Source organism: Facivitalis istanbulensis, from assembly GCF_040560405.1.
Taxonomy (GTDB): Bacteria; Pseudomonadota; Alphaproteobacteria; order Sphingomonadales; family Sphingomonadaceae; genus Sphingomonas; species Sphingomonas istanbulensis.
The window spans coordinates 56,464-171,806 of the sequence record NZ_JAVSCQ010000002.1 but is presented as its reverse complement, the minus strand read 5'-3'; the positions used below and the strand labels follow the sequence as shown (position 1 = coordinate 171,806).

Here is a 115,343-nt window from a genome sequence, read left to right as displayed (position 1 = left end):
GTTCCGCGCTATATCGCCTCGGGGAAATCCTATATCACCATCGCGATCGGCTGTACCGGCGGGCGGCATCGGTCGGTTCACGTCGCCGAACGGATCGCGGGACGGTTGCGCCAGAACGGTTTTTCGCCCACGGTGATGCATCGTGATTTGGGTGCCGTGCCAAAAGACTCCCTCGAAGCCGGGCCGGCCAAGCAATGATGGATATGCGTGTCTGACATGATCGGTCTGGTTCTGGTGACCCACGGGCGGCTCGCCGATGAGTTCGTCACCGCGATGGTCCATGTCGTCGGCCCCCAGGAGCGGATTGCGACCATCGCGATCGGCCCGGATGACGATATGGAGGAACGCCGCGCCGATATCGCGGCGGCGATCGGCGCGGTCGATGCCGGTCGCGGCGTCATCGTGCTGACCGATCTGTTCGGCGGCACGCCGTCCAATCTCGCCATCTCGCTGATGGACCGCGGTCGGGTGGAAGTAATCGCGGGCATGAACCTGCCGATGCTGATCCGCCTGGGCTCCGCACGCAAGTCGATGCAGGTGGTCGATGCCGTCGCTGCCGCGCGTGAGGCGGGGCGCAAATATATTTCCGTCGCGTCCGAAGTGCTGGGCGAGGCCGCTGCATGAGCGCGCGGACGCGGACGGTCCTCATCACCAATCGGCGCGGCCTTCACGCCCGGGCCAGTGCCAAGTTCGTAACCCTGGCCTCCAGCCAGCCCTGTGAAGTCCGCGTGGCCAAGGACGGCAGCACGGTGACGGGCACCTCGATCATGGGATTGATGATGCTGGGTGCCGCGATGGGCGACAGCATCACGATCAGTGCGGATGGCAATGGTGCCGACGCCACGGTCGAGGCACTGGTCGCGCTGGTGGAAGCGAAATTCGGCGAAGACTGACATGCCCCGTGAAATTACTGCCTATTCCAACCCGCTCATCAAATGGGCTCGGGACCTGCGCGACAAGCGCCACCGCCGCGAAGCCCGCCAGTTTCTGGCCGAAGGGTTGCGCATCCTGACCGAGGCGCGCGAGACGGGGCGGCTGCCCAGCCTGTTGTTCTTCGCCAAGCCCTCGGCACATCATCCGCTTGTCCAGGAACTGGTGCGCGCCGTGGAAGCCGCGGGCGGCGAAGCCATCGAGACGACGCCGGACATCCTGTCCAAATTGTCGGGCAAGGACAATCCGCAGGCGGTGGTCGGGGTCTTCGACGAATTCACGTCGACCCTGGCGGGGCTGGACCGGTCCTCATCGGGGATCTGGCTGGTCGCCGAGCGATTGCGCGATCCCGGCAACCTGGGCACGATCCTGCGTACCGGCGATGCGGTCGGTGCCGGCGGGTTGATCCTGGTCGGCGAGTGCGTCGATCCCTTCTCGGTCGAGGCGGTGCGCGCCAGCATGGGCGCGCTGTTCACGATACCGATCGTGCGGACCGAATGGCAGCCCTTTCTTAACTGGTTGCGCGAGGGCCCCGGCCAGTTGGTCGGCCTGAGCCTCGACACCGATTTCGACTATCGCGGCGCGCGCTATGCCGCGCCGACCTTCCTGCTGACCGGCAACGAGGCGCAGGGCATGCCAAGCGACTATGCCGCCGCGTGCGATCTGCTGGTCAAGATACCGATGCTGGGCAAGGCCGACAGCCTGAATGCCGCAGTAGCGACCGCGGTGATGGCCTATGAGGTATTGGCCCAGCAAGGCGGCACGACGCGCAAGGCCTGACGCGGAAAGCGCGATGAGATCCGACAGCATGTCGGCTTACCGTCACCCATCGCGCTGAAGGGCCGCCCCTGTTCGGACCGGGGCAGCGATCAATCCTCAGGCTTCGCTCGCCTCCGGGCGTTCGATCGCCGGCATCAACTTGGTCAACGGCCGTGCGGCCTGCTCGACCATCGGGGGCGAATCGATGCTCTTGCCCGCCGTATCGATGTTGAGTGCCTCGAACCGCTTGGCGCTGGTCAGCACCTGGCTTTCCAGACTCCCGACAAAGGCATTGTAGGCGGTCATCGCCGTGTCGAGATTTTTGCCCAGCCGGGACACATGGCCGCCCATCACCGCGAGCCGTGCGTAGAGCTCCTTGCCGAGCGTCCCGATCTGCCGCGCTTCCTGCGCCAGCTTTTCCTGTCGCCATACGGCCGCCACGGTGCGTGCGATCGCGATCAGATTGGTCGGAGTTGCCAGCAACACTTTCTTGTCGAAGGCGAAATCCCACAGAGTCGGATCATGCTCCAGTGCGGCGGACAGGAAATGCTCGCCCGGCACGAACATGATGACATAATCGGGGGCGTCCTCGAACTGGTTCCAATAGCTCTTATTGCCCAGCCCATTCACATGCGCGCGCATCGCGGCGGCATGGCGCGACAGGCCCAGCTGCCGCTCGGCCTCGTCGACCGCGCCGAACGCATCCTGATAGTCGTTGAGCGAGACCTTGGCGTCGATCACCAACGCCTTGCCGCCGGGTACGCGCACGATCACATCGGGGCGCAGACGACCGCCCTCCCCGTCCGCGACGCTGACCTCGGTCTGGAAATCGGCCTGTTCGGAGAGGCCACAGCTTTCCAGCACATTGCGCAACTGCTGCTCGCCCCAGCGCCCGCGCGCCTTGGGCGCATTGCGCAATGCGTTGACCAACTTGGCCGCTTCGCCAGAGACCCGTTCCTGGCCGATCCGCATCGCTTCGATCTGGCCCTTCAATTCGCCAAAAGCGTCACGGCGTTCATCCTCGACCTTGCGCACGCCTTCCTCATAGCGCTGGAGGCGTTGATGGACGGGATCGAGCAACGCCTTGAGGGTCTGGCCCGACGCTTCCTCGGATTGGCGGAAGCGGGCCTCGGCACGTTCCAGAAACTGGCGCTGCGCCACTTCCAGCGCGCGGGCCGCCGCCTCGCCAAATTGCGCATTGATCTGCTCGCGCGCCTGGCCGAGCGCTTCCAGCGCCTGCACATGGGCAGCCTCGCGCTCCTGCGCGCGCGCTCGCAACTCGGCCAATTCGCGCAGCGCCGCGTTCCGCTCGGCCTCGACCGCGTCGCGCGCCGTGCGGATCACGTCCAGATCGGCGGCACGTCCCCGCAACTCGGCCAGCGCTTGCAAGGCGTCACCACGCTCACGCTGGGCGACGTCGCACGCCGCGCGAAGCGGCTCGATCTCCGCCACGCGGGCCTGTGCCGCCGCCAACTCGGCGGTCAGCCCCTCGGCCTTGCGCCGCGCGGCCAACCATCCGGCCAGCCCCCCGACGAGCAGAGCCAGCAGCGCAACAACGATCAACTCGGGCATCATGAAAACCTGTCAGTACGAAAGACAGGCAGGAACATAGATCGAACGGAGCCGATCGAACAGCCCCATTCAAGTGCGGTGAGGCGGTTCAGCCGCCCTTGCGGATCTTGGTCAGCTTACGCATCAGCATATCGCGCTTCAGGCGGCTGACATGATCGATGAAGAGCACGCCGTTCAGATGGTCGATCTCATGCTGCATGCAGGTGGCAAGCAGGCCGTCCAGTTCCGCCTCATGTGCCTCGCCCTTTTCGTCGAGCCACTTGACCTGGCACCTCGCGGGACGCTTGACCTCCGCATATTGCTCGGGGATCGACAGACAGCCTTCGTTATAGGTCGACACTTCGTCGCTGACCGACAGGATTTCCGGATTGATATAGGCATGCGGGTTCTTGACCGGCTTGCCGTCCTCATCCTCTCCTTCCTGAAGGTCGATGACCAGCACGCGCTGGTCCACGCCCACCTGGATAGCGGCCAGGCCGATGCCATGGGCATCATACATGGTGTCGATCATGTCGGTGACGAGTTGACGAATGCCATCGTCGACCACCTCGACCGGCTTGGAGACGAGACGCAGACGGGGGTCGGGAACTTCGACAATAGGAAGAATGGCCATGGTCGTTCGCTACGGCGGGCGTCGCAGAGCGTCAAGATCGCGCTCAGGCCACGGGGCGACGCGCGCGCAGCGCCTGCGCCAGCGTTCCTTCGTCCAGATAGTCGAGTTCACCCCCCACGGGAAGGCCGTGCGCCAATTGCGTGACGCGAATGGGAAACCGCTCGATCCGTTCGGCGATGTAGTGTGCCGTTGTCTGCCCCTCGAGCGTCGCGTTCATCGCCAGCACAACCTCATCGATCCCCCCGGCCTCGATCCGGCGTACCAGCGCGTCGATCGCCAGATCCTCCGGTCGCACCCCCTCCAGCGCGGACAGTCGGCCACCCAGCACATGGAAACGCCCCGGAAACAGGCGCGAGCGCTCCAATGCCCAAAGGTCCGCCACTTCCTCGACGACGCATAGGGCCGCGGTGTCCCGGCGCGGGTCGACACAGATGGCGCAAGGGTTGGCGGTATCGATATTGCCGCAGACCGAACAGGTCTCCAGCCGCGCCTCGACGGCCGACAGCGCGGACAGGAGCGGCGACAATGCCGCCTCGCGTTTCTTGAGCAGGTGCAGGACCGCGCGCCGCGCCGAACGCGGGCCAAGGCCGGGAAGCCGTGCCAGCGCCTGGGTCAGCGCCTCGATCTCGGGGGATGCCATGACCGACCAGATAGGGGCTTGCGCGTCATCCCGCCAGCGCAGAGAGGCATCGGCATTATGCGGATCATCTTCATGGGCACGCCGGGCTTTGCCGTTCCGGTTCTGGATGCGCTGGCCGAAGCCGGGCATGATGTCGTCGCCAGCTACAGCCAACCCCCACGCCCCGGCGGGCGGCGGGGACGACAACTGGTAGCCTCGCCGGTACAGGCCCGCGCGGAAGCGCTGGGCATCCCCATACGCACCCCGGTGTCGCTTCGCGTGGCGCACGAGCAGAACGCCTTTGCCGAGCTTGATGCAGACGTCGCCGTCGTCGCCGCCTACGGCCTGATCCTGCCACAGCCGGTGCTGGACGCGCCGCGGCTGGGATGCCTGAACGTCCATGGTTCGCTCCTGCCGAGATGGCGCGGCGCGGCCCCGATCCAGCGCGCGATCCTGGCCGGCGACGTGGTGACCGGGGTCGGCATCATGCAGATGGAAGCGGGACTGGACACCGGGCCGGTCCGGCTGGAGGATTCGACGCCGATTGGCCGCAAGACGACGGGGGAGTTGACCGACGAATTGTCGGCGATCGGCGCGCGGTTGATGGTCCGCGTGTTGGAAGATCCGGAACGCTATCCCCCGCGCCCGCAGCCCGACAGCGGCGTCACCTATGCCGCGAAGATCGACAAGGCCGAAACCCGGCTGGACTTCACCAGCCCCGCGATCGAACTGGAACGCAAGGTCCGTGCCTTCGTACCGGCCCCGGGTGCCTGGTTCGAGGTGCAGGGCGAACGGGTCAAGCTGCTCGCAGCCCAATGCGTCGACGGTCGCGGCGCACCGGGCGAAGTGCTGGATGACCAATTGACGATCGCGTGCGGCGAAGGAGCCCTCCGCGCCGTCTCGGTCCAACGCGCCGGACGCGGCGTGTCGAGCGCGGAGGAATTGCTGCGCGGCTTTCCCATTCCGGCGGGGACCCGGCTTTGACGCGGTTCGCGCTGACGGTGGAATATGACGGCCGCCCCTTCATGGGCTGGCAACGCCAGTCGCACGGGCCGAGTGTGCAGCAGACGATCGAGGATGCGATCCACGCCGTGACCGGCGAACGCACCGCCGTCCACGCGGCGGGCCGTACCGACGCGGGCGTCCATGGCCTGGCGATGCGGGCGCATGTCGATATCGAAAAGGCCATCGCCCCGTTCCGCCTGATGGAGGCGATCAACGCTCGCGCACGCCCGGCCCCCGTCGCGATCCTCGACTGCATCGAAGTCGCCGGCGACTGGCATGCGCGCTTCTCCTGTATCCGCCGCTCCTACGAATACCGGATCGTCAACCGCCGCGCGCCCTTGACCCATGAGGCGGGTTTGGCGTGGCAGGTGCCCCAGCCGCTCGATGCCACCACGATGGCGGAGGCCGCTGAGCGGCTTGTCGGACGTCACGATTTCACGACCTTCCGCTCCGCCCATTGTCAGGCGGACAGCCCGGTGCGCACGCTCGACCTGCTCAGCGTCGAACGCGACGGCGACCGCGTGATCGTCCGCGCCGCCGCCCGTTCCTTCCTGCACCATCAGGTCAGGTCGATGGTCGGTTGCCTTGCCTATGTCGGCATGGGACGCTGGACCCCCGATGACGTCGGACAGGCATTGGCGGCGTGCGACCGGGCCCGGCTGGCGCTCAACGCCCCATCCGATGGCCTGTTCTTCGTCCGCGCCGATTACCCGGCCGGGTCCTGACGCACGAAACGCGCCGCCAGTTCGACATGCGTTGACCAGCGGAATTGGCCCACCGGCTGCACCCAATCGAGCCGCCAGCCGCGATCGACCATCGCCCGGGCGTCGCGCGCGAAGCTTGATGGATTGCACGAGACATAGGCGACCGCCGGGACATTGGCCTCGGCCAGCGCATCCGCCTGGTCCCGCGCCCCGGCGCGCGGCGGATCGAGGACGATCGCGTCGAACCGATCCAGTTCGGCCTTGGTCAGCGGACGGCGATAGAGGTCACGATGCTCGGCAAAGACCGCGCGCCCCTGCGCGTTGGCGGCTCCCTTGAGCGACAGGATCGCATCGCGCGCGCCCTCGGCCGCATAGACTTTGCCGGGCAGCGCCAGCGCGAAGGTGCCCAGCCCGGCGAACAGATCGGCGGTGGTGCGAGGATTGCCGACGGCCTCGCGAACCGCCGCGACCAGCGCCGCTTCGCCATCGGTGGTCGCCTGAAGAAACGCGCCGGGCGGCAAAGGCACGGCAACGCCGCCCAGCGTGATCGTCACAGGCTCGGGCTCCCAGCGCGTCTCCGCGCCCAGCCCGTCATCGACCGAAAAGCGCGCGACATCGTGGCGCTGACAAAAACCGATGATCGCTTCCGCCGCTTCCAGTCCGTCGGGGGAAAAGCCGGTCAGCAATATGTCGGCCCCCTGATCGGCAAGCGTCAGATGGACATCGCCCCGCCGCTTGAAACCCAGCCGTTGCAGGAGTGCCCGCAAGGGAGCGATCAGCGCGAACAACTGCGGATCCAGGATATGGCATTCGGCGATGTCGACGATCGCGTGGCTCTTCTCTTCCGAAAAGCCGATCAGGACGCGCCCGCCCTTCGCCTCGGCATGCAGCGTCGCCCGGCGGCGGCTTCGCGGCGGCGAGAGATGCGCAGGGCGCAGCGGCGCGCTCAACCCCTGCGCGTCGAGGGCCGAGGCGATCCGGTCCGTCACGAATCCGGCATAGCTTTCATCGTCCAGATGCTGGAGCTGGCATCCCCCACAGCGGGGAAAATGGTCGCATGGCGGGGTCTGGTGATGCGGGCCGGGGACGATGGTGCCATCGACAGCGAGCGTGTCGCCGGGGGCGGCGAAGGACGCATGGCGGCCATTGTCGGTCACGCCGTCGCCACGCGCGGCGACGCGGATAATGATATCGGTCATATGGTCAGCCTCTGACGGCCGAAAGCGCATCTGCCAAGTCGTCCGCGATGAAAGCCGCCCCGCAACGTCGTGCCGCTTCGCCATGCAACCACACGCCCGCCTCCGCAGCCTCCAGCGGATCGAGCCCGGCGGCCAGCATCGCGCCGATCGTACCCGCCAGCACATCGCCTGTTCCGGCGGTCGAAAGCCAGGGGCTGGCCGGCGGGAAGAAGATCGTCCGCCCATCGGGGGCCGCGATCACTGTATCGGCGCCCTTGAAGACCACGACCGATCGCGTCGCCGCTGCGGCTTTCCGAGCGCGCTCCGGTTTGGATGCGTCCGAATCGCCGAACATATGCGCGAACTCGCCACCATGCGGCGTCAGGATCTTCACGCCGATATGGTCCGCCAGCGCCATGGCCTCGATCAGCCGGAGCGCGTCGCCATCGATCACCAGCGGCCGTCCACTGCCCAACGCCGCCCCGAGACGCGCCCGTGCCGTGTCGTCGCGGCCCAGGCCTGGACCGATGACGATGGCACCGATCCGGTTGTCGGTCAGGGATTCCGGCGTGTAGCTTCGCCGGACGATCGCATTCGGGCCTAGCGCCACCCCCGTGCGATCATCGAGATGAAGGACATAGCCCGCCCCCGCCCGCAGGGCGGCAGTCGCGGCAAGTTCCGCCGCGCCGCCCATCGCACCCGCGACGATCGCCACCATGCCCCGGCTATATTTGTGCGACGACGCATCGGGATGGGGCAACCGCGGCAAGCTGGCGACGCGCGCGCCGCCGCCGATTGGAATGCCGATATCGATCAGCCGTACCTGCCCCACGCACCGCGCCGCCGGTTGTACCAAATGGGAGGGCTTTATCGCGCCGGTCGCGAGCGTGACGTCGAAAGCAGGCACATCGGCGAGCAACCGACCGGCATCGCTCTCGATCCCGCTGGGCAGGTCGACCGCGATGCGCAGGATGGCCGCGTCCGCGCATCGGCGAAGAACCGTCATGATCCGTTCGTCGGGGGCTCTGGACAGGCCGGTGCCAAAGATCGCATCGACCAGCACGGGTGCCGGCGCAACGTCATCCCAAGACACTACGGGACCGTCCCACAGGGAGCGTGCCCAACGCGCGGTCTCGCTGCGTGGCTCGCCGAACGCCGCGACGCGAACCGGCTGGCGCTGTCGTCGAAGCGCCGCCGCCGCGACGAAACCATCGCCGCCATTATGACCCGGACCACAAAGAACAAGGACCGGGCGCCCCGCCGCCAGCCGGAGTATGGCCTGGGCGATGCCTTCGCCCGCCCGGCGCATCAACGCGATCTCCGTGGTGCCGGCCGCCATGGCCGCCGCCTCGGCTGCGCGCATCGCCTGCGCGGTCAGCACCGGGCGACCCGCGCTCGGGATCATCGCGCGCTGACGGTCGCGGGAAGTTTGTACCGGTCGCTCCCGATCGTCACGGCAATCTGGCGATCGCCATCGACCGCGACCTGCGCGGATTGGGCGCCATCGGCGGCCACCACGCCGCGGCCGTCCCGTGTCACTCGAAGCCGACGAAAGCCGCCATCCGGATGGCGCAGCGTCAGGACGACCGCCTCGGCATCGGCGGACTGCTCCACCGTGCAGCCATCCGAAAATTGACCCGCGCCACCCAAGGCACAGGGTATGGCAAGCCCCGGATTCTGGCGCGGCCCCGCCGAGGCCGAGCCACCCTCCTCCGAGGCGCTCGTGCCCCAACAACCGGCCAGGGCGATTGCCCCGGCCAGCCAGACGGACTCAGATATCCGCATAGACATGGCGCTCCGACCGGGCGCCTGGATGAGTGACTGCGCCCTGATGCGCAGGACCGACATTCTGGGCATAGCGCCACAACACACCGGATTGATAATCGTTCATGCGCGGGCTCCAGCGGGCACGTCGCTCGGCCAGAATATCCTCCGCCACGTCGAGATCGATCGTCCCGGCCTCGGCATCGATGCGAATGACGTCGCCATCCTCGACCAGCGCGATCGGGCCGCCCTCGGCGGCCTCCGGGCCGACATGGCCGATGCAGAAGCCGCGCGTGCCGCCCGAGAAACGGCCATCGGTGATGAGCGCCACCTTCTCCCCCAGCCCCTGCCCATACAGAGCGGCCGTGGTCGACAGCATCTCACGCATGCCTGGGCCGCCCTTGGGCCCTTCATAACGGATGATGATGACCGATCCCTCCATAATGGCGCGTGCCTCGACAGCCGCAAAGGCCTCCTCCTCGCAATCGAAGACACGCGCCACGCCCTCGAACTGAAGCCGCTTCATACCAGCGACCTTCACGATCGCACCTTCGGGCGCGAGCGTCCCGCGCAGGCCGACCACGCCGCCGGTCGGGGTGATCGGCGTCTTGACGTCATAGATGACCTTCTGGTCCGGGTTCCACGTCACCTCGTCGATATTCTCGGCCAGCGTCTTGCCGGTGACCGTAAGGCAATCGCCATGCAGATAGCCGCCCTCCAGCAGCGTCTTCATCAGCATATAGGCGCCGCCCGCCTCATACATATCCTTGGCGACATAACGGCCGCCGGGCTTGAGGTCGGCGATGTAGGGCGTGGTCTTAAAGATTTCGGCGACGTCGAACAGGTCGAAGTCTATTCCAACCTCGTTGGCCATCGCGGGCAGGTGGAGCCCGGCGTTGGTCGAACCACCGGTCGCCGCCACGACGCGCGCCGCATTCTCGAACGCTTCGCGCGTGCAGATGTCGCGCGGGCGGATATTGCGCGCGATCAGTTCCATCACCTGCTCGCCCGCCGCCTCGGCGATGCCCTGCCGATCGAGAAAAGGCGCCGGCATCATGTTGCTGTTGGGCAGCGACAGACCGATCGCCTCCGCCACGCACGCCATGGTGTTCGCGGTGAACTGACCACCGCAGGCTCCATGTCCCGGACAGGCGACCTTTTCGAGCGCGATCAGGTCATGGAGCGGACAATTGCCCGCCGCATGCTGGCCCACCGCCTCGAACACGTCGACCACGGTCACGTCGCGATCCTGGTACCGTCCCGGCATGATCGATCCGCCATAGACGAAGATCGACGGCACGTTCAGGCGCAGCATCGCCATCATCATGCCGGGCAACGACTTGTCGCACCCCGCGAATCCGACCAGCGCGTCATAGCAATGCCCACGCACCGAGAGCTCGACCGAGTCGGCAATCACTTCACGGCTGACCAGCGAGGCCTTCATGCCCTGATGACCCATCGCAATGCCGTCGGTCACGGTGATGGTGTTGAACCGGCGCGGCAAGCCGCCGCCGCGGATCACGCCGCCCTGCGCGGCATCGGCCTGCGCATCCAGCGTCGTGTTGCACGGCGCGGAATTGTTTCCGGCACTGGCCAGCGCGACGAACGGCTTGGCGATATCCTCTTCCTGGATACCCATTGCGTAATAATAGCTGCGATGCGGCGCGCGTTCTGGACCGACGGACACATGGCGCGACGGCAGGCGGGATTTGTCGAATTGGCGTGTCATGGCGCAGCCCTATGTCGCCAGACAGGGGGTTTGCGCAAGCAAATTTCGCGGTGATGGCACGTTCTCCATCGCGCGAACCCGCTTCACGCCCCGATCAGAGCGACCCGAGCGCCTGCGCCACGCCGTCCATCGTGAAGGGTTTTTGCAACCGGGGACGATCGCGAAAGCGCTCATCGACCGACTCATCCGACCCGCCGGTGGCGAAGACGAAGGGGACGCCTCGCTCGGCCAGCGCTTCGGCGATCGGGGCGCTCGTCTCGCCACCGCGCAGATTGACGTCGAGAATCGCTGCGTCGATGCCGCCTTCGGCCACACGGGCCAAAGCATCGTCTACGTTATCCACCGTTCCCGCGACCTTTTTGTCGAGGACGTCGAGGAAATCCTCGAGCATCATGGCGATCAGGGGTTCATCCTCCACGATGAGGATCTGCACGGGGTCTGTCATCGACATCGCCATATCATGGTTTACGCTAACCGCCAGCGGGTTGTTGCCTAAGCGCCAACTGGGTGGCTTCGGCCAGTTGCTGGACCGAAAAGGGTTTGGGCAGGAAACCGACATTGGGCAGCGTGATCGACTTGCGCAGTTGTTCCTCGGCATATCCCGACATGAACAGGACGGCGAGGTCCGGATAACGCTGTCGCACGCGCGCGACCATCGTGGGGCCGTCCATCGTTGGCATGACCACATCGGAAATCAGCAGGTCGGGCTTGCCGTGGCGGTCGAGCAGTTCCAGCGCCGCCTCGCCGTTTTCGGCCGACAGCACGGTATAGCCCTGGCGCGACAGCGCCCGTTCGGCCACCGCGCGCACCATGTCCTCGTCCTCCACCAGCAGGATGGTGCCCGATCCCCAGGGCGTCGTGGTGCGCACCGGCGGCGCGCCAGACGGCGCCGTGCTGGTCGTGACCGCAGGCGTGGCATGTACGGGCAGATAGATGCTGAAGGTCGCGCCCTTGCCCGGAGGAGAATCCGCGAAGATATAGCCACCCGACTGTTTGATGATGCCATAGACGGTCGACAGGCCCAGCCCCGTGCCCTTGCCCAGTTCCTTGGTAGTGAAGAAGGGCTCGAAGATCTTGGGCAGGGTTTCGGGCGGGATGCCCGTGCCATTGTCGCTGATGATCAGCGCCGTGTAATCGGCGACCGGCAGGATGTCGTGCTTCATCGCGCGGACATCGGCCATCGAAACGGCGCGGGTCTGGATCGTCAGGGTGCCGCCCCCCGCCGGCCTGCTGTCCAGGATCGCGTCGCGCGCATTGACCGCCAGATTGACGACCACCTGCTCCAACTGCCCGGGATCGGCGCGGACCGGGCCCAGATTGCGCCCATGGCTGACGTCGAGCCGCACCCTTTCCCCCAACAGGCGCTTGAGCAGGTTCGACACCTCGGACACGACATCGGGCAGTTGCAGGATCTGCGGGCGTAGCGTCTGCTGGCGCGAGAAGGCCAGCAATTGTCGGGTCAGGCTGGCGGCACGGTTGGAGTTGGTCCGAATCTGCTGGATATCGTCATAATCGCTGTCGCCCGGCGAATGGCGCATCAGCATCAGATCGCAATGCCCGATGATCGCGGTCAGGATATTGTTGAAGTCATGCGCGACGCCCCCGGCGAGCTGGCCCACCGCCTGCATCTTGGTCGCCTGCGCCACTTCGCGCTTGAGGCGGCTTTCCTCCGAATTGTCCTTGAGGCTGAGCAGGACCGCCGCCTCGCCCATGCCGCGCGCGCCCGCGATCGTCAGCGCCACGGGTTCTTCGGGGTGGTCCTTCAACCGGACCGCCATGTCGGCCGAATGGGTCGCGCCGCCCGCGAAGCGGCGAATGGCGTCCGCCACCGCCGCCTTGTCCTCGCGCACCACCAGATCACCGGGGTAAAGTGGTGGGTTGGCGACGTTCACCCCCGCCGCGCGCATGAAGGCCGAGTTCATCTGGATGAATCGTCCGTCGCGATCCACCAGCGCGATGCCGAAGGGCATGAGCGACACCAGACCCCGCACATGGCTGGCCGCGCCCGTACCCGCGCCGGCGAGGATCTGCTCTTCCTCGTCGAGCAGGACCACCAGCATTGGGGCGCCATCGCCTTCGACAAAGGGCAGTTGCAGGATGCGCAGGCATTGCGGCTTGTCGGCTTCGGCCGCGAAACGGACCTGACCGCGCGCGTCATTTGCCAGGAAGGCGGCGAAGTCACGACCGATGATCGACTGGCTGGCGCTTCCCGTCGCGCGCGCGGACAAGACACGATTGGCCGCACGCACGCGACCATCGGGCGTCACCAGCGCCGTCATCACGCCCGCCGCGCCCAATCGATCGCCATGGACCCCGCCGATCAGCCCCTCGACCGTTTCCGCCAGATCCTGTTCTTCGGCGATGACGAAGCGCCAGACCAGCAGATCCGCCTCGTCCCCGGCCCGCGTCACCAGCGCCGACAACTCGGTCCCCATCACCGCGATCCGGTCCGCCCGGCCCAGCCCGTCGCGCCAGGCGGCGCGTCCGGCCTGCGCCAGCGCCTCGACGCACGGCGGGTCGAGCGGCACGCCGGGCGGCGTCGGGATGCTGGGGAACAGCGCGACATAGGCGTCATTCGCGCAGACCAGCCGCCCCGCGCGGTCGGTTACCGCGATCGCGTCGCTGCTAGCATCGGCCACGACGCGCGCGAAATCCCAATCGATCGCCCGCCGCGTCGACGCATTGCGCGGATTGAGCAGTCGCGAACCCAGCACCGCGCCGAAGACGAGAATCGCGGCACCCAGAAACCCCGCCGCCACGATCCAGTCATGGACCACCAGGAACAGCAGGGCCGCCGCCACCACGCCACTCGACACCGAAACGAGCGCGGCGGTTCGCAGCGGGGTAAGAGCTTTGGAAGACGCGATCGCCATATCGATTCTCATCATCCGGCGACCGGTCACGGGTCAAGCGCGATCACCATGGATCGCGCCCGACCCGGATCATCACCAGATGCGAACGCGCTGCGCAGGCGGCAACGCCATCTTGTCGGTCGGCTGTACCTTGAACGCCGCATACCAAGGATCGAGGTTGCGCACGGTCAAGACCCGCTGATGCCCCGGTGAGTGCGGGTCGGACAGCAAGGCCTGTTGAAGCGCCGCGTCACGCCACTTGATGCGCCACACCTGCGCCCAGCCATAATAAAAGCGCTGGTCCCCGGTCGTCCCGTCGATAATCGGCGCGGGCTTGCCGCCCAGCGACTTGTGATAGGCGTCGAGCGCCACGGTCAGGCCGGCCAGATCGGCGATATTCTCACCCAGCGTCAAACCGCCCTGCACATGCTGGCCCGGCAACGGTTCATAGCTGTCATACTGCTTCACCAGCGCATCGGTGAAGGTCTTGAACCGCGCCACGTCCTGCGGCGTCCACCAGTCGGTCAACTTGCCGGTCGCATCATATTTGCGACCCTGATCGTCGAAATGGTGACTGATCTCATGCCCGATCACCGCGCCGATGCCGCCATAGTTCACCGCCGGATCGGCCTTGGGATCGAAGAAAGGCGGCTGCAAGATAGCCGCCGGGAAGACGATCTCGTTCATCGGCGGGTTGGCATAGGCGTTGATCGTCATCGGCGTCATGAACCATTCGCCGCGATCGATCGGCTGGCCCAGCTTGTTCAGGTCCCGCTGGAACTCGAAGGCATTGGCGCGCGCGACATTGCCGACCAGGTCACCCCGCTGGATCCGCAGCGCGGAGTAATCGCGCCACTTGTCCGGGTAGCCGATTTTCGGGGTGAAGGCGGCCAGCTTGGCCAACGCCTTCGCCTTGGTCTCGGGCGCCATCCATTCGAGGTTGCGCAGCCGGTCGCCCATCGCCGAGATCAGGTTCCTGACCAGCGCGTCGGCGGCCGCCTTGGATTCAGGCGGGAAATATTTTGCGACATATTGCTTGCCGACCTCTTCGCCCAGACCGTTGGAGACGAGGGTGACGCCGCGCTTCCACCGCGCCTGCTGCTCCGGCGTTCCCGACAGGGTGGTGCCGTAAAAGGCGAAGTTGGTCTTGTCGAAATCACGCGACAGATAGCCGGCATAGCTGCGCAGCACCTTGAGCATCGCATAGTCCTGCAGGACGTTCAGCGGCGTTTCGGCATAGATCTTTGCCTCGCCCGTTACGGCGCTCGGCTGCGCGACCAGATAGGCGGGACGGCCGGCGACGCCGAGCGTCTGCATATATTGCGCCCAGGGGAAGCCCGGTGCCTTGGCGGCGAAGTCCCCCGCCAACCATTTATTGTAGGTCTTGTCCGCGTCGCGGCTCTCGATCCGCGTCCAGTGAATATTCGCCAGCGCCTTTTCGAACTGGAACACCGCCGCCGCGCGCGCTTCGGCATTGGATTCGCCCGCGAGCGTCAGCATCTTCGCAAGATAGGCCTGATAGGCGGTGCGGATCGTCGCCAGCTTGGCGTCGTCCTTCAAATAATAATCGCGATCGGGCAGGCCGAGGCCGCTCTGGCTGAAGCTCGGGATATAGGTGTCGGGTGCCTTGTCGTCCTGCCCGATATAGACGCCGAAGGGGGCACCGACGCCCTGCCGCTGAAGCTTGGCCATTTCGACCGCCAGCGCGGTGCGATCCCTGGTCGCGCGCAGCTGGACGAGCCAGGGCTTGACCGGCGCGACCCCCTTGGCGTTGACCGCCGCTTCATCCATGAAGCTGGCGTAAAAATCGCCGACCTTGTCGCCGGGGCGTTTGGCGGCTTCGTCCAGAATGGTCCGCGTCTGTTCGAGCGAGCGATCCTGCAGGACATGGAACATGCCATAGGACGACCGATCGGCGGGGATCGTCGTCGCCTTGTACCAGTTGCCATTCGCGTAATCGAAGAAGTCATCGCCGGGCTTCACCGCCATATCGCGGCCCGCCATGTCAAAGCCGAAATCCCCGATTTCGGGACCGTTCTTGGCATTGGCGTTGGCGGGACCGATGGCGGCCTTGTCGAGCGGGGCCTGGCCCGTCTGCGCGATGGCGGGGGAGATAGCGGTCGAGAGAAGGGCGGCGATCAGGACAGAGCGCATCTGATTTCCCAAATAGGACAGTAATGCGACTGTTGTAGCGGACTGATACGCCCAGTCAAATCGATATACCGGGCTAGATTCCCGCCGATCTGCTGCGGTTACGCCATTTTCGTGCGATCCATATCCGCCAGCCCAGTGCCGCTGCGGCATAGCCGACGACCGCGCATCCGGCCGTCAGCGCACACAGGCCCAACCCAAAAGCCGGTCCCTGTTCCCACAGCCAGTTGAACGTGCCGGTCGCCCATTGCAGCCATCCGGTCGCGGCCTCCGCCACCGGCTGCGCGCCGATCGGCGTCTGGCTCCGCAGGAACCATGCCCCGATGCGATAGGCGATCAACCAGAGGATCGGCGTGGTCAGCGGATTGGTGATGAAGGTCGTCAGCGCGGCGACCGGCACATTGGCACGGAAGGGCAAGGCAAAGACGGCCGCGATCGCGATCTGCGCCACGGGAAACAGGAACCCCGCCACCACGCCCAGCGCAACGCCGCGCGGCACCGATCGGCGGGTGAAGCGCCATAGCTCGGGTGCCAGCACACGGTGCGCCACGGGCCGCAGCAGGCGGCTGCTCTCCATCGAATCGCGGGTCGGCATGTTGCGCCGGATCCAGGCCAGGATTCGGTTCCAGATGGTCGGCGCGGCCCGGTCCATCAGCCGCGGTCGCGCAGGATTCGACCCTGCTCGCGCTTCCAGTCGCGCTCCTTGATCGCGTCGCGCTTGTCGTGCGCCTTCTTGCCTTTCGCCAACGCCAGCTCCACCTTCGCGCGACCGCGCGAGTTGAAATAGATCATGAGCGGCACCAGGGTCATGCCCTCGCGCGCGACCGCCCCATGGAGCTTGTTTATTTCGCGCTCATGAAGGAGCAATTTACGCGGTCGCTTGGCTTCGTGGTTGAACCGGTTGCCATGGCTGAATTCAGGCACGTTGGAATTGACCAGCCATACCTCCTCACCGCGAACCTCGGCATAGGATTCGGCGATCGATCCCTCGCCGAACCGAAGCGATTTCACCTCGGTCCCGGTCAGGGCGATCCCGGCCTCATAGGTCGTCTCGATGGCATAATCGAAGCGGGCGCGCCGGTTCTCGGCGACGATCTTCTTCTTGTCGAATGTCTGGGGTTTCGGGCGCATGGACGGGCCGATGTAGGCGTTCGAGCGGCTGATGAAAAGCCGGTGTCGTGCGCGCGTCCCGTTTCCGCATGGCACCGGCGGTTTTCGTCGTTCGGGGGCTGGTTCGATGCCCATCAATCTGGGATGACGGCATCATGATCCGCTCGTCCCGCCTTGGCCTTGCCTGCGCCGCCTGCCTGTTGCCGGCGATCAGCGGCTGTGGTGGCGGGAGCGACGACAGCGGCCCGTCGGCGATCGTTGCCGCCCCTACCCCGACACCGTCCGCCAGTTCCACCGCAACGCCCGCCGCCATGACCTGGTGGCGACCCGACCGTACGACAAGCTGGCAGTGGCAGCTCAGCGGCACCCTCAATACGACATATGCCGTGACCGCCTATGACGTCGACCTGTTCGACACCTCCCAGGCTGCCATCACTGCCTTGCATGGTCAGGGCCGCCGCGTGATATGCTATTTCTCGGCGGGGAGCGTGGAGAATTGGCGACCCGACGCCGCGCAATTCGCCAGCCAGGACATCGGCAAACCGCTTGACGGCTGGGCCGGGGAACGCTGGCTGCGCGTCGATTCGGCAGGCGTGCGACAGGTCATGACCGCCCGGCTCGACCTGGCGCGAAGCAAGGGCTGCGACGGGGTCGAACCGGACAATGTCGATGGCTATGGCAATGACAACGGCCTGGGCCTGACTGCCGCGATGCAGCTCGACTATAGCCGCTTTCTGGCGGACGAGGCCCATCGACGCGGACTGGCGATCGGGTTGAAGAACGATATCCCGCAGCTCGCCTCGCTTCAGCCCGACTTCGATTTCGCGGTCAACGAACAATGCCATGAATATGACGAATGCGGCGGCTATTCGGTCTTTCTCGACGCGGGCAAGCCGGTGTTCGTCGCGGAATATGCCGAACGCTATCGCAACAACGTCAATGGTGCACGCGACTCCATGTGCGTCGCATCACGCGCACAAGGGGTCCGCACGCTGATCCTCGCGACCGCGCTCGACGACAGCGTGCGCGTCAGTTGCGACGAGACCCGCCCAACGGGATCTTGAGGCGAATCATGGCGCGGTTGCTTGGGAAGCCGCCCACGCCACCCTGCTCCACCTCCCCGGCCAGTGCGCCGACACCGGGAATCGTCATTTCGGCCTTGGGCAAGCTCCGCCCCGCGCCATAATCGGGAATGGGGCGGAGACGATCCGCCTCGGCCGACCGCGCACACACGACCACATCTTCACCGGATTCGCTGGGCGGGCATCGCCGCGCGGTCGCGGGAGGTTTGGGCTGTGGAAGAAACGGACCAGCAACGGCACCGGCCTGTAACAGGACCGCGAACAGCAAATGCATTGGCCGACCACTCCCTGCACCACCCAACCCAGCCGACGCGAGGGTCGGTCAGGATTGCGGCCGCAGCAGGGCAAGGGTCAGATCAGACCCGCATGCGACAGCGCGGCGTCGACCTGTGCCCGGGCCGCGTCGGACGGCCAGGTCATCGGCAGGCGGATGCCGGTCGAAAAGCCCGGCACGACTCGGCTGACCGCATATTTGACGGGCCCCGGCGAGGCGTCGGCGAACATCGCCTCATGCAGCGGGAAAAGCCGGTCGTGCAGTTCCAGCGCCAGAGCCATGTCCTTCGCGGCACAGGCCGCCTGGAAATCGGCGTTCAGGCGCGGGGCGACATTAGCGGTCACCGAGATGCACCCCATCCCGCCCATCGCGTTGAACGCGAGCGCAAGGTCGTCATTGCCCGACAATTGACAGAAATCGGGGCCCAGCGCGCCACGATGCTGCGACACGCGGGCCAGCGCGCCGCTGGCATCCTTGACGCCGACAAAGACATCCGGCGCGGCCTGGACGATGCGGATCAGGGTCGCGGCCTGGATATCGGTCACGGTCCGCCCTGGCACGTTATAGAGAATGATCGGCAGCGGCGCGTCCTTTGCCAGTTCGGCGAAGTGACGGACGATGCCCTCCTGGCTCGGCCGGTTGTAATAGGGCGGCACCATCAGCGCGGCGGCGGCGCCCGCGGCCTGCGCGGCCTTCAGATTTTCGACGGCGACGATCGTGTCGTTCGATCCCGCCCCGGCGATCACCGGCACCCGCCCCCGCGCCTGCTCGACACAGACCCGCACGACCCGGAAATGCTCGTCCTTGGGCATCGTCGCGGCTTCGCCCGTCGTGCCGCAGGCGACCAGCGCGGACGAGCCCTGTTCGATCTGCCATTCCACGAAGTCGCGGAATTTCGCTTCGTCGAACGCTCCGCCCACATGACCGCCACGATCGTCGAACGGCGTCACAAGCGCCGGGATAGAGCCTGAAAACATGAGAGGAAACGCGCTCCTGCCGCGCTGAAATGGGAAATTGTTCAGGACATGTACGGGTAGACGCCCTATTCTGTCCACCATGATGGCATTGACGAAATCGGCGGCGCTTCTCGCGACCCTCGCGGGCACCATGATGACATCGGGTGGGCAGGACCAGCTCGACCGGTATCGGACACAAATGGCGAATATGAGCCCTTCGGGCCTTCCCGCGCCCGCCGATGGCGCTATCGCATCGGCCATCGCCCAGTGGCGCGCGCTGCAACAGACCGATTCGCTGCCCTTCGACAGCTATGCCGGATTTCTGATGGCGCATCCCGGCTGGCCGGGCGAGAGCGGCCTGCGCCGGGCCGCCGAGCGGCAGGCGGCGAATTATACCGCCGCGCCCAGCAGCATCGTGGCCTTTTTTCGACGCTTCCCACCCCAGTCCGCGACGGGCGGCGTCGCCTTTGCCCGCGCGCTGATGGCCACGGGGGCTCCAGGCGAAGCAACGCAGGCCGCGCGCACCGCCTGGCGGCGCGGCACATTGTCGCCGACCGACGAAGCCCTGGTCCTCTCGACATTCGGATCCGCGCTCAGCCCCGCCGATCATGACGCGCGAATGGACACGCTGTTGTGGAGCGGACAGACGAGTGCGGCGGCCCGGCAACTGGGCTATACCAGCACGGCGCGGCGGCCGGTCTTCGCCGCGCGGCTGGCCTTCCGCACGAAATCGGCCGATGCCTCCAGCCTGTCGGCCTCCACGGCCGAGCTTTACGCCAATGACGCGGGCTATGTCGCCGATCGCGCCATGTGGATGCGTGATACCGGCGACAGCCTGGGCGCGCGCGCCTGGCTCGCGCGGTCGCGCTCGCTGACCTACCGGCCGGGCAATGTCGAGAAATTCTACGAGGCGCTGCTGGTCAACGCCCGGGCGGCGGCGGCCGACAATCAGCTCCAAACCGCCTATGATATCGCGCGGCAGGTCGACGACGCCTATCCGCCCGGCACCGATGTCTCGACCAAGCCCTATGGCGAGCGGGACGATTATACCAGCCTGGTCTGGCTGGGCGGACAGACGGCGATGAAGCTGGGCCGACGGGCCGACGCAATGACGTTGTTCGATCGCTATGGCCGGGGCAGCCAGTCGCCCCAGACCCGGGCCAAGGGCTTTTACTGGGCCGGCCGCGCGGCGGAAGCCGCCGGGCACTCGTCCGAAGCTGCGGGATATTTCAACCGCGCGGCACAGTATCGCGATCAATTCTACGGGCAGCTCGCGCTTGAGCGCACCGGCCGTCCCCTGGTCGCACCGCCCGCCCTTGCGGCACTGGCGATCCCCGCTACCGAACGCGCCGCCTTCGACGCGCGCGAGACAGTGCGCGCCGCGCGCTTCCTGGGGCAGATCGGGCAATGGCAGGACCAGAGCGCCTTTGTCCGCCAGATCGCGGTCGATGCCACGACCGAAACCGATCATCTGCTCGCCGCCGACCTGTCGCGGGCGATCAACCGTCCCGACCTGGCCGTCATGGTCGGGCGCAGCGCGATGCAGAACGGGCTCACCGAGTATTCCGCGGCCGGCTTCCCGACCGTATCGGTGCCCAGCGGCTATGAAAGCAGCTGGACCATCATCCACGCCATCGCCCGACAGGAAAGCCAGTTCGACCGCGCGGCAGTCAGCCATGCGGGCGCACGCGGCCTGATGCAGTTGATGCCCGCCACCGCCGCCGAGCAGTCGGGGAAGATCGGCCTGGCCTATTCCTCCGACATGCTGACGGCCGATCCGAACCTGTCGATCCGCCTTGGCGCAAGCTATTTCGAGCGGATTCGCAACAATTTCGGCAGCTACCCGCTCGCCATCGCGGCCTATAATGCGGGCAGCGGCAATGTGAACAAATGGCTGAGACAGAATGGCGACCCGCGCACCGGTGCGGTCGATATCGTCGATTGGATCGAGGCCATTCCGTATATGGAAACCCGCAATTATGTGCAGCGGGTGCTGGAAAACGCCGTCGTCTACGACCTCATGAACCCGGCCAGGGCCACCAGCCACGGTGCCGCGCCGCTGAGCTGGTATCTTGGCAAGTCGCGCCCAGGTTGATCGTTCCGACATTGATCGGGCCGGCGGGCGCGATAGAGCGGAGTGATGGATCGTCCCAATTATATCACGCCCGCCGGCTATGCCGCGCTTCGCCGGGAATATGAGGCACTGTTCGCGGTCGAACGGCCGAAGCTGGTCGACACCATTGCCTGGGCCGCGGGCAATGGCGATCGGTCCGAGAATGGCGATTACATCTATGGTCGCAAGCGGCTGCGCGAGATCGACCGAAGACTGGGCTGGCTGTCCAAGCGGATGAAGGCCGCCAAGGTCATCGATCCCACGAAACAGGAAGATCGCAGCAAGGTGTGGTTCGGCGCCACTGTGACGATCGTCGATGAGGAGGATCGCGAACGCGTCCTGACCTTGGTCGGGGATGACGAGGCCGATGCGGGGCAGGGTCGGGTCGGGTGGAACGCCCCGCTCGTCCGCGCGCTGCGCGGTGCCTCGGTCGGCGATCTGCGTCGTGTCACCTTGCCCGGCGGCGACCGGGAATATGAAATCATCGCAATCGCCTATCCCCATGCCTGACCCCACTCGATGCACGGACGAGGTGGTCGGCGATGGTCGTGTTTGTTAAGGTGCCGACATGAACGCCCTGACCCGCAACATCGCGTTGCTCATCGATGCCGACAACGCCCAGTCCGCCGCGATCGACCCCGTCCTGACCGTGCTGGCCGAGCTTGGCACGGTCAATGTCCGCCGCGCCTATGGCAACTGGTCCAAGCCGGGCCTGAAAGGATGGCGCGACGTCATGGTCAAGCACGGAATCGAGCCGCAGCAGCAATTCGATCTGACCAAGGGCAAGAACGCCACCGACATGAAGATGACCATCGATGCGATGGATCTGTTGTTTCGGGGACGGATCGACGGCTTTGGCATCATGTCGTCGGACAGCGATTTCATGCCGCTGGCCACTCGCATTCGACAGGACGGTTTCCCCGTCTATGGCTTTGGCAATTCGCGCACGCCCGAGGCCTTCAAACAGGCGTGCAGCCGCTTCATCGATGTGGGCGCGCTGATCAACGACACGCCGCGCCCGGTATCGTCAAACAAGCCAACCACTGCCGATGTCCCGCTGGCCGATTCGCTGCCCCCGCCCATCGAAAACGGGCGTCGCACAGCGGGCACGCCGCAACCGATCGACGAGGAACTGCTGAAGCTGCTGGTCGACGCCTATAATTCGGTGAAACGCGACGAACGCGGCTTTGCCAGCCTGTCCGCGATCGGACAGTTGGCGGGTAATAGATCGAGCTTCGACACACGCAATTACGGGTTCAAGCGCCTGTCCGACCTGATCGAGGCGATCCCGAATTTCCAGACCGAGCGGCGTGAGGACGGGCGGACCTTCGTCAAACGGGTCCGCTGATCCTCAATCGCGCGGATCGGGCATCGTCAAGGTCGCGCAGGTGCCCGGCGCGGCATCCTCGAACCGGATATCCCCGCGCAGCTGCCGCGCCAGGCTCGCGATCATTCGCATCCCTAGGCTATGGCGCGACGCCGCCTTCATATCGAAATCTGCGGGCAAGCCCCGGCCCGAATCGCGGACGGCGAGCACGATCCGACCCTCGGCCGCATGCAGGCCGACATGGATGGTGCCGCCCTCCTCGCCATAAGCGTATTTGATCGCATTGGTCAGCAATTCGGTCAGCATCAGGCCGATGGGAATGGCGATATCGGCGTTCATTTCGATCGCTTCGATATCGCACATGATGCGATGGTTCTTTGCCTGCTGCGACAGTTGCTCGGCAATGCCGCACGCCAGATCGTCGAGCGATACGACACCCAGTCGGTCGCCGCGCCACAATTGGTCGTGCGTCTGTGCGATCGCAGCGATGCGCGCCTGCGCGTCGTTCAACATGCGAAGGACGCGAGGGTCGTCATCCTCCTGTTTCTGGAGGTTCAGCATCGCCGACACCAGGGCGAGGCTGTTCTTGACCCGATGGCTGGCTTCACGGGTCAGCAGTTGCTGGTGCTCGACCGCCTCGGCCAGACGACGTTCCGCCTCCTGCCGTTCGATCGCGACGCCGATCAGGTTCGCGAACCCCTGCATGAAGGCGAGATCGGCTTCCTCGAAACGCCCCTCGTCGGGGCTGTCCACTTCCAGTACGCCGTAACAACGGCCGGAAGCCTCGACCAGGACGTTGATCGCGCGACGAATGCCATGTTCGGCCATGAACCGGGGCGTGCAGAAGCGTTCCTCGCCTTCCAGATCGTTGGAGATCACCCCTTGCCCGGTCTGAAGCGCAAACCCGGCGGGGGAGCCCAGATCGGTGCGCATCTCCGTCGACCCGACCACGCCGGCCGCCCAGCCGACGCCGGTGCGGACGAGCAACGTATCCTGATCGGCGCGATATTCCAGAAACTTGCAGAAGCGCGAGCGCATCCCCTCGGCGCATAGCTCGGTCGCACGCCGGAGCATCGGGTCCAGGTCCCGCGCCCGCAGTGCCTCGATCCCAAAGGCCGCCAACACCGATTGCTGCCTTAGCCGGTAATGCAACTGGCCCGCGCCGGCGATTTCCGAATCCTCGCCATGCGCCTGTTCCACTACCGCCATCCGTGCCCAACCCTTTTCGATCCTGAGCGGATCGCCTCCAGAATAGGGGGGCGGCCACGCGATTTAAACCCGTAGGGAAGCGGACATCGGTCCGCCGGGCCGATCTTCCGCCCCAATATGACGACGCCCTCCCCGATCGCTCGGGAAGGGCGCGCTGTCATCGACGCTGAGGCAGCATCACCGCGTCAGCTTCTTATAGGCCAGCCGCGTCGGACGATCGGCGGCATCGCCCATGCGGCGGCGCTTGTCCTCTTCATACGACTCGTAATTGCCCTCGAACCATTCGACATGGCTATCGCCTTCAAAGGCGAGGATATGGGTGCAGAGACGGTCGAGGAAAAAGCGATCGTGGCTGATGACCACGGCGCAGCCCGCGAAGGTCTCAAGCGCCTCTTCCAGCGCGCGCAGCGTCTCGACGTCGAGGTCGTTGGTCGGTTCGTCGAGCAGCAGGACGTTGCCGCCCTCCTTCAGCATCTTGGCCATATGGACGCGGTTGCGCTCACCGCCCGACAACTGACCGACCTTCTTCTGCTGGTCCTGGCCCTTGAAGTTGAAGGCGCCGACATAGGCCCGCGTACCCAGTTCCTGCTTGCCGAAGCGGAACACGTCCAGCCCGTCCGAAATCTCTTCCCAGACATTCTTGTTGGGGTCGAGATGGTCGCGGCTCTGGTCTACATAGCCGAGGCGCACGGTCGAGCCGACCTCGATCGTTCCCGCATCGGGCTGTTCCTGACCGGTGATGAGCTTGAACAGCGTCGACTTGCCCGCGCCATTGGGTCCGATGACGCCGACGATACCGCCCGGCGGCAGCATGAAATCGAGATTTTCGAACAACAGCTTGTCGCCATAGGCCTTGGTCAGGCCCTTGGCCTCGATCACCTTGCCACCCAGACGTTCCGGGATCTGGATCAGGATCTGCGCCTTGCCGACCGCGCGATTCTCCTGCGCCGCCATCAGTTCGTCGAACGCGCGGATACGCGCCTTGGACTTGGTCTGGCGCGCCTTGGGGGTCTGACGCATCCAGGCCAGCTCGTCGGCGATCGCCTTCTGGCGGCCCGCCTCGTCGCGCTCTTCCTGCTCCAGCCGCTTGGCCTTCTTTTCCAGATAGCCGGAATAGTTCGACTCGTAGGTGTAGTAACGCCCCCGATCCAGTTCGAGCACCCAGTTCACGACATTGTCCAGGAAGTAACGATCGTGGGTGACGAGGATGACGTTGCCGGAATATTCCTTCAGGAAGTTTTCCAGCCAGGCCACGCTCTCGGCGTCCAAATGGTTGGTCGGCTCGTCGAGCAGAAGGATATCGGGCTTTTCGAGCAGCAGGCGGCACAGCGCTACGCGGCGACGCTCGCCACCCGACAGGCGCGACACATCGGCATCGCCCGGCGGGCAGCGTAATGCCTCCATCGCGATCTGGAGCTGGTTGTCGAGGCTCCAGCCGTCGACCGCATCGATCTTGGCCTGAAGCTCGCCCATCTCCTCCATCAGCGCGTCGAAATCGGTGTCATCCTGCGGATCGCCCATTTCGGCGGAGATCGCATTGAAGCGATCGACCAGGTCGGCGATCGGGCGCACGCCGTCGCGGACATTGCCCATCACGTCCTTCGTCGGATCGAGCTGCGGCTCCTGCGCCAGATAGCCGACGCGAATACCTTCGGCCGGCCAGGCTTCACCGGTGAAGTCCGGGTCCATGCCCGCCATGACCTTCATCAGCGTCGATTTGCCCGCACCGTTCGGGCCGATGATCGCGATCTTGGCACCCGGCAGGAACTGCAGGTGGATGTTGTTGAGAACAGGCTTGTTGGCGCCGGGGAAGGTCTTGGTCAGACCCTTCATCACATAGGTATATTGGACGGCCATGGCGGCGCGGGGCTCCGTGCTTTTTACGACTGTAGGATGACTTTGCGCCCATGTAGTCGGTGGGCGGGCAGTTGGCAAACCGAGGCGCGTGCGCAACAGTCCCACGTATGAAACGCCTCGCCCTCGCGGCCTTGACCGCCTCCGCCCTTCCCACACCCACGCTGGCCCAGCGGACGCCAGCGCCACCGCCAGTCATGATCCCCGCCGAGGTAACCCGACTGCGCGACGCCGCCCTGTCGGACACGACGGCCTGGGACATCGTCGAAGGGCTGACGACCGAGGTCGGCCAGCGCCTGGCGGGCACCGAAGCGGAGGCGCGGGCCCGTGCCTGGGCCGTGAGGCGGTTGACGGCGCTGGGGTTCAGCAATGTCCGTATCGAGCCCTATCGCATGCCGGTCTGGGAACGCGGTGCGGAAAGCGCCGAGATACTGGCCCCCTTCCCGCAAAAGCTGACGCTGGCCGCGCTCGGCCATTCCGGTGCGACACCCACGGAAGGTCTGACCGCCGAGGTCGCCTTCTTCTCCAGAATGACGGATTTTCAGGCCGCTCCCGACAGCGCGATCCGGGGGCGCATCGTCTATATCGGCAATGCCATGCCGCGTACGCAGGACGGGTCTGGCTATGGCCAATATGGCACCGCGCGCTTCACCGGCCCCGCGCTGGCGGCCCGGCGCGGGGCGGTCGCGATCGTCATCCGCTCGATCGGCACCGACCATCATCGCTTTCCGCACACCGGGACCACCGACTTTCCCGATGGCGTACGGCCGATCCCCGCCGCCGCGCTCGCCGTCCCGGACGCCGAACAGCTCGAGCGGATCGCCGCCCGCGGCAGGCCGGTGCGGATGAAGCTCGTGCTGACGCCCCGTATGGTCGGTCTCCGCGAATCGGGCAATGTCATCGCGGAGGTCCCGGGCAGCGATCCGTCCGCCGGCATCGTTCTGGTCGGCGGGCATCTCGATAGCTGGGATCTGGGCACCGGCGCGATCGACGACGCCAGCGGGCTCGCCATCACCACCGCAGCGGCAAAGCGCATCATGGCTGCGGGGCAACCGCGCCGCACGATACGCATCGTCTGGTTCGGCGCCGAGGAGGTCGGAGGCCTTGGCGGAGCGGCCTATGCCAAGGCCCATGCGGACGAGCGGCATGCCACGGCATCCGAAAGCGATTTCGGTGCCGACCGGATCTGGCGGTTCCAGGTCAACCTGCCCGCCTCCGCCGCGCCCATCGCCGACCGCCTTCAGGCCGCGCTCGCGCCGCTCGGCATTAGCCGGGGCCGGGACAAGGGCGGCGACGGGACCGATATCGCGCCGACGCTCGCGCTCGGCACCGCCGCGATCGATCTGAACCAGTCGGGCTGGGACTATTTCGACATCCACCATACACCCGACGATGTGCTGGACCGGGTGGACCCGGCGACACTGCGTCAGAATGTCGCGGCATGGACCGCGATGCTGGCGGTGGTCGCCAATGCCCCCGAATCGATCGACCCCGTAACGAATCGCTAACCATCCGAGATCATCGTTTCGTAACGACAAGGCCTTGAAAAAGCCCGATCCATGCCATCGGTTCGTCGCGAACCTTGCTTGTCGGTGAATTTTGCGGATTGACCGCGATGAACCGCACGTTATTTGTGCCGCTTCGCGACGGCATTCGGGTCGGCCGCGATGATTGCTTATGCTTGGGAGCATTCGGATGAAGAAGATTGCCTTTGTTCTCGCTGCCGCCGGCCTGATGTCCGTGGCCGCCTGCACGAAGTCGCCGGAAGCGGCCGCTGTTGAAAACAACGCGGACATGCTGGCTGACAACATGGAAATGCAGGCCGACAACCTCGAAGCGGTTGCCGACAACACCTCGAACACCGCCGCTGCTGCGACGCTCGAGAACGCTGCCGACAACATCAACGCTGCTGCCGACAACGTCCGCGACGCGGCCGCTGCCAAGGCAGACAACGTTCAGTAATGTCGCCTCGGACCTTCGGGTCCGAAGCGCCGACTGAATGGTCGGATAAGGGCGCTTTCCTCGCGAAGGCGCCCTTTTTCTTTGAAGAATGGGCCATCTTTCCGTTGCGAACGCGACTGGCGTGACGCTACGGAGACACCGGGTGGGGCCTGTAGCTCAATGGTTAGAGCTGGCCGCTCATAACGGCTAGGTTGCGGGTTCGAGTCCTGCCGGGCCCACCAGACATAAAACGCCATTTGCGGGGAAGAAGGCTCTTGCGGTCCCCTTCCCCACGCCTAGGATGCCGCCCGAAACTATCAAGGATGGGCATATGGCTCCCAAGGGCGACCCTCGGGTCATCGAATATCTGAACGAGGCGCTCAAGAACGAGCTGACCGCGATCAACCAGTATTTCCTCCATTATCGCCTGCTGGATCACTGGGGCGTCTACAAGCTCGCCCAGTTCGAATATCAGGAATCCATCGACGAAATGCGCCACGCCGACCTGCTGGCGGAGCGCATCCTGTATCTCGACGGCCTGCCCAATTTCCAGCTGCTCGGCCGCCTGCGCATCGGCGAAACGGTCGAGGAAGTCCTGAAGGGCGACCTGGCGATCGAGATCGAAGCCGTGGCCCAGCTCAAGGAAGCCATCGCCTATTGCGAAGAGGTGAAGGACTATGTCAGCCGCGACCTCTTCCAGCGCATTCTCGCCAGCGAGGAAGAGCATGTCGACACGCTCGAACGCCAGTTCGAGATGATCGCACGCATGGGCATTCAGAATTACGTCCAGCTCAATGCCATGGCGGAGAACGACACCCCCAAGGCGGGCGCCGGATCGCACTGAACGAAAAAGGGGCGGCCTTCCGGGCCGCCCCCTAAAAGCCGACATCGTCTCTCAGGGCGACGAAGCCACCTTATGGACAGAGAGACGCTATTCCCGTCGCGTCACTCAGGCGTTGAACACAGTGTTGCCTGGACGGCCATGTTACCCAGCACCGGCACGCGGCAGCAGCCTGCTACATCGCGAAAAGCAACAGGCAGCCGCCGGCCCCGGCCTGGGCTGAGACGGTCGGAGCGGCCGGCCTACACGCCCGAGCGTGCTGACCTCAAGCAGGAGGCGGGCGACATGGCGCCCGCCCCGAGCCCATCAATCCTTCTTGGCAAACGGGTTCTTCGGTGCGCGGAGCGTCAGCCGCACCGGCACGGCGCCAAAGCCCAGTTCGCGGCGCATCGAATTGACCAGATAGCGTTCATAGCTGGCTGGCAACTGATCCACCCGCGTCCCGAAGATCACGAAGCTCGGCGGACGCGACTTGATCTGGGTCACATAGCGTAGCTTGATCCGCTTGCCACCGGGCGCGGGCGGGGGGTTGGCGTCGACGGCACGCTCGAACCAGCGATTGAGTTCGCCGGTCGGCACGCGCTTGGACCAGGCGGCGCGAGTCTCGAACCCGGCCTCTATCAATGTGTCCAACCCCTTCCCCGTAGCGGCGGAGACCGCCAGCAGCGGCACGCCCTTTACCTGGCTGAGCCCATCCTCCAGTGCCTTGCGGACACCGTTGAACAGCGATGAGGGGTTCTCGGCCACATCCCATTTGTTGAGCGCGATGATGAGCGCACGCCCCTCCTCCAGCACACGGTCGGCGATGCGCAGATCCTGAGCCTCGAGACCCAGGGTCGCGTCGAGGAGCAATACCACGACCTCGGCGAAATCGACTGCGCGCAGGGCGTCGGCGACGGACAGCTTCTCCAGCTTGTCCTGCACCTTGGCCTTCTTGCGCATTCCCGCCGTATCGATCAGGCGGACCTGCCGCACCTCGCCGTCGCGATCGCGCCATTCCCAATCGATCGCGATCGAATCCCGGGTAATGCCGGCCTCCGGCCCGGTGATGAGCCGATCCTGCCCCAGGAAGCGGTTGATAAGGGTCGACTTGCCCGCATTGGGCCGCCCGACGATCGCCAGCTTGAGCGGAGCATAGGGGTTGTCGAGATCGACGTCCTCCTCTTCCTCCACCTCGCGATCGATATAGGGCAGCAACGCCTCGAACAGGTCGCCCACGCCCTCGCCATGTTCGGCCGACAGCTGGACCGGATCGCCGAAACCAAGCGCCAGCGCCTCAAGAATGCCCTGTTCCGCCGCGCGGCCCTCGGCCTTGTTCGCCGCCAGCACGATCGGCGTGTCCGAACTTCGCAGCCACCGCGCGATTTCCTCGTCCAGCGGCACGACCCCGGCGCGCGCATCGACCAGGAACAACGCGACATCGGCCTCGGCCACCGCCGCCTCGGTCTGGCGGCGCATCCGGCCGGGGAGCGTATCAGGGTCTTCGTCTTCATAGCCCGCCGTGTCGATCACACGGAAATCCAGGCCCAACAGATGCGCGTCGCCTTCGCGCCGGTCGCGCGTCACGCCCGGCCGGTCATCGACCAGCGCCAGCTTCTTGCCGACCAAACGATTGAACAGCGTCGACTTGCCGACATTGGGCCGGCCGACGATCGCGACGATAGGGAGATTTGCCATCGGCGTGCGTTAGCGAAAGGCGGTGGCTTCGTCACGAGGCGATTGCACGGTCTTTCCCCTTCGCGATGAAGGGGAAAGACCGGACACCTTACTTATAGGCGGTAATCCGCCCCTTCTGATTCAGGACATACAGTGTCCCGTTCGCCACGATCGGCGGCAGCGAGAAGGGCGTGTTGGTCTTGACCTTCGCCTGGACGGTGCCATCGCCCGGATTGGCGTAGACGATCTGCCCCTCCGAATTGGTCAGGATCAGCCGATTGCCGGCTAGCACCGGACCAAACCAGATGATCGGACCGATCTTCTTCTTTTCCTTGCGGAAACGTTGAAGCTGCGCGATCCACCGTGCCTTGCCGCTCGACCGGGCAAGCGCGACCAAGCGGGCATCGTCGGTGACCAGGAATATCCATTCGCCCGCGATCCAGGGCGTGGAAATCCCGGCGAAATTCTGTTCCCACAGGCGCTGGCCGGTCGACAGTTCGAGCGCCACCATGCGGCCGCCCTGGCCCAGCGCATAGACGCGCCCCTGGTCGATGACTGGCGCGGCGTCGATGTCGGACAGCGTCGATACCGAGGTCGAGATGCTGGTCCGCGACAGCGCATCCTGCCACAGCATCCGGCCATTCTCATACCGATAGGCGTTGAGTTCGCCGCTCGAGAAACCGGCCACCACCGTACCCTGGCTGGCGGCCGGAGCCGCAACGCCCAGCACGCCCTGCGTCTCTAGCGTCCCCTGCCCCGCCCAGACGACCTTCCCGTCGGTCTGGTTGATCGCGTAAAGCTGATTATCCTGGGTCAGGACGTACACATTGCCATTGGCGATGGTCGGCGATCCGCGCAGCGGGCCGCTCGGCTTGGCCCGCCACAGCACCTTGCCGTCGGCGGCATTGGCGGCGATCACATCGCCCAAGCCGTCCGTCGCATAGACCGTGCCGCTATCATAGCTGGCCCCGCCGCCAAAGCGCGCCAGCCGATTCTCATTACCCTCGGTGATCTCGGCCGACCAGAGGCGCGTGCCGGTATCCGCGGTAAAGGCGACGAGGCGCCCTTGCGCATCGACCACGAACAGCTTGTTCTCGGCGACCACCGGCGGCGACGCCAGCGGATCGCGGACCGAACCGCCGTCGATCGAGGCCTGCCATAGCCGTTGCGGCTGCTCGGCCAGGGTCAACTGCCCCATCGATTTGGCGGCGTTACCGCCCGGCTGCGACCAATCGGGATTGACCTGGGGCGCGGGCAGCATGACCTGCACATCGGCGATCGTCTTATCCGCTTCGACCCCGCCTTCCGACACCAGGATCGGCACCCGGTTGCCGATGGTCGGCGTCTTTTTGGGCGCGCCCTTGAATACCCCGCAGGCGCCAAGCGCCATCAGCGCCGCCAGCGCCGCGGACGTCCGAAAATGCTTCGTCATTGGGTCTTGGTGTCCTCAATCTGTCCCACGGCGTCGACCCCCAATACGCTGGCCATCTGAACCGCGCGTTGCCGCAATGTATCGGGCACATCCTTGTCACTGGCAATCTGGCCGAACAGGCGGCCCGCCTGATCGCGCTTGTTCATCCGCAGATAGGCGACCGCCACCATCTCGCCCGCACTGCCGAACCAGGCATTGCCGGGCACGGCGAACGCCCCCAGCCGCGCGATGACGGCGTCGGGCTTCAGCGTATCATACTCGGCCATCGTCTGGCGTATGAGCGCCAGATCGCGGAAAGGCTGCGCCAGCGACGCGTCGTTCGCGACCGTCGCAAAGCGGGCCGCAGCGCCCTTCAGATCATTCTTCTGCAGCAGGATATCGGCCTGGGTGAACTGGGCCAGCGCGCGATAGGCATCGACATCGGCCCCGGCCAGCGTCTTCAGCTTTGCTTCGGCCGTCTTGGTATCGTTCTGCCCCAGCGCGTCATAGGCCGTCTGCAACTGCTCGCCATCGGTGGCGGCGCCCTCATGCTGGCGATGCTGCCAATAGAGATAGCCGCCAAAGGCGATCAATAGCACGATGATCAGACCGCCGACCACCAGACCCCAGCGGGTCCAGAACCGGGTCAGCCGCTCCCGACGCAATTCGTCATCGACCTCGCTCATGAAGGCCTGGCTGGATTGAGGCGTTAGGGCCAAGACGAACTCCGCTATTCGTGGTCGGGGCAACAATGAAGCCGCGACCTTTAGCGAGGCGCGAGCCCGCTGGGAAGAAGGTGCGGGGAAGAACTGTGCCAGCCGCCATCAATCCCGCGGTGCATAGATCTGCTCGGGTCCCGGGAACCGTCGGGCGCGGACATCCTCGGCATAGAGGCGCGCCGCCTCGCCGATCCGTTCGCCCATGGTCTCGTAACGGCGGACGAAGCGCGCGGTACGGTCGAACAGGCCCAGCATGTCCTCGCCGACCAGAACCTGCCCGTCGCATTCGGCCGACGCCCCGATACCGATGGTGGGACATGCGATGGCCCTGGTGATCTCGATCGCGATCGGCTCGACTACGCCTTCGATGACCACCGAGAAGGCCCCCGCTTCTGCAATGGCGGTCGCGTCGGCGACGATCTTCTGTGCTTCCTCGGGCGTGCGGCCCCGCGCGCCATAGCCGCCCAGCACATTGACCGCCTGTGGCGTGAGACCGACATGTCCCATCACCGGGATGCCGCGTTCGACCAGAAAGCGCACGGTCGGCGCCATCGTCACCCCGCCTTCCAGCTTCACCGCCGCCGCGCCGGTCTGCTTGAGCAGCCAACTGGCATTTTCAAAGGCCTTTTCGGGGCTCGCCTCGTAGCTGCCGAAGGGCAGGTCGATCACCACCACCGCATGATAGCTGCCGCGCACCACCGCCGCACCATGCGCCGCCATCATCTCCAGCGTGACCGGCACGGTCGAGGGCAGCCCATAGATGACCTGGCCCAGACTGTCGCCGACCAGCAGCATGTCGCAATGCGGATCGAGCAGCTGCGCCGAGCGCACTGTGTAGGCTGTCAGCATGACCAGCGGTGTCGCGCCCTTCGCGCGCCGGATGGCGGGGATGGTCAGCCGCTTCATCGGGGCGGGCATGGGATTGGCGCGACTCGTCGCGGTGTCGATCGTGTAGGTCGTGGACATGCGCCGCGCTCTACTCCCCCTCGTCGCCCGGCTCCACCCCCTCCAATCCGTCAGAAGATTTCGGCGTAGCGCTCCGGCTTGAAGCCGATGGTCAGCGCGCCGTCCCGGTCGAGCACCGGGCGCTTGATGAGCGAGGGCTGCGCCTGCATCAGCCGGATCGCCTTGTCGGCATCGATATCCTGCCGATCCGCCTCGTCCAGCTTGCGAAAGGTGGTCCCGGCGCGGTTGAGCAGCGGCTCCCAACCGACCTGATCCACCCAGCCGCGCAAGCTTGCGTCATCAATGCCTTCGGTCTTGTAGTTGTGGAACCGATAGGCGACGCCGTGCTCGTCGAGCCACACCCGGGCCTTCTTCATCGTGTCGCAGTTTGGAATACCGTAAAGGGTGACGCTCATCGCATCCTCGCATCGTCGTGAATGGCGTCGCCTTAAGCCGGGGGGACCGCCCGAGCCAAGGGGCGGCATGGCCGTGCGGGTCCGCCACGGCGACGCGGGGTGGCATGTCCGGGCCGCCGGCGCTATCCCGGCATCATGCAGGATCACCCCTTCTACGCTCGTCATTCCCATGGCCTGATCCGCGTTGCCGCCGCGACGCCCGCCGCGTCGGTCGGCGACGCCCAGGCCAATGCACAGGCGATGCTGGACCTGGCACGGGCGGCGGATGAGGACGGGGTCGACCTGATCGTCTATCCCGAGTTGTCGCTGACCTCCTATGCGATCGACGACCTGCATCTGCAGGGGGCCATGCACCGCGCCACATATGAGGCGCTGGGCGCGATGGTGGATGCCAGCGCCGCCTTGTCGCCCGTCCTGCTGGTCGGTGCCGCCCTGCCGCGCAACGGACGGCTGTACAATTGCGCCGTCGCCATTTCGCGCGGGCGTATCCTGGGCGTCGTTCCCAAGACGTTCCTGCCCAACTACCGCGAATATTATGAGAAGCGCTGGTTCGCGAGCGGCGCGGGGCTGACCGGCCTCACGATCGAGCTCGATGGCCAGTCGGTTCCCTTCGGCACCGACCTGATCTTCGCCGCGGAGGATGTGCCCGGCTTCGTATTTCACGCCGAGATTTGCGAGGATTACTGGGCCCCCACCCCGCCTTCCACGCTCGGCGCGCTGGCTGGGGCGACCATCTGCTGCAACCTGTCGGCCTCCAACATCGTCATCGGCAAGGCGCGCGACCGGGCGATGCTCGCCGCCGCCCAGTCCACGCGGGCGGCCTGCGCCTATGTCTATTCGGCGGCGGGGCTTGGCGAAAGCACGACCGATCTGGCCTGGGACGGCCAGGGATTGATCCACGAACTGGGCGAATTGCTGGCCCAGTCGGCGCGTTTTGCGCACCAGCCTTCGCTCACCATGGCGGACGTCGATGTCGAGCGGGTCGTGCAGGAACGGCTCCGCTTCGGCACGTTCAACGATGCGGCGGCCTTTGCCGGGCACCCGGAGCGCGCGTTCCGGCGCATCCGCTTCGTCCATGCCCCCGAGGCCGGCGATCAGGGGCTGGTGCGGCCGGTCGCGCGCTTCCCCTTCGTCCCGGACGATCCCGCACAGCGCGATGCGGATTGCTTCGAAGCCTATAATATCCAGGTCGAGGCGCTGGCGAAAAGACTGGCGGCGACCGGTTCAAGGACGCTCGTCATCGGCGTTTCGGGGGGGCTCGACTCCACCCATGCGCTGATCGTCGCGGCCAAGGCCACCGACCGGCTCGGCTGGAGCCGTGATCGGATCATGGCCTATACCATGCCGGGCTTCGCGACCGGGGAAGGGACGAAGGCCAACGCCTGGTCGCTGATGCGCGCGCTGGGCGTATCGGCGCAGGAAATCGACATCCGCCCCGCCGCGCGGCAGATGCTGGCGGACATGGACCATCCCTTCGCGCGCGGCGAAGCGGTGCATGACGTCACCTTCGAGAATGTGCAGGCCGGGTTGCGCACCGATTATCTGTTCCGGCTGGCCAATCAGCATGGCGGGATCGTCCTGGGCACTGGCGATCTGTCCGAGTTGGCGCTCGGATGGTGTACCTATGGCGTCGGCGACCAGATGAGCCATTACGCGGTCAATGCGGGCGTACCCAAGACGCTGATCCAGTTCCTGATCCGCTGGTGCATCCGCACCGGGCAATATGACGACACGACCAATGTGGTTCTCTCCGCGATCCTGGCGCAGGAAATCTCGCCCGAGCTGGTGCCTGCGGGCGCGGACGGCGCGATGCAATCGACCGAGGCGATGATCGGGCCCTATGCGCTCAACGACTTCTTCGCGCATTACGTCATCCGTCATGGCCTGAAACCGTCGAAGATCGCCTTTCTTGCCTGGCATGCGTGGCGGGATGCGCAGGCCGGAGCATGGCCGGAGGATCTGCCGCAGGATGCGCGGGTCGCCTATGACCTGCCGACCATCCGCCACTGGCTGGAACGTTTCCTGATCCGCTTTTTCCGCACCAGCCAGTTCAAGCGGTCCGCGCTGCCCAATGGTCCCAAGGTTTCGCCCGGCGGCGCGCTGTCGCCGCGCGGCGACTGGCGCGCGCCATCGGATGGCACCGCCGAGCCATGGCTGGCCGAGTTGCGCGACGAACTGCCTCCCGTCTGACCGAAGCGGACTTGGCAGCGCTTGTTCATCGGCGCTAAGGTCCAATCGTTTCGTCACAGGGACGATGATTTCACAGGCTCCTCCCGGCCTGTCGGCACGAGAGTAACCATGAGTCTTGTCGTTCGCACTTTGTCCGAACAAATCTTCACGATTATCCGAGAACGTATCATCAGCGGCGACCTGCCAGAGGAACAGCCGATCCGACAGGACGCATTGGCCAATGAACTGGGCGTCAGCAAGATTCCATTGCGCGAGGCTTTGGCCCGTCTGGAACAGGAAGGGCTGCTGACCAGCCAGGCCAATCGCGGCTTCTTCGTCCGCTCGCTGGGCGCCAGCGAAGCAGAAGAGATCTATGAATTGCGGCTGGCCATCGAGCCCGATGCCGCCGCGCGCGCCAGCCTGATCGCCACACCGGCGGACCATGACGCCGCACAGGCCGCGCTGGCCGCGCTGGACGTCGCCGCCCGCGACGCGTTGCACGAGGTCGCGCTCCTTAACCGCGCCTTCCACCTCGCGCTGGTCCGCCCGTTCGGCGGGACGCTGACCTTCCAGCTGATCGAGCGGTTGCAGGTGCTGGCCGAGCGCTATGTCGTGCAGCATCTCAAGCCCGCAGGACGCGAAGACCGTGCGCACCAGGAGCATCGGGCGCTGCTCGACGCGTGGCTGTCGCGCGACGGCGCGAAGGTCTCCGCGCTGCTGATCGACCATGTCCGTGCGACGATGGTCGATCTGCGCGGGCAGCTCAAACGCTGATCCGTTATCGGCCGCGGGGCGGCACCGGCGTGGTGATGATACGCGCGCCGCGCCGATAGGTCAGATAGCGCCACAACCATTGCAGGCTGACCCGGACACGCTGCGCCGTATTCACCAGCAGCACGACATGGACGATCGCCCAGAGCATCCAGGCGGGATAGCCCTTCATCCGGTAGCGGCCGAAATCGAAGATCGCGTGATGGCGGCCAATGATGGCCGCATTGCCGCGATTGTAAAAGTGAAACGCGGACAGCGGTTCGCCCTTGATTATCGCGCGCCGCAGCCCCTTGCCCAGGAACCGGCCCTGCTGCTGCGCTACCTGCGCAAGCCCGGGCAACGGCCTGCCGTCCTCGCCAAGGCAGGCCGCGACGTCGCCCATGGCGTAGACATGATCCAGCCCCTCGACGCTCAGGTCGGCGCAAACGGCGACCCGTCCTCCAGGCCCCGGCGGAACGCCCAACAGCTTGGCCGCACCGGTCGGGGCGACGCCCGCGCCCCACAACACCGTGCGCGCGGGGATGAACCGGCCACCGGCGGTCAACCCGTCCTCGGTAATGCGCTCCACCGGCGCATTGGTCATGATCTGGACGCCCAGCCTCTCCAGCGCTTTCGCCGCATAATCGGCCAGTGAATCCGGGAAAGCCGTCAGGAGACGCGGTCCGCCTTCGACGAGAATGATCCTGGCCGTTTCCGGTCGGATATGCCGGAAATCCGCAGTCAGCGCGTGGCGCGCAAGCTCAGCCACCGATCCCGCCATCTCCACGCCGGTCGGGCCGCCGCCGACGATCACGAAGGTCATCAGCGCCTCACGATCCGACGCGCCATCACGCTCCGCCTCCTCGAATGCGCTCAGGATACGCGAACGGATCAGCCGCGCTTCCTCGATCGACTTGCAAGCGGGGGCGACGCTGCGCCATTCGTCATGACCGAAATAGCTGCTCGTCGATCCCGTCGCGACGACGAGGCGGTCATAATGCAGCGTCTCGCCGCTCGCCAACGACACCTCCCGCGCCTGCGTATCGACGCTCGAGACCTCGCCCAGCACGACACCGATATTGGGGTAGCGGCCCAGCACGTGGCGGATCGGCTCCGCCACATCGGCCGGGGACAGCGCGGCCGTAGCGACCTGATAGAGCAGCGGGACGAAGAGGTGGTAATTGTTGCGATCGATCACCGTGACGCGGACGGCCGTGTTGCCCAGTTCCTGCGCAGCGGCCAGCCCGGCAAAGCCCGCACCGATAATGACAACATGGGGCAAATCCGAAACGCTGCCATTCCCGCCAACGGTCTTCATCAGTCTTCCTTTTACCACGCTACGGCAATCTTGCCGAAATGCTCGCCACTTTCCTGTCGGCGAAAGGCGTCCGCCAGTTCGTCCAGCGAATAACGGCGATCGATGACCGGTCGGCCGTCCGATCCATCGAGCGCCCGAACGAAATCCTGCTGCATCGCCCGACTGCCGACGATCACCCCCTGAAGCCGCGCCTGTTTGAGCATCAGCGCGGCAGTCGGCACCGCGCCGGCAAAGCCGGTCAGCACCCCGATCAGGCCGATATGCCCGCCGATGCGCACCGCGTCGATCGACTGCGCCAGCGTGGCCGGGCCGCCCACCTCCACCACATGGTCGACCCCGCCGCCGGCCCAGTCATGGACCACCTGTCCCCAATCGCGTGTCTCACGATAATTGATGGTGAAATCCGCGCCGAGTTCGCGCGCACGGCCCAGCTTTTCGTCGGACGACGAGGTGACGGCTACGCGCGCACCCATCATCCGGGCGATCTGGAGCGCCCAGATCGACACGCCGCCGGTCCCCAGGACCACAACATGATCCCCGGCCTTCAGCCCGCCTTCCACGACCAGACTCCGCCAGGCGGTCAGTCCCGCGGTCGTGATCGTCGCGGCTTCGGCGTGGTCATAGCCCAGGGGCGCATGCGTGAAGGCCGTGGCCGGCGCGACCACCATTTCGCACGCATAGCCATCGATGCCATCGCCCGGCACGCGCGAAAAATCACCGACGCGGGCCGGGCCATCCTGCCAGTCGGGGAAAAAGCAGGCGACAACCGCATCGCCGGTCGCGAATTCAGCAACGCCCTCTCCCACGGCGTCCACGATCCCGGCACCGTCGGCCATGGGAATGCGTCCGTCCCCGGTCGGCATCTTGCCGCTGACCACGCTATAGTCGTGATAGTTGAGCGACGTGGCGTGCAGTCGCACCCGGATCATTCCGGGCCCGGGCGCTCCGGGCTCCGCACGCTCGACCAGGCGAAGCCGGTCCAGCCCCCCGGGCGCGTCGAGAATCATCGCTTTCATCCGTCGGCCTTTTCAACTGGCGTGGCATGCGGGGCAACGCGGGGGCCGCAAAATGCGATCCCTTACCCGGTGGCCAACAACCACCCCGGCGGCAGGAAGTCGATAGACATATAGTAGTAGAAGGCACAACGCCCATCGGCCAGATAGCTGCCGCCCTTGACGATCCCGAAGGCCACATCGCCCAGAAAAACCGGCCCGCCGCTGTCGCCACTCCGACAGGTGGGGCCACGTACCGCGACCCAGGTCGGCGTGCACCCGCCGCCGCACAGATCGCCTGCGGGGGCGAAATCGGGAAGCCATATCTCCGCGCAGCTATAGCCGGTGCGCTCGCCGCGATGGCATACCCAGTCGCCCGCCCGCGTCGAGGCCCTTGCGCGCCCGCCCGTGACAAGACGCGCGATGGTCTTGTCCGTGTCGCTCCAGAAGATGGGGGCCAGCGGCTGTGCGCTGCCATGGACTTGCACATCCTGATAGCCCCAACCCCATTGCCCCAGAAAGGTCAGTGGCATCGCGGTGTCCGGGCCTTCGATCGCCGCCAGATCGTCCGGGCAATGCGCGGCGGTGACGACCCCGCTTTCGGCACCCCGCCGCACGACGAAGCCGCTGGTACAGGCATAGCGCCGCCCATCGGTCGGATCGACCCCGACCATCCGCATGCCGCCCCGCACATCGGCGAGATCGCCATCCGGCGCGTCCATCGTCGTCAACTGAACGGGGACGCCCGCCATCCGCGCAATGCGATCGCGCAACCGATCGGCGGGTTCGGCGGCGAGATCGGCCCGACTGACCATGACGACCAAGGCGCCGATCCGGGGATCGATGCCCATGCCAGGGGGCTGGCGCAGCGCCGCGCGAATGTCCGTCTGATGAAGCGCCAGCGCCATGATGAGTTGCTGGTGCGTGGCATAGGCGCCGGTGCGGAACCGGATCAACACCGGCGAACCGGCGATCATTACGCTGCGATCCGCGACCGGCGTCTCGCCTGTCAGATAAAGATCAATGTGGAAGGGCGCATGACCGATCGACAGCCCAGCGAGCCGGTCGCCGAATTCGACCCGCAACGCGTCCGTGACCGCGACCGACGCTTCCTGGACCTCCAATTCATGCAAGGCGCTGTCCGGCGACACGCCCGCATGCGTCGCATAGCTCGCGGCATCGATGGCGAGCGCGGCCCGCGGCTGAAGGACCGACGTCCCGGCCCGGGCCTGCGCGTTGGCCACCCCGGCCCATAGGGGCCAGCACGCCATCGCCGACAACAGCCATAAAGCCCAGCTATATCGCCCCAAAGAATAGTGCGGCTTATATCCCATCATTTTAATATGCATTCTTCCCGCCGAGCCGAACATCGTTTCGCGCGGGTGAACAAGGGGATGAACCGCATGTCGCTACGTTACGTCTTTCCATTGGTTCTGCTGGCATCGGGCACCCTGCTATCCGCCTGCTCGCCAACGGGTCCGCAGGCGAACGCCGTCGCCGAAAAAGACGGCCTCGGCAATGACGTCGTGCTGAACGATGAAGTCTCGGCCGACGCGGCGACCAATCAGGAGGACCTTTTCAACGGCCCGTCGATCGCCAATGATTCGGCGATTGGCAACGGGACGCGCTGATATCCGTTTCTCTCCGCGGCGGAGGGGCATTTTGCCCCTTCTCGCTCCTGCCTCGCCAATGGAAGCTCCCTGAGGCGCAGGACTGGCCCGGTGGTTCGCCACCGGGCCTTTTTTTCAGCAATCGGTGATGCCCAGGCTGCGCAGGACACGCATATCCTGTTCGACCACCCCGGCCGACAGGCGCTCGATCAACCGTTGCGCCTGCCGCCACATGCCTGCCGGGCCAGCTGGCGCGGTGGCCCCATCCAGCAGGCGAGCGCCACAGGTCCGCGCCAGCGCGAGCCCATTGGGGGCCTCGTCGACGACCAGCGATGGGAAGGGCAGCGCGGCATCGGGCGATGCGAAGAGTTGCCCGCTCATCCGATCGAGCGTGTCGATCGGCGGCGGCTGAAAAAACATGGCACCCGCGACCTTTGACACATAATGCACCGGGCTCAGCCGTGCCCACCAGATGCTGGCCAGACAAGCCGTTCCTTCCGCGACCAGCAACACTGCGCGGTCGGCGTGCGCCACCGCATGGTCGAGCCGCGCCGCCCATGCATCGCGCGTCTCCCGCGTCCGGGCATCGAAGGGCAATTGCACATCGCCCTGACGCGGCCACGCAAACCGCTTTTCCCAAGGCAGGCTGCGTTCCCTCCCAGCAAGTGGCAGGGTGATGATCGAGAAGGGCTCGTTGAGGCGCAGTGTGGTCAGCATGGTCTGCTCCGTCGGACTCGCCCCAAGCTACGCTACCGGCATAGAAGGGCAAGAGGAACCGGCGCAGCCCCGGATCATTCCACCGCCAAGGGCTGTCCGGCGCGCCGCGTATCCGCGCGCGCGGTCGCGATGCTGTCGACCATCAGTTCATACTGGTCCGGCGAATAGCCTGCGGCCAGGAACGCGCGTACCTCATACGACGGTACGCTATAGCCGTGATGCCAACTCAGAACCGCCATTCGCCGTAACGCCTCCAGGGACGGATCGGCCAGCCGTGGATTGCGCGTCTCGCCAAAGATCGTGCTGATCGCGCGAACCAGACGGCTCGGTGCACCGCGCAGGCTGGACAAACGGTCACGCCGGGACAGCGCCACGACCTGCCATTCAAGCGGCGAGAGCCGAGCCTCGGGGCCCGTCTTGTGTGCGGTGGCAGCATGAACCGCCAGTCGGGCCGCGCCGACTTCCTGAAAATCGAGATAGGCCATGACACACCCCTTTTCCCATGGCGCAACATGCCGAACCCGCACGCGAATGCGGATCGCGATCGACGGATTCGATCCGCCCGTGGCAGTGTCTCGCCTTGCCGAACTGAAGGAACATGCGGCTCCGCCGCCTTCCATACCAAGCGGTATATTAATCGATTACAGGACGGTCAAGCACTTTTATACCGACCAGTATCTATCGTGATGGCCAGAGCGCCAGTCCGGTTTCGACCAGCGATTCGAGTTCCTCGCGGCTGGCACCCGCCCCGGCCTGCACCGCCATGCCCTGGATGATCGCATAGAGACAACGCGCCAAGCCCTGCGGATCGACATCGGCCGGCAAATCCCCCTCGTCCTTCGCCCGCTCGAAACGGGCAAGCAGCGCCGCCTGCGCTCCGGCATTGCGGACGACGACCTCGGCTTTGATCGACTCGGCTTCGCTGCCGCACGCCACCGAGTGGATAACGCCAAGGCAGCCACGCGGCTCGAACTGACACGTCATCGCCTCGAACGCACCGCGCAGCAGGCAGCGCGCGACACCGCGCGCGCTGGGCTGGTTCAGGGCCTCTCCGATATAGGCGAGCTTTTCCGCCTCATAAAGGTCGAGCGCCTTGTGAAACAGCGCCTCCTTGTTGCCAAAGGCCGCATAGAGGCTGGGCTTGGTGATGCCCATCGCCGCGGTCAGGTCCGCCATCGACGCGCCTTCATAGCCCTTGCTCCAGAAGACCCGGAGCGCAGCCGCCAGCGCCTGTTCGGTGCAGAATTCACGAGGGCGGCCCTTGCAGGCGGGCAGTGCGTCTTTCATAACATTCGGTATATAATTACCGACGGTGATTTGTAAGCCCCCGTCGCCGCCCCGAGCACAGGCCGGTCGATCATCCGCGCTTGAGCATGCTGCGGCGGCGACCATAAAGGGCGTAGAACGCCAGCCCCGCCGCGTTCCACAGTACGAACCGCGCGATCGTCGTGCTCGGCAGGCTGAACAGCAGGTAGATGCAGCCGATGATCGCCAGCGATCCCACCAGATAGGGCTGAGGGCAGCGGAACAGCCGCTTGGCATCCGGCGCGCGACGCCGCAGCGTCATCAGGCAGGCCCCCACCGCGATGAAAGCGAGCAGCGTACCCGCATTGGCCAGTTCCGCAATCTCGTCCAGGCGGAAGATACCCGCGACGATCGCGATCGAAATACCCGTAACCAGCGTGATCCGCGTCGGCGCGCCGCTGCGCTTGCTGACCACCGCCAGCGACTGGGGCAGCAACCCGTCGCGGGCCATGGTGAAGAAGATGCGGCTCTGGCCATACATCATCACCAGAATGACCGACGGGAGCGCGATCACCGCCGCCAGGGCGATCAGATGTGCTGCGGTCGGCTGGCCGAGCGAGCGCAGGACCAGCGCCAGCGGTTCGGGCGAGTTGGCCAGCTGCAGGAAGGGCATGGCCCCCACCGCCGTCACCGCGACCGCCATGTAGATCAGGGTGCAGACCAGCATCGAACCGACGATACCGATGGTCAGGTCCCGACCCGGATTCTTCGCTTCCTCGGCCGACGTCGCCACCGCGTCGAAGCCGTAAAAGGCGAAGAAGACGATCGCCGCTGCCGCCATCACGCCGCGCTTGGCCCCGTCGACTTCGGTCGCGGCAAAGCCGTATGGCATGAAGGGGTGAAGATTGGCATTGTTGAACGCGGGCAGCGCGAAGGCGATGAACACGCCGAGCGCGACCAGCTTGATGATGACGAGGATGATGTTGAGCGTCGCGCTCTCACGCGTCCCCGCGATCAGCATCCCCATCACCGCCAGCGCCACGACCACGGCGGGCAGGTTCACGATGCCGCCGCCATGCGGCCCCGACAACAAGGCCGCCGGCAAATGGACCCCCGCCGCCTGGATCCAGCCCACCAGATAGCCCGACCAGCCGACGGCGACGGTCGAACAGGCCAGCGAATATTCGAGGATCAGGCTCCACCCGACGACCCAGGCCAGTGTTTCGCCCAGCGCGGTGTAGCTGAAGGTATAGGCACTGCCCGCCGTCGGGATCATCGTCGCCAACTCGGCATAGGCCAGGGCCGCACAGGCGCAGACTGCGCCCGCGATCGCAAAGGCCAGGATTACCGCAGGCCCGGCCCGCTCCGCCCCGACCCCGGTCAGGGTGTAGATGCCCGTGCCGACGATCGCGCCGACACCCAGCGCGATCAGATGGGGCCAGCTGAGCGTCTTGGCGAGCGCCTGGCCCTCACCATGCTGGGTCGCGCCGCCCAATGGTTTCAATGGTCCGAACATATGGTGCGATCCCCGCCCTAACAGTTTTCATCATTTTATGGGGCAGCCTGTAATCCGCCCTTCAGATCGTCCAGCGTGGACTGAATATGTGCACCAAGCAATGCCTTAAGCCGATCGGCATCGCGCGCCAGAAAGGCCTCGATCTGCTCGCGATGTTCGAGATGCGCGCGGGCGTCGCGGCCCGCGGGTTGCAGATGCGCCACGACATAGCGTTCAGCCAGCACTGCGAGTTGACGGATGATCTGGATGGTCAGCGGCTGCCGGACCGGGCGGACCATGGCCATGTGGAACTGGCGATTGCACAGGGCGACGCGTGGAAGGTCGCCGGTCGCCGCGCGGTCCAGCGCCTCGAAGGTCGTGCGGACGCGCGCCTGCTCCTCGCCGTCCGCGATTAGCGCGGCGCGCGCAGCGGCGGCGGGCTCAAGGCGCAACCGCAGGCCATAGATTTCCTCCGCCTGCCCCACCGTCATCGCACCGACCGTATAGCCGCGATTGGCGACCCCGTGGAGCAACCCCTCCTGCTCCAACCGCGCCAGCGCCTCCCGCAAGGGGATCTTGCTGACCCCAAGTTCGGCCGCCAACGCGTCCTGGCGGATCGGTCCATCACCGCCCAATGTCCCCGCGACGATGCGTTCGCGGACGATGCCGCAGATTCGGTCGGCCAGGGTCTGGACGACGATGACGCCCCCGCCCTTCGCCCGCCCTTCGACGGGCGGGGCGGTTTCGGGCGGGGACGATGTCGCCATCAGGCAGCCTTGCTGACGCCCAGCGTCGGCCGGGTCGCCGCCGCCTTTTCGACCATCGCGATCACCTCGGCGCGACGTTCGCCCTCCAGCACGTAGCGCGGCGGCAGGACACGCTCCGAACCACGGCCCATCACCTGCTCGGCCAGCTTGATCGACTGGACCAGATCATGCTCGGCATCGAGATGGAGCAGCGGCATGAACCAGCGATAGATTTCCATCGCCTTGGCATGATCGCCGCGTTCGAACGCGGCGACCAGCTCGACCGACTCCTTGGGGAAAGCATTGGTCAGGCCGGAAACCCAGCCCTGCGCACCGAGATACAACCCTTCGAGCGCCACATCGTCCAGACCGGCGAAGAGCGTATAGCGATCGCCGAAGATGTTGCGGAAATCGGTGAAGCGGCGGGTGTCGGGCGCCGACTCCTTGACCGCGACGATCGTCTTCACATCGACCAACGCTTCCAGCACGACCCGGTCGATCACCGTCCGATAGGCGGGCGGGTTGTTGTAGAGCATGATCGGCAGGCCCGTCTTCTCGGCCACGCCCTTGAAATGGTTCACCAGCTCATGCGCCTTGGGAACATAAACCATCGGCGGCAGCAGCATGAGGCCATCCGCCCCGGCTTTTTCGGCGGCCTGCGCATAACGGACCGCGCGGCGGGTGTCATATTCCGACACGCCGGTGATAACGGGGACGCGGCCCGCGACCGCCTCGACGATCGCGGTCAAGACCTCGACCTTTTCGTCATAGTCGAGCGAGTTGTTCTCGCCGACCGTTCCTAGCGCAATGACGCCGGTAACGCCGTCGTTCACCAGATCGTCGACCACCCGCTGCGTATCGGCGAGATCGATCGACAGATCCTCCCGCACCTGGGTCGTTACTGCGGGAAATACGCCACGCCAGCCGATGGTCACTATCTGTCTTCCTGCTGTTTGATTGTAGATACTGTATACGTTTTTAAATGCTGCCGTGCAACAGGTAATCGCGCTCACTCTTCCTCGGGATAGGGGCCTTTCCCTCCCTCGGCGATGAAGCGATCGGTCCGCGCCTCGATCACCGGCAGCGGGACATAGCCGAGTTGCAGCATCGCATCGTGCCAGGCGCGGATGTTGAACTTCGGCCCCAACGCCGTTTCAGCCTTGGCGCGGGCACGCTGGAACGCAAGCTGGCCCATATAATAGGACAGCGCCTGTCCGGGCCATGCGATGTAGCGATCCACCTCTGTCTCGATCTCATGATCCGACAGGGCGGTGTTATCATGCAGATAGGCCTGCGCCTTTTCACGGCTCCAGCCCATGGCATGGATGCCGGTATCGACGACCAGCCGCGCCGCCCGCCATGCCTGATAGGACAACATGCCGAACCGCTCATAGGGCGTCTTGTACAGGCCCATATCCTCACCCAGCGCTTCGCAATAAAGCGCCCAGCCCTCGCCATAGGCCGACAGATAGCTGTCGCGCCGGAATGCGGGCAGCGCCTTGTTCTCCGCCGCCAGTGGCATCTGGAAGGCATGACCCGGCGCGCTTTCATGCAGCGTCAGCGCGGGCAGCGCGTAGAGCGCGCGCGACGGCAGGTTATAGGTGTTGACCAGATAGATGCCGGTGCCGCCCCGCCCGGCGGTGTAAAAGGGCGCGAGGTCCGCCGGCACCGGCTTGATCGCGAAGCGGCTGCGCGGCAGGCGGCCGAACCAGTCGGAGGCCACCCCGTCGAAGCTCTTGGCGAACCAGGCCGCCCAATCGAGCAGTTCCTGCGGCGTCTTCGCATAGAATTGCGGATCGGTGCGCAGGAAGGTCAGGAAGGCGGCGAAATCGCCCTGAAACTTCACCTCTTTCATCACGGCGTCCATGCGGCCGCGGATGCGCTGCATCTCCGACAGGCCAATGGCATGGACCTGCTCGGGCGTCATGTCGGCGGTCACATATTCGCGGATCTTGGAACGGTAGTAAGCCTTGCCATCGGGTAGGTCATAGGCCGCCGTGCTGATCTGCGCCTTGGGCATATAATCGTTGCGCAGGAAATTCAGCAGCTTGCGATGCGCAGGTATCACGCCATCGCGGATCGCGGCCATCGCTTCGGCCCGCAAGGCCGCCACCGTCGCCGGGGCCATGTTGGCCGGCATCGTCCTGAACGGCGCGTAGAAAGGCTGGTCCTCGCCCGTCCCGGCATCGACCACCTGCGCCACCCCGATATCGCGGCCCTTCAGCGTGACGCGCGGCGGCGTGAACCCGCGCGCGAGCCCAGCCTGCATATTGCCGATCTGCTGATCGAAATAGCGCGGCAGGGCCCGAAGCATCGCGATATAGTCGCGATACTGGCTCTCGCGGGTGAAGCTGCCCCGCGCCCACCCCGCCAGATTGCCCCAGAAGCTGGTATCCGCGTTGAGCGGCTTTTCATAGTCGCGGAAGCGCTGCGCGGCGAGGAGCGCGTCGATCTGCCCCCGATAGACCATATAGTCGATGCGGACATCGGGCGACAATCCTTGCGGATCGATGGTGGCAAGTGCCTTGGCGGTCGCCTCCCACCGCGCGAGCCGTGCGGCCTGCGCCGCCGGACCGACATCGGGCAATTGGCGCGAGCCCGCACTGCCGCTGTCCTCATCGGCGGCATTCTGATCGATCCGCCAGCGATATTCCGCCTCCGACAGCGCCCGGAACCGGGCGTCCGCGCCTTGCGCGGGCTTGGCGGTGGTGCGGGACGGAGCCCGGGCGTCCAGAGCAGCGACCGGCGCCCATAACAGCGTCGCCCCCGCCAGCAGCTTCGCGATCCGATGCGACATGCCCATTCCCCCTATGTTCAACCGTTCAAAGCCATGACATCACGATATAGATCGGGTGCGATCTCCACCCCTTGCGACAGCGATCGCACACGCGCGGCATAGCGGCGGGCGGATGGCAAGCGGGCACCCTGCCCCGTGATCGCGTCGAACATCGTCTCCGCCCGCGCCTGATGCCCGGGCAACAGGTCACCCAGAAAGCCCGCCGGATCGATCGCGACGATGAGTTCACCGCCCAGCGGCGACCCGCCACGCCCGTCATCCCAGGCAATCGATTCCCGACTGGTCATGTCCCCGATCAGCGGTCCGGCCAGCAGTTCGACCATCGTCGCCAGCGCCGAGCCCTTATGCCCGCCAAAGGTCCGCATCGCCCCGGCCAGCACCGCCGCCGGATCGGTCGTCGCCTGCCCCTGCGCATCCACACCCCAGTCGTCTGGGATCGGCTTGCCCGCGCGGCGGTGCAGTTCGATCTCACCCCGCGCCACCATCGAGGTCGCGAAGTCGAAGACGAAGGGCGGTCCGTCAGGGCGCGGCCAGCCAAAGGCGATGGGATTGGTCCCGAACACCGGTTCCGCCCCGCCCGCTGGCGCGACCCAGGCATGGCTGGGCGTGAAGGCCAGTGCCACCAGCCCCGCCTCGGCCAGTTCCTCGACCTCGGGCCACAGCGCGGCGAAGTGAACGACGTTGTTCAGCGCCAGCGCGGCGATGCCGTTCGCCTTCGCTTTTTCAATCAGCGCGGGCTTGCCGGTCTGAAAGGCGAGCTGGGCAAAGCCGCCCCCGCCATCGACCCGGACCAGCGCGCGCGCGGGATGGGCGAGTTCGGGACGCGCATCGGGCACGACCACGCCCCTGGCCAGGCTGGAGACGGCGACGAGCAATCGATAGATGCCATGCGACGCGCATCCGTCGCGCTCCCCCGCCACCATCGTTTCGGCGACGGCTTCCGCATGATCGCGGGCGAGCCCGGCACCGATCAGCTTGGCGCGCGCCAATATCCGCAGTTCGTCGAGTGTCATCCGAATGCCGGTCATGCCGTCGGTTCCTTCTTCGCGACGAAGAGCCGCATGCCGAACACCGGCCCCGCCGAGCTGCGATCATGCGGAACGACGCGGATGCGGACGCGCTTCTTGCCCTTGGTCAGCGCGTCGGCCAGCGGATACTCGACGTCGAAGAACTGGCCAGGCCTATTATTTTCAAGATGTTGGGTCGCGATCTTAACATTGTCGACCAATATGTCGAAATCGCGCTTGCGCTCATCCCCCCAATAGGTCGCCTGCAGGATCAGCGGTCCGGGGCGCACGGCCATGCCGAACTCGAAATAGCCGCCCGACCGCGCATCCCGCCCCTGCCGGCCGCGATAGGACACCGGGTAGGAAATCTCGGACGTAAGCCCATGATCCCGCTCGGGTTGCATCTCCCCCAGATGCATGACATCGACCGAGCGTGCCGCGATATCGCGGACCCGCGCCTGCTCCGCCAGGAACGCGGCTTCCTCCGCTTTCCAGCCCGCCTCGGTGAAGCGCTTGAAATACACCGCGCTGCGCCGGTCATATTGGCTGAAGAACGGCACGAAGCTCAGGTCGGCAGGTCGGAATATCCCCCGTGCCGCATAGCGCGCGGTTGAGGTATCCTGCTCGACAAAGGCCTTGAGGGGTTCGGCACCGACCATCGCGGGATCGGGTGCGTTCCACGGTGTCTCGGACGGCCCCAGATCGGCGGCCATCACCATCGGCCCCCGCACCACCGCGACGGTCGCATCGTCACCCGGCGTCGCCTCCAGGCGAAGGTCGAGCGGCAGGGTGATCGCAACCACATCCCCCTGCACCCAGCGCCGGCTCACAACGGCATAGCCCCGTTCGAGGACCGGCGTGACCGGCCTGTCGTTGACCGTTACGATCGCACGACCGCTCGCCCAACCCGGCACACGCAAGGCCACGGGAAAATGCCCGCCTTTGCCCAGATCGGTAAAGGTCAGGCGGCTGGTCCCATGCATCGGATATGTCGTGTCGAGGGTCAGCGTCGCGTCTCTGCGCTCCCATCGCGCCTCGGACGGGATGTAGAGATTGACCAGAAGCGCGTCCCCGCCTTGCCAGAAGATGGACTCGCCATGCTTGGCATGGCTTTCCATCCCCGAACCGACGCAACACCAGAAGGCATCGTCCTTGGGGCTCGAGTATTCGCGCGCCGTGCCGGTCATCAGCGGCGTCATATAGGTGAAGCCGCCATGCCCCGGATGTTGCGCGGCCATGACATGGTTCAGATGCGTCCGCTCGTAAAAGTCGAACAAGGCGCCGTCCGGCTGCCAGCCATAGAGATGCCGGGTCAGCTTGAGCATGTTATAGCTGTTGCAATGCTCGCACGTCTGTTCGGTGATGTGGCGGGCGATCGTGTCGGGCCCGGAAAAATATTCGCGATCGGCATTGCCGCCGATCACATAGCTGTGATGCCCCGTCACCGTGTCCCAGAAGAAGCGGGCGCCGCGCGCGGGTGCCTGTCGCCCGGTGATCTCATACAGCCGCGCCAGACCGATCAGCTTGGGCACCTGTGTATTGGCATGAAGATTGGCCAATTGGTCCTGTTGCGCGACCAGCGGATCGAGGATCTTGCGATCGTAGATCCGCTCGGCCAGCGCCAGCCATTGCGGGTCGCCGGTGCGCTGGTGCAGTTCGGCGAAGCTCTCATTCAGGCCGCCATATTCGCAGCCCAGCACCTCCTGCACGCGCGCATCGTCCAGCGCCGCGAAGACGCGCGCGAAATATCGGCCCAGCCCGACCGCGACAGCCAGCGCCTGCGCATTGCCCCATCCCGCGTGGATGTCGAGCAGACCGGCAAACAGCTTGTGAACGGTGTAGAGCGGCGACCAGGAGCCATTGAGGTCAAAGCCGCCCGATTTGATCCGGCCCGCCATGATCTCGGGAAAAATCTCCTCGCCATCGACGATCGTGCCATCCGGCCGCTTGCGTCCCAGCGCGCCGACATAGCCGGTGCCGCGCTTGGCCTGCGCCTCGGCCAGTTCGGTGACGATATAGTCGGCGCGCCGTCGCATCTCGGCATCGCCGGTCTGCTGCCAGGTCAGCACCAGCGCCGACATATAATGGCCCAGCGTATGGCCCGCGATCGTGTCGCTTTCCCAGCCGCCATAGATCGGCGCACGCGGCGCGAGCCCCGCATAGAGCCGGAAATTGTGCAGCAGCCGGTCGGGATCGAGCCGATGGAGATAACGCCGGTTGGTCTCGACCGCCGTCGCGTAGAGGGAGGGGCGCAGCCGCACCGCCGCCAGGGGAAAGGGTTCGGCCTTGGCGGGCACCATCGATCCCGTCGCCGCCATTACGCGCGGCGTGACCCCCATCAAGGCGATTCCGGCCGCGCCACGCATCCATTCGCGCCTGTTCGCTCGCAGCATCTTGTCCTCCCGATAATATAGTATACCGTATAGTGCGTTGAGAATGGGGTCAATGGCGGGGGAGCGACCAGGCCATGATCCGGTATCGGAAGGGTCTTCACCATGCGCCGCACGTTGGTTTCGCTCCTGCCCCTGACCCTGGGCGCTGGTCTTTTGGCGCTCGGCTCGCAGGCGATCGGGGAACCGGCACGGGGGCGCCCCTCGCCAAGGGCGAAAGGCCTGGCACAAATGGCGCTGCGCGTCGGTGCCTTCCGACTGATCCTCGATCCGGCCAGCCAGACCGCACGCGGATTGGCACCCTTGTCGACACCCGGATTTGATTTCCTGCCGGTCGGCCGAACCAAGGTACGGACGGGGCATGACTTCAACCAACTCGGCGATATCCATATTCGGCTGCGCCAGGGCGGTGAGGCATGGCGCGATTTCTCCTCGGCGCATCGCCGTGGCATCATCCGCGCCCTGCCCGCGCGAGGGGCGGCGCTGGCCGCCGCCGATATCACCGGCACGATGGGCGACGGCCTGCCGCTGCGCATCATCCGCGAATGGGTGAACGAGCGGAATTCACCCGCCCTTCGCTTCACCCTGACCAACAGCAGCGATCGTCCCGTCGAAATCGGCGGCCTCGGCATACCGATGGTGTTCGACAACATCATCACCGGCCGCACACTGGAACAGGCCCATGCCGAGGCCAGCTTCGCCGATCCCTATATCGGCCGCGATGCGGGCTATGTGCAGGTTACCCGTCTCAACGGCCAGGGTCCCGCGCTGCTGGTGCTCCCGGACAAGGCCACACCGCTCGAAGCCTATGTCCCCATTCCGACGCAACGCGAGACCGACGGCAAGACGGTGATCGTCGAGGCCAGCCCCCGCGCCCAAACGTCGGAAGGCTTTTACGACTGGACGGTGGCCAGCGCCGCTTATGCCGCGACGGACTGGCGCAAGGCGGGCGCGCCGTGGAACACCCCTACCAGCTTTTGGCTGGCACCAGGCGAAAGCCGCCGGATCGGTCTGCGCTTCGTGGCCGCGCCCGCGATCCGCGCGATCGAACCCACGCTCATCGCGCAGGACCGGCCGGTCGCGATCGGCGTTCCCGGCTATGTCGTGCCGACCGACCTCGATGCCGCGCTGTTCGTCCACGCGCCCGCCGCCATCGCGCGGATCGAGAGCTTTCCCGAAGGCGCGCTGTCCGTCGAACGGAGCGACGGCGGCAAATCCGGCTGGGCCAGGCTGACGGTCCGGGGGCGCCAATGGGGCCGCGCCCGCCTGACCCTCACCTATGCCGACGGGCAGGTGCAGACGGTCCATTATCATGTCACCAAGCCGCTGGATCAGGTCTCCGCCGATCTCGGCCGCTTCTCGACCACCCGGCAATGGTTCGATCGCGCAGGCGACCCGTTCGGCCGATCGCCCGGCATCCTGACCTATGATCGCGAGGCGGACCGGATCGTCACCGCCGATCCCCGCGTCTGGATTTCCGGCATGAGCGATGAGGGCGGCGCGGGCAGTTGGGTCGCGGCGGTGATGAAGCAGCTCGACCATCCCGATGCCGCCGAACTCGCCCGGATCGAGACGATGGTCGACCGGACGATCGTCGGCCGGCTTCAGGTCGCCAGTGGCCCCCATGCCGGGGGCGTCCGCAAGAGCCTGTTCTATTATGATCCCGTCACATTTCCCGATCTCTACAGGCCCTCAAGCGACTGGCGGAGCTGGACGTCCTGGAAAAAGGATCAGGCCGCGGATCTGGGCCGCGCCTATAATTACCCGCATGTCGCCGTGGCCCATTGGGTGCTGTATCGCATCGCGCGCAATCATCCGGGCATGACCAGGGTCCATGACTGGCGCTGGTATCTCGACCATGCCCGCCAGACGATCGTCGCGATGATGCGCGACGCGCCGCATTACGCGCAATTCGGGTTGATGGAGGGCGATGTCTTCATCGACATATTGACCGACCTGAGGCGCGAAGGATGGACCGCGCAGGCTGACGAGGTCGAGCGGCTGATGAAAGCGCGCGCCGACCACTGGCGCACCCTGCGCTATCCCTTTGGCAGCGAGATGGCGTGGGACTCGACGGGCCAGGCGGAGGTCTATGCCTGGATGCGGTATTTCGGATACGCCCCCCAAGCGGAGGTCACGCGCGAGGTGATCCTGGGCTATGATCCCACTATTCCGCACTGGGGCTATAACGGCAATGCCCGTCGTTACTGGGATTTCCTCTATGGCGGCAAATATCCGCGACTGGAGCGGCAAATCCATCATTACGGGTCGACGCTGAACGCGATCCCGCTGTTCGACTCCTTCCGTCGCGATCCGCGCGACACCTATCTGCTGCGCATCGCCTATGGCGGGCTGATGGGCGGGATCACCAATATCGATCAACGGGGCGCGTCGTCCGCCGCCTTTCACAGTTGGCCCGACAGGATGCAATGGGATCCCTATAGCGGGGATTATGGCATGGGCTATTTCGGCCACGCCTATGCCGCCGCCACCTATCTGGTGAACGACCCCGTGCTCGGCTGGCTGGCCTATGGCGGCAACTTGCAGCAGAGCGGCGCGGCCATCCTCGTCGAACCGCGCGACGGCGCGCGCAGCCGCCTGTTCATCGCCCCTGCCGGGGTATGGCTGACGCTGGAAGCGGGCAAGATCGCCGCCGCAACCTATGATCCCGCGCGTGGAATCATTCGCGTGACGCTCGATCCCGCCACACCGGCCACGGCCGTGGCCCGGTTGTTCGTGGAAACGACGATTGCGGGAGGACAACGCTATCGCCCCGACCATGGGACACTGGAACGTGGCGGCTATACGGTTCCGCTGGCGGATTCGGCGTCGGAGATCACGCTGTCGCCCAGATAGGCGCGGAGCTGGCGCACCAGCGGCGGGTCGGCTGGCGGCATGGGCAAGTCGCCCATCGCCTCCGGGCGACGCCAGACCAGCCCGTCTGCCTCCAGCGCGACCGGAGTCCCCCGCCAGCCACGGACGACATAGAGCATCAGAAGCAGATGACGGCCCGGCAACGGCTCGGTCGAAAAGCCTGCTGGCTCCAGCATATCGGGCGCGACCGCGATCCCCAGTTCCTCGCGCAATTCGCGGACCAGCGCGGTTTCGGGCGTCTCGCCGGGCTCCACCTTGCCGCCGGGGAACTCCCATAACCCGGCATGAGCCTTGCCCGATGGACGCCGCTGCAACAGGATCTTCCCGTCCGCGTCCACCAATGCCGCGGCGACGACAGGGAAAAGCGTCGCGGTCTCGCCCGAGCCGGCGACTATATTGTTCATTTTATTAACCTTTGCCGCTTAACTCATCCGATCGATGACGCCGCTTCGCCTCATTGCCGATTTTGGCCGACGCCTGGTTCGCGACAAGCGCGGCGCGTCTGCGGTCGAATACGGCATCCTCGTCTGCTTCGTCATGCTGGCCATCTTCGCCGCGCTGGCGCAGGTCAATACAAGTCTCGGCCATGTCTTCGGCGAGTTGGCGCGGCAGCTCGATGCCGGCACGCGATAGGCGCGAATTCTCGCCAGCCGCGACGGCTATCTTAAATCTTCGTCAATCTGTCCGGCGTACACGGCGGTAGCTGATCCGGGCACCCGGCTCAGTCGGGTGATTGATACGCACAAACAACGGAGACCGGAATGAAGACGATCCGCAAGATGATCAAGGACAACAAGGGCGCGACCGCGATCGAATATGGCCTGATCGCCGCTCTGGTTGCCGTCGCCGCGATCGTGGGCATGGGCAGCCTGGGCAAGAGCCTGAACTCGGCATTTTCCAATATCTCGAGCACGCTCGACGGCCAGGTCGCCAAGACCAAACCACAATAATATTGGTACGCGGCAAGACGGATGGCGCTAGCTCGCCGTCCGTCTTCCGTCTGACCTCCGCAGCGATCAGAGACGCCCCATGGCCAAGAACTTGGCCGCGCGTCCGCGCTTGAGTTCGTCCCGGCTCAGACCCGTCAACTCGTCCAGCGCCCTTTCCACCGCATCGCCCAGATTGGCGATCGCGCCCGGATAATCGCGATGTGCACCGCCGACCGGCTCGGCCACGATGGTGTCGATCACGCCGAAATTCTTGAGATCCTGCGCCGTGACCCGCATGGCCTCTGCCGCGTCCGCCGCCTTGTCCGATGTGCGCCACAGGATCGAGGCACAGCCTTCGGGGCTGATCACCGAATAGATGGCATGTTCGAACATCAGGACGCGATTGCCCGCCGCCAGCGCGACCGCGCCGCCCGAACCACCTTCGCCCACGATCGCCGCAACGACCGGCACGCCCGCCGCCAGACACGCCTCGGTCGAGCGGGCAATCGCCTCGGCCTGGCCACGTTCTTCGGCCTGGATGCCGGGGAAGGCGCCGGAGGTGTCGACCAGCGTCACGATCGGCAGGCCGAAGCGATCGGCCAGTTCGACCAGGCGGATCGCCTTGCGATAGCCCTCGGGCTTGCCCATGCCGAAATTGTGGCGAAGCCGGCTGGCCGTGTCCTCACCCTTTTCATGGCCCAGCACCATGACGCGCTGGCCACGGAATCGGGCGAAGCCCCCCATGATCGCCTGGTCATCGCCAAAGGCCCGATCGCCCGCCAACGGCACGAACTCGTCGAACAGCCCGGCGACATAATGTTTGAAATGCGGCCGCTGCGGATGGCGCGCGACCTGCGTCTTCTGCCACGGGGTCAGCTTGGCGAAGGTATCGCGCAGCAGCTTGTCCGATTTGACCTGAAGTTTGGCAATCTCCGCGCCGATATCGACGCCGCCATCGGCGGTCGTCTCGCGCAGTTCATCGATCCGGCTCTGCAGCTCGGCGATGGGTTTCTCGAAATCGAGGAAGCTCGTTGACATAATGGCCTAGCGCCTAGGGCTGCTCGCCGCGAAAATCAACGAGCGGGTGACGCGCATTGACCAGTTCGACCAGGCGCGCGGCCTCGACATGGGTGTAAATCTCCGTCGTCGCGATATCGGCATGGCCCAGCATCGCCTGCACCGCGCGCAGGTCCGCGCCACCGGCCAGCAAATGGGTGGCGAAGGCATGGCGCAGGACGTGCGGGCTGATCCGGTCCGGCGGCACCCCCGCCTCGGCGGCCAGTTGCTTGACCAGTTGATACAGCCGGATCCGCGAAAGATGCTTCTTGCCGCCAGGAAACAGCCAGAGCGACTCCCCCGGCACATGCTGGCGCCACAGGGCGACGGCCGAGCGCGCGCGGTCGGAGATCGGCACCATCCGCTCGGTGCCGCCCTTCCCCTTCAGGATCAGGAAGGGCCGATCGGTGTGAACCGCGCGACGGGGCAGCGCCACCAGTTCGCTCGCGCGCAAGCCCGAGCCATAGAGAAGCTCGATCAGCGCGGCGAGGCGTAGGTCCGCCGGCCGGGGATGCGGCACCGCCACCCGCTCGCCGATCGTCGCGAAAAGCCGATCGATATCCTGATGGCTCAAGATCTTGGGCAAGGCGCGGCGCAGGCCGGGGCGCGGCAGGACGCTCGCCGGATCGTCGGCCCGGTGCCCTTCCTCGTGCAGAAACGCATAGAAGCGCCGCAGTGCCGCCGCCTTGCGCGCGACGGTGGCGGTGGAGAGGCGACTCCAGCCGTCCGCAAGCCCGCGCAAGGCGGCATCATCCGCCGCCACCAGCCCGCCGACCGCGTCGCCCGCCAAGCGCAGGTCGGAGCGATAGGCGGCGATGGTATTGGCCGCCGCACCGGCCTCGGCCGCCATCATTTCCAGAAAGCGGTCGATCAGCGCGGCGTCGGAACGGCTCACGCGCGGGCGATCGCTTCCGCCGCGATCATCCGCGCCTCTGTATCGAGGCCCACCGAGCGCAGGGCATCGAGCATCCGGTAAAGTGCCTGGGGCGGAACGCCGCCCCAGTTCGACGTCTGCATCCCCGTCGCGCACAACAGCACGACCATGCCGGTCTGCCCATCGGCCACCGCTTCGTCCAGTGCGTCGGTCCAGGCATTGCGCTGGCCGATGCGCACGTCGAGCGCCTCGGCCCCCTTTTCGATATCCGCGCGCGACAGCCGGCCCAGCCCGGCCAGCCCGGCAAAGAACAGCCGCTGCTTCAACCGCTGATCGCCCGAGCCCGCATAGCCGGAGACGAGGTCATAGGAGACCTCTCCCTGTCGATCGGGATCCGCCAGTTGCAGCATCGCCCAGCCATCGCTGCCCTGCTTGACCACCCCGAGCCAGCGCGCCGCGCTGCGATCCAGTCCGGCCGACAGCATCGACGCGATCAGGCGATCCGTGTCCCCCTCATCGGCCACCGGCAAGCGCGCGGCCGCGCGGGCGGTGAGGATCAGGCGACCATAGGGCGTCCGCGCGCCATCGCCCCACAGCGACCGCATGGCGCTCAGCCGCGCGGCCCCATCGCTGGCGGCATAGGCGTTGCGCAGGTCATTGACGACGGCCTGCTGCGCACGCGTGGCATCGTCATTCTCGGCAAGGCTGGCATAGAAATCGACCAGCGCCGCATTGGACAACACGCCCATCGCCGCTGCCTCATCGATCACCGACGCCCGCTCGGGCATCGCGACCGACGGGGATGTCGCCAGCCAGCCGCGCACCTGCGGCCCGACATAGGACAGATACTCCGCCGGGATGCTCACGCCGGTCGCGGTGGCCAGGCCGAAACGCCACACCGTCAGCCGATCCGCACCGCCCCAGTCGATCGACACCGCGCGTCGCCCGTTGGCGCCCGATCCCATGACCTTCTGCGCAAGCTTCAGGTCGATATCCTCGGCGATATGCTGGCGCTGGACCTGCTTGATGATCGCGCTGCCCTTGTTCGCATCGCCGGTCAGCGCGGCACACATGGCCTGCGCCACGCGATAGCCGCCCAGCCCCGTGATCGCCGCACCACGATCGGCCAGCGGACACAGCCCCGCCGGGTCGCTGGATGCCAGCAAGGCGTTGATGCCCACCTGATAGAGTTTGGGGGTATAGCTGCTCGCATCGACCGACTGGACAACGGCGCGCGCCATCTGCGCCTCGCCCATGCGGACCAGCAACCAGGCGCGCTCCGCCGCGAAATCGGCGCCGTTCACGCCGCGCGGCGTCACCATCTGCGCCACCAATGTCCGGCGCAGCAGGATCGACATCCAGCGCGACGGCAGCGGCGCGGACAGACGCCGCATCAAGGCTTCGGCCACCCGCCCATCGGCGCGGGCAAAGACATCGGCGGGCAGCGCCCCTTCGCGCTCGCCCGCCGGACCGACCAGCGCGAGCGAACGCCGCGCAAAGGCCGGAAGATCATAATCCGCCAGCGAACGCACCTCTGCGACCGGAGTCGGCGACGGCACGACACTGGGCGGGGCGATGGTGGGCAGCGGCTGCACCACCGCGCCAGGCGGATCGACGACCGGCGCCAAGCCGGAGGGCGCCACACCGGAGGGCGACGGCGCCGGAGCGGCCGAGGGCACGGCACGCGGCGTCGGCGTCGATGCGGGCCTGGGGGCCGTGCGCGGAGTCGCGGGCGCGGACGGCTGCCCGAAACCCGGCGGCAGAAGCGATTCGGGGCGATCCTGCGCGGCGGCCAGCGCCGCCGCCCCCGCCATCAGCAGGGCGACGGCGCGGGGCAGATGGCGGAAAGCGCGCTTGCGCTTATTGCAGATTGCCAAGCGAGACCGCCTTCTCGACCTGGGTCGTCGGCCGCTCGGTCGCGCGTCCGGAGAGGAGGAACAGGCCCCCGACGATGACGACGAGCAGGATGATAAGCGAAACGGCCATACGGGACATGAAACGCAAAACCTTATAATGGACCCGTGAAAGCGCGGCCGGTGTTGCCGGGCGCGCGCCTGCTGTATAGCGCAGACGGCAATGTTGCAAAGCCACAACCCTGTTGATGCAAGCTGGACTGGTTCGCCGATCGTCCTTGTCGGTCTGATGGGCGTGGGCAAGTCGACCGTGGGTCGCCGACTGGCGAATCGGTTGGGGGTGCCCTTCGTCGATGCCGATCATGCGATCGAGGAAGCCGCCGGCCTGACCGTGACCGAAATCTTCGAAGAGTTCGGCGAACCCTATTTCCGCGATGGCGAGCGCCGGGTGATCGCCCGGCTGGTCGATGGCCGGCCCAAGGTGATCGCGACCGGCGGTGGCGCGTTCATCAATGACGAGACTCGCGCGCTGATCCTGGAACAGGCGACCGCCGTCTGGCTGAACGCCACGCCCGAAGTGCTGGCCGAACGCGTGAAGCGGCGCGACACCCGCCCGTTGCTGCGCAATCGCGATCCGCTGACCGTGCTGCGCGATCTCGCCGAAAAGCGAAACCCGATCTACGCGCTTGCGCCCATCCACGTCTCCAGCAAGCGCGGCCCCCACGAAGCCACCGTCAACGCCATCTTGAAAGCCATCGGACGATGAAGACCGTCACCGTGTCGCTCGGCGACCGCAGCTATCCCATCCATATCGAGGCGGGTCTGCTGCCCCGCGCCGCGGAGTTTCTCGCGCCGCTGGCACGCGGGCGACCGATGGCGATCGTGACCGACGAGAATGTGCGCCCGCATCTGGCGACGTTGCAGGCGTCGCTGGCCGCCGCCGGCGTGATGACGGACGCGATCATCCTGCCGCCGGGTGAGAAGACCAAGAGCTGGGCCATGCTGGAGCGGGTCTGCGACCGACTGCTCGAACTGGGTATCGAGCGTTCGGACCATGTCATCGCGCTCGGCGGCGGGGTGATCGGCGATCTGGTCGGGTTCGCCTGTTCGATCGTCAAGCGCGGTTGCCGTTTCGTACAGATTCCGACGACCCTGTTGTCGCAGGTCGATTCGTCGGTCGGCGGCAAGACCGCGATCAACACGGCCGCGGGCAAGAATCTGATCGGTGCCTTCCATCAGCCCGCAATGGTGCTGATCGACCCCGATGTGCTGGACAGCCTGCCCGCCCGGCAAGTGCGGGCCGGTTACGCCGAAGTCGTCAAATATGGCCTGATCGACGATTTCGCCTTTTTCGAATGGTGCGAGGCGAACGGCCCCGCCCTGCTCGCGGGCAATGCCGATGCGCGGATCCACGCCATCGCGCATTCGGTCGCCGCCAAGGCACGCATTGTCGCGGCCGACGAGCATGAAACCAGCGGTATCCGCGCGCTGCTCAATCTCGGCCATACGTTCGGCCATGCGCTGGAGGCGGAAGCGGGCTTTTCCGACCGGCTGCTGCATGGCGAAGGCGTGGCGGCGGGGTGTGCGCTGGCGTTCCGCTACTCGGTGCGGCGCGGCCTTTGCCCCGGTCAGGATGCCGACCGGGTCGCGGCGCATTTCCGTACGATCGGCCTGCCCGACGGCCCGGCCGCCGCCGGGATCGATGCGCCCTCCGCGACACTGGTCGGGCATATGATGCACGACAAGAAGATGGCGGCGGGCACCCTGCCCTTCCTGCTCGCGCACGGGATCGGCCGCACCTATCTCGACAAGACGGTCGATCTCGCCGACGTCGGGGTCTTCCTGGATGCCGAGCCCCGTTGACGGCCACGGGGCGTCCGCACCTGCCATTGCCCTGTGGACGCCCCTTCTCCCCGGATCGTCTTTCCAGCCGCCAGAGCGCGCTCGCGCCCCTCGCGATGGCCGATGATCTTGGCCGGATAGTCGCGCGGCCGCCGCCCCGCTTCCTCGGGATCGTGGATCGCCGCGTCGGGCAGATGACTCAGTTCGCCGACCCACTGGCGAATATAGTCGCCCGCATCGAACTTCTCCGACTGGCTCAACGGCGCCATGATCCGGCCGAACATGTTGGCATCGATCCCGGTTCCCGCGACCCATTGCCAGTTGACGGCATTGTTGCCGTAATCGGCGTCGAGCAGACAGTCCCAGAACCAGCGCTCCCCCTCGCGCCAGTCGATCAGCAGATGCTTGACGAGAAACGAGGCGGCGATCATCCGCACGCGATTGTGCATCCAGCCCGTCGCCCATAATTGCCGCATTCCGGCATCCACGATGGGATAGCCGGTCCGCCCCGCCTTCCATGCCTTCAAATCGGCCTGCGCCTCGCGCCCGCCGCGCCATGGCATCCGGTCGAACGCGGCCCGCCCATTGCAATCGGCATAGTCGGGCAACGCCATCACCACGCCGTCGGTAAAATCCCGCCATGCCAGTTCCTTGCGATACGTCTCGGTATCGCCATGCCGGTCGAGCGAATGCCAGACCGCGCGCACCGAGACCTCGCCGAAATGCAGATGCGGGGACAGACGCGAAGTTCCCTCTTCGGACGGCAGGTTGCGAGCACTGTCATAGGCGCTCGCCCTGAGCCGGAAATTCGCCACCCGCTCGCGGGCCGCCGCCTCGCCGGGAGTCCAGTCGGCATCGAAACCCGTCGACCAGTCCGGCCGGGTCGGCAGCAAGTCCCAGTCGGCCAGCGCCTCGCTCCGGGGCCAATCGGCGGGCGCGTCGAGCGCCTCGGGCGGATCGAGCGGATGCCCCGGCGGCATATGCGATTGCAGCCCCTTCCAGAACGCCGAATAGATCCGGAACGGCTTGCCACTGCCCGTAGTCACCCATTCGGGCCGGGCCAGATGATTGCCATCCTCCAGATCGAGGACATCGGCCAGTTCCTCCTCCGCCGCACGCCACCAGGGTTCGTAATGCCGGACCGCGTGGATCGCCTCTGCGCCGGTTTCCGCCATCACCGCGCGCAGCGTCTTCACTACCGGCCCACGGCGCAGGATCAGCCGACTGCCCAGCGCCGCGAGGTCCTTCGCGAGCGAGGCAAGGCTGTGGTGCAACCACCAGCGCTGGGCGGCCCCCATCCGCCAGTCGCCGGGCGTTTCGTCGTCGAGGATATAGATCGGGATAACGGTGCCGGCCTGCGCGGCGGCCAACAAGGCCGGTTGATCGTGAAGGCGAAGATCCTGGCGGAACCAGACAATATGCGGAGACGTCATCCGCGCGCTACGCTTTGACGGCATCCACGGTTCCCCACCCCGATCCTTTCGCGCGGCACCGTGACCACCGGCCACCACCGCACAGGCGCGCGACAAACCGACCGGCGTTCGGAGCCCGTTGATGCCAGGTCGACAGCGGCCGAATGATGGACGCCGCGCATCATTCCGCTTAGTGAAGCAGGCATGACACTCCGCAGGAGCCTCACGACCGAAACGGCTGGCGATCCGTCCTTGCGTGCCGATGTTGCCCGATTTCTCGGCTATTACAACAATCTGCCTGGCCCTCCGCATCAGGATCTGGGCCCGGAGGCTGCGCGATTGCTGATGCGGCAGGCCCGGGACCTGACCGACCCGCCGGTCGGCCCGCTGGCCATCGATCGCACCTTCGCCATTCCGGGCCCGGCAGGCGACATGACCGCGCGCCTGTTCGATCGGCGGTCCGAACGGACGGCCGGGCCGGTGATCCTGTTCCTCCATGGCGGCGGCTTCGTCCTGGGCGATATCGAGACCCATGCCCCCTTGGCGGCCGAGATCGCGCGGACGCTGGACCTGCCCGTCGTGTCGCTCGACTATCGGCTGGCTCCCGAACATCCCTGGCCTGCCGCCCCCGATGACAGCGAAGCGGCGGCGCGCTGGCTGGCGAAACACGGTGAGATGATCGGCATTCCCGCCAGCGGACTGGTGATGATGGGGGACAGCGCGGGCGGTACACTCGCCACCGTAACGGCGATGAGCCTGCGCGACCGCCCCGCCGCCGTGCCCGTGATTGCGCAAGGGCTGCTCTATCCCGCCGCCGACATGGCACGCGCGCATCCGTCTCTGCGCGACTTTGCCGACGGGTATTTCCTGACCCGCGCGATGCTCGACTGGTTCGTCGCCTGCTATGCCGCCGACCTTGGCGACGTCCGCGCCGCCCCCATGCGGGGCCCGCTATCCGCCATGCCCCCGGCGGTGATCGTCACCGCCGAATGCGATCCCATCCGCGATCAGGGCCGCGCCTATGCCGCCGCGCTCGCCCGCGCCGGTGTCCCGGTCCATTTCCGCGAGGCCCGCGGCACGATCCATGGCTTCGCCACGCTGCGCAAGGCGATCCCCTCCGGCATCGCCGACCTTTCCGCTTTCCTGCTTGCCTTGAAGGCGATGATCGTCGAGGCGGATATGAGCACAATAATCGGACAATAATCATGACCGACCTTCCCTATCGCCCCTGTGCCGGCGTCATCCTGATGAACCGCGACGGCCGCGTCTTTGTCGGCCAGCGGATCGATTCGACGCTGGAGGCGTGGCAATTACCGCAGGGCGGGATCGATCCCGGTGAAGAGGCCGACCAAGCCGCCGTCCGGGAACTGTTCGAGGAAACCGGCGTCAGGGCGGACAAGATCGAGCTGATCGCGCGCGCGCCGCACGAACTGACCTATGACCTGCCCGTGGACATGATCGGCAAGGTATGGAAGGGCAAGTGGCGCGGCCAGCGGCAAAGCTGGTTCCTCTATCGCTTCCTGGGCGAGGACAGCGATATCCGCATCGCGACCGAGCATCCCGAATTCCGTGCCTGGCGCTGGACCGAGCCCGAAACGCTGCCCGCGATGATCGTTCCGTTCAAAAAGGTGCTGTACGAAGAACTGCTGGTCATCTTCGGCGATCATTTCGCCGCAGTCCATGGCGAACGCGCAATGACCTCTGATCGGCAGAATCCCTGAGGGTGTCGGTGATGACCAAGCCCCTGTTGCTCCTCCCGATGGCGCTGGGCCTGCTGGCCAATACAGCGCCGAACGACCCCGACCCCGCGCTGATTCCACCACCGATCCGCGCGATGCTCGAAGCCGCGATCGCCAGCGGCAACGAGACTGAGATCACCACGGTCGTAAAATATGCCCGCAATGCCGTGCCCGAGGCCGCCGATGCAATCGACGCCATGGCCGACGTCTGGCGTGACGAAAAGACCGCCAGCCGCAGCCGCACGCTGCGCGAGGCGACCTTTTTCGACCTGTGGCACGGCCGTGTCGAGCTGGGCGGGTTCGTGGCCACCGGCAACAGCCCGAATATCGGCGCGACCGGCGTCGTCGACCTGACCCGCGAAGGCCTGCAATGGCGGCACAAGCTGCACTTCCAGGGCGATTATCAGGAAAGCCTCAACGTCACCAATCGCGAGCATTTCGTCGCGTCCTACGAACCGAATTACAAGATCAGCGCCAACAGCTACATCTATGGCGCGGCGCAGTATGAGAGCGATCGGTTCCTCGGCTATTTCAACCGCTATTCCGCCTCGGCCGGCGCGGGTTACAGCGCGATCCGCAAGCCGACCATGACGCTCGACATCGAACTCGGCCCCGCCTTTCGCCAGACCGAATTCACCGATGCACGGATCGAAAGCGCGCTGGCGGCGCGCGGCAATCTCAACTTCGTCTGGAAGCTGACGCCCGCCATCTCCCTTTCCCAGACGGGGTCCGCCTATCTTCAACGATTCAACAGCACGGTCAGCACCAATTCGGCGCTGAATGCCAAGGTGTTCGGGCCGCTTTCCGCGTCGCTGTCCTACAATGTCCAATATGAAAGCGAACCCCCTGCGGGTCGCCGGACGACCGACACGATCAGCCGGGCCTCGGTGGTCTACAGCTTCTAGGCCGGGGCATCCCGCAGGCCGGGGGCCGTTTACCGAAAATGGCATGCAGGGGTTCACCTCTGCCCACTGCCTGGCCTAGGCTGCCGCCATGGAGAGATTGACCGATATCGAGCGTGCCGCCGTTCGCGCCGCCGCTGCCTACCCCATGCTGCCACTCATCGAGCGCTGGTCCGCGATCAACAGCGGCACCCGGAACATCGCGGGGCTGGCCGTCATGGCCGATCATCTGGCCGACGCTTTCGGCAGCCTGCCCGGCACCCTGACACTCGTGGAGCCCGATCCCGTCGAACGGATCGGCACCGATGGCCGCCCGGCTGCATTGTCCCATGGTCGACACCTGCTGCTGTCGGTGCGCCCCGATGCGCCGCGACGGATGCTGTTCACGGGCCATATGGACACCGTCTATCCCGCCGATCATCCCTTTCAGACGGTGACGCGGATCGATGCCGATCGGCTGGGCGGTCCCGGCGTGGCGGACATGAAGGGCGGACTGGCGGTGATGCTCGCCGCGCTCCAGGCGGTCGAGGCGAGCCCCATGGCCGATCGATATGGCTATGACGTCCTCATCAACTCCGATGAGGAGACGGGCTCGGCCTCATCCGCCGCGCTGATCGCCCGATGCGCGGCAGGGAAGGTCGCAGCCCTGACCTATGAACCCGCATTGCCCGACGGCACGCTGGCCGGCGCGCGCGGCGGCACCGGCAATTTCACCATCGTCATACGCGGACGGAGCGCCCATGCCGGGCGCAATCCCGAAGAGGGGCGCAACGCGATTGTCGCCGCGGCACGGATCACGCTCGAACTCGCGCAGCTCGGGTCCGACGACATCACCGTCAACCCGGCGCGGATCGATGGCGGGGGACCGAACAACGTCGTCCCCGATCTCGCCATGCTGCATGTCAATTTCCGGCCGCGCGCGCATGCCGCGATCGAGCGGACCGGCGCTGCCATGCGCGCCATTGCCGAACGTATCGCAGCGGAACAGGAGGTCAACGTCGAGGTGCATGGCAGCTTCAACCGCCCGCCCAAGCCCATCGACGACGGCGCCGCGGCGCTGTTCGAGACGGTTCGCGCGGCCGGCGCTGATCTGGGCCTGTGCATCGGCTGGCGCGCGACCGGCGGGGTGTGCGACGGCAATAACATCGCGGCGGCGGGTGTGCCGGTGGTCGACACCATGGGGGTGCGCGGCGGCGCGATCCACTCGCCCGACGAATATATGCTGATCGACAGCCTGCCCGAACGCGCGGGCTTGTCCACGCTGACCATCCTGCGCATCATCGGTGCCGCATGAGCAGCTTTCGCATCCGTCCCGCCGTCGACAGCGACCTTCGCCACCTTTACGAAATGGCCAAGCTGACGGGTGGCGGCTTCACCAACCTGCCCCCGGACCGGCGCGCGCTGACCGCCAAGCTGGCGCGCAGCCATGCCGCCTTCGGGCAGGACGGCGGAGAGGATATTCAGGACGAACTCTTCGTCCTCATGCTGGAGGATCGGGCGACCGGTGATGTGCGGGGCACGTGCCAGATCTTCACCCATATCGGCCAGAAGCATCCCTTTTACAGCTATCGTATCGGTACATTGACCCAGCACAGCCGTGAACTGGACCGGACCTTCCGGGCCGAGATGCTGTCGCTGACCACCGACCTGGAGGGGGCGAGCGAGGTCGGCGGGTTGTTCCTCCATCCCGGCGAGCGGGCCGGTGGGCTCGGCCTGCTGCTCGCACGCAGCCGGTATCTGTTCATGCGGGCGAACCGCGCGCGCTTTGCCGACCGCGTGCTGGCCGAGCTTCGCGGCGTGATCGACGAGGCGGGGGGATCGCCCTTCTGGGACGGGCTGGCCGGGCGCTTCTTCGGGATGAATTTCCAGGAAGCCGACCAGTTCAATGCGATCCACGGCCACCAGTTCATCGCGGACCTCATGCCCAAGCATCCGATCTACACCGCGATGCTGACCGAAACGGCGCGCGCCGCCATCGGCCTGCCCCACCCCTCCGGGCGCGCGGCGATGCGGATGCTGGAGAATGAGGGCTTCGCCTTCGAACATTATATCGACATTTTTGACGGCGGCCCGACCATGACCGCGCGGACCGATCAGGTGCGCACGATCCGCGATGCCCAGGAAAGCCGGATCGTGGCGATCGATGCGCAGCCGGGGCGGGAAGCCCTGGTCGCGGCGGGTCGGCTGACCGATTTCCGCTGCGCATTGGCCGAGATCCGCGCATGCGACGGCGGCGTCATCCTGTCGGAAAGCACCGCCCGCACGCTCGACCTCTCGGTCGGCGATACCATCCTGCATATCGATCGGTGACGCGGATGCTCAGGGAAATCAATTTCGACGGGATCATCGGACCGAGCCACAATTATGCGGGGTTGAGCCACGGCAATCTCGCCGCGACCCGCAATGCGGGCCGGACCTCGCATCCGCGCGCCGCTGCATTGCAGGGCATCGCCAAGATGCGCGCCAATCTCGATCTCGGCCTGGTCCAGGGCATCCTGCTGCCGCATCCCCGACCCGATCATGACTGGCTGCGACGGCTGGCGACCGAATATGATGCAGCGTCTCCCCTGTTGCAGGCCCGCGCCTTGTCCGCCTCCGCAATGTGGGCCGCCAACGCCGCGACCGTCTCTCCCGCGCCCGATACCGGGGATGGCCGCTGCCATCTGACCGTCGCCAATCTGATGACGATGCCGCATCGCAGCCATGAATGGCCCGCGACGCTGGCACAGCTTCGCCTCGCCTTTGCCGACCCGGCCTTCATGGTCCATTCCCCCGTCCCGGCTCCGTTCGGCGACGAGGGAGCCGCCAATCACATGCGGCTGTGCGCCGAGCATGACCGGCCGGGCATCGAGATCTTCGTCTATGGCGAAGGTCACGGCCCCTTTCCCGCGCGCCAGCATCGTGACGCGTGCGAGACCGTCGCCCGCGCGCATCGCCTCGCCCCCGAGCGCACCTTGTTCGCGCGCCAGTCAGACGCGGCGATCGCCGCGGGGGCCTTTCATAATGACGTGGTCGCGGTTGCCAATGCGCGCGTCCTGTTCGCGCACGAGCAGGCCTTCGCCGATCCCGCGCGCCTCTACGCCGACCTGCGACAATTGATGCCCGAGGTCGAGATTGTCGAGGTGCCAGCGGCCCGCATCTCGCTGGAGGATGCCATCGCCTCCTATCTGTTCAACGCCCAGTTGGTGACGCCGCCGGGGGGCGAGCCGACGCTGATCCTGCCGCAGGAAGCCCGGGACAATGACGCGGTCTGGTCCTGGCTGCAGGAACATGTCGCGGGCAATGGGCCGATCCGACAGCTCAAGGTCGTGAATGTCCGCGAGTCCATGGCCAATGGCGGCGGCCCGGCCTGCCTTCGCCTGCGCGTCATCGCCGATCCGGCGACCGTCGATCCGCGCTTCCTGGTGGACCATGCGACGCTCGACCGCATCGCGACCGTGGTGGAGGCACATTGGCCCGAGGCGATCGATCCGACCGGGATCGGCGACCCCACCCTGATCGCCCGGATCGAATCGGGGCGCCTCGCGCTGCTCGAGGCGCTCGACTGTCTCATATTGGCGCGGCCTTAAGGGTTGGCGCGGGCCCCGCAATCTGGTCTGTCTGGCCCGCCATGTGGTCCCGTCTCGTCGCCCTATTCACGATCAAGACCAAGTTCGAGGCGTTTCTCGTGATCTACGGGCTTGGGCTCGGCGCAATCGAGCGCGGGATGCATTATCTGACGCTCTATCCGGGTATTCCGGGCAAGATCCTCTTCGCCGCCTGCCCCATCGCGGTGTTCATGGCCGGCAGCCGGATCCTGGACTCGCTGGAGCGGGACTATCGCGATTGACAGGATAAGTTGGTCGCGCGGTTCGCTGACGACATTATCTGACAATCCGATGACTGGCCTTACTCACCTGCAACGGCTCGAAGCCGAAAGCATCCATATCCTTCGCGAAGTGGCCTCCGAGACGCAGAATCCGGTGATGCTCTATTCGGTCGGGAAGGATTCGGCCGTCATGCTGCACCTGGCCAAGAAGGCGTTCTTCCCGGCGCGCCCGCCCTTCCCGCTGCTGCATGTCGACACGACGTGGAAGTTCCGCGCGATGTACGCGCTGCGCGACCGGGCGGCCGAGGCGGCGGGGATGGAATTGATCGTCCATCGCAACCCGGAGGCGGAGGCGCTGGGCATCAACCCCTTCGACCATGGCAGCCGCCATACCGATATGTGGAAGACCGAGGGGCTGAAACAGGCGCTGACTGCGGGCGGCTATGACGCCGCGTTCGGCGGGGCGCGTCGCGACGAGGAGAAGAGCCGCGCCAAGGAGCGAGTCTTCTCGTTCCGCTCCGCCGCGCATGGCTGGGACCCCAAGGCGCAGCGGCCCGAGCTGTGGAACCTCTACAACAGCCGCATCCACAAGGGCGAAAGCATCCGCGTCTTCCCGCTGTCCAACTGGACCGAACTCGATATCTGGCAATATATCCTGCAGGAAGGGATCGAGATCGTGCCGCTTTATTTCGCCGCGCCGCGCCCCACGGTGGAGCGTGACGGGATGCTGCTGATGGTCGATGACGATCGCTTCCCCTTGCGCCCTGGCGAGGTGCCGGTCGAACGCTCGATCCGGTTCCGCACGCTGGGCTGCTACCCGCTGACCGGCGCGGTCGAGAGCGCGGCGGCGACCTTGTCCGAGGTCATTCAGGAAATGCTGCTGACCACCACCTCCGAGCGACAGGGGCGTGCGATCGACCACGATCAGGCGGCCAGCATGGAGAAGAAGAAGCGCGAGGGGTATTTCTGATGACCGCCTACCAACCCGACGCACTGATCGCCGCCGATATCGACGCCTATCTCGCCACCCATGCCGCCAAGTCGATGCTGCGCTTCATCACCTGCGGCTCGGTCGATGACGGCAAGTCGACGCTGATCGGGCGACTGCTCTACGACTCGAAGACGATTTTCGAGGATCAGTTGAGCCAGTTGGAGGCGGACAGTCGCCGGGTCGGCACGCAAGGGGCGAATATCGACTTCGCGCTGCTGGTCGACGGCCTCGCCGCCGAGCGCGAGCAGGGCATCACCATTGATGTCGCCTATCGCTTCTTCGCGACCGAGAAACGCAAATTCATCGTCGCCGACACCCCCGGCCACGAACAATATACCCGCAATATGGTGACGGGCGCCTCGACCGCTGACCTGGCGGTGATCCTGATCGACGCGCGCAAAGGCGTGCTGACGCAAACGCGGCGGCACAGCTATCTGGCGCATCTGGTCGGGATCAAGGAGATCGTGCTGGCGGTCAACAAGATGGATCTGGTCGGGCATGACCAGTCGGTCTTCGACGCGATCGTCGCCGACTATGCCGCCTTTGCCGGGAGCATCGGGATCGAGCGGTTCACCGCCATCCCGCTATCGGGGCTGACCGGCGCGAACGTCACCAGCCCGTCGCCCGACATGCCCTGGTATGACGGTCCCGCCTTGCTCCCTTATCTGGAGACGGTTGCGATCGATGGCGATCGGGCGGTGGCGGCCTCGTTCCGCATGCCGGTGCAATGGGTCAACCGGCCCGACCTCGACTTTCGCGGCTTTGCGGGCCTGATCGCCAGCGGGCGCGTGAGCGTCGGCGACCGGGTGCGGATCGCGCCATCGGGCAAGACGACCAGCGTCGCACGGATCGTCGCCTATGACGGCGACCGGCAGAATGCGATCGCGGGAGATGCCGTTACGCTGGTGCTCGCCGACGAGGTCGACTGCTCGCGCGGCGACGTGATCGCAGCAGCCGAGGATCCCCCCGAGATCGCCGACCAGTTCGTCGCGACCATCGTCTGGATGGCCGATGCGCCGCTGGTGCCGGGGCGCAGCTATGCGTTGAAGCTTGGCACCCAACTGGTCGGTGCTACCGTGCAGCCGCCGCGCCATGTCGTCGACGTCAACAGCCAGGCGCAGCGCCCCGCCGACACGCTGGCGCTCAACGATATCGGCCTGGCGGAGGTCTATGCCGACCGCCCGATCGTGTTCGAGCCTTATGCGAATGGCAGCGCGCTCGGCGGGTTCATCCTGATCGACCGGGCGACCAACGCCACGGTGGCGGCGGGGATGATCGACCATGCGCTGCGCCGCGCCCAGAACGTCCATTGGCAATCGGCGGTCATCACCCGCGAGGCCCATGCCCGGCAAAAGGGACAGGCTCCCAAGGTCCTCTGGTTCACCGGCCTGTCTGGATCGGGCAAGTCGACGATCGCCAATCTTGTCGAACAGAAGCTGCACAGCATGGGGCGCCACAGCTTTCTGCTGGACGGCGACAATATCCGACACGGGCTGAATCGCGATCTCGATTTCTCCGAGGCGGGCCGGGTCGAGAATATCCGCCGCGTCGGTGAGGTCGCCAGGCTGATGGCGGATGCCGGCCTGATCGTGCTGACCGCGTTCATCTCGCCCTTCCGGGCCGAACGCGATATGGTGCGCGCGCTGCTGCCCGAAGGCGAGTTTGTCGAGATTTTCGTCGACACGCCGCTGGCCGTGGCGGAGGAGCGTGACGTGAAGGGTCTCTACGCCAAGGCGCGCAGTGGTGTGATTGCCGATTTCACCGGCATTTCGAGCCCTTATGAAGCGCCGGAACGGCCCGAGATCCGCGTCGACACCACGCGCGAAACCGCCGAACAGGCGGCGTCCCGCATTGTCGAGCATGTCCTGGGCATCTGGAGCTACGACCTGTGACCGATGCCGAACTGGCCCGCGCGATCGCCGTGGAGGCGGGCGAACTGCTCCAGCAGATCCGCCGGGAACCGGGCCTGACCGGGGCGGCGCTGGGCGCGAAGGGGGATCGGGACGCGAACACGCTGATCCTCGATCGCCTGCACGCCGCGCGGCCCGATGATTTCATCCTGTCCGAGGAATCGATCGACGACCGGGCCCGATGCGCGGCGCAGCGGGTCTGGATCGTCGATCCGCTCGACGGCACGCGCGAATACGCCGACGGGTCCGACGAATGGGCGGTGCATATCGGCCTTGCCGTCGACGGCAAGCCGGTGCTGGGCGCGGTGGCGGTCCCCGCCCGGAATCAGGTCTTCGCGACCGACGATCCGCCACCGATGCATCCCCCCTGCCCAGCGGGCCTGCGCGTGGTGGTCAGCCGCAGTCGTGCCCCCGATATCGCGCGCTGCGTCGGCGACCGGCTGGGGGCGATCCTGATCCCGATGGGCTCGGCCGGGGCAAAGGCGATGGCGGTGGTCGAGGGGCGTGCCGACGTCTATCTGCACGATGGCGGGCAATATGAATGGGACAATTGCGCCCCGGCTGCGGTGGCGCTGGCCGCCGGTTTCCACGCGTCGCGGATCGATGGTCGGCCGCTCGTCTACAATTGCGAGAACCCGCTCCTGCCCGATCTGTTGATCTGTCGGCGCGAGGTTGCCGGCCTGGTATTGGACGCGATCGCGCAGGGGTGACCTTGTAACGTCACATCGGCTGGTCCATGGGATGGCGATGCCGCGACCGCCGTTTTTCCATCACGCCTGCTTGACGCGGATAGCATCATGACCCTGATCCCGATCGCGTTCGGCATCGCCGCGATGCTGGCGACCATGGCAGGCGGCCTGATCGCCTTGCGGCTTCAACACCGGATCGGGCTGGTGCTGGGCGTGACGGCAGGCATCGTGCTGGGCGTCGCGCTGTTCGATCTGGTCCCCGAGGCGATAGAGCTGGGGAACGGTCATTGGCCGGCACGCAGCCTGATGGCGTTCACCGCGGCCGGTATCGGCGGCTATATGCTGCTCGACCGGATGCTGGCCGGCATCCCGCGCGCCGCCCGGTCGTGGCGCGGCGACCTCGGTCCCGCCATGCTGTGCCTGCACAGCCTGATGGACGGCATCGGCATCGGCCTGGCCTTTCAGATCGATACCGCCGCCGGATGGATGATCGCGCTCGCCGTGCTGACGCATGATGTGGCCGACGGTGTGAATACGGTCAGCCTCAGCCTCGCCGCGCGATCCGAAAAGGCGGCCCGGCGCTGGCTGATCCTGAACGGAGTCGCGCCGATGCTGGGCGTGCTGCTCGGGCTGGCGATCGTCATTCCGGCAAGCATGCTGGCCCCGCTGATGGCATTGTTCGCCGGGATTTTCCTCTATATCGGTGCCTGCGAACTGGTGCCGCGCAGCCGCGCGCTCGATCCGCGCCTGCGCACCAGCATCGCCAGCGTCACGGGCATCCTGTTGATGCTCGGGATCACCCATTTCGCCCATTGACGATCCGGCGGCACGCCGGCCTCACCCCTCACTACCGTCTTGGCAGGCCGACGCCCGGTCGATCGCTCTCAGCGGTCGAGGATCGTTTCCTTTCGCGCCAAGGCCATTATGGTGCCGCGCCATTCACTCCATAGGATGCTGTATCATGCGTTTCGCCACCCTGGCCCGCCAACCCGACGATCCCCTGCTGCGCATCATCGGCCAGCACGCGGCCGACCCTCGTGCGGACAAGATCGATCTCGGCGTCGGCGTGTTCCGCGACGAAGAAGGCCGCACCCCGGTCATGACCGCCGTGAAGAAGGCCGAGGCGATCCTGCTCGAGACCCAGTCGAGCAAATCCTATCTGGGGCCGGAGGGCGATATCGGCTTCGTCCGGGCACTGGGCGATCTCGTGATCGGCGACACGGTGGCCCGCGATCGCATCGTCGGGTTGCAGACCCCGGGTGGCACGGGCGCTTTGCGTCTGACCGCCGAACTGCTGGCCCGCTCGGGTGTCGCGCGTATCTGGATCGGCAGCCCCAGTTGGGCCAACCATGCGCCGCTGTTCCGGCAGGCCGGCGTTGAGCCCGCTCTGATCCCCTGCTACGACGTGAACAGCCAGCGTTTCGACCTGGACGGGTTCCTCGCCGGGATGGACGGTGCGGCGGCGGGCGATGCCGTTCTGCTGCACGGGTGCTGCCACAATCCGATCGGCATCGATCCCGATGCAGCCGGATGGAGTGCCATTGCCGATCGCATCGCCGCAGACGGCCTGATCCCGGTCGTCGATCTCGCCTATCAGGGACTGGGCGATGGTTTCGCCATCGATGCGCTTGGCGCGCGTACCATCCTGAAGACGGTGCCCGAAGCGCTGCTCGCCTATAGCTGCGACAAGAATTTCGGCCTGTACCGCGAACGAACGGGCGCGCTGTTCGCCGTGTCGCCGGATGCCGAGACCGGCACGATCGTCCTGTCCAACCTGCTGGCTCTGGCGCGCGCCAACTGGTCGATGCCGCCCGATCACGGCGCGGCGATCGTGCGGATCATCCTGGGTGATGAAGCGCTGGCCCGCGAATGGCGCGAGGAACTGGAAACGATGCGCCAGCGTCTGGCCTCGCTGCGCGCGATGCTCGCCGCCGCGGGCACGATCGGCACCGTCGATCTCGCGGCGGTCGCCGGGGGCAAGGGCATGTTCGCCACCCTTCCGCTGACGCCCACCCAGGTCCAGTGGCTGCGCGACGCGCACGCCATCTACATGGCCGGATCGGGACGCATCAACATTGCGGGCTTCAACACCGCCGCCGTGGCACGCTTCCATGCGGCGCTGCACGACATGGCAGCACAGGGCATCGCCTGACCACAAAAAAGGGCGCGGTCGGGCAGATGCCGGCCGCGCCCTTTTCGCCATGGATGGGCCGGGCGGATCGCCCGGCCCGTCTGGTCACTTGCCCGAATGGACGATGCGGTTGACGATATTCTCGATCCGCTCCTGACGGCCCGAACGCGGCCGGGGATCGATCGCCATCGTCTCGGCTAGGTCGGCGATCCCGGCCAGGTCCAGGCCGCCGACCTGCTGGCCGAAATCGCCCGTCCAGCCCGCATAACGCTCGGCCTTGATCGCATCCAGGCGACCGTCCTCGATCAGCGCGGCGGCGTTGAGCAGCCCCTTGGCCACCACGTCGATCCCGCCGACATGGCCGTGGAACAAGTCGACCGCATCCATCGACTGGCGGCGCACCTTGGCATCGAAGTTGAAGCCGCCGGTGGTGAAGCCGCCCGCGCGGATGATCTCCAGCACGGCCAGCGTCAGTTCCTCGACCGAGTTGGGGAATTGGTCGGTGTCCCAGCCATTCTGGTGGTCGCCGCGATTGGCGTCGATCGACCCGAAAATGCCCAGCGCGCCCGCCGTCGCGATCTCATGCTCGAAGGTATGGCCCGCCAGCGTGGCGTGGTTCGCCTCGATATTGACCTTCACCTCTTTCTCCAGGCCATAGGCCTTGAGGAAACCGTAGACCGTCGCGGTGTCGAAATCATATTGATGCTTGGTCGGTTCGTGCGGCTTCGGCTCGATCAGGATGGTGCCCTTGAAACCGATCTTGTGCTTGTGTTCGACCACCAGGTTCAGGAAGCGACCCAGATTGTCCAGCTCACGCTTCATGTCGGTGTTGTGCAGCGTCTCATAGCCTTCGCGACCGCCCCACAGCACGTAATTCACGCCGCCCAGACGATGCGTCGCTTCCAGCGCATCGCGGACCTGCATCGCGCCGAAGGCATAGACTTCCGGGTCGGGATTGGTCGCACCACCCGCCGCAAAGCGCGGATGGCTGAACAGGTTGGCGGTGCCCCACAGCAGCTTGCGGCCCGACGAAGCCTGCAGCTTTTCGAGGTGATCCACCGCCTCGGCGAAATAGCGGCGATGCTCCGCGACGCCCTGCGCCTCGGCCATCACATCGACATCGTGGAAGCAGTAATAGGGGATGTCGAGCTTCGAAAAGAAATCGAACGCGACCTCGCGCTTCTGCGCCGCGGCCGCGCTGTCATTCGCGCCCGCATGCCAGGGGCGGTTGAACGTGCCGCCGCCGAACACGTCCGACCCCGGCCAGCAGAAAGTGTGCCAGAAGCAGGCGGCGAAGCGGAGATGATCCTCCATCCGCTTGCCCAGCACGACCCGATCCTTGTCATAAAAGCGATAGGCCAGCTCGTTATCGCTGTCCGGGCCTTCGTAGCGGATCGTCGGGATGTCGGCGAAAAAGTCGGTAGCCATTTAACGGTTCCTCGGAGTGATACGGGAATAGCTGTCGCGAAAACGCGCGATCTTGGGGGCGAAACGCTCGGCGAGCGCGGCATCGGGCGTGATGCTGTGGCTGACGGGCGGCGGCGCGCAGACGTCTTCGGGCGAACCGCCATCGACCGCCAGTTGCGCCAGGCGGGCAGCCCCCAGCGCCGGACCGACCTCGCCCCCCTTCAGATAGACGAGTTCGACTCCCAAAGCGGCGGCAAGCGTCTGCCCCCAATAAGAGGATCGCGCCCCGCCGCCGATGACGGACAGCCGGGACAATTCGGTGCCCGCGTCGCGCAGCACCGACAGACCATCGGCAAGCGCGAAGGCGACACCCTCCAACACCGCCTGCGCCAGCCGTTCGGGGGTGGTGTCATGGTCGAGGCCCAGAAAGGCACCCCGCACCTCGGCATCATTGTGCGGCGTCCGTTCGCCCGACAGATAGGGCAGGAAGATTTCCGGGCCGCTGGCTGGTCCCACGCTTTCGGCGCGTGCGAACAGTTCCGCCGCGCCCGGCGTGCCGGTCAGCCGCGCAACCCAGTCGATGCAGGCCGCCGCCGACAGATGGACCGACATCTGGTGCCAGACACCGGGCAGGCAGTGGCAGAAGGCATGGACCGCACCCGCCGGATTGGGACGGAATTCCCGGGTGGCGGCGAAGATCACGCCCGACGTGCCGAGCGAAAGCAGCGCATCGCCGTCCTTCACCACGCCGACCCCCGCCGCCCCGGCGGCATTGTCGCCACCGCCACCCGCGACCGGAACCCGGTCCATGCCCCAGGCCTCGGCCACATCGACGCGCAGACAGCCGGTCTGCGTCGTGCCTTCCACCGCTTGCGGCATCTGTTCACGGGTCAGTCCGGTGGCGGCGAGGATCTCATCGCTCCAGGCGCGCGCCGCGACGTCGAGCCATAAGGTCCCGGCCGCATCCGACACGTCCGACGCCTTCTCCCCGGTCATCCGCAACCGGACATAATCCTTGGGCAGCAGGACGGTGCGGACCGCCGCAAAAATCTCCGGCTCGTGATGCGCGACCCAGAGCAGCTTGGGCGCGGTGAAACCGGGCATGGCAAGATTGCCGGCGATCCGATGCAGGTCGGGCGCACCGGCCTCCAGTTCCACGCATTCGGCATGACTGCGGCCGTCATTCCACAGGATACCGGGCCGCAACGGCCGATCGTCCGCGCCCAGCAATGTCGCGCCGTGCATCTGCCCGGCCAGCCCGATGCCACGCACCGCCCGACGCACCGCCGGATCGATCGCGCGGACGGCGGCGGTCGTCGCCTGCCACCAGGCCTCTGGGTCCTGTTCGGACCATAAGGGATGCGGGCGCTGCACGGTCAGGGCCGCCGTGCCCTGACCCACGACACCGCCATGTTCATCCAGCACCACGGCCTTCACGCCGGAGGTGCCGATATCGATGCCAAGGAACATGCCCGGCCCTTACTTCACGAACGGATCGATGGTCGGGATCGTCCCGTCCGGGTTGAACTTCAACTCGGTCATCTTGACGTTGCGCAGATGATTCTTGTTGGACAATTGGGTGTCGGCATAGAACAGCCACCACTTGCCCTTCCACTCGACGATCGAGTGATGGGTCGTCCAGCCCTGCACGGGCTTCAGGATATGACCCTTATAAGTGAACGGGCCATAGGGGCTGGTACCGATCGCGTAGTTCAGGAAATGGGTGTCGCCGGTCGAATAGGTGTAATAATATTTGCCGTCGCGCTTGAAAACCCAGGACGCCTCGAAGAACCGGCGGTCATGGTCGCCGCCGAGTACCGGCTTGCCCTTTTCGTCGAGGATAACGACGTCGCGCGGCGTCTCCGCAAAGGTCTTCATGTCCGGGTTCATCTTGGCGATCTTGCCCGAAATGGCGGGGCGATCATCCTGCTTCAGGTCGGTGTCGCTGCCATTCGGATCATATTTGCCGTCCTTCCAGCGCTGAAGCTGGCCGCCCCAGATTCCGCCGAAATACATATAGGCCGTGCCGTCCGCGTCCTGGAATACCGCCGGGTCCATCGAGAAACTGCCGGGGATCGCCTGGGGATCGGCTTTGAACGGCCCCATCGGATCCTTCGAGGTCGCGACGCCGATGCGGAACGCGCCAAGCCCATTTTTGTCCTTGGTCTTATCGCGTGCCGGGAAATAGAGATAATAGGTGCCATCCTTATAGGCGGCGTCGGGCGCCCACATCTGCTGTGAGGCCCAGGGGACATCCTTCACGTCCAGCGCGACGGGGCCGACCGTGACCTTGCCGCCCGGTTCATCCATCCGCAGCACGCGATAATCGCGCATGGCGTATTGGTTGCCCAGATCGTCGTCCTTCGTTGCGGTCGGGATGTCGTGGCTGGGATAGACATACAGCTTGCCGTCGCTCCAGACATGCGCGGACGGGTCGGCGGTAAACAGATCGCGGACCAGCGGTTGCGACAGATAATGGCGGCCGTCGGGCGCGGTGGCCGATGTCGCGTTGGTCGCTGCAGCGTCGTTCTGGCTCGCATTGTCGGCCGACTGGTGCTGACCACACGCGGCGGTACCGAGCCCCAGGACCAGGCTCGCCATCATCAAGCGTTTCATCGCTTTTCCTCTCCTCGCGCCTCCCATCTGGAGGCTTTGTCCGTACGATAGCGCTATCACTCTCCGCGTTGCAAGCCCTTGGATTAATCGGATCGCGACTTCGGGACCGCGCTTGACTCCGACGCGCAGGCATAGTTGGTAGCCCTATCGAAAAGATTTTGGCGCCGAGCGAGCGAACTCGGATCGCAGAAGAATATTACCGATAATTCAGCTTCTTACCATCGCAACATACGGACGCGTGACAACAATGCGCGCCGGTTTTCAGGATCGAGGATACCCGCGATGACCAACCCTGTTTTCCCTCCCCGCTTGTTGCTGGCCGCCGTGCTGGCTCTGGTGCCGATGTCGATGGCCCCGGCCCAGGTCGCGACCCGGCCGCCCCCCATGGTACCGGGCGCCAAAGCCGTGACCGTCGAGCATATCCGCGTCCACTCTCCGGCGATCGCCGGCAATCTGGAGGGTAACAGCGCGGACCGCGAGGTAATCGTCGTCCTGCCGCCCGACTATGCCAGGAATCGCACGCGCCGCTATCCCGTGCTCTACGCGCTGCACGGCTATTCGATCGGCGCCGCGCAATGGACGAAGGAAATCCATGTCCCCGCCGCGATCGAAGGCGCGTTCGCGCGCGGCGTGCCACCGATGATCCTGATCTTTCCCGACAGCAGAACGATGCACAACGGCTCGATGTATTCGTCGTCGCAGACTGTCGGCGATTTCGAGCGCTTCATCAGCCACGACCTGATCGCCGCGATCGATGCGCGCTACCGCACCATCGCCCGGCGCGAATCCCGTGGTCTGGTCGGTCATTCCATGGGCGGCTACGGCACCGCGCGCATCGGCATGAAACATGCCGACATGTTCGGCGCGATCTATATGATGAGCCCGTGCTGCCTTTCGCCACGGATGATGGCCCGACCCGAGGGCACCGATGAGAAACTGCTCACCAGCCTATCCTCGCCCCGCGATTCGGAAAGACTCAACTGGGGGCAGCGCGCAATGCTGGCGGCGGCGGCGGCATGGTCGCCCAATCCGAAGAATCCGCCGCTCTATCTCGACCTGCCGGTCAAGGACGGCAAGACGCGCGAGGATATCGTCGCCAAATGGCTGGCCAACACCCCGCTCGCCTTTGTCGACCAATATGTCGCGCCGCTCAAAAGCTATCGCGCGATCGGGCTGGACGTCGGCGCGCAGGATGGGCTCAAGACGGATGCGCAGGCCTTGCATGACGCGCTCGACCGCTATGGCATCGCGCATCGTTTCGAGATCTATGATGGCGATCATGTCAACCGGATCGGCGAGCGATTCCAGGAGCAGGTGCTGCCCTTTTTCGGGCGGGCGCTGGTCACGGCGCGACAAGGCGCCAAGTGATGCGCGCATCCCGACGCCGCGTATTGCAAGGGCTGACCGCAGGCGCATTGACCGGGGGCATGACGGGCCGCGTATCGGCCGCACGCGCGCGCCTGCCGGACCCCACCCATATGCTGTGGTATCGCCAGCCGGCGACGACCTGGACCGAGGCGCTGCCGATCGGCAACGGGCGGCTCGGCGCGATGGTCTTCGGCGGGATCGCACGCGAGCGCCTGCAACTCAATGAGGACAGCCTGTGGAGCGGCGGCCCCTATGACCCGATCAACCCCGCGGCGCACGCCGCGCTGCCCGAGGTACGCCGCCTGATTGCCGCAGGGCGGTTGAAAGAGGCGCAGGCGCTGGCCGACCGGATGCTGATCGGCACGCCGCGCACGCAAATGCCCTATCAGCCGCTCGGCGACCTGATCCTGTCCTGGCCGGGCCTGTTGGACGCCGACGGACGGAATTACCACCGTCAACTCGATCTCGACAGCGCCACCGCCACGACCCGTTTCATGATCAATGGCGTCGAGCATCGCCGGACGGTGATCGCGTCGCCGGTCGATCAGGTCATCATGGTACGGATCGAAGCCGATCGCCCCTTCGACCTCGACATCGCGCTCGCCTCGCCCCAGCCCGAGGCGCAGGCGGTCGCCACCGACGATCTGCTGACCCTCACCGGCCATAATGGCGACCATGCCGGCGTGAAGGGCGTGCTGCGCTTTGCCGCGCGGCTCAAGGCCGTCATCATGGGTGGCACGATGACGGCGAACGATGGCCTGTCGATCCATCGGGCCCGGTCGGTCACGCTGCTTCTCGCCATGGCGACCAGCTATCGCGGGTTCGAGGATCAGGAGGGCGATCCGCTGGCCATCGTGAGCCGGGCGATCGCCAAGGCGCAGGCGCGGGGAGCAGCGCGGATCGCCGCCGGCGCCCTTGTCGAGCATCGTCGCCTCTATCGCCGCGTCGCGCTGGATCTGGGCACAAGTCCCCAGGCCGACCGTCCGACCGACGAGCGGGTGCGGGCGGATCGCGCAGTCGCCGACCCCGCGCTCGCCACGCTATATTTCAATTATGGCCGCTATCTGCTGATCGCCTGTTCGCGGCCCGGTGGGCAAGCTGCCAATCTTCAAGGGCTGTGGAACGAGAGCGTCAAGCCGCCCTGGGATTCCAAATACACCGTCAACATCAATACCGAGATGAATTACTGGCCCGCCGACGTCACCGGACTGGGCGAATGCGTCGAACCGCTGGTCCAGATGATCCGCGAACTGGCGATCAGCGGGGCGCGGACCGCGCGCGAAATGTACGGCGCGCGGGGGTGGGTCTGCCATCACAATAGCGATCTGTGGCGTGCCACGGCCCCTATCGATGGCGCGCCCTGGGGCATGTGGCCGACCGGCGGCGCGTGGCTCTGCACCCATTTGTGGGACCATTACGATCATCATCGCGATCCGGCCTTCCTGCGCTCGGTCTACCCGCTGATGCGCGGCGCGGCGCTGTTCTTCCTCGACACGCTTCAGACCGATGCGAGAACCGGCCTGCTCGTCACCAGCCCTTCGCTCTCGCCCGAAAACGAGCATTCGCCCGGCGTCTCCATCTGCGCTGGCCCCGCCATGGATCAGCAGATCCTGCGCGACCTGTTCGATCAGGTCGGGCGCGCCGCCGCAATCCTGGACACCGACAGCGCATTCGCACGGCAACTCGCCGCCGCGCGCGCCCGGCTGGCCCCTGACCGGATCGGTCGGGACGGCCAATTGCAGGAATGGCAGGAGGACTGGGACGGCCAGGCCCCCGATCCCCATCATCGCCATGTCTCGCATCTCTATGCCCTGTTCCCCAGCGAACAGATCACGGTCGACCGGACCCCGGCGCTGGCCCAGGCCGCGCGCAAGTCGCTCGAGGTACGCGGCGACCAGTCGACCGGCTGGGCGACGGCATGGCGCGCCAATCTCTGGGCCCGGTTGCAGGACGGCGATCATGCGCATCGCATCATCGCCTATCTGCTGGGACCGCAGCGCACCTATCCCAATCTGTTCGACGCCCATCCGCCCTTCCAGATCGACGGGAATTTCGGCGGCACCCGCGCCATCGCGGAGATGCTGATGCAAAGTCGCGAGGACAGTCTGCTCCTGCTGCCCGCCCTGCCTCGCGCATGGCCAAACGGGTCCGTGCGAGGGCTGCGCGCACGCGGCCGGATGACGGTCGATCTCCTCTGGCGCGACGGCCAGTTGGTCAGCGCCACGCTGGCCAGCGCCCTGCCGGGCAAGCGCCTGGTGCGGCTCGGCGAGGTGCAGGCCGAGGTCATGCTCGCCCCCGGCCGCCCCATACGCCTCAGCGGCACGATGCTCCGATCAAGCGATCGATTGCAGGCATGGACAGCGCGACTTTAGTCAGACAATAATCGCCACAAACAGATATCGGGAGAATGAGGATGAGGTTGAGCCGGGCGAAGCGCGTTTTCTGGACAGGATGGGCGACCGCGACGCTCCTCGCCGCTCCCAGCCTCGCCTGGGGGCAGGCCGATCCGCTTCAGCCGACCGGCCGCTGGAGTGCCAATCAGGATGGGCAAGCTGCCCTGCCGCCGATGGGCTGGAACAGCTGGAATGCCTTTTACAGCGATGTCGACGAGGAAAAGGTGTTGGCGTCGGCCCGACTGATCGTCGAAAAGGGGCTGGCGCAGGCGGGCTATCGTTATATCAATATCGATGACGGCTGGTGGGTCCGGCGGCGTCAACCCGACGGGCGGCTGGTGATCCGAACGGACCGCTTTCCCTCCGCCAAGGCAGGTGCGAACCAGCAGACCAGCTTTCGCCCGCTGACCGACCGGCTTCATGCCATGGGGTTGAAGGCGGGTATCTATTCGGACATCGGCCGCAACAGCTGCGGCCAGATCTACACGCCCAGTTTCGCCAACCAGCCCGAAGGCACGATCGCCGAGCGCGAAGTCGGGCTCTATGGTCATGTCGATCAGGATATCGCCCTGTATTTCGGCGAATGGGGTTTCGATTACATCAAGGTCGATGGTTGCGGCATTCGCGGGCTGGGGCCTGACACCGACCATGTCCGCAAGGGGAACTACCGGGTCCTGCCGCCGCTGATCGACATGAACGCGCTCGACCGGACCGACATTCCCGCCGTCCGCGCGCTCTATGGGCAGGTCGCCACGGCGCTGCGACGCAACAACCCGGACGGGGACTATATCTTCTCGCTCTGCCTCTGGGGCTCCGCCGATGTGCGCCGATGGGGCAAGGACTTGGGCGGTGTCTCGCGGACCAGCGACGACATTTCCGCGAGCTGGACGCGGATGCTGACCAATTTCGACAGCAGCGCGACCCGCGCCTTCTACGCCCATCCGCATGGCTGGAACGACCCCGACATGCTGTTCGTCGGCGCGGGCGATTTCGATGCGAACCACATGACCGAGGCGCGGTCCCATTTTGCGCTCTGGGCGATGCTCAACGCCCCGCTGCTGATCGGCTACGACCTGCGCAAGGCCAATGCCGAACAACTCGCGCTGCTGGGCAATCGCGCGATCATCGCGCTCAATCAGGATCCGGCGGGGCATCAGGCGATCCCCGCCTATCTGTCCGACGACGTCCAGATCTTCGTCAAGACACTGGCCGATGGCGACAAGGCGGTGGCGCTCTTCAACCGCACCCAGGCACCCGTCGAGGCGGTGCTGACCGCCGCGCACCTGAAGATGCGGGACGATCGGCCGATCAGCACGACGGACCTCTGGTCCAACGAACGGGGTAGCTTCACCGGCGAGCGCAAGATGACGCTCGCGCCGCATCAGACGATCATCCTGCGCGTTCGCGGCGAGCGCCGGCTGGCGAACGGCAGCTACCTGTCCGAAACGCCGGGCGACGTGAACCCGGCCGAGGATGGGACCGTCCCGCTGGCGGACCCGACCATTCACCACGCGCCCGTGCCCTGGCAAAGCACGCGCGGGCCAGGCGACCATCCGCAATATTCGGGCTGGGGCGGGGCCCAGCCCGATCGCGCGCCCTTTGGCCAGCCATTGCGGGTAGCGGGCAAGATGTACGACACCGGCATCGGCGCGCTGGCCAATTCGCGGCTGGAGGTGCGCAATCACGGCCGGTCGCGCTTTGCCGCCACGGTCGGCGTCGATGATTCGGCCTTGAACGGTGCGCGTAGCGTCGTCTTCGAGGTTTATGGGGACGGACGCCTCCTCACCCGTTCGGCGCCGCTGCGCCGGGGCGAGGCCCCCGCCGCCATCGAAGCCGATGTTCGCGGGATCAAGCTGATCGAGCTCGTCGCGCGATCCGATAGCGCTATCGGAGAAGCACCACCTATCGCCTGGAGCGATGCCCGCCTCTTCGGCTGATCGCGGGGCCAAGGCCCGGATCTCGGGCCTTGGCCTGCGGCTTGTCGCGGGCCGTAAAGCATGCGACTGATGATCTAGTAATAAGGGAGAGGGTGATGAAACCCATCGGGCGGGCGCTGGCGATGAACCGGCGTCAACACTTGATCGGCATGGCGGGCGGCCTGTTTATGGGAGCGCTCCCTTCGACGGCTTGGGCGGAAGATGCCGGGGCTGAGAATACAGGGCCGGATGCGCCGCTACGCGATCTGGCTTCTGCGAAAGGCATCCTGTTCGGCTCGGCGATCAATGCGGGCAACGCCTCGCCGATGAGCGACGCGGGCTATCGCGCGATCGTCACGCGCGAATGCGCGGTGCTGGTCCCCGAGAACGAGATGAAGGTCTATGTGATCGGCGGCGATGCCCAGCATCCCAATTTCGCGCCAGCCGACCGGATCGCCAAGTTCGCGCGCGGCCATCACATGAAGCTGCGCGGCCACACGCTGCTATGGAATCATCCCAAATACATCGCCCCGGCGCTGGCGGAGCAGGTGCGCGCGACCGGGCCGGAAAAATGGCTTCGCGCCTATATCGCGCGGGTGGCCGGGCATTTCGGCGACCAGATCTATTCCTGGGACGTGGTCAACGAGACGATCGATCCCAAGACCGGCGAAATGCGCGATACGGTCTTTACCCAGACTCTGGGCTTCGACGCGCTGCGCATCGCGTACGACGCGGCGCGCGAACACGCACCCCACGCGCAACGCGTCTATAACGACTTCATGTCCTGGGAGATGGGCAACGAGACCCACCGCGCGGGCGTCCTGCGCCTGCTCGAGCGTTTCCGGCGCGAAAAGGTCCCGGTCGACGCGCTGGGTATCCAAAGCCATCTGGGCAATGATGGCAGCCACTCACGGGCACAGCGCGCCGAGTGGCAGCGGTTCCTGGATGCCGTGGTCGCGATGGGTTATCGCCTGCTCATCACCGAATTCGACATCAACGATCGCGAGATGCCGCGCGACATCGCGAAGCGCGATGCCCAGGCCGCGGCGGTCGCGCGCGACTATCTCGACCGGATGTTCGCCTATCCACAGCTCGATCAGTTTCTGTGCTGGGGGCTCTGGGACAAGCATAGCTGGCTTCAGGGCTTCGCCCCGCGCCCCGACGGCGCGGAACAGCGCCCCCTGCCCTATGACGACGATCTCCACCCCAAGCCCCTGCGGACCGCCATCGCCGACGCGTTGCGCGCCGCCCCCGTTCGAAAGGGTATCGCATGATCCGCCGCGCCGCCACTCTGCTGGCCCTCTCGCTGTCGCCATCGCTGCTGGGCGTCGGTCCTGCCGTCGCCCAGTCGGCCAGGTTCGAACGCTTCACCTATCAAGGCCGCTCGCTGGAGCAGGTCAAACCGGCTGAAGGCGAATATCTGAACCCGATCCTGTCGGGCTATTATCCCGACCCCTCTGTGACGCGCGTGGGCAAGGACTATTATCTCGTCAACTCGTCCTTCGTTCACTATCCGGGCCTGCCGATCTTCCATTCGACCGATCTGGTCCACTGGACGCAGATCGGCAATGCGATCGACCGGCCGGGACAGCTCGACTTTACCGGCCGCGCCGTGTCGGAAGCGGTGTTCGCGCCCGACATCTCCTACCACGACGGCATCTTCTACATCGTCAACACCTGTGTGCGATGCCGTGGCAATTTCGTCATCACCGCCAGGAACCCGGCCGGGCCCTGGTCCGATCCGATCTGGCTGCCTTTCGAAGGCATCGACCCGTCCATCTATTGGGAGGGCGACCGCGCCTATATCGTCAACAACCGCGCGCCCGACGAACCGCCGCGCTATAGCGGCCACCGTGCGATCTGGATCCAGGAATATGACTGGCGCGCGGGCAAGATGGTCGGCGAGAGCACCCAACTGGTCAATGGCGGCGTCGACATCTCCAAGAAGCCGGTATGGATCGAAGGGCCGCATATCTTCAAAAAGGATGGCTGGTATTATCTGACCGCCGCCGAAGGGGGCACCAGCGTCAACCATTCGCAGGTGGTGCTGCGATCGAAAGAACTGCGCGGTCCCTATGTGCCGTTTGCGGGCAACCCGATCCTGACCCAGCGCGACCTCGACCCCAAACGCCCGCATCCGATCAGCGCGGCGGGCCATGCCGAGCTGGTCCAGACGCAGAATGGCGACTGGTGGGCGACGTTCCTGGCGACGCGGCCCTATGCGGATGATTTCTACAATATCGGCCGCGAAACCTTCCTTCTGCCCGTGACCTGGCGGGACGGTTGGCCGATCATCCTGGACAAGGGCAAGACGGTGCCCTGGACGGTCGCCAAGCCCCGCCTGCCCGCTTCGCCGGCGCCCGGACTCCCGACCAGCGGTGACTTCGGCTATACGGATGAGTTCGACGGCGACCGGCTTGCGATGCAGTGGATCGGCATTCGCACGCCCAAGGCTCCCTTCTACACGATCGCGAACGGTGCGCTGACGCTGGGCAACGGTGCCGCGCTGGGCGATCGAGACGGCGTGCCGGCCTTTGTCGGGCGGCGGCAGCAGCATGTGGCGGCGCAGGTTTCGACCACGCTGACCTTTACGCCGCAACGCGATGGCGCGCGGGCGGGGCTCGCCGCGATCCAGAACGACAATGCCTATCTGTTCTTCGGGCTGACGCGAATCGATGGCCAGCCGAGGATCGCGCTCTACACGCGCGAGGGCACCGCGCCGGAAACGCTGATCGCCTCCGCCCCGATCCGGACCACCGGCCCCGTGACGCTGACCATCCGCGCCAATGCCGGAACCATGGCCTTCGAATATCAGGCCAATGGCCAACGCGAGACGTTGAAGCGCGATCTCGACGTCCGGTTCCTCAGCACCGCGCGGGCGGGTGGTTTCGTCGGGACGGTCATCGGCCCCTATGCGCATACACCATCATGAGGCGCGCCCTTACCGTCACGCTGGCCACGGTGATGCTCACCGGAGCATCCGCCGTCGCCGGGGCGCAGGCCTGGCAATCGGATCGCGGCGACGGCACCTACGCCAATCCGCCGCTCTATGCCGATTATCCCGATCCCGACATCATCCGGGTGGGCCAGGATTTCTATTTCATCACCACGACCTTCGCCAATGTGCCGGGTCTGACGATCATGACCTCACGCGATCTGGTGAACTGGCGTTTCGTCGGCCATGTCGTCGACCGGCTGGAGGGGCGGCCCGAATATGAGCTGAAGCGCGGTGGCGCCTATCGAAAGGGCATCTTCGCCCCCAGCCTGCGCTATCGCGACGGGATCTTCTTCATCGCGGTCACACCTGTGGGCGAGAAGACGCGCATCTACCGATCGCGCGACATTCGCGGCCCCTGGGTCATGAACCGGCTGAGCGAGGAGGCGTTCGACCCCGGCCTGTTCATCGACCGGGATGGCAGCGCCTTTATCATGACCTCGGTCGGCTCGGATGGCACGACCACCCTGCTCAGCCTGGACCGCGATCTGCGTCGGGTGGTCGGCAAGCGAGTCGTCCATTTCAACGAGGGGGCCGAGGGCTCCAAGATCGTCCGCCGCGGCGATTTCTATTACATGTTCAACGCCATTCCCCGGCGGCTGAGCATGACCGTCTCGCGCGCGAAAAGCCTGTTCGGCCCATGGGAGACGCGCGACCAGATCGACGACAGGACCGGCGGGCATCAGGGGGCGATCGTCGATCTGCCCGATGGAACCGATTATGGCTTCGTGATGGTCGATGCGGGGGCGATCGGGCGGATGACCAATATCAGCCCGATCTTCTGGCGCGACGGCTGGCCCATCTGGGGAACGCGCGCCGCGCCGAACCGCGTACCGGCCGTCGCGACCAAGCCGATTCAGGGGCAGCCGGTCGCGATCCTACCCGCCTCCGACGATTTTTCGTCACCCCGGCTCGGCCTGCAATGGCAATGGAATCACAATCCCAGGCCCGAACGCTGGTCGCTGACCGAACGCCCGGGCTATCTCCGGCTGCACGCCACCCAGGCCCCAGCGCTGTGGAGCGCCGCCAACACGCTGCTGCAAAAGGGGCAAGGCCCATTCAGCCGCGGGGTCGTCGCGCTCGATGCCGCACATATCGTGCCTGGCGACCAATGCGGTTTCGGCACCTTCGGCAAGTATAGCGGGCATATCGCGATCGGCCGGGGAGTCGATGGGCGGCTGACCCTGACCATGCGGGTGATCGAGGATGTCGCGGCCGACAAGGGCACGACACAGACGACCGACCAGCGCGTCGCTGCGCTGCCCCTGTCGGCCGAACGCCTGTTCCTGCGGACGGACATGGACTTCAAGACCGACCGGGCAAGCGTCGCCTACAGTTTGGACGGACACGACTGGCGCACTCTGGGCGGGGATTTCCCGCTCGCATTCGATTGGCGGACCGGCACCTTCCAGGGACAGCAATATGCGCTGTTCTGCTATAATCCGGGCGTGAAGGGCGGGTGGATGGACATCGACAGCTTCACCCTGTCGGGGCGGTAAGATCCGATCGGCGGGCACCGTGACCGCGCGTCCTCAGATCGTCGGGAGGCCCCGCTCGACGATCCTACGGATCAGGTCGCGGTGCCGCGGCAGGCCGGCGAGCAATCGGCCGGTCTGCACGTCATTCTCGCGCCAGGCCCGCTCCGCCCCCACCGTTTCGGCCATCAGGCTGCCCGGCATGATTTCGGTCCGCTGGCCCATGCCATATAGCACATATTGATAGCTGGCCGACGGAAAGACCTCCTCCACCCGGTCGAACTCGTCATGCATCCAGGGCACCTGATAGCGCCACAATGCCATCAACGCCTGTAGCCGGTCGGGAATGCTCTCCGCCCGGACATTGTCGCGCCAGAAGTCGCTGTCCGTCCGCCGGGTCAGCGTATAGTGGAGCTTCAGGAAATCGACGATCCGGCCCCAGCGATAGAGCGTCGTATCGTTGAAGCGCCGCGCCACCATGTCCATCACCTCGCGACAGGCGGGCATCTGCTCGGCGATCAACTTGGCCGACAATTCAATCAGGACGATCGCCGACGCCTCCAGCGGTTCGAGGAACCCGGCCGCGAGCCCGACCGCGACGCAATTGCGGTCCCAGAAACGCGCGCGATGCCCCGCGCGGATCTTCAGTTCGCGTACCGGGAGGTCATGTCCCGCTTCGCCCAGATACGCGCGCAACTCGCGTTCGGCGGCATCGCGGTCGGTATGGCTGCTCGAAAAGACATGGCCCACGCCGCGCCGCGTCGGCAGGCCGATATCCCAGATCCATCCCGCCGACTGCGCGGTCGAAATGGTATGCGACGCGATCGGCGCCTCCGCATCTTCATAGGGTATCTGGATCGCGAGTGCGGTGTCGCAGAACAATATGTGGTTCAATGGCCGGAACGGCACGCCCATCGCTTCGCCCAGCAACAACGAGCGGAAGCCGGTGCAGTCGACGAACAGATCCCCCGCCACCTCGCCCGCCTGCGCCGTCCGCACCGCGCGAATGTCGCCATCCTCGGTCCGTATCACCTCCTCGACATCCGCCGACACATGCCGTACGCCCAGCGTCTCGCAGCAATGGCGGCGCAGGAAGTCGGCGAACTTGCCGGCATCGAGATGATAGGCGTAATTGGCCAACGCTTCATATTCGGGCGTCGCGATAGTCTTGGGCGCCAGCCCCGCGTCGCAAATCCGGCCCTGCGGCGTCACCGAATCGCAAAAGCTGACATCGCCATTGCCCGCCAGCCAATGCGAGGCGAGGTTCAACTGCCCAAAGCTCTGGGGCAACATCAGCGGATGGTAATAGCCATCATCCTCCGCGCCGGTGGTCCACCGGTTGAAGCGCGCGCCCTGTTTGAACGAGGCGTCGCACTGGCGAAAGAACTCGGCTTCCGACACGCCCATCCGGCGAAGCGTGGTGCGCAGCGTGGGCCATGTCCCCTCGCCCACACCGATGATCGGCACATTGGGGGATTCGACCAGGGTCACGCTGAAGCCATGCGGCCGTCGCCCCTGATGTCGGGCGGCGATCACGCCCGCGGTCAACCAACCGGCGGTCCCCCCGCCGACGATCACGATATGCTGAACGGGTCGAACCATGTGTCAGTAGGTCCAAGTCGGCGCGGGGATGTCAAGCCGAAGCTAGCCATCCCCGCCCCATGCCATCGTCAGAAGCGATAGCGCGCGCCAAGCGTGAAGCGGCGACCATAATCGAACACGTCGAGCATCTGGTTCTTGAACCGACCATGCGTGCTCTGCTTGTTTTTGTTGAGGTTCAGGATTTCACCGAAGATCGAGAAATTCCTGGTCACGTCATAGCTGCTGGTCAGATCGACCTGGAAGCTCTGGTTCACGAAGGTCGGTTCGGCACCATAGCTGCCAGTATTCTGGTTCTGGCTGAACCCCAGCAGATATTCGTCACGCCAATTGAGCGCAGTCCGGAACTGGAAGCCGTTCTTATCATAAAAGCCAACGAAATTGGCGGAGTTGGCCAGGCCGGTGACCGCGAAGCCGCTCTGCGAGACGTCCTTCGCGTTATACGGCTTGTTGGTATCGACCAGCGTCGCGTTCGCCTGGAACCCGAAGCCGCTGTCACCGAACACCTGCTGCCAGGCGATCTCGACGCCGCGGACGGTCGCATCCGGCCCATTGACCGATTGCGAGATCGAGAAGATGGCGGGCTGCCCCGTCGTCGGATCGATCACCCCGTTCACCGTCTGGCGGGTCACGCCGTTGACAATGAAGTTGCTGACATTCTTGAGGAAGAAGTCGACCGACAGATATGAGTTGCGCTGATAATACCATTCCGCGGCGAGGTCGTAATTGTCCGCCAGATAGGGTTTCAGCATCGGGTTGCCGCCGCTGCCCGACAGAGCCCCCACCCGCTGGCCGTTGCCAATGCTCAGCACCGGGCTCAGCAGGTCGAGACCCGGACGGGTCAGGGTTCGCGACGCATCGAAGCGGAGTTGCAGCTTGTCGGTGACTTCCAGACGCAGGTCGAGGGTGGGCAGCATGAAGGAATAGTTGTTCTTCCCCACGACCTGCTGCGTCTCGACCGGGAAAGCCACCGACAACAGGGTCGGATCCGCCTTGCTCTGGGTGATGCCCGTCGGCTGACGCCCCTGCCCGATCGACGTCAGATGGGTATTCTCGTTCCGCAGACCGACCGCGATGTGCAGCGGCATGTTGGCGACCTGCGCCTCAATCTGCGCGCTGAAGAAGAGCGACCAGGTCTTTTCGCGGATCGTGCGGAGGGAATTGGGATCGATCGCCTGATCGAACGCACCGGTGAAGCCTTTGATGCCGCCCCCGTAATTATAGCCCGGAATCGTCTGCGCCTGTGGATTGCCCAGGCTGGACAAATATGCCTGATAGGCTGCCGGGCTATAGATCAGCACCGATGGCGGCAACGAGCCGGAGAAGCCGGGGATGAAGTTGTTGAGGCTGATCGATCCGCGATACAGGTTCGACGGCAGCGGAGCGATGCCCGAACCCTGTCCCGACGGCCCGCCATAGCCGGCATAGGCTTGCCAGAAATTATTGGTGAAGGTGCTCGCATTCTGCTTGTGGAATGTGTCGTCGACATATTGGCCACCAGCCTTCAGCGTCAGATTGCCCTCCTTCCAGGTGGCGACACCGCGAAACTGCTTGAGTTCGTCGGTGTTCTTCTGGGTCTGGAGCACGGTGACGTGCGAACCGATCAGCGACGGATCGGCCCAGCCGCCCGCATTACCCGCAGGACCATAATTGCTGATCGTCGGAAAAGACTTGTTGCTGTTGCCGGTGACGTCGAAACCAAGATTGGTGCCCAGCGCACCGCCATAGCCGATGTCACCATTGCTCTTCTCGATCACGCCGCCGGGGTTCAGCCAGCTCTTGGCATAGGCTCCGTCCGCCTCGATCGTCAGCTTTGGGTTCACGTCCCATTTGACGTTCAGACCGGTCTGGTTGGTCTGAAGCACCTGCTTGTTGTTCGCCGCCGTGAAGTCGGTCGGAGTGCCCGTCTGGGTGAAGCTGACCGCCGTGCCATTGGCATCCTGCTTCACGTTGCGCAGATTGCCCTGATTGAACCACACGCCGAAGCCATAGACATCCGTGCTGATCGTCTGGCGCGAGAAGTTGTTGTCCAGCGTGACCATCACATCGTTGGACGGATGCCATTGCAACGCGACCCGTCCGTCGACACGCTCGTCCTTGGTCCGTTGCTGCTCCGCGCCATATTGCTGCGGGAACCAGCCGGTCAGGGTGCGCTGGTCCGAAGCGGGGGCGGTGGCGTTGGTCGTTGGCGAACAGGTGCTGGCGGTACTGCCCGCCAGTTGGCAAGGCGCGAAGTTGCCACCCGGCCAACCCGACACATAGACGCGGTTGGTATCGGTATCACGCTTGGTATAAATGAAGCTCGACAGGATACCCAGAGTATCATTGGCGAAGGTATCACTGACCAAAGCCCCGATCGTCGGAACGATTCGGCCCGAGCGGTCCTGAGCCGACCCTGCGGCGCTGATCGCGGTGCGGAAGCCGGGATGATCGAACGGTTTGGGGAACTGGATATTGACGGTCGCGCCGATCGAACTGGACGCCAACGCCACGTCCGGCGTCTTGAAAACGCTCAGCCCACCGATGAAGTCCGAGCCGACGGTGCTGAAATCGATCTGGCGACCACCCGCCGCGGTCGAGATGCGGCGACCGTCATAAAGGGTGGTGTTGAAATCACCTCCGAAGCCGCGCACCGTGATGCCGGTCGGCTCACCACGCGCTCCACTACGCTCGATCGACACGCCCGGCAGGCGCTGGAGCGAGGCAGCCACGTTCGAATCCGGAAACTTGCCGATATCCTCCGCCGAGATCGCGTCGACCACGCCGGTCGCAGTGCGCTTGATGTCGAGGTTGCGCTGGAGCGAACTGCGCAGGCCGGTGACGATAATCTCGCTTTCGTTGGCCTGATCCGCCGGTGCCGGGCTGTTGGCCTGCGCGTCGATCGCGGTGGCCTGCGGCGTTCCGGCTTGCTGGGCAAAGGCCGTACCCGGCGACAATAGGGCCAACGCCATCAACGGCGAGACGCCGCCCATCAAGGCGCGACGCGAAACAATTGCGGCTACAAGAGCAGTGCGAGCCACCATTTTCCCCTCTCCTTCGGTTTTATCATTTCGGCACGGGCGGCGTTCCTTCGCCGTCCCATCCGTGAAACATTGCCATGCTACCGCGATGATAGCGCTAAAACAAGCGATTTGTCAGAGCGGTCCGGAGCCGCTATTCCCGGTTGACGAGGCACGGGAAAAGCAGAGACAAATTCCCGGTCTCGCCCACCTTTCGACCGCCGGGTTCGGGAAGGATGCGGAGAGGATGCGACGTGAAAGGGACCATCGCCATGGCCGAAATGGAATTGCTCGACAGCGCCCGTCACGCGGCGCTCCGCGTCTCGACCACCCCCGATCGGGCCCGGCATTTCGTGCAGTTAGTGGCCGATGAATTCCTGTCGGCCGCGCTTCACTATCCCATTCTCTTTGCCCGCCATCCCGACACGGGAGACCTGTATCCGGGCGCGCTGATGGGCTTGGTGCCCGACGAAAATCTGTGCCTCGGCGCGTCGGGCAAGCTGGCCGGCTATCGCCCTGCCGACCTGGAGCGGCAGGGCTTCTATGTGTCGGGCGAGAATATCGCGATCGATCGCAGCCATCCCGCCCTCGTATCGCAGGAGGGGGATGCGGTGTTCGACCAGGACGGCGACCCCGCCCCCGCCCTGCGCCGTGTGCAGGTCGCGCTCCGCACGCTACATCGCGGCTTGCCGGACACCGAGGAATTCATTGCCCGGCTGGAGACTCATCAACTCGTCGAACCGATCGATCTGAGCTTTCAGTTCGACAATGGTGAAAGCCTGCGGCTCGACGCGCTCTACACGATCAGCCTCGACGCGCTCCACGCGCTGCCCGATGACGTCGTGCTTTCGCTCTTCCGGTCGGGGGGCTTGCAACTCATCTATGCCCAGACGGGATCGGTGCGGCACATCCCCTTCCTGGCCCGGCGGCGCAACGACCGGCTGAGCGGCCTGGTAGCATGACCGGGACGGCGACCGAGATCGATCCGGCCGCCCTCCCCGATGCATCGGTCTTTCAGCGGGTCGTGGCCGATCCCTGTCGCCCGGTCATCCTGCGCGGGGCAGTGCGCCACTGGTCGCTGACCCGCGTTGCAGCGGACGGAAACGCCGCGCTCGCAGCCTATCTCGGCCGATTCGATGCGGGACGCGAGGTCGAGGCCTTTGTCGGGGATCCCGCCATTGCGGGCCGCTATCACTATAGCGACGACTTGGCCGGCTTCAACTTCACCCGGCAGACATTGCCGCTGAACCAGGCGATCCGCCGCATCATGGAGACGGCGGACCAGAGCCTCTATGTCGGTTCGCTGCCGATGTCGGTCTTCCTTCCCGGGCTCGCCGAAGACAATCCTCTGCCCTTCGCCCCGGCGGTGTCGCCGCGTTTGTGGATCGGCCATGCCTCGATCGTCGGGTGCCATTATGACATGTCAGACAATATCGCCTGCGTGGTGGCCGGGCGACGACGATTTACCCTCTATCCGCCCGACGCGATCGGCGACCTGTATGTCGGCCCGATCGACCATACCATGGCGGGCCAGCCCGTCGCGCTGGCGGCGGATGCCGAACCGGACGATCCGCGCTATCCCCGTTTCGCCCAGGCGCGAGAGCGCGCCATCACAATCGACCTGGAGGCGGGCGATGCCCTTTATCTGCCCAAATTATGGTGGCACCGGGTGGAGGCGACGGGCAAGCTCAACCTGCTGGTCAATTATTGGTGGGACGCGTTTCCCGCCGGACCCGACCAGCCCTTTGCCGCGATGCTGCTGGCCCTGACCGCCATCGCCGGGCGGCCCGAGCCCGAGCGGGCGGCGTGGCGCGCCTGGTTCGATCATTATGTCTTTCGTCCCGATGGCCATCCGCTTGCGCACCTGCCAACGGACCGACACGGCGTGCTGGGCGAAGGGCGCGAGAATATCGGAATGCTGCGCGCCCATGCCATGCGGCTGCTCCGCGGCGGTTAGCGGGTCAGTTCGACCCGCTCCACCACCACCTCAGGATCGACCAACCAGAGCCGCAGGCGATGCCGCCCCGCGCGCAGCACCGGAAGCCGGGTCGCGGCGACACGGCGGTTCTCGATCACCGCACGGCTCCACGTCTCTGTCGTCTCGCTCGCCATCAGATCGAGCATCACCGGCGCGCCATCGTCGATCGAGATTGCCACGCGGTGACGACCGGTGCCGCGCACGTCCAGACCCGGAGCCGCGACAACGCTCAGCGTCACCGGTCCTGTACGATCGATGGTGACGTCATAGGCGATGTGCGGACTGTCGCCGCCCGGACGTTCGATCACGGCCGCCGTCGTCGGCGTGGCGATCATCGCCGCCCCCTCCGCCGTGAAGCCCGCCACGCGCTGCCAACGCAACCCGGCACCATCGACAGCCCGCCCGCGATCGGCCGGGATCACCAGGAACGGGCGCGGCGGTGCGGCAGGCAAGGGCAACGGCCGGTCCATGCTGGCCAGCGCTGGCATGGAATCGCGGTCCGGCTGTTGCCAGCCGGTATAGCCGATATGGGTCTGCGCCATCATCTGCGTCCATTTGCCGCTTGCGGTCTCCACCTCATACCGGCGGCAAATGGCGGCATCCTGTGCATAGAAGCGTTTCGCCTCTGCCGTCCAGCGCGCCGCGCTGGCCGCGTCGCCCGCCTGCACCGCCGCGCGATTGGCCGCGACCGCATGATAGAGGCGGTGAAGATTGGTCATCGCCTCGACCCGGTGCAACACCAGCTCGTAATAGGAGTCCCGCTGGTCGCTGGGCAGTTGCGCCCCGATGCGGCGCGCGTCGGCGTCCAGCACATTCCAGTCGCCCAGCACCCGGTCCCACGCGCCATCGGCCCAGCCATAGCTTGTGGCATCGATCAGCTCGGGCTTGCGCCGGCTGGCGAGCAGGCCATAGCGGCTGATGAGCGCGCCGATCGCGGGCCCGTTCGCCGCGCCGAACTGCTGCGTCGCCCAGCGTGCCGGATAGGCCTGCATCGCCGACAGGTCCATGCGTGCCGGGTTCCAGGCCATGTCCAGGAAGAAGCTGGTGGCATATTCCATCGGCTTGAGATCGCCGACATTGACGATCCACAGCCGATCCGCGCCATAGTCGTGCGCCATCCGCATCTGCTGCCACACACGCGGGATGGCGTTGGTATCCAGCCACTTATAGTTGCGCGGATCGCCGACATAATCGAAATGATAATAGACGCCCGCACCCCCGGCTCGTCGGTCGCCCGGTGGTGGCAGCCGACGGATATTGCCCCAATTGTCGTCGGCGAACAACAGGGTCACGTCGTCCGGGACGCGCATCCCCTTGTCGTAATAATCCTGCACCTCCTTGTAGAGCGCCCAGACCTGCGGCGTCTCACGCGCCGGGCGCCGGGTGACATCGGCGATGATCGCGCGCTGGTCGGCAACGATATGCTGGAGCAGATCGATCGCCGTGCCTTCGGTCATCGGCTCGTCGCCGTCGCCGCGCATCCCGATCGTGACCGGATCCTCCGCCTTGCCCCGCCGCACGATGCCGGCGCGCCAGAAATCACGCAACGCCTTGGCATTGCGCGTATAATCCCACGCGCCGCCGCCCTGCCGCTTCCAGTCGACCTGGGGACGCTGCATCGGTTCATGATGCGAGGTGCCGAGCAACACGCCCATGTCCTGCGCCAGCGGGGCGGAGGCGGGATCATCCTCCCACAGCGACTTGCCCCACATGGCGGGCCACAGGAAATTCGCCTTGGAGCGCAGGAGCAGCGTGAAGACCTTTTCATAGGCGCGATGGTTGATCCCGCCAAAGCGCGCCCGCGCCCAGCCGCCAAAGCCCGGTTCCTCGTCATTGATGAAGATGCCGCGATATTTGACCACCGGATGGTCGGCGACCCGACCCGCCGTCAGATAGAGGGTAGAATGGCGCTGCGCTGGGACATCGGCCCACCAGGTCCAAGGACTGACACCGGCCTTGGCGCTGATGTCGTACAGGCCGAAGATGGTGCCGCGCCGATCGGCGCCCGCGATCACCAGCGCACGCGCCACACCCGGCATCGGGTTGTCGACGACCTGCTCGACATAGCCTTCCCATTGTCCCGCCAGTCCCGTGACGTCCAGCTTGCCCGCGCGGACCAGCGCATCGACCACGGCGCTATGCCCCAATGTCCCTGCGATCACCGTCGCGGCCCCATTCGTCACGAGCCGGACCTCGCCGCCGCCCACCGCTTTCAGATCATCGACCAGATCCTGCGCCGCGCGACGCACCCCCGGCTGGTCGTTCGCATCGACCAGGACCGTGGTCGCCCGGCCGGGCGTCAGCAACGCAACCGCCCCGACAGTCGCACGATCGCAGGCGACGACAGCGCCTTCGCATTGGGGCGCGGCCCAGGCCGTGCAAGGGAAGGCGACCGACAACAGGGCCGGTAACAGGTGACGGCGCATCATCTCTCTCCCATCCGCCGCACGGGCCGCGCGGCGGTGATCCTTTATTCCTGGCATAGCCTGATATCGCTACCAATCAACATGCCGCAAGGCCGGATGGACGAGCGGGTGCATGGCGGCCGGATTGCCGGGCGATTGACCCGACTGGCGATGTCGATCGGCGAAAGGCCCCCATGTTCGTTGCGCGCGGACCAGCCTCGTCGGGTCAGAATGCGGTGTCGAGCCCGATGCGCAAGCTTCGCGGACGAAGGGGTGTGACCTGGTCGCGGCCGGTCGTGAAGGGCGTCCCCAGCGCAAAGCGGTTGCCCCGCACATCGGCGAGATTGGTCACGCCCAGCGTCACGCCGATCGCGCCCAGCCCCAGCCGCGCGGTCAGCCCGCTGTCGAGATAGCTGCCCTGCAGTTCGCCCAGCACCGGGCCGACCCCCAGCCGCGACGAACCGACATAGCGCAACCAGCCATCGATGCGCAGATCGCGGTCACCCGGCAACACCCGCCGATAGGTCGCGCCCGCCCGCGCGGTGATCCGCGCGATATTGGGAATCTGGCTCAACCGCGCCAGCACCGCCGCGCGCGCCGCCATCGGATCGGCGATCAGGCCTGCGGTCAGCGCAACGCTGCGCGCGCTCGACGGCGCATCGATGCGGCTATCATTATAGGACAGCGCGCCTTCCAGTCGCAGCCCCTCGATCAGACGATAGCCCGCCACGGCCTCCATCGTCCAAAGCTGTCCATCGCCGATATTGGCGGTGCTGGGCAGGCCGGTGGCATCGATGAAATCGGCCTGGATGTCGCGCCAGGCGGTATGCGCCAGCGTGACCGACCCGTCGAAGCGATCGACCCCCGGCCGGCCGCTGCGGATTCCCGCCTCGATCGTCGCCACCCGGTCGTTCCGGAAACGCCGGACCAGTGCGCCCTCGATCGCCAGCCCACCCGGTCGGAACCCCTGCTGATAGCGCAGGAACAGTTGCGCATCGCGGGTCAGGTCCACCAAAGCGGACGCGGACGGCAACAGGATGGTCTGCGCGCGCGAGGCCGTGACCTCGCTCAGCCTTGCCGCCATCAGCGTCATGATGCTGTCTGGCACATCCTCCCCCGCACCGTTCAGCACCGATCGGGTGACGCGGACCCCGCCAGTGGTCAACAGGCCGGGCAGCAGGCGCAAGGCCGCTTCGCCATAGAGCGTCGTCTCGGCCACGCCATTCTCTACGCCGGTCCGCGGCATCAGCGCCCCGGGTTCGCCGAACAGGCGGGTCAGTTGGGTCCGGTTATGGACATAACTGAACCCCGCCAGCCAGCCCGATCCGTCGGGCGCCGAATGCCATAACCGCGTCTCGTTCGCCTGCATCCGCGTGCGATTGCGCTGGGCGAACAACTGGATGGGGCCCTGTGGCGGCGTCGCGTCATAGCGCTCCATCAGGTCATGCGCGGTCGCTCCGCTGCTGGAGCGGAAACGCACCGAGCCGAAATGGCCCGACAGAACCAGTTGCCCTTGGCTAAAATCGGCCGAGAAACCCTCGGTCACCGGCGCGGAGCGGGTGAGCGGCGGGCCGTCGCGATCGGCATATTGGCTGTCCGCGCCGCGTATCCGCTGGCCGATCCCGATCGCCTCCACCGCCCAGCCGTCGCCGAGTTCCAGCCGGGCGGCGGCGCGGCCCCCCTCGATCCGGGTGCGGTTGACGTCCTTGCGGTTCAGCAGCGGCTTGTCGATATAGCCGCCTTCGGTCGCGGCATCGGCGACGATCCGGATCGCCAGCCGATCGGCGATGACCGGCATGTTCAACACCGCCTGCGCATCGCCGCCCGGCGCACCATGACGGGTGGCCGACGCCCCCAGCATGATCGAGCCGCCCACCCGCGACGGATCAGGCGAATGAGGCACCAGCCGGATCAACCCGCCCAGCGACCCCGCGCCGTAGAGTGTGCCCTGCGGTCCCTCCAGCACTTCCACCGCCGCCAGATCGGCCAGCCGCAGATCGGGATCGGGCGCATTGTAGCTGAGGCGAAGATCGCCGAAATACTGCCCGACCGTCGCCTGGGTCGGCCCGGTAAAGCTGGAATCAGCGATGCCACGGATGAACAGCTTGTTGCGCCCGGCCCCCAGATAGGTGGAGGCGATCACCGTCGTCCGGTCCGCCAGCCGCGCGGTGCCGCCCGCCCCGCCCAGTTCGAGATCCGTGCCCGCCACGCGCACGACCTGCCCCGCGAAATGCGCGCGCGACGTGTCGCGCTTGCTGGCGGTCACCACCACGTCGCCGCTGGTCACGCCGGGCAATGGCCGCGCCGGGTGGCGGTCACGCGGCAATGATAGGGGCCTGACGCGGCGCGAAGGGTCGGGGAGCAGACGCCAGCTATCGGGTCCGATCGGTTCGACCCGCGCCTCGCTGAACCGTGCGATCCGGGTCAATGCCTGCGCGACGGTCAGATGCGCGCGGAGCGCCGGGACAGGCCGGTCCCAGAGACGCCGGTCGGGCACCACGATATTGGCACGCGCGATCCGCCCCAGCGCCAGCACCTGTCCACCAACAGTCCCGGCGGGCAGATCGATGGGCACACGCTCGGCGGCCATCGCGGGGGTCGTCGCGACGCTCAGGATCGACAGCGCGACGCCCCCCGCCAATCTCACTCGCGCGATGCTCCCTCGGCCAGCATCCAGCCCTTGCCGTCCACCCGTACCGTGACATCGAGCAGCCGCCCCAGCAATCGCGGATCGCGCTGCACCGCCTTTACGTCGAGCGTCCCGCGAAAGCGGCGTTCGGCCAGCATGGGCGCGACCGTCACCGGCCGGCCCAGCGACCGCGACAGATCCTCGGCCACGTCGGACAGCGGCGTATCGTCATAGGCCAGCCGCCCCTCGCTCCAGCCCCCCACGGCCTCGACCGCGACCGGCTGGCGGATCAGGCGCTGTCCCTCCGCCACCACCGCCTGCCCCGGATCGAGCCGCAGCGCGGCTCCCTTGGGATCGACCATCACCGCGCCCTCGGCGACCGCCACCCGCGTACGCCGTTCGCCCAGCCGGACATCGAACACCGTCCCCAGATCAGTCAGCGCCAGATCACCCGCCTGCACGGTGAAGGGATGGGCCGCATCGTGGCGCACGCGGAACAGCGCCTCGCCCCGCTCGACAACCGCGCGGCGCGGATCGGCATGGTCCAGCCGCATCCGCGAGCCGCCCGCCAGTTCGATCCGACTGCCATCGGGAAGCACGATCCGGCGCGTCTCGCCCGCCGCCGTTTCGACCGCATAGGGCCGTGGCCGCTCGGACCATAATCCGAAGCCCAGGGTCGCCAGCAGCGCCGCGGCGACCGCGCCACCCATCCAGTGAACCGGGCGTTCGCGACGCACCGCCGCCTCCGCTTCCGCCTCGGGCTCCGACCGAGCCAATGCCTGCTCCACCGCCTCGGGATGCGCGGCCAGTGCGTCCTGCGCGTCGAGCAAGGCGGCCGCGATCCGGTCATAGCGTTCACCATGCGCCGGGTCCTGCGCCAGCCAGTCGGTGAAGCCGTCCCAATCGGCGCGCGCGGGATCGGCCATGCGCAGCGCCCAATCGAGCGCCACGTCATCGATCCGAAACGGCAACGGCGTCGGGGGCTGGCTCATCCGATCTGGTCCTTGAGTGCGGCAAGCGCCCTGGCCGCCAGCCGGAGATCGCTTTCGACGGTACTGATACTGATCCCCCATTCGGCCGCGACTTCGCGCTGCGCCGCCCCCTCGACCCGCACCCGGTGGAATATCCGGGCGGGCCGATCGCCCAGCGCGGCCAGGGTCGTCGCGACATGCTCGGCGGTCTGGCGCGCGGCGATCACCCGCTCGGGAACCGGCAAGGCGGACCCGGGCTCGCCGGTCTCCTGCCCCTCCGCCCAGGCCCGGTCGCGCAATTCCGCCTGCCGCCGTGAGCGATAGCGATCGATCATCAACAGATCGGCCGCCCGATAGAGATAGGCCAGCGGATTGGCGACCGGCCCGTCCATCCGTCCCGCGACCTTCAACCACAGATCCTGCACCAGATCCTCGGCGGCATCGCCCGCGCCGCGCACCGTCAGGAAACGGACGAGCTTGTCGCGATTGGCAAGGAAAACGGCCTCGATCCCGGTGGGCGGCATGACGCGGTCTGACGAAAAGGAAGGGAAGGGCCGATGTTTAGCCGAAGCCGCCGCCCGAGGAAAGGAGCCCCACCCAGAGACGGGGTGGGGCTCCAGGAACCCGCATGCGCTACAGGGGGGAAGCATGCGGGCTTCGCCTTCAGAAGGCGAACTGAAGGGCCGCGCGCGCCGATAGCGCGACATTGCCCAAACGCTGTTCGGCGCTCGCTTCGCCGCTCAACCGGATTTCGCTGGTGCCGGTGATCGCGCGCACCCGGCCGATCCAGCCACCGCCGCGCGTCTCGGGATCGAGCGTGAAAGCGGTGCCGCTGCCGAAGCTGGCCACGGTCCGGCCGATCTGCCCGGCGACACGCTCGCGCCGTCCCGCCTCGACCTCGATCCGGCTCCACTGCGCATAGCGATTGTCGCCGCCGAAATTGATGCCCGCCGCCACGCTGGCGGTCATCGCCAGTTCGTCGCTGTGGCGCTTGCGCACGGTCAGGTCATAGCCGGTGCCGCCGCCCGTCTCGCTATAGCTGTCCTCGTTCAGACGGTAATATTCGACCGCCAGGATCGGGCGCAGATTGAATTGCCCGGCCCAATGCTCATAGGACACCGAGCCAGAGCCGGAATAGAGCATGCCCTTCCAGTCGCCGGTCGCGCGGCGCTGCACCGCTTCCGATCCGACCGCGCCCTCGAACTGACGGACCGAATCGAACGACAGGAAGGCGGCCGAGACTCGGCCCTGCGCCGCCAGCGCACCCCAGCGCGCGCGCCAGAAACCGGCCAGTTCATATTGGCTGTGGTCGACGCGGTTGGTGCCGACGCCTTCATTGTCGCGCCCGCTCATATAGGCGAGCGAGGCCCCGAAATTGCCCGCATCGGTCTTGCGCTCGATCCCGCCGCTGATGCCCCAGCCGCGCACGTCATAGCTGGTCGTGCTGCGCGTCTTCTTCGACGCATCCCAGCCGAGCGGCGAGAGCCAATAGCCCCACTTTCCTTCTTCGCTGAACTCGCCCGCCGGTTCGCGCAATTGGGCCGCCGCCGCGCGCGAGGCCAGGGTCACGCCCTCGAAGAGCCCGCCCGCATAATTGGGCAGCATCTGCGCCACCGCGCCGCGGAACGCCGCGCCATCATAAATGCCGCGGATCGCGGCGGCGAGCTTGGCATCGGTGCCGATCGCGGTGTCGATCGCGTCGAATGCGCCGACACCGGCCCGGTTAAGGCCCAGCTCGCCATTGGCCTTGCGACTGACCTCGACCGCGATCTCGTTGGGCTGCGCCGTCACGATCGCGCCCTTATAGAGGAACGGGATGGCCGAGACGGCGAGCGACAGGTTGTTCGCCCCCGTCAGCGTGCCCGAGCGCAACACGACATAGCGGCCCGTCACGTCATTCGCACCGGTGACGCGCAACGCCAACTGGCTGTTCGCACCGATCGTCGTCGCGCCGCCGACCTGGATCAGGTTTCCGGTCGGGTTCGCCTTGTCCAGCGCGACGCTGAGGATCGACTGGTCGCCCAGCGCCAGCGACCCGATATTGGTCACGCCATTGGCCGCGAAGGTGCCGCCGCCATTGGCGACCGTCACCGCGACATGGCCCGCATTGGCCAGGCGTCCGGCAAAAATGCCCTTGTCGGTGATCGACAGGACATCCTGCCCCTGCCCCGCAAAGTCGGCCACGCCGTCGAACCGCGCGGTCCCGCCGATCACCAGCGTGTCGGCGCCGGTGCCGAAGCTCGCCGTGCCCGCATAGATGCCGGTGCCGCTCATCTCCAGCCGGTTGGCGCCGCCACCAAAGCCGACATCGCCCGAGATCGTGCCTGCGGCGATCTCCAGCCGGTCATTGCCTCCGCCGAAGCGGATCGCCCCGGTGATCGTCGGCGCAGCGGCACCGCTCGCCGGCGCGAGCTGGCGCACGACCGCGCCCGTGCCGTTGGCCGACAGATCGATCGCGACGCTGCGCGAGGAATCGCCGCCCGCTCCCGCGATCGCGCCGCTATTCTCGATCAGGGTCAGCGTACCGCTGCGGTCCAGAATGGCGGTCGCGGCCGAGCTGCTGGCCCCGGCGCGGATCGCGCCGCTGTTGCGGATCGTCGGCAGCGACGCGCCGCTATCGATCAGTATCGCGGTGGACACGGCATTGGTCGTGCCGCCGCCGGTCGCACCGACCGTCCCGCTGACCTGCAGCAGCGGCGTCGATGCGCCTGCGCCGAGACGGATCGCCGTCGCCTCGGCCCCATTGGCGGTCGCCTGAACCGTGCCGCCGACCGCGATGCCCTGCGCGATCGAGACATTGCCGCCCAGCCCACCGATCGCCAGCGCGGTGGCCTTCACCCCGCTATAGACGCCCACGCCCGAGATGCGGCCGTTGATGACCAGTCCCGATGCCGGGGTCGCCCCGCTGGTCGCCCCGATCGTCACCGCCCGGTCCGCCGCGCCAACCTGCATCGCCGGGGCCGCACCATTGGAAATGATATCGGCGGCCTTGCCCGTCGTGTTGGCGAGCGTGATGCCGCCCGCGACATTGCCGCCGACGATCAGCGCCGAGCCGCCCTGCAACAGATCGTCGGGATCGAGCTTCGACACATCGGCGGGCGGCGTCGTATAGCGATAGCCGGTCGATCCGATCCCACCCTCGATGGTCAGCGTACCGCCGATGTCACCATCGATCCGCGCGCCCACCGCGCGTTCGCCCACCGCGACGATCGTCCCGCCCAGCGTCACATTGCCCGACACCGCATCCGTCCGCACGCCGACCGACCGATCGCCCAGAATGTTGATCTTGCCCGACTGGACGAGATTGCCGGTCAGCGGCCCGTTCAGATAGATGCCCGCGGAATCATTCCCCTTGACCGTGATCTCGCCGCTGTTGGTGATGGCCCCGGCAAAGGCGCCGGCCGTGCGGATGCCGGTACGCCGTGCGCCCTGCGCAAAGGGGCCGTCCAGGTCGCCGTCCTTGTCGGTATCGACCGGGGTATAGCTTTCGTCGAGGATGATCTTGCCAGTGTTGGTGATCTCGCCCGTCACCCCGGCCGCCGCCGCGACGCCGATCGAGTCGTTGGCGTCGGTGATCTGGATCGTTCCCGCATTGGCCAGCTTGTTGTTGCTGTCCAGCGTGACGGCCGTGCCGCCACTCGTCACGACGCTCCCCGCTGTCGTGATGGCGATGTCGTCCGGCGCGCCGTTCTTGACGGTCGCGCTACGGACGGGGGCCGTCCGCTTGGTATCGATCGAGGTCTGGGCCGAAACGGCCGTCGCGCTCGCCAGCGCGAGCGTGGCGGTTGAAGCAAAAAGCAGGCGATGCACGAAGAACTCCCCTTATATGGCTTTTGTCCTGTCAGACGGAGCCGTCGCGGAGAGTCCTTGGTCAAAGCGAAAAAAAGATCGTGCTGTGCTGCGGATTGCCGGAGAGGAGGAGAACAGGACGCGATTACCGGACCGAAGCCTTCGCCAATGTCGCGCGATAGCGGACAAAGGCTTCGGTTTCGTCGGTCTGGAACAGGCGAACACCCCGCTTCGCCATCGCGCCCCAGACGCCGCCCGGATCGCGCAGCGCATCGACATCGCCACCCGCCCCGATCACAAAACCGCCCCACAAGGTGTTGACCCACAACGGCACCTTGAGCGCCTCCGCGCGGGCGGCGATCCCCGGCAGCGCACGCGCGGGGATATAGGGCAGTTCGACCGCGATCGGCTTGACCCGGCCGGACATCTGCCGGGCGATGATCTCGGGGATATCGCTGCCGTCCGCATCCGCACTCGTCGGGATGACCATGAAGGGGACGCGGCGATAGGGTGCCAGGCCGGCCAAAGGCGGCGAGGCGATCCCGGCAAAGGTCTTGACGATCACCCGGTCCTGCGCGCCGGCCTCGCACACGGCATCGACCACCTCGGCATAGATCGAGTCCTTGACGTCGAGGTTCAGGACGATCCGGTCCTTGGCCAGCGCCAGCAACTCATCCAGCGTCAGTATCCTTTCGTCGGTCAGTGCGGCGCTGGCCCCGCCCTCATCGTCGCGCAGGTGCAGCGCCTTGAGCCCGGCAAGCGTCAGGTCGGCAACCTTCCCCTTGCCTTCGGTCGTGCGGTCGACACGATCGTCATGCATGATAACCAGATGACCGTCCCGACTGCGGCGGACATCGGTTTCCATGATGTCGATGCCCAGTTCGGTGCAACGCATCAGCGCGGCCCGCGAATTCTCCGGCACAGTGCCCCACCCGTGATGCGGCGCCGCCTCATGACAGCCGCGATGCGATGCGACGATCAGCCCGCCCCGTGGATCGCGAATGCGCCGAATGACATCCGAGGGAGAGGCCTGTGCCACCGAACAGGCGAAACAGGCAAGAGCGAGGCTGAACAGCGGACGGATCATAGCGGGCTTTCGAGGTGGATCGACAGGGATGGGGTGGAACGGCGCACGACCGATCCGCCCCCTGGGGGAGAGAAGCGGAAGGCGTGGCGTCAGGCGTGCGTCACCATTTGCGGCTGACGATCAGGCGGATGTTGCGACCGAAGAGCGGACGGCCGAAAATCGCGGTCGGCGTCCCCTGTCCGAAGCGATCGCCCGCCGTATTGCCTTCGGTGAAGCCATGCGCGTTGGTGATGTTGTCGCCGACCAGCTGGAACTGCCAGTCGCCCGTCGTCACCATGCCGCCCAGCCCGAACGCCCCATAAGCGGGCAGCGCGGTGGTATTGAAGAAGTCGGTGTAGCGGCGGCTGACATAATCATAGCGGCCATAGATGCTGACGTCCGCTCCACCGACCTCGAAATCCATGGTCGGGCGGATGTTCAGGAACAACTTGGGCTCGCGCACGATCTGCTTGCCGTTCGCGCGGCTGCCATCCAACCCGGTATTGCTGCTGAAGTTCAGATAGCGCGGGTTCTGGAAGGTCACTGAGCCCGCCAGCGAGAAGGGACCGGTCAGGGACAGGCGGCCATCGGCCTCCATCCCCTTGGTCTCGGCGGTACCGATGAAATTGGTCGTGACGTCAGCACGGCCGGTGGCGGGATTGAACCCGGCAAAGCTGGCGTTGAGCGGGTCGAACCTGGTGTAGAAGCCGGTGACGTACAGATAGGAGCGACCATAGGCGAATTTCACGCCCGCTTCGTACAGCTTGGCTTTGGTCGGGATGATCGCGGGAGTTGGATAGGTGAAGGCGACCGTCGTGTTCATCGGCACCTGCAACTGTGACGCGCGGGCATAGACGCCGACATGGCCGTTGGCGTCGTAATTGGCCCCCAACGTCCAGTTGGTCGCCTGCTGCCTCAGCCTGAGCGTGCCGATCCCGCCGGTAAAGCCGCGCGTATTGTTGTCGGCGAGCGTTGTGGCATCGCCCAGATTATATGATCCTGTCAGGCGACCATAGCCGCTATAGCTGTACCATTCGTGGCGGAACCCAGCATCGATACGCAGCCGATCGGTCACGTCCCAGCTGTCGGTACCGTAGAGCGCGATCAACCGTCCGTCGACATTGCCCGCATTGAGCGACACCGCATCGTTGAGCGACCCATTATCGGTCACATAGCCCTGCACCGCGCCATTCGCCGAATAGGCGGCGAGATCGAGCAGCCTGGGCTGCGACTTCACCTGGATCAGATAATTCTGATAGGCGGTGAACATCTTCTGGCCCCAGAGCGAACCATAGGTGCCCAGACGGATGTCATGCGTACCGATGCCGGTATCGAACTTGCGCGTGACCGAAAGGTCGCCCTGCGACGAATAGAAGTCGGTCTGGATCGAACGATACTGCGCCTGCATCACCAGCCCGGAATCGGCGGACGGAGCATAGGGCGTCTGCCCACCGGTCCCGGCGAAGCTATAGCCCATATGGGTGACACCCGGCCCGAACGCGGTCGTCGCGGTGCCCAGATAGCCATTGGCGAAATTGGTCGCGTCGACCGGATTGGACGTCGAGTAGAAGGCGTCGAAATGCACCTTGCCCATCGTCAGCCCGCCCTTGGCCGAGACATGCAAGTCGCCATGATCGCCTTCATAATCCAGCGCGACATTGCCGAACTGGATGTGGCGGCCATTGGCCAGGTCACCGCGCTGATTCTGGATCACGCCCGAGGCATCGCGATAGCGGATATTGACGTTGCGCAGCGCGGGCGTGTTCAGCGTGCCGTTGAAATAGTCGATGTAGCGGTTCAGGCTGACCGAGGGATCGCGCGGATCGTTGGTCGGGATCGACAGATAGAAGACATTGCGGTCGTCGGTATATTGGCCCGACAGCTTGATGAAGCCGTTGGCCAGGTCGTGCTTGATGTTCGCGCGGATCTGGCCGCCCCGATCGCTGGGGAAGCCGGAGTCGCGATAGCCGTCATGCTGGCGCAAAAAGCCGCCGATCGCATAATAGGTATCGCTCGACAGCGGCCCCGCCTGATAGGCGTCGAGCCGGTAATAGCCGGTATCGCCCAGCGTCGCCTGCGCCTTGCCACGCGTCGTCGGGGTGCCCGTGACGGTGATGACATTGGCGATCGCCGCCGCCGTGCTGGCATAGATCGGCGCGGGGCCGCCACGCACCACCTCGATCCGGTCGGTCATCAGGTCGAACCGGTTCATGCCGTCGCCCTGGTTGAAGAACCAGCCGTCCAGTTCCTGGAACAGCGGCAGTCCGTCCTGCTGATAATAGAGGAAGCCGCGATCCGTCGGGATACCGCGCACGCGGGTGATGTTCTGCACCTCGCCACCGGTCGCCTCTGCATGGATGCCGGGCAGCGTGCCGACCAGATCGGTCATGTTCTTGGGCGCCAGCTTCTGGATATCCGCCTGCGACAGGGCATTGACGGCATAGGACACGTCGAAGCGACGCTGTTGACGCGCCGATCCGGTGACGATCACATCGCCATGCGCCTCGCCCTCCTTGGCCTCTCCGGTCGACGTCGCGGTGCCGTGCATGTCCTGCGTCGGTGCGGTCTGCGTCTGGCCCAATGCGGGCGCGCTCGCCCCGATCACCAGTCCCCATGCCGCGCCGGTCAACCAATAGCTTTTCATATGCCCCCCAGAGGTTTGAATGGAGGGCGCTTTGGTGGGACTGCGTGACAGTTTTATTTGCTTACATGAAAATAAATCAGCCGCCGGTTGCGGTGACGGCGTGGATGGGGATCATCGCCGCGCCGATCACCACCGCCTTGCTGCCGATCGCGGTGGCATGAATGCGCGGCAACGGTGCCCGATACTTGCTGTCGCGGTTACGGCCCGCCGTCTCCAGCCCCTCGGCGATGCGGCGCAGGATGGGCAATGGCAGCGCACCGGAAATAACGATCGCCCCAGGATCGAGCCAGACGATGCCGCTGAGAATCGCCAGCTCGAGCTGCCCGACGACCCGCTCGATCCACGCCGCGATCAGCGGCGCGCGCGTCTCCAGCAAGCCCTCGATCCCGGCCAGCGAGTCAATCGCCTCCCCCGCCTCCCGCAATATGCGGAGGAGATCGATCCCGGAGGGGCGGTCGAGATGTCCCGGAAAGAGTCGCCCGACCTCACCCGAATTGCCATGTTCGCCCAGGAACAGATCCCGCTCGGCGATCAGCCCGCCGCCGATGCCATGGCCGAGAAACAGCGTCAGGATGGAACGATAGCGGCCGATAATCCCTTCCTGATAGAATTCGGCGAGCCCGGCCGCGCTCGCATCATTCTCGATCCAGACCGGCATTCCCAGCGCATCGGAGAGGAAATCGCCCAGCGGAATGTCACTCCATCCGGACAGCCAGTCGACGACCGCGCGCCGCCCCGTCTCGCCCGGTAGAGCATAGCCGGGGACCGCGACACCCAGCCCCAGGAAACGGCCGCGCATGAAGCCATGCCGCGCCGCCAGCGCCTGTAGCCGCGTCTCCACCGCGTGGGCGAAGGCGCGCGGATCCGGACTGTCGAAGGGGGTGATGTCATGCACCAGCGGCCGCCCGCGGAAATCGACCAGCACCAGTTCCAGCCATCCCGGTTGCGCCGTCGCCCCGATCGCCCAGCCACCGCGCGCCGACACGGCCAGCGGCACGGTGGGGCGTCCACGCACACTATTGTCGCTGTTTGCCCCCTCCTCGATCAGATCCAGCGCGAGCAGCGACTGGGTCATGCGGGTCATCGTCGCGCCGTTCGTCCCCATCAACTGGCCCAGCCGCGACCGTGAGGCCTGTCCTTCGATCCGCAATTGCATCAACAGGCGACGTTGGGGTTCGGACAAAAGGATTTGCGGACGACGAGCGAAGGGCATGACACGCCACGCTATAATTTCACCATGTCAAATAAATGAAAAGCCCGGCTGATAGGGCCGCGACGATGCTGCTATCGCTCCAGGCCGGACCGCGCGCCGACGCCGCACCCTCCTTCATCACCAAATTGGGCTATAGCGCGGGCAACTGGGGCAAGAGCGTCGTCTGGACCAGCTTCGAGAGCTTCATGCTCTTTTACCTGGTGTCGATCGCGGACCTGTCCCCCTTGGTCGCGGGCGGCCTGCTCGCGGCGGCGATGGCTTGGGATGCCATCGTCGATGTCGGTATCGCCTGGTGGGCGGACCGCCATGGCCGTGCGCATGTACTCGGACGGCTGATCCTGTTCGGTGCGCCGCTATGCGGGCTCGGCTTCTGGGCGATCTTCGCGTTGCAAGCGCCGCTCGCGGTCGGGTTGGCCATCGTCCTGTGCCGGATCGGCTATTCGCTGTGCGATATCGGTCATAATACGTTGCTGGTCCGGGTCGCGCGGACGGAGGCGGATGCCTCGACCGTGTCGGGGCTGCGCCTGATCTTCAGCGCATTGGGTGCGGGGCTGGTCGCCTCCATGTCCGGCTGGAGCCTGGCGATCGGCGACCGGGCGGGACAGCATAGCGCCTTTGCCACGGGGGCGCTGGTCGGCGGGCTGCTCTATATCGGCACCCTCTTCGGATCGGTCGCGGTCACCCGCCATCTGCCCCCCGTGCGCACCGATGGCGGGGGTCCGCGCCCCGGCCGCTTTGCCGCGCTGTGGCGGCACCGGACCTATCGCCGGGTGTTGACGCTCGCCTTCATCCAGGCGGGCATGGTGCCGCTGTTCATCCGCGCCTTGCCGTTTTTCGGACAGATGGTGCACGGACAGGCGAGTTGGGCGGGCCCCGCCCTGGTCACGATCACCCTTGCCCAATCGCTCTCGCTGCCCGGCTGGATCGCACTGTCCCGCTGGCGCGGGCCGCCCGTGCTGGGCGCGATCGCGCATGGCGTGCTGATCGCCGCGATCATCGGGCTGGGGATCCGATCCGACGGCGTTGCGGGATCGCTGATGCTGGTTCTGCTGGGATGTGCGCAGGCGGGAATGAACATGGCGCTGTGGGCGCTGCTCACCATGGCGATACGCGGATCGATCCAGGGCGGATCCGCTGCGGAAGCCTTGCCCGTGGGCCTGTTCCTGGCGGCGTTGAAGGGCGCGGCGGGCGCGGCGCATTTCGGCTTCACCCTGATCGTCGCCGCCACCGGGCCGCAATGCGGCGGATGCGCCGATGGCACCGGAACCCTGTTACCGATGAGCGCGATCCTCGTCCCCGCGCTGGGATCGATCCTGTGCATCGCGCTGCTCGTCCGCTGGCCGTCCCGGGCGGACGCATGAGGAAGACCTGTCCCGCATACCCGTCCCTCGCCAGAGTAGCACGGATGACTGGCATGATCTGCCCGAGCCCCGCCCGGGAAAGCCAGCGTTTCGCAATCTGTCCCCCCGCCACCGATGCGGAATGACCCGGCACACGCTATCTTGGCATCCATGAAGAAGATCGGTTTCCTGTCGTTCGGCCATTGGTCGCCCTCGCCGCAATCCGCCACGCGCTCGGCGCAGGACGTGCTGCTCCAGTCGATCGACCTCGCGGTCGCGGCGGAAGAGCTGGGTGCGGACGGCGCCTATTTCCGCGTGCATCATTTCGCGCAGCAACTCGCCTCCCCCTTCCCGCTGCTCGCCGCCGTCGCCGCGCGCACCTCTCGCATCGAGATCGGCACCGGCGTGATCGACATGCGCTATGAAAATCCCTTCTACATGGTCGAGGATGCGGGCTCGGCGGACCTTATCAGCGAAGGGCGGTTGCAGCTCGGGATCAGTCGCGGCTCGCCCGAGCAGGTGATCGAAGGGTGGCGGCATTTCGGCTATGGCCCGGCAGAGGGCGAAACCGACGCCGATCTCGGCCGCCGCCATGCCGAGGTTTTCCTGCACCTGCTCAAGGGACAGGGTTTCGCGCGCCCCAATCCGAACCCGATGTTTCCCAACCCGCCCGGCCTGTTGCGACTGGAGCCGCATTCCGATGGGTTGCGGGATCGCATCTGGTGGGGATCGGCCTCCAACGCGACCGCTATATGGGCGGCACAAAAGGGCATGAACCTGCAAAGCTCGACCCTGAAGGCCGATGAGAGCGGCGAGCCCTTCCATGTGCAGCAGGCTCGGCAGATCCGCGCCTATCGCGACGCCTGGACCGCGGCGGGCCATGCGCGCACGCCGCGCGTGTCGGTGTCCCGTTCGATCTTCGCGCTGACCACCGACCAGGATCGCGCCTATTTCGGACGCGATGACAGCAGCGACCAGGTCGGCGTCATCGACAATATGCGCGCGGTCTTCGGGCGATCCTATGCGGCGGAACCGGAGCGGCTGATCGAGCAGTTGCGGGCGGACGAAGCGATCGCCGAGGCCGATACGCTGTTGCTCACCGTGCCGAACCAGCTTGGGGTCGCCTATAACGCGCATGTGATCGAGACCATCCTGCGCCATGTCGCGCCCGCGCTGGGCTGGCGCTGACCCGAAGCGATGTCGCCCCGGCTCCGGCCGGGGCGCGGGATACGGCGATCATCGGCCAGCCGCGGCGAAGCGCCGGGAGACCATGTTCCAGTCCACGACCCGCCACCAGGCGTCGAGATATTCGGCCCGTCGATTGCGGTGCTGCAGATAATAGGCATGTTCCCACAGGTCGTTGGCGAGGATCGGCGTGCCGCGCACCTCGGCCACGTCCATCAGGGGATTGTCCTGGTTGGGCGTCGTAGTGATGGCCAGCCTGCCATCGGGCCGGACGATCAGCCACGCCCAGCCCGATCCGAACCGCCCGGTCCCCGCGGCGCGGAACGCGGCCTTCATCCCGTCCATCGATCCGAAGGCCGCGCCGATCGCTCGCGCCAGTGCGGGCGACGGCCCGCCCCCGGCGCCGGGGCGGGCCATAGTCTTCCAGAAAAAGCCGTGATTCCAGTGGCCACCCGCATTGTTCCGCACCGCCACCAGCTCGCGTCCGGCCTGAGCGACAAGCTGGTCGAGCGAACGCCCCGCCAGTGACGGATCGGCGGCCACCGCCTTGTTCAGCGCGTCGACATAGGCCTGATGGTGCTTGTCGTGGTGCAGCGTCATCGTCTCGGCATCGATAACCGGCTCCAGCGCTTCCGCCGGATAGGGCAGAGGCGCCAGCACGAACGGCGCGGCCGGCGCGTGATCCTGTGCGGCGACGGGCGTGGCGAGAAGGGCGAGACAGGCAAACCAGTGGTGCATCGTCATATCCTGTGGGCAAGAGGTTGGCCGGGCCGCGCCGGGCAGGTGCCGCTCATTCGGCGGATTCGAACAGCGCTTCGCCCCAGACGGGAAACGGGTCGCGCAGGTCGCGCCACAGCGCGGGGGTGAAGGCGCTGGTCTCCACCAGGCAGGCATCGAGTTCGCGGCGGATGCGCGCTTCATCCATACCGATGCCGATAAAGACCAGTTCCTGGCGGCGGTCGCCCCAGATCGGGTCCCAATGCCCGGCGACGAATTCCTCGAACCGGCCGTCATCGGGCCAATGCTGCCTGGGCACCGCGGCCCACCAGCGCCCCATGCGCGAGGTCATCGTCTGGCTGCCCGCCACGGCCAGTTCGCCCACCCAGTCGGGGCGCGACGCCAGCCAGAAATGCCCCTTGGCCCGCACCACATGGTCCAGCCCGCCATTGGTCAGAAAGCGATGGAGTTTCGCCGGATCGAACGGGCGGCGGGCGCGGTAGACGAAGCTTTCGATGCCATATTCCTCCGTCTCCGGCTGATGATGGGCATAGCCATAGAGTTCCTTGGCCCAGAGCGGATGGCGCGCCGCCTTCTCTTCGTCGAACAATCCCGTGGCCAGCACCAGGTCCAGATCGACCCGGCCATGATCCGCCGCCACGATCACCGCATCGGCATTCAGGCTGGCGACCAGCTTCCTGACGATGGCGCGTTGCTCCGGCGACACCGACGACGCCTTGTTGACGATGACGACATCGGCGAACTCGATCTGTTCGACCAGCAGGCCGACCAGGCTGCGCGTATCCTCCTCGCCCAGGCTCTCGCCGCGATCGGCCAGGAAATCCTGGCTGGAATAATCCGCCAGCAGGTTGATCGCATCCACGACGGTCACCATCGTGTCGAGCCGCGCGACATCGCCCAGCGACACCCCGTCCTCGTCGCGAGAGGAAAAGGTGGTCGCGACCGGCAGCGGCTCGGAAATCCCGGTGCTCTCGATCACCAGATAGTCGAACCGCCCCGCCTCGGCCAGCGTCCGCACCTCCGCCAGCAGGTCGTCGCGCAACGTGCAGCAGATGCAGCCATTGGTCATCTCGACCAGCGCCTCTTCCGACCGCGACAGCGCCGCTTCGCCGCCGCGCACCAGATCGGCGTCGATGTTCACCTCGGACATGTCGTTGACGATCACCGCCACACGCCGTCCCTCGCGATTGGCGAGGATATGGTTGAGCAGGGTCGTCTTGCCGCTGCCCAGAAAGCCCGACAGGACAGTGACCGGCAAGCGGGGATCGGAAGCAGGAAGCATTGCCATCCTCATCATCAATGAGTTACGTTACATCATTACATAACAGGAGATATTCGTTGCTGTCCAGTTTCCGGTCGCGCGCCGTCGCTCGCCTGTTGGGGGCCATGGCATGAGCGGCGGTCCCGCCTCCCCCGCCGCGCCTGTCCCCGTTTCGATCCTGACCGGCTTTCTGGGCAGCGGCAAGACGACCCTGCTCAACCATCTGGTCCGCGCGCCCGGCATGACGCGGGCCCTGGTCATCATCAATGAGTTCGGCGCGGTCGGCCTGGACCACGACCTGATCGCGCGGTCGAACGAGGATATGGTGGTGGAGATGATGGGCGGGTGCCTGTGCTGCACCATTCGCGGTGATCTGGCCCGGACGCTGCGCGACGCACCCTGGCGGTTCGCGCGCGACGGTCAATGCTGGTTCGATCGCGTGGTGATCGAAACCACCGGGCTCGCCGATCCCGCCCCGATTCTCCACACCCTGATGGCTGATCCGCAATTGGCCGCGCTCTACCGTCTGGATGCCGTAATCGCGACGGTGGACGCGGCGACCGGCATGGCGACGCTCGACATGCAGGAGGAAGCGGTGAAGCAGGCGGCGGTGGCCGACCGGCTGCTGTTGACCAAGACCGACCTCGTCGATGACGGGGTCGCGACGGCCATCCGGGCGCGCCTCACCGCGATCAACCCCGGTGCGTCGATCCTGTCGGTAACCAATGGCGCGGTGAACCCCGATCTGCTGTTCGATGTCGGCCTGTGGGATCCGGCGAGCAAGAATGACGAGGTGCGCCGCTGGCTGGCCGAGGAAGCCTATCACGACGGTCATGGCGACGATGCTCACCACCATCATCACGACCATGGCCATCATCATCACCACGATGTGAACCGGCATGACGACGGCATCCGTGCCACCTGCCTGACCTTCGACACGCCGCTCGACGCGCAGGCCTTTGATCGATGGCTGGGGGTGCTGACCATGTTCAAGGGGCAGGACCTGCTGCGCGTAAAGGGTATCGTGAACCTGGCCGACCATCCGCGACCCGTCATCGTCCACGGCGTGCAGCACATCTTCCACCCGCCGGTCGAACTGGACGACTGGCCGTCGAGCGATCGGCGCACGCGGATGGTGTTCATCACGCGCGGCATCGATCCCGAGGAACTGCGCGGCACGCTGGCGCTGATGACACTGGGACTCAGCGAGGTCGGGCTTCAGGGCCTGATCGAAAGCGTCGCAGCCGAGGACGCCTTGAAGGAGCGCCCATGACGGCGCGCGCCACCGATCTCGAACGACGACAGCCTTTGCGAATAATGGTTGGGCAGAAAGCATCCGACCGCCCGAAGCGATGGCAGCTTCAAAAGGAATGCGCCGCC

The 115,343-nt window shown here is 66.0% G+C and carries 97 protein-coding genes and 1 tRNA gene (1 of these 98 running past the window's edge); 45 read left to right on the top strand and 53 right to left on the bottom strand.

Annotated features, from left to right (window positions below; translation table 11 throughout):
* The 4 genes in view from rapZ to RN629_RS02220 are tightly spaced (at most 18 nt apart) and all read left to right on the top strand, a layout consistent with a single transcriptional unit that may run on beyond the window.
* A protein-coding gene (gene rapZ / locus RN629_RS02235) for an RNase adapter RapZ (RefSeq protein WP_407033633.1) crosses the window boundary here: on the top strand, positions 1–198 show its final stretch. 714 nt of this gene lie to the left of the window's left edge; the window shows 198 of its 912 coding nt (coding positions 715–912); its start codon lies off the left edge, out of view; its stop codon occupies positions 196–198.
* A gap of 18 nt (positions 199–216) precedes the next feature.
* Positions 217–624 carry a PTS sugar transporter subunit IIA gene (locus tag RN629_RS02230; RefSeq protein WP_407033722.1) on the top strand — a complete coding sequence of 136 codons (408 nt, stop codon included), beginning with the start codon at positions 217–219 and terminating at the stop codon, positions 622–624.
* Positions 621–893: an HPr family phosphocarrier protein gene (locus RN629_RS02225; protein WP_407033632.1), complete on the top strand. Its 273-nt coding sequence runs from the start codon at positions 621–623 to the stop codon at positions 891–893. Before RN629_RS02230 ends, RN629_RS02225 begins: the two co-directional genes overlap by 4 nt.
* A 1-nt stretch (position 894) precedes the next feature.
* Complete coding sequence (locus RN629_RS02220; protein ID WP_407033631.1) at positions 895–1,710, top strand: TrmH family RNA methyltransferase; 816 nt, start codon at positions 895–897, stop codon at positions 1,708–1,710.
* A gap of 96 nt (positions 1,711–1,806) precedes the next feature.
* On the opposite strand, the gene rmuC is transcribed toward RN629_RS02220, so the two are convergent.
* From rmuC to recR, 3 genes are all read right to left on the bottom strand, one after another.
* Complete coding sequence (gene rmuC, locus RN629_RS02215) at positions 1,807–3,261, bottom strand: DNA recombination protein RmuC (protein ID WP_407033721.1); 1,455 nt, start codon at positions 3,259–3,261, stop codon at positions 1,807–1,809.
* An 88-nt stretch (positions 3,262–3,349) separates the two neighbouring features.
* Positions 3,350–3,874 carry a peptide deformylase gene (def, locus tag RN629_RS02210; RefSeq protein WP_407033630.1) on the bottom strand — a complete coding sequence of 175 codons (525 nt, stop codon included), beginning with the start codon at positions 3,872–3,874 and terminating at the stop codon, positions 3,350–3,352.
* 43 nt (positions 3,875–3,917) lie between these two features.
* Complete coding sequence (gene recR, locus RN629_RS02205; RefSeq protein WP_407033629.1) at positions 3,918–4,514, bottom strand: recombination mediator RecR; 597 nt, start codon at positions 4,512–4,514, stop codon at positions 3,918–3,920.
* 57 nt (positions 4,515–4,571) lie between these two features.
* Here recR and fmt point away from each other — a divergent pair, with 57 nt between their 5' ends.
* Together fmt and truA are read left to right on the top strand one after the other, a co-directional pair.
* On the top strand, positions 4,572–5,477 hold the full coding sequence (fmt, locus tag RN629_RS02200; RefSeq protein ID WP_407033628.1) for a methionyl-tRNA formyltransferase: 906 nt from the start codon (positions 4,572–4,574) through the stop codon (positions 5,475–5,477).
* Positions 5,474–6,223, top strand: a complete 750-nt coding sequence (gene truA, locus RN629_RS02195) for a tRNA pseudouridine(38-40) synthase TruA (RefSeq protein ID WP_407033627.1) — start codon at positions 5,474–5,476, stop codon at positions 6,221–6,223. The genes fmt and truA overlap by 4 nt, the downstream gene beginning before the upstream one ends.
* Here the strand turns inward: truA and RN629_RS02190 are convergent.
* The 9 genes from RN629_RS02190 to smpB all read right to left on the bottom strand — a co-directional run bounded on the left by RN629_RS02190 (position 6,205) and on the right by smpB (position 17,007).
* Positions 6,205–7,401, bottom strand: coding sequence for a class I SAM-dependent RNA methyltransferase (locus RN629_RS02190; RefSeq protein WP_407033626.1), 1,197 nt, complete (start codon positions 7,399–7,401; stop codon positions 6,205–6,207). The two genes, truA and RN629_RS02190, sit on opposite strands and share 19 nt — an antisense overlap.
* A gap of 4 nt (positions 7,402–7,405) precedes the next feature.
* The gene (locus RN629_RS02185; protein ID WP_407033625.1) at positions 7,406–8,785 is read right to left on the bottom strand and encodes an NAD(P)H-hydrate dehydratase; all 1,380 of its coding nucleotides are present in this window, start codon (positions 8,783–8,785) and stop codon (positions 7,406–7,408) included.
* Positions 8,782–9,165, bottom strand: a complete 384-nt coding sequence (locus tag RN629_RS02180; protein ID WP_407033624.1) for a hypothetical protein — start codon at positions 9,163–9,165, stop codon at positions 8,782–8,784. The genes RN629_RS02185 and RN629_RS02180 overlap by 4 nt, the downstream gene beginning before the upstream one ends.
* The gene (ilvD, locus tag RN629_RS02175) at positions 9,152–10,873 is read right to left on the bottom strand and encodes a dihydroxy-acid dehydratase (protein ID WP_407033623.1); all 1,722 of its coding nucleotides are present in this window, start codon (positions 10,871–10,873) and stop codon (positions 9,152–9,154) included. The genes RN629_RS02180 and ilvD overlap by 14 nt, the downstream gene beginning before the upstream one ends.
* A 94-nt stretch (positions 10,874–10,967) precedes the next feature.
* A complete protein-coding gene (locus tag RN629_RS02170) occupies positions 10,968–11,330 on the bottom strand; it encodes a response regulator (protein WP_455189830.1) in 363 nt (120 codons plus the stop codon).
* A gap of 13 nt (positions 11,331–11,343) precedes the next feature.
* Entirely contained in the window at positions 11,344–13,746 is a 2,403-nt protein-coding gene (locus RN629_RS02165; protein ID WP_407033622.1) for a hybrid sensor histidine kinase/response regulator, read from the bottom strand.
* Positions 13,747–13,818: 72 nt separating this feature from the next.
* Entirely contained in the window at positions 13,819–15,879 is a 2,061-nt protein-coding gene (locus RN629_RS02160; RefSeq protein WP_407033621.1) for a M13 family metallopeptidase, read from the bottom strand.
* A gap of 73 nt (positions 15,880–15,952) precedes the next feature.
* The gene (locus RN629_RS02155; protein ID WP_407033620.1) at positions 15,953–16,528 is read right to left on the bottom strand and encodes a DUF2062 domain-containing protein; all 576 of its coding nucleotides are present in this window, start codon (positions 16,526–16,528) and stop codon (positions 15,953–15,955) included.
* Positions 16,528–17,007, bottom strand: coding sequence for an SsrA-binding protein SmpB (smpB, locus tag RN629_RS02150; RefSeq protein ID WP_175312120.1), 480 nt, complete (start codon positions 17,005–17,007; stop codon positions 16,528–16,530). The genes RN629_RS02155 and smpB overlap by 1 nt, the downstream gene beginning before the upstream one ends.
* A gap of 134 nt (positions 17,008–17,141) precedes the next feature.
* Here smpB and RN629_RS02145 point away from each other — a divergent pair, with 134 nt between their 5' ends.
* Entirely contained in the window at positions 17,142–18,050 is a 909-nt protein-coding gene (locus tag RN629_RS02145; RefSeq protein ID WP_407033619.1) for an endo alpha-1,4 polygalactosaminidase, read from the top strand.
* Between the two features lie 369 nt (positions 18,051–18,419).
* Here the strand turns inward: RN629_RS02145 and dapA are convergent, their stop codons facing one another.
* On the bottom strand, positions 18,420–19,319 hold the full coding sequence (gene dapA, locus RN629_RS02140; protein ID WP_407033618.1) for a 4-hydroxy-tetrahydrodipicolinate synthase: 900 nt from the start codon (positions 19,317–19,319) through the stop codon (positions 18,420–18,422).
* A gap of 79 nt (positions 19,320–19,398) precedes the next feature.
* On the opposite strand from dapA, the gene RN629_RS02135 reads away from it, so the two are divergent.
* From RN629_RS02135 to RN629_RS02125, 3 genes are read left to right on the top strand one after another with little or no spacing between them, the layout of a single operon-like run.
* The gene (locus RN629_RS02135) at positions 19,399–21,393 is read left to right on the top strand and encodes a lytic transglycosylase domain-containing protein (protein ID WP_407033617.1); all 1,995 of its coding nucleotides are present in this window, start codon (positions 19,399–19,401) and stop codon (positions 21,391–21,393) included.
* Between the two features lie 45 nt (positions 21,394–21,438).
* Complete coding sequence (gene greB, locus RN629_RS02130) at positions 21,439–21,921, top strand: transcription elongation factor GreB (RefSeq protein WP_407033616.1); 483 nt, start codon at positions 21,439–21,441, stop codon at positions 21,919–21,921.
* A 58-nt stretch (positions 21,922–21,979) separates the two neighbouring features.
* Complete coding sequence (locus RN629_RS02125) at positions 21,980–22,759, top strand: NYN domain-containing protein (protein ID WP_407033615.1); 780 nt, start codon at positions 21,980–21,982, stop codon at positions 22,757–22,759.
* A 3-nt stretch (positions 22,760–22,762) separates the two neighbouring features.
* Here the strand turns inward: RN629_RS02125 and RN629_RS02120 are convergent, their stop codons facing one another.
* Both RN629_RS02120 and ettA read right to left on the bottom strand, forming a co-directional pair.
* A complete protein-coding gene (locus RN629_RS02120; RefSeq protein WP_407033614.1) occupies positions 22,763–23,947 on the bottom strand; it encodes a sensor histidine kinase in 1,185 nt (394 codons plus the stop codon).
* Between the two features lie 177 nt (positions 23,948–24,124).
* A complete protein-coding gene (ettA, locus tag RN629_RS02115; protein ID WP_407033613.1) occupies positions 24,125–25,804 on the bottom strand; it encodes an energy-dependent translational throttle protein EttA in 1,680 nt (559 codons plus the stop codon).
* Positions 25,805–25,911: 107 nt separating this feature from the next.
* On the opposite strand from ettA, the gene RN629_RS02110 reads away from it, so the two are divergent.
* The 4 genes from RN629_RS02110 (at position 25,912) to bfr (ending at position 28,586) form a co-directional block, all read left to right on the top strand.
* Positions 25,912–27,309, top strand: a complete 1,398-nt coding sequence (locus RN629_RS02110; protein WP_407033612.1) for a M20/M25/M40 family metallo-hydrolase — start codon at positions 25,912–25,914, stop codon at positions 27,307–27,309.
* 187 nt (positions 27,310–27,496) lie between these two features.
* Positions 27,497–27,763, top strand: a complete 267-nt coding sequence (locus RN629_RS02105; RefSeq protein WP_407033611.1) for a hypothetical protein — start codon at positions 27,497–27,499, stop codon at positions 27,761–27,763.
* Positions 27,764–27,908: 145 nt separating this feature from the next.
* Positions 27,909–27,984, top strand: a tRNA-Ile gene (locus RN629_RS02100).
* 89 nt (positions 27,985–28,073) lie between these two features.
* Positions 28,074–28,586 carry a bacterioferritin gene (gene bfr / locus RN629_RS02095; RefSeq protein ID WP_407033610.1) on the top strand — a complete coding sequence of 171 codons (513 nt, stop codon included), beginning with the start codon at positions 28,074–28,076 and terminating at the stop codon, positions 28,584–28,586.
* 303 nt (positions 28,587–28,889) lie between these two features.
* On the opposite strand, the gene der is transcribed toward bfr, so the two are convergent.
* The 5 genes from der to RN629_RS02070 all read right to left on the bottom strand — a co-directional run bounded on the left by der (position 28,890) and on the right by RN629_RS02070 (position 33,730).
* Positions 28,890–30,260, bottom strand: coding sequence for a ribosome biogenesis GTPase Der (gene der / locus RN629_RS02090; RefSeq protein ID WP_407033609.1), 1,371 nt, complete (start codon positions 30,258–30,260; stop codon positions 28,890–28,892).
* A gap of 88 nt (positions 30,261–30,348) precedes the next feature.
* Positions 30,349–31,671: an outer membrane protein assembly factor BamB family protein gene (locus RN629_RS02085; protein WP_407033608.1), complete on the bottom strand. Its 1,323-nt coding sequence runs from the start codon at positions 31,669–31,671 to the stop codon at positions 30,349–30,351.
* Positions 31,668–32,336, bottom strand: coding sequence for a tetratricopeptide repeat protein (locus RN629_RS02080; protein ID WP_407033607.1), 669 nt, complete (start codon positions 32,334–32,336; stop codon positions 31,668–31,670). The genes RN629_RS02085 and RN629_RS02080 overlap by 4 nt, the downstream gene beginning before the upstream one ends.
* Positions 32,337–32,474: 138 nt before the next feature.
* The gene (panB, locus tag RN629_RS02075; RefSeq protein ID WP_407033606.1) at positions 32,475–33,335 is read right to left on the bottom strand and encodes a 3-methyl-2-oxobutanoate hydroxymethyltransferase; all 861 of its coding nucleotides are present in this window, start codon (positions 33,333–33,335) and stop codon (positions 32,475–32,477) included.
* Positions 33,336–33,385: 50 nt separating this feature from the next.
* The gene (locus RN629_RS02070; protein ID WP_407033605.1) at positions 33,386–33,730 is read right to left on the bottom strand and encodes an ArsC family reductase; all 345 of its coding nucleotides are present in this window, start codon (positions 33,728–33,730) and stop codon (positions 33,386–33,388) included.
* 135 nt (positions 33,731–33,865) lie between these two features.
* Between RN629_RS02070 and RN629_RS02065 the strand changes: the two genes are divergently transcribed.
* Positions 33,866–35,920 carry an NAD(+) synthase gene (locus tag RN629_RS02065; protein WP_407033719.1) on the top strand — a complete coding sequence of 685 codons (2,055 nt, stop codon included), beginning with the start codon at positions 33,866–33,868 and terminating at the stop codon, positions 35,918–35,920.
* 108 nt (positions 35,921–36,028) lie between these two features.
* Positions 36,029–36,673: a GntR family transcriptional regulator gene (locus RN629_RS02060; RefSeq protein WP_407033604.1), complete on the top strand. Its 645-nt coding sequence runs from the start codon at positions 36,029–36,031 to the stop codon at positions 36,671–36,673.
* A gap of 4 nt (positions 36,674–36,677) precedes the next feature.
* Here RN629_RS02060 and RN629_RS02055 read toward each other — a convergent pair whose 3' ends face one another.
* From RN629_RS02055 to RN629_RS02045, 3 genes are all read right to left on the bottom strand, one after another.
* On the bottom strand, positions 36,678–37,967 hold the full coding sequence (locus RN629_RS02055) for an NAD(P)/FAD-dependent oxidoreductase (protein ID WP_407033603.1): 1,290 nt from the start codon (positions 37,965–37,967) through the stop codon (positions 36,678–36,680).
* Positions 37,968–37,978: 11 nt separating this feature from the next.
* Positions 37,979–38,983, bottom strand: a complete 1,005-nt coding sequence (locus RN629_RS02050; RefSeq protein ID WP_407033602.1) for a zinc-dependent alcohol dehydrogenase family protein — start codon at positions 38,981–38,983, stop codon at positions 37,979–37,981.
* Positions 38,984–39,045: 62 nt separating this feature from the next.
* A complete protein-coding gene (locus tag RN629_RS02045; protein WP_407033601.1) occupies positions 39,046–40,230 on the bottom strand; it encodes a chymotrypsin family serine protease in 1,185 nt (394 codons plus the stop codon).
* Positions 40,231–40,353: 123 nt separating this feature from the next.
* Here RN629_RS02045 and RN629_RS02040 point away from each other — a divergent pair, with 123 nt between their 5' ends.
* Positions 40,354–40,590, top strand: a complete 237-nt coding sequence (locus RN629_RS02040) for a hypothetical protein (RefSeq protein WP_407033600.1) — start codon at positions 40,354–40,356, stop codon at positions 40,588–40,590.
* Positions 40,591–40,704: 114 nt separating this feature from the next.
* On the opposite strand, the gene RN629_RS02035 is transcribed toward RN629_RS02040, so the two are convergent.
* The 9 genes from RN629_RS02035 to RN629_RS01995 all read right to left on the bottom strand — a co-directional run bounded on the left by RN629_RS02035 (position 40,705) and on the right by RN629_RS01995 (position 50,969).
* The gene (locus tag RN629_RS02035) at positions 40,705–41,286 is read right to left on the bottom strand and encodes an alpha/beta hydrolase (protein ID WP_407033599.1); all 582 of its coding nucleotides are present in this window, start codon (positions 41,284–41,286) and stop codon (positions 40,705–40,707) included.
* A gap of 74 nt (positions 41,287–41,360) precedes the next feature.
* Positions 41,361–41,771 carry a hypothetical protein gene (locus RN629_RS02030; RefSeq protein WP_407033598.1) on the bottom strand — a complete coding sequence of 137 codons (411 nt, stop codon included), beginning with the start codon at positions 41,769–41,771 and terminating at the stop codon, positions 41,361–41,363.
* 193 nt (positions 41,772–41,964) lie between these two features.
* The gene (locus tag RN629_RS02025) at positions 41,965–42,573 is read right to left on the bottom strand and encodes a TetR/AcrR family transcriptional regulator (protein WP_407033597.1); all 609 of its coding nucleotides are present in this window, start codon (positions 42,571–42,573) and stop codon (positions 41,965–41,967) included.
* A 70-nt stretch (positions 42,574–42,643) separates the two neighbouring features.
* Positions 42,644–44,047, bottom strand: a complete 1,404-nt coding sequence (locus RN629_RS02020; protein ID WP_407033596.1) for an amino acid permease — start codon at positions 44,045–44,047, stop codon at positions 42,644–42,646.
* A gap of 35 nt (positions 44,048–44,082) precedes the next feature.
* Positions 44,083–44,793 (bottom strand): GntR family transcriptional regulator, encoded by a 711-nt coding sequence (locus RN629_RS02015; RefSeq protein ID WP_407033595.1) that lies wholly within the window; start codon positions 44,791–44,793, stop codon positions 44,083–44,085.
* Positions 44,793–45,707, bottom strand: coding sequence for a dihydrodipicolinate synthase family protein (locus RN629_RS02010; protein ID WP_407033594.1), 915 nt, complete (start codon positions 45,705–45,707; stop codon positions 44,793–44,795). Before RN629_RS02010 ends, RN629_RS02015 begins: the two co-directional genes overlap by 1 nt.
* A 74-nt stretch (positions 45,708–45,781) precedes the next feature.
* Positions 45,782–47,569, bottom strand: coding sequence for a DUF885 domain-containing protein (locus RN629_RS02005; protein WP_407033593.1), 1,788 nt, complete (start codon positions 47,567–47,569; stop codon positions 45,782–45,784).
* A gap of 17 nt (positions 47,570–47,586) precedes the next feature.
* A complete protein-coding gene (locus RN629_RS02000; protein WP_407033592.1) occupies positions 47,587–48,597 on the bottom strand; it encodes an Ldh family oxidoreductase in 1,011 nt (336 codons plus the stop codon).
* Complete coding sequence (locus tag RN629_RS01995; protein WP_407033591.1) at positions 48,594–50,969, bottom strand: beta-L-arabinofuranosidase domain-containing protein; 2,376 nt, start codon at positions 50,967–50,969, stop codon at positions 48,594–48,596. Before RN629_RS01995 ends, RN629_RS02000 begins: the two co-directional genes overlap by 4 nt.
* Positions 50,970–51,197: 228 nt before the next feature.
* On the opposite strand from RN629_RS01995, the gene RN629_RS01990 reads away from it, so the two are divergent.
* Positions 51,198–53,822 carry a DUF5695 domain-containing protein gene (locus RN629_RS01990; protein WP_407033590.1) on the top strand — a complete coding sequence of 875 codons (2,625 nt, stop codon included), beginning with the start codon at positions 51,198–51,200 and terminating at the stop codon, positions 53,820–53,822.
* On the opposite strand, the gene RN629_RS01985 is transcribed toward RN629_RS01990, so the two are convergent.
* A complete protein-coding gene (locus RN629_RS01985; protein ID WP_407033589.1) occupies positions 53,768–54,244 on the bottom strand; it encodes a (deoxy)nucleoside triphosphate pyrophosphohydrolase in 477 nt (158 codons plus the stop codon). The two genes, RN629_RS01990 and RN629_RS01985, sit on opposite strands and share 55 nt — an antisense overlap.
* Before the next feature lie 34 nt (positions 54,245–54,278).
* On the opposite strand from RN629_RS01985, the gene RN629_RS01980 reads away from it, so the two are divergent.
* A complete protein-coding gene (locus RN629_RS01980) occupies positions 54,279–54,473 on the top strand; it encodes a Flp family type IVb pilin (RefSeq protein ID WP_407033588.1) in 195 nt (64 codons plus the stop codon).
* A 128-nt stretch (positions 54,474–54,601) separates the two neighbouring features.
* Positions 54,602–54,790, top strand: coding sequence for a Flp family type IVb pilin (locus tag RN629_RS01975; protein ID WP_407033587.1), 189 nt, complete (start codon positions 54,602–54,604; stop codon positions 54,788–54,790).
* Positions 54,791–54,856: 66 nt separating this feature from the next.
* Here the strand turns inward: RN629_RS01975 and RN629_RS01970 are convergent, their stop codons facing one another.
* Genes RN629_RS01970 through RN629_RS01955 form a run of 4 tightly spaced genes read right to left on the bottom strand, consistent with a single transcriptional unit; the run spans position 54,857 to position 58,694 of the window.
* Positions 54,857–55,807 (bottom strand): acetyl-CoA carboxylase carboxyltransferase subunit alpha, encoded by a 951-nt coding sequence (locus RN629_RS01970; RefSeq protein WP_407033586.1) that lies wholly within the window; start codon positions 55,805–55,807, stop codon positions 54,857–54,859.
* A gap of 13 nt (positions 55,808–55,820) precedes the next feature.
* Positions 55,821–56,720, bottom strand: a complete 900-nt coding sequence (locus tag RN629_RS01965; protein ID WP_407033585.1) for a tyrosine-type recombinase/integrase — start codon at positions 56,718–56,720, stop codon at positions 55,821–55,823.
* Positions 56,717–58,576 carry a hypothetical protein gene (locus RN629_RS01960; protein ID WP_407033584.1) on the bottom strand — a complete coding sequence of 620 codons (1,860 nt, stop codon included), beginning with the start codon at positions 58,574–58,576 and terminating at the stop codon, positions 56,717–56,719. Before RN629_RS01960 ends, RN629_RS01965 begins: the two co-directional genes overlap by 4 nt.
* Positions 58,560–58,694, bottom strand: coding sequence for a hypothetical protein (locus RN629_RS01955; RefSeq protein ID WP_407033583.1), 135 nt, complete (start codon positions 58,692–58,694; stop codon positions 58,560–58,562). The genes RN629_RS01960 and RN629_RS01955 overlap by 17 nt, the downstream gene beginning before the upstream one ends.
* Positions 58,695–58,775: 81 nt before the next feature.
* On the opposite strand from RN629_RS01955, the gene RN629_RS01950 reads away from it, so the two are divergent.
* Positions 58,776–59,318 carry a shikimate kinase gene (locus RN629_RS01950; RefSeq protein ID WP_407033582.1) on the top strand — a complete coding sequence of 181 codons (543 nt, stop codon included), beginning with the start codon at positions 58,776–58,778 and terminating at the stop codon, positions 59,316–59,318.
* Positions 59,315–60,415, top strand: a complete 1,101-nt coding sequence (aroB, locus tag RN629_RS01945) for a 3-dehydroquinate synthase (RefSeq protein ID WP_407033581.1) — start codon at positions 59,315–59,317, stop codon at positions 60,413–60,415. Before RN629_RS01950 ends, aroB begins: the two co-directional genes overlap by 4 nt.
* Here aroB and RN629_RS01940 read toward each other — a convergent pair.
* Positions 60,352–61,827 (bottom strand): cryptochrome/photolyase family protein, encoded by a 1,476-nt coding sequence (locus RN629_RS01940; RefSeq protein WP_407033580.1) that lies wholly within the window; start codon positions 61,825–61,827, stop codon positions 60,352–60,354. The two genes, aroB and RN629_RS01940, sit on opposite strands and share 64 nt — an antisense overlap.
* 183 nt (positions 61,828–62,010) lie before the next feature.
* Between RN629_RS01940 and RN629_RS01935 the strand changes: the two genes are divergently transcribed.
* From RN629_RS01935 to RN629_RS01880, 12 genes are all read left to right on the top strand, one after another.
* Positions 62,011–63,009, top strand: coding sequence for an alpha/beta hydrolase (locus RN629_RS01935; RefSeq protein WP_407033579.1), 999 nt, complete (start codon positions 62,011–62,013; stop codon positions 63,007–63,009).
* Positions 63,010–63,011: 2 nt separating this feature from the next.
* Positions 63,012–63,527 (top strand): RNA pyrophosphohydrolase, encoded by a 516-nt coding sequence (locus RN629_RS01930; protein WP_407033578.1) that lies wholly within the window; start codon positions 63,012–63,014, stop codon positions 63,525–63,527.
* 11 nt (positions 63,528–63,538) lie between these two features.
* Positions 63,539–64,450, top strand: coding sequence for a DUF481 domain-containing protein (locus tag RN629_RS01925; RefSeq protein ID WP_407033577.1), 912 nt, complete (start codon positions 63,539–63,541; stop codon positions 64,448–64,450).
* An 88-nt stretch (positions 64,451–64,538) separates the two neighbouring features.
* Positions 64,539–65,741 carry a hydrolase gene (locus RN629_RS01920; RefSeq protein ID WP_407033576.1) on the top strand — a complete coding sequence of 401 codons (1,203 nt, stop codon included), beginning with the start codon at positions 64,539–64,541 and terminating at the stop codon, positions 65,739–65,741.
* Positions 65,738–66,757 (top strand): arginine N-succinyltransferase, encoded by a 1,020-nt coding sequence (locus RN629_RS01915; protein WP_407033575.1) that lies wholly within the window; start codon positions 65,738–65,740, stop codon positions 66,755–66,757. Before RN629_RS01920 ends, RN629_RS01915 begins: the two co-directional genes overlap by 4 nt.
* A gap of 5 nt (positions 66,758–66,762) precedes the next feature.
* Positions 66,763–68,016 (top strand): N-succinylarginine dihydrolase, encoded by a 1,254-nt coding sequence (locus tag RN629_RS01910; protein WP_407033574.1) that lies wholly within the window; start codon positions 66,763–66,765, stop codon positions 68,014–68,016.
* 41 nt (positions 68,017–68,057) lie between these two features.
* A complete protein-coding gene (locus RN629_RS01905) occupies positions 68,058–68,276 on the top strand; it encodes a hypothetical protein (RefSeq protein WP_407033573.1) in 219 nt (72 codons plus the stop codon).
* 49 nt (positions 68,277–68,325) lie between these two features.
* Positions 68,326–69,225 (top strand): sulfate adenylyltransferase subunit CysD, encoded by a 900-nt coding sequence (cysD, locus tag RN629_RS01900; protein WP_407033572.1) that lies wholly within the window; start codon positions 68,326–68,328, stop codon positions 69,223–69,225.
* Complete coding sequence (gene cysN / locus RN629_RS01895) at positions 69,225–71,138, top strand: sulfate adenylyltransferase subunit CysN (protein WP_407033571.1); 1,914 nt, start codon at positions 69,225–69,227, stop codon at positions 71,136–71,138. Before cysD ends, cysN begins: the two co-directional genes overlap by 1 nt.
* Positions 71,135–71,866 carry a 3'(2'),5'-bisphosphate nucleotidase CysQ gene (locus RN629_RS01890; RefSeq protein ID WP_407033570.1) on the top strand — a complete coding sequence of 244 codons (732 nt, stop codon included), beginning with the start codon at positions 71,135–71,137 and terminating at the stop codon, positions 71,864–71,866. Before cysN ends, RN629_RS01890 begins: the two co-directional genes overlap by 4 nt.
* An 87-nt stretch (positions 71,867–71,953) precedes the next feature.
* Complete coding sequence (locus RN629_RS01885) at positions 71,954–72,661, top strand: ZIP family metal transporter (RefSeq protein WP_407033569.1); 708 nt, start codon at positions 71,954–71,956, stop codon at positions 72,659–72,661.
* Positions 72,662–72,806: 145 nt separating this feature from the next.
* Complete coding sequence (locus tag RN629_RS01880) at positions 72,807–73,997, top strand: aromatic amino acid transaminase (protein ID WP_407033568.1); 1,191 nt, start codon at positions 72,807–72,809, stop codon at positions 73,995–73,997.
* An 84-nt stretch (positions 73,998–74,081) separates the two neighbouring features.
* Here the strand turns inward: RN629_RS01880 and xylA are convergent, their stop codons facing one another.
* Genes xylA through RN629_RS01865 form a run of 3 tightly spaced genes read right to left on the bottom strand, consistent with a single transcriptional unit; the run spans position 74,082 to position 77,999 of the window.
* Complete coding sequence (xylA, locus tag RN629_RS01875) at positions 74,082–75,404, bottom strand: xylose isomerase (protein WP_407033567.1); 1,323 nt, start codon at positions 75,402–75,404, stop codon at positions 74,082–74,084.
* Positions 75,405–76,853, bottom strand: a complete 1,449-nt coding sequence (xylB, locus tag RN629_RS01870) for a xylulokinase (RefSeq protein ID WP_407033566.1) — start codon at positions 76,851–76,853, stop codon at positions 75,405–75,407.
* A gap of 9 nt (positions 76,854–76,862) precedes the next feature.
* Positions 76,863–77,999 carry a glycoside hydrolase family 43 protein gene (locus RN629_RS01865; RefSeq protein ID WP_407033565.1) on the bottom strand — a complete coding sequence of 379 codons (1,137 nt, stop codon included), beginning with the start codon at positions 77,997–77,999 and terminating at the stop codon, positions 76,863–76,865.
* 282 nt (positions 78,000–78,281) lie between these two features.
* Between RN629_RS01865 and RN629_RS01860 the strand changes: the two genes are divergently transcribed.
* From RN629_RS01860 to RN629_RS01835, 6 genes are all read left to right on the top strand, one after another.
* Complete coding sequence (locus tag RN629_RS01860) at positions 78,282–79,367, top strand: alpha/beta hydrolase (protein ID WP_407033564.1); 1,086 nt, start codon at positions 78,282–78,284, stop codon at positions 79,365–79,367.
* Positions 79,367–81,739 (top strand): glycoside hydrolase family 95 protein, encoded by a 2,373-nt coding sequence (locus RN629_RS01855; RefSeq protein WP_407033563.1) that lies wholly within the window; start codon positions 79,367–79,369, stop codon positions 81,737–81,739. Before RN629_RS01860 ends, RN629_RS01855 begins: the two co-directional genes overlap by 1 nt.
* Before the next feature lie 47 nt (positions 81,740–81,786).
* The gene (locus tag RN629_RS01850; protein WP_407033562.1) at positions 81,787–83,697 is read left to right on the top strand and encodes an NPCBM/NEW2 domain-containing protein; all 1,911 of its coding nucleotides are present in this window, start codon (positions 81,787–81,789) and stop codon (positions 83,695–83,697) included.
* A 95-nt stretch (positions 83,698–83,792) separates the two neighbouring features.
* Complete coding sequence (locus RN629_RS01845) at positions 83,793–84,950, top strand: endo-1,4-beta-xylanase (RefSeq protein ID WP_407033561.1); 1,158 nt, start codon at positions 83,793–83,795, stop codon at positions 84,948–84,950.
* Positions 84,947–86,608: a glycoside hydrolase family 43 protein gene (locus RN629_RS01840; protein ID WP_407033560.1), complete on the top strand. Its 1,662-nt coding sequence runs from the start codon at positions 84,947–84,949 to the stop codon at positions 86,606–86,608. Before RN629_RS01845 ends, RN629_RS01840 begins: the two co-directional genes overlap by 4 nt.
* Positions 86,605–88,170, top strand: a complete 1,566-nt coding sequence (locus RN629_RS01835) for a glycoside hydrolase family 43 protein (RefSeq protein WP_407033559.1) — start codon at positions 86,605–86,607, stop codon at positions 88,168–88,170. The genes RN629_RS01840 and RN629_RS01835 overlap by 4 nt, the downstream gene beginning before the upstream one ends.
* A 33-nt stretch (positions 88,171–88,203) precedes the next feature.
* Here RN629_RS01835 and RN629_RS01830 read toward each other — a convergent pair whose 3' ends face one another.
* Positions 88,204–89,748, bottom strand: coding sequence for a tryptophan halogenase family protein (locus tag RN629_RS01830; protein ID WP_407033558.1), 1,545 nt, complete (start codon positions 89,746–89,748; stop codon positions 88,204–88,206).
* 68 nt (positions 89,749–89,816) lie between these two features.
* A complete protein-coding gene (locus RN629_RS01825; protein ID WP_407033557.1) occupies positions 89,817–92,768 on the bottom strand; it encodes a TonB-dependent receptor in 2,952 nt (983 codons plus the stop codon).
* A gap of 230 nt (positions 92,769–92,998) precedes the next feature.
* Between RN629_RS01825 and RN629_RS01820 the strand changes: the two genes are divergently transcribed.
* Together RN629_RS01820 and RN629_RS01815 are read left to right on the top strand one after the other, a co-directional pair.
* Complete coding sequence (locus tag RN629_RS01820) at positions 92,999–93,706, top strand: SapC family protein (protein ID WP_407033556.1); 708 nt, start codon at positions 92,999–93,001, stop codon at positions 93,704–93,706.
* Positions 93,703–94,701 carry a cupin-like domain-containing protein gene (locus RN629_RS01815; RefSeq protein WP_407033555.1) on the top strand — a complete coding sequence of 333 codons (999 nt, stop codon included), beginning with the start codon at positions 93,703–93,705 and terminating at the stop codon, positions 94,699–94,701. Before RN629_RS01820 ends, RN629_RS01815 begins: the two co-directional genes overlap by 4 nt.
* Here RN629_RS01815 and RN629_RS01810 read toward each other — a convergent pair.
* The 8 genes from RN629_RS01810 to RN629_RS01775 form a co-directional block, all read right to left on the bottom strand.
* The gene (locus RN629_RS01810) at positions 94,698–97,151 is read right to left on the bottom strand and encodes a glycosyl hydrolase 115 family protein (RefSeq protein WP_407033554.1); all 2,454 of its coding nucleotides are present in this window, start codon (positions 97,149–97,151) and stop codon (positions 94,698–94,700) included. The two genes, RN629_RS01815 and RN629_RS01810, sit on opposite strands and share 4 nt — an antisense overlap.
* A 202-nt stretch (positions 97,152–97,353) precedes the next feature.
* The gene (locus RN629_RS01805) at positions 97,354–99,774 is read right to left on the bottom strand and encodes a TonB-dependent receptor (RefSeq protein ID WP_407033553.1); all 2,421 of its coding nucleotides are present in this window, start codon (positions 99,772–99,774) and stop codon (positions 97,354–97,356) included.
* A complete protein-coding gene (locus RN629_RS01800) occupies positions 99,771–100,748 on the bottom strand; it encodes a FecR family protein (RefSeq protein ID WP_407033552.1) in 978 nt (325 codons plus the stop codon). Before RN629_RS01800 ends, RN629_RS01805 begins: the two co-directional genes overlap by 4 nt.
* Positions 100,745–101,251 (bottom strand): RNA polymerase sigma factor, encoded by a 507-nt coding sequence (locus tag RN629_RS01795; RefSeq protein WP_407033551.1) that lies wholly within the window; start codon positions 101,249–101,251, stop codon positions 100,745–100,747. Before RN629_RS01795 ends, RN629_RS01800 begins: the two co-directional genes overlap by 4 nt.
* A gap of 139 nt (positions 101,252–101,390) precedes the next feature.
* Positions 101,391–104,537 (bottom strand): autotransporter outer membrane beta-barrel domain-containing protein, encoded by a 3,147-nt coding sequence (locus tag RN629_RS01790; RefSeq protein WP_407033550.1) that lies wholly within the window; start codon positions 104,535–104,537, stop codon positions 101,391–101,393.
* Positions 104,538–104,661: 124 nt separating this feature from the next.
* Positions 104,662–105,603, bottom strand: coding sequence for a glycerophosphodiester phosphodiesterase family protein (locus RN629_RS01785; protein WP_407033549.1), 942 nt, complete (start codon positions 105,601–105,603; stop codon positions 104,662–104,664).
* Between the two features lie 100 nt (positions 105,604–105,703).
* On the bottom strand, positions 105,704–108,226 hold the full coding sequence (locus RN629_RS01780) for a TonB-dependent receptor (protein ID WP_407033548.1): 2,523 nt from the start codon (positions 108,224–108,226) through the stop codon (positions 105,704–105,706).
* Between the two features lie 76 nt (positions 108,227–108,302).
* Positions 108,303–109,409: an ROK family protein gene (locus tag RN629_RS01775; protein WP_407033547.1), complete on the bottom strand. Its 1,107-nt coding sequence runs from the start codon at positions 109,407–109,409 to the stop codon at positions 108,303–108,305.
* Between the two features lie 95 nt (positions 109,410–109,504).
* Between RN629_RS01775 and RN629_RS01770 the strand changes: the two genes are divergently transcribed.
* The gene (locus RN629_RS01770) at positions 109,505–110,800 is read left to right on the top strand and encodes an MFS transporter (protein ID WP_407033546.1); all 1,296 of its coding nucleotides are present in this window, start codon (positions 109,505–109,507) and stop codon (positions 110,798–110,800) included.
* Between the two features lie 150 nt (positions 110,801–110,950).
* Entirely contained in the window at positions 110,951–111,967 is a 1,017-nt protein-coding gene (locus tag RN629_RS01765; RefSeq protein WP_407033545.1) for an LLM class flavin-dependent oxidoreductase, read from the top strand.
* 48 nt (positions 111,968–112,015) lie between these two features.
* Here RN629_RS01765 and RN629_RS01760 read toward each other — a convergent pair whose 3' ends face one another.
* Entirely contained in the window at positions 112,016–112,702 is a 687-nt protein-coding gene (locus tag RN629_RS01760; protein WP_407033544.1) for a superoxide dismutase, read from the bottom strand.
* 52 nt (positions 112,703–112,754) lie between these two features.
* A complete protein-coding gene (locus RN629_RS01755; RefSeq protein ID WP_407033543.1) occupies positions 112,755–113,990 on the bottom strand; it encodes a GTP-binding protein in 1,236 nt (411 codons plus the stop codon).
* 103 nt (positions 113,991–114,093) lie between these two features.
* Here RN629_RS01755 and RN629_RS01750 point away from each other — a divergent pair, with 103 nt between their 5' ends.
* Positions 114,094–115,236 (top strand): CobW family GTP-binding protein, encoded by a 1,143-nt coding sequence (locus tag RN629_RS01750; protein ID WP_407033542.1) that lies wholly within the window; start codon positions 114,094–114,096, stop codon positions 115,234–115,236.
* The last annotated feature ends 107 nt before the right edge of the window (positions 115,237–115,343 follow it).

What these genes read in the sequence shown, in the direction of transcription:
- RN629_RS02230 (WP_407033722.1), top strand. Translation starts at nt 217, where the DNA reads ATGATCGGTCTGGTTCTGGTGACCCACGGGCGGCTCGCCGATGAGTTC.
- RN629_RS02225 (WP_407033632.1), top strand. Translation starts at nt 621, where the DNA reads ATGAGCGCGCGGACGCGGACGGTCCTCATCACCAATCGGCGCGGCCTT.
- RN629_RS02220 (WP_407033631.1), top strand. Translation starts at nt 895, where the DNA reads ATGCCCCGTGAAATTACTGCCTATTCCAACCCGCTCATCAAATGGGCT.
- rmuC (WP_407033721.1), bottom strand. Translation starts at nt 3,261, where the DNA reads ATGCCCGAGTTGATCGTTGTTGCGCTGCTGGCTCTGCTCGTCGGGGGG.
- def (WP_407033630.1), bottom strand. Translation starts at nt 3,874, where the DNA reads ATGGCCATTCTTCCTATTGTCGAAGTTCCCGACCCCCGTCTGCGTCTC.
- recR (WP_407033629.1), bottom strand. Translation starts at nt 4,514, where the DNA reads ATGGCATCCCCCGAGATCGAGGCGCTGACCCAGGCGCTGGCACGGCTT.
- fmt (WP_407033628.1), top strand. Translation starts at nt 4,572, where the DNA reads ATGCGGATCATCTTCATGGGCACGCCGGGCTTTGCCGTTCCGGTTCTG.
- RN629_RS02190 (WP_407033626.1), bottom strand. Translation starts at nt 7,401, where the DNA reads ATGACCGATATCATTATCCGCGTCGCCGCGCGTGGCGACGGCGTGACC.
- RN629_RS02185 (WP_407033625.1), bottom strand. Translation starts at nt 8,785, where the DNA reads ATGATCCCGAGCGCGGGTCGCCCGGTGCTGACCGCGCAGGCGATGCGC.
- RN629_RS02180 (WP_407033624.1), bottom strand. Translation starts at nt 9,165, where the DNA reads ATGCGGATATCTGAGTCCGTCTGGCTGGCCGGGGCAATCGCCCTGGCC.
- ilvD (WP_407033623.1), bottom strand. Translation starts at nt 10,873, where the DNA reads ATGACACGCCAATTCGACAAATCCCGCCTGCCGTCGCGCCATGTGTCC.
- RN629_RS02170 (WP_455189830.1), bottom strand. Translation starts at nt 11,330, where the DNA reads ATGGCGATGTCGATGACAGACCCCGTGCAGATCCTCATCGTGGAGGAT.
- RN629_RS02165 (WP_407033622.1), bottom strand. Translation starts at nt 13,746, where the DNA reads ATGGCGATCGCGTCTTCCAAAGCTCTTACCCCGCTGCGAACCGCCGCG.
- RN629_RS02160 (WP_407033621.1), bottom strand. Translation starts at nt 15,879, where the DNA reads ATGCGCTCTGTCCTGATCGCCGCCCTTCTCTCGACCGCTATCTCCCCC.
- RN629_RS02155 (WP_407033620.1), bottom strand. Translation starts at nt 16,528, where the DNA reads ATGGACCGGGCCGCGCCGACCATCTGGAACCGAATCCTGGCCTGGATC.
- smpB (WP_175312120.1), bottom strand. Translation starts at nt 17,007, where the DNA reads ATGCGCCCGAAACCCCAGACATTCGACAAGAAGAAGATCGTCGCCGAG.
- RN629_RS02145 (WP_407033619.1), top strand. Translation starts at nt 17,142, where the DNA reads ATGATCCGCTCGTCCCGCCTTGGCCTTGCCTGCGCCGCCTGCCTGTTG.
- dapA (WP_407033618.1), bottom strand. Translation starts at nt 19,319, where the DNA reads ATGTTTTCAGGCTCTATCCCGGCGCTTGTGACGCCGTTCGACGATCGT.
- RN629_RS02135 (WP_407033617.1), top strand. Translation starts at nt 19,399, where the DNA reads ATGATGGCATTGACGAAATCGGCGGCGCTTCTCGCGACCCTCGCGGGC.
- greB (WP_407033616.1), top strand. Translation starts at nt 21,439, where the DNA reads ATGGATCGTCCCAATTATATCACGCCCGCCGGCTATGCCGCGCTTCGC.
- RN629_RS02125 (WP_407033615.1), top strand. Translation starts at nt 21,980, where the DNA reads ATGAACGCCCTGACCCGCAACATCGCGTTGCTCATCGATGCCGACAAC.
- RN629_RS02120 (WP_407033614.1), bottom strand. Translation starts at nt 23,947, where the DNA reads ATGGCGGTAGTGGAACAGGCGCATGGCGAGGATTCGGAAATCGCCGGC.
- ettA (WP_407033613.1), bottom strand. Translation starts at nt 25,804, where the DNA reads ATGGCCGTCCAATATACCTATGTGATGAAGGGTCTGACCAAGACCTTC.
- RN629_RS02110 (WP_407033612.1), top strand. Translation starts at nt 25,912, where the DNA reads ATGAAACGCCTCGCCCTCGCGGCCTTGACCGCCTCCGCCCTTCCCACA.
- RN629_RS02105 (WP_407033611.1), top strand. Translation starts at nt 27,497, where the DNA reads ATGAAGAAGATTGCCTTTGTTCTCGCTGCCGCCGGCCTGATGTCCGTG.
- bfr (WP_407033610.1), top strand. Translation starts at nt 28,074, where the DNA reads ATGGCTCCCAAGGGCGACCCTCGGGTCATCGAATATCTGAACGAGGCG.
- der (WP_407033609.1), bottom strand. Translation starts at nt 30,260, where the DNA reads ATGGCAAATCTCCCTATCGTCGCGATCGTCGGCCGGCCCAATGTCGGC.
- RN629_RS02085 (WP_407033608.1), bottom strand. Translation starts at nt 31,671, where the DNA reads ATGACGAAGCATTTTCGGACGTCCGCGGCGCTGGCGGCGCTGATGGCG.
- RN629_RS02080 (WP_407033607.1), bottom strand. Translation starts at nt 32,336, where the DNA reads ATGAGCGAGGTCGATGACGAATTGCGTCGGGAGCGGCTGACCCGGTTC.
- panB (WP_407033606.1), bottom strand. Translation starts at nt 33,335, where the DNA reads ATGTCCACGACCTACACGATCGACACCGCGACGAGTCGCGCCAATCCC.
- RN629_RS02070 (WP_407033605.1), bottom strand. Translation starts at nt 33,730, where the DNA reads ATGAGCGTCACCCTTTACGGTATTCCAAACTGCGACACGATGAAGAAG.
- RN629_RS02065 (WP_407033719.1), top strand. Translation starts at nt 33,866, where the DNA reads ATGCAGGATCACCCCTTCTACGCTCGTCATTCCCATGGCCTGATCCGC.
- RN629_RS02060 (WP_407033604.1), top strand. Translation starts at nt 36,029, where the DNA reads ATGAGTCTTGTCGTTCGCACTTTGTCCGAACAAATCTTCACGATTATC.
- RN629_RS02055 (WP_407033603.1), bottom strand. Translation starts at nt 37,967, where the DNA reads ATGAAGACCGTTGGCGGGAATGGCAGCGTTTCGGATTTGCCCCATGTT.
- RN629_RS02050 (WP_407033602.1), bottom strand. Translation starts at nt 38,983, where the DNA reads ATGAAAGCGATGATTCTCGACGCGCCCGGGGGGCTGGACCGGCTTCGC.
- RN629_RS02045 (WP_407033601.1), bottom strand. Translation starts at nt 40,230, where the DNA reads ATGGCGTGCTGGCCCCTATGGGCCGGGGTGGCCAACGCGCAGGCCCGG.
- RN629_RS02040 (WP_407033600.1), top strand. Translation starts at nt 40,354, where the DNA reads ATGAACCGCATGTCGCTACGTTACGTCTTTCCATTGGTTCTGCTGGCA.
- RN629_RS02035 (WP_407033599.1), bottom strand. Translation starts at nt 41,286, where the DNA reads ATGCTGACCACACTGCGCCTCAACGAGCCCTTCTCGATCATCACCCTG.
- RN629_RS02030 (WP_407033598.1), bottom strand. Translation starts at nt 41,771, where the DNA reads ATGGCCTATCTCGATTTTCAGGAAGTCGGCGCGGCCCGACTGGCGGTT.
- RN629_RS02025 (WP_407033597.1), bottom strand. Translation starts at nt 42,573, where the DNA reads ATGAAAGACGCACTGCCCGCCTGCAAGGGCCGCCCTCGTGAATTCTGC.
- RN629_RS02020 (WP_407033596.1), bottom strand. Translation starts at nt 44,047, where the DNA reads ATGTTCGGACCATTGAAACCATTGGGCGGCGCGACCCAGCATGGTGAG.
- RN629_RS02015 (WP_407033595.1), bottom strand. Translation starts at nt 44,793, where the DNA reads ATGGCGACATCGTCCCCGCCCGAAACCGCCCCGCCCGTCGAAGGGCGG.
- RN629_RS02005 (WP_407033593.1), bottom strand. Translation starts at nt 47,569, where the DNA reads ATGTCGCATCGGATCGCGAAGCTGCTGGCGGGGGCGACGCTGTTATGG.
- RN629_RS02000 (WP_407033592.1), bottom strand. Translation starts at nt 48,597, where the DNA reads ATGACCGGCATTCGGATGACACTCGACGAACTGCGGATATTGGCGCGC.
- RN629_RS01995 (WP_407033591.1), bottom strand. Translation starts at nt 50,969, where the DNA reads ATGCTGCGAGCGAACAGGCGCGAATGGATGCGTGGCGCGGCCGGAATC.
- RN629_RS01990 (WP_407033590.1), top strand. Translation starts at nt 51,198, where the DNA reads ATGGCGCTGCGCGTCGGTGCCTTCCGACTGATCCTCGATCCGGCCAGC.
- RN629_RS01985 (WP_407033589.1), bottom strand. Translation starts at nt 54,244, where the DNA reads ATGAACAATATAGTCGCCGGCTCGGGCGAGACCGCGACGCTTTTCCCT.
- RN629_RS01980 (WP_407033588.1), top strand. Translation starts at nt 54,279, where the DNA reads ATGACGCCGCTTCGCCTCATTGCCGATTTTGGCCGACGCCTGGTTCGC.
- RN629_RS01975 (WP_407033587.1), top strand. Translation starts at nt 54,602, where the DNA reads ATGAAGACGATCCGCAAGATGATCAAGGACAACAAGGGCGCGACCGCG.
- RN629_RS01970 (WP_407033586.1), bottom strand. Translation starts at nt 55,807, where the DNA reads ATGTCAACGAGCTTCCTCGATTTCGAGAAACCCATCGCCGAGCTGCAG.
- RN629_RS01955 (WP_407033583.1), bottom strand. Translation starts at nt 58,694, where the DNA reads ATGTCCCGTATGGCCGTTTCGCTTATCATCCTGCTCGTCGTCATCGTC.
- RN629_RS01950 (WP_407033582.1), top strand. Translation starts at nt 58,776, where the DNA reads ATGTTGCAAAGCCACAACCCTGTTGATGCAAGCTGGACTGGTTCGCCG.
- aroB (WP_407033581.1), top strand. Translation starts at nt 59,315, where the DNA reads ATGAAGACCGTCACCGTGTCGCTCGGCGACCGCAGCTATCCCATCCAT.
- RN629_RS01940 (WP_407033580.1), bottom strand. Translation starts at nt 61,827, where the DNA reads ATGACGTCTCCGCATATTGTCTGGTTCCGCCAGGATCTTCGCCTTCAC.
- RN629_RS01935 (WP_407033579.1), top strand. Translation starts at nt 62,011, where the DNA reads ATGACACTCCGCAGGAGCCTCACGACCGAAACGGCTGGCGATCCGTCC.
- RN629_RS01930 (WP_407033578.1), top strand. Translation starts at nt 63,012, where the DNA reads ATGACCGACCTTCCCTATCGCCCCTGTGCCGGCGTCATCCTGATGAAC.
- RN629_RS01925 (WP_407033577.1), top strand. Translation starts at nt 63,539, where the DNA reads ATGACCAAGCCCCTGTTGCTCCTCCCGATGGCGCTGGGCCTGCTGGCC.
- RN629_RS01920 (WP_407033576.1), top strand. Translation starts at nt 64,539, where the DNA reads ATGGAGAGATTGACCGATATCGAGCGTGCCGCCGTTCGCGCCGCCGCT.
- RN629_RS01915 (WP_407033575.1), top strand. Translation starts at nt 65,738, where the DNA reads ATGAGCAGCTTTCGCATCCGTCCCGCCGTCGACAGCGACCTTCGCCAC.
- RN629_RS01910 (WP_407033574.1), top strand. Translation starts at nt 66,763, where the DNA reads ATGCTCAGGGAAATCAATTTCGACGGGATCATCGGACCGAGCCACAAT.
- RN629_RS01905 (WP_407033573.1), top strand. Translation starts at nt 68,058, where the DNA reads ATGTGGTCCCGTCTCGTCGCCCTATTCACGATCAAGACCAAGTTCGAG.
- cysD (WP_407033572.1), top strand. Translation starts at nt 68,326, where the DNA reads ATGACTGGCCTTACTCACCTGCAACGGCTCGAAGCCGAAAGCATCCAT.
- cysN (WP_407033571.1), top strand. Translation starts at nt 69,225, where the DNA reads ATGACCGCCTACCAACCCGACGCACTGATCGCCGCCGATATCGACGCC.
- RN629_RS01885 (WP_407033569.1), top strand. Translation starts at nt 71,954, where the DNA reads ATGACCCTGATCCCGATCGCGTTCGGCATCGCCGCGATGCTGGCGACC.
- RN629_RS01880 (WP_407033568.1), top strand. Translation starts at nt 72,807, where the DNA reads ATGCGTTTCGCCACCCTGGCCCGCCAACCCGACGATCCCCTGCTGCGC.
- xylA (WP_407033567.1), bottom strand. Translation starts at nt 75,404, where the DNA reads ATGGCTACCGACTTTTTCGCCGACATCCCGACGATCCGCTACGAAGGC.
- xylB (WP_407033566.1), bottom strand. Translation starts at nt 76,853, where the DNA reads ATGTTCCTTGGCATCGATATCGGCACCTCCGGCGTGAAGGCCGTGGTG.
- RN629_RS01865 (WP_407033565.1), bottom strand. Translation starts at nt 77,999, where the DNA reads ATGAAACGCTTGATGATGGCGAGCCTGGTCCTGGGGCTCGGTACCGCC.
- RN629_RS01860 (WP_407033564.1), top strand. Translation starts at nt 78,282, where the DNA reads ATGACCAACCCTGTTTTCCCTCCCCGCTTGTTGCTGGCCGCCGTGCTG.
- RN629_RS01855 (WP_407033563.1), top strand. Translation starts at nt 79,367, where the DNA reads ATGCGCGCATCCCGACGCCGCGTATTGCAAGGGCTGACCGCAGGCGCA.
- RN629_RS01845 (WP_407033561.1), top strand. Translation starts at nt 83,793, where the DNA reads ATGAAACCCATCGGGCGGGCGCTGGCGATGAACCGGCGTCAACACTTG.
- RN629_RS01840 (WP_407033560.1), top strand. Translation starts at nt 84,947, where the DNA reads ATGATCCGCCGCGCCGCCACTCTGCTGGCCCTCTCGCTGTCGCCATCG.
- RN629_RS01835 (WP_407033559.1), top strand. Translation starts at nt 86,605, where the DNA reads ATGAGGCGCGCCCTTACCGTCACGCTGGCCACGGTGATGCTCACCGGA.
- RN629_RS01830 (WP_407033558.1), bottom strand. Translation starts at nt 89,748, where the DNA reads ATGGTTCGACCCGTTCAGCATATCGTGATCGTCGGCGGGGGGACCGCC.
- RN629_RS01825 (WP_407033557.1), bottom strand. Translation starts at nt 92,768, where the DNA reads ATGGTGGCTCGCACTGCTCTTGTAGCCGCAATTGTTTCGCGTCGCGCC.
- RN629_RS01815 (WP_407033555.1), top strand. Translation starts at nt 93,703, where the DNA reads ATGACCGGGACGGCGACCGAGATCGATCCGGCCGCCCTCCCCGATGCA.
- RN629_RS01810 (WP_407033554.1), bottom strand. Translation starts at nt 97,151, where the DNA reads ATGATGCGCCGTCACCTGTTACCGGCCCTGTTGTCGGTCGCCTTCCCT.
- RN629_RS01800 (WP_407033552.1), bottom strand. Translation starts at nt 100,748, where the DNA reads ATGAGCCAGCCCCCGACGCCGTTGCCGTTTCGGATCGATGACGTGGCG.
- RN629_RS01795 (WP_407033551.1), bottom strand. Translation starts at nt 101,251, where the DNA reads ATGCCGCCCACCGGGATCGAGGCCGTTTTCCTTGCCAATCGCGACAAG.
- RN629_RS01785 (WP_407033549.1), bottom strand. Translation starts at nt 105,603, where the DNA reads ATGATCCGTCCGCTGTTCAGCCTCGCTCTTGCCTGTTTCGCCTGTTCG.
- RN629_RS01780 (WP_407033548.1), bottom strand. Translation starts at nt 108,226, where the DNA reads ATGAAAAGCTATTGGTTGACCGGCGCGGCATGGGGACTGGTGATCGGG.
- RN629_RS01770 (WP_407033546.1), top strand. Translation starts at nt 109,505, where the DNA reads ATGCTGCTATCGCTCCAGGCCGGACCGCGCGCCGACGCCGCACCCTCC.
- RN629_RS01765 (WP_407033545.1), top strand. Translation starts at nt 110,951, where the DNA reads ATGAAGAAGATCGGTTTCCTGTCGTTCGGCCATTGGTCGCCCTCGCCG.
- RN629_RS01760 (WP_407033544.1), bottom strand. Translation starts at nt 112,702, where the DNA reads ATGCACCACTGGTTTGCCTGTCTCGCCCTTCTCGCCACGCCCGTCGCC.
- RN629_RS01755 (WP_407033543.1), bottom strand. Translation starts at nt 113,990, where the DNA reads ATGGCAATGCTTCCTGCTTCCGATCCCCGCTTGCCGGTCACTGTCCTG.
- RN629_RS01750 (WP_407033542.1), top strand. Translation starts at nt 114,094, where the DNA reads ATGAGCGGCGGTCCCGCCTCCCCCGCCGCGCCTGTCCCCGTTTCGATC.